Origin of the sequence: Huintestinicola butyrica, from assembly GCF_025567215.1 — a bacterium.
In the GTDB taxonomy this organism is placed as follows: domain Bacteria; phylum Bacillota; class Clostridia; order Oscillospirales; family Ruminococcaceae; genus Huintestinicola; species Huintestinicola butyrica.
On sequence record NZ_JAOQKB010000004.1, the window covers coordinates 53,806 to 169,148 of the forward strand.

Consider the following 115,343-nt stretch of genomic DNA (forward strand, 5'->3'; position numbering starts at 1 on the left):
TCAATCGTCAGAACAAGTAGAAATGTCGATTAAATCAGTGGTTACTTAGAAATGAAGATTATAGTATATTGACATGCTCGATGTAGAGGGCGGCGTTATTGGCACTATCTGTGCTGTTATTGGTACAGCTCTTGCTATCGGCACCGCAATCTACGGTTATGGCTACGCTAAGGGTCAGCAGGCTGGTTATCGTGCGAAGTATGGTAACTAATTAACCATTGACAGGGTTGTTTTAGTCAAAGACGCTTGTTTAAGACTACTGCAACCCTGTCTTCATTATTAAATATATTTTTCCCTCTTTTCAAAAATGCTAAAATATGCTATACTTATGGTACGTCAGACTGTAAGTAATTTTGTAAAGTTGCTTGCATTTGCTGATGATGTAATATTTTTATGAAAATAGAGGTAATTCGCATGAAAAAGAAAGTGATATCCTTGATTGGAATTTTGTGGGCATGTTTATGTGTTGTATTTGTTATAATTATTCTCAAATACAACGTAAAAGGAATAATTAATAGTGTTTTTCCACCAGAAGAAATACAAGAACTAAATCTTACTGAAGAGGAAAAACTGGAAGATTTCAATTTCTTTTTTAATACGGTTACATCAAGTATGCCAATGATTAATGAATATGATTCTGTTTATGGATTTAATATAACGGAAAGAAAAGATTACTATCAGGAAATGGTCAAATCTACGAAAAACGACTATGAATTTTATTGTGTAATGGTAGCACTTACGCAAGAAATCCCAAGCTTCCATACAGATTTGGTATACCCTGATAGCATAAATACGCTGCATTGTTATAACTCAAAAAAAATATCTACAGATAGAGCTGTCATTTCGTATAATCGTTATTGGGCAGATATTATTGAAGATAATATTGACTCTACGTGCAACTATTATGTATTCACTTATGTTGATGGTGAATATTTATTTAATTGGATAGAAAGTACAGGCGTATTAGAAGAAGAGACTGCACAATTGATAGAAATTGATGGTGTGGCAGTGGATGATTTTATCACATCGAATATTTCTGTATATAATCTTTTTTATGATGGAAAGAATGAAAAGCCCTGTCGCACAAAAATTGTACTTAATGATTTGAATGGTGATTGTAAAAAAGTAAAAATAAAATTTGCTGATGGAACAGTAATTGAAAAGCAATTGTGTTATAGTATATATATGGAAGAAGCTTTTCTCCATCAAAATACATCAAATGCTGTTGAATATGAAGATTATACATTTTACGAGACCGATGAATACGCATATATTTCCTTAAACAATATGTCAAATCCTTATGGAGAGGATATTAAAGATAAACTCAATAATTTAAGTTGCAGTAACATAATCATTGATTTGCGTGAAAATTATGGCGGCAACACACAATACGCTGCCAAATACATATATCCGTCTTTATTTTCAAAAGACATTGATGAAGTAAGTAATTGGTATTTGCCTGATTCTGATGCCAATAAAGTAATTGTCAATGACTGGGCGAATAGATTGGTACATAAATTTAATTCAGTTGATGAGTCACCATACGAAACGGAGAATGGTATTGAGTTATTGTGTTCTATATCAGAGCAAAATTATAGGGGAGGAAATGAAAACGATAAGAACGTTATTTTGATTACGTCTCAAAAAACAGGTTCAGCAGCTGATAGGTTTGTTTCAGATATGAAAAAGAACAATTTAGCTTTAGTAGTTGGAAACAATACGGGCGGTGAAGGTTTAATGTATTCATATAATGCAATGAGTCTTCCAAATAGCCGGCTTGTATTTATATATATGCCAAGTGGTGCTAAAAATCCTGATGGAAGTGATAATTCAGTTAGTGGTACTAAGGCTGATGTGTACATTAATTTATCAAAAGAGGATTTTAACACTTATAATGAAATGATAGAAAGCGGCGAAGATTATACCTCGTTCGAAGCTAAAATGAAATATGATACAATACTAAAATACTGTGTTAATCTTTTAGAAGAGAATAAATGAACTACTACTGAGAAATCAGGCAAATAAGAAAATCTCCTGAGGGGGGATGCCTGTGAAATTATATGGTTGATAGACTGTTCAATACAGTTATAAGCGCCGCCTGTAATAAATCCCTATAGGGTTTGTGCAAGCCACCGACTATGCCAGTGGTTTTGACTCAATGTTTGTTTTTAACGATTTGTAGCTATGAATTTGTGGAATAGAATACAAAAGTTTAGTTTTGAATATAATCGTGTATTGGATAAAAAAGCGATATATGATATAATTAAATAGAGTATATATGACAATTTCGTTGGAGAGGCGAGGATACATGAAATACTACTGTGTAAAACAACACGACATAACCGACTGCGGAGCAGCGTGTTTGGCGACTATCTCAAAGCAATACGGACTTAATCTGTCCATTTCAAAAATACGAGAGATTGCAGGTACAGACAAGCAAGGTACAAACGCTTACGGTATGATTAAGGCAGCCGAACAGCTCGGTTTTACTGCAAAGGGTGTCAAGGGCGATCAAGAAGCATTTTTCATGTATTGCTCTATTATCAAAAAGCAGTTTTTCAGCCTCGCCTTGTTATCCGCAATACTAAATCTTACAATAACACAATGCACATGAGCCTTTATGCTTATTCCGGAGTTGATAGCTATGCTTGGACAATAACATTTATGCAAATCGGAAATAAAGTCTGCGTACTCTTCCGAAAAAAGTCAGCAAGATTACTTTTGAATTTTTTCAACAATCTCTCTTCCACCTGCATTCAGATACGTCTGTCAAATATAATCATTGAACATTACTTTCCCCTCCACCTAAGAGAATACTGCGAGTATTGATAATCTCAGAAGGTTTTACTTCTTCAGCGGACAACAATTGAGAACCTGTCTTCATAAGAAATGTGTGCGGATTTTCGAGCATAATTTTGTTGCAGAGTAGGCAAAAATCCGCAGGCGGGCTTTCGCCCGGCAAGGATTTTTAACGCAGTCTGCGGCAAAATTTGCCGAAAAGACGTGCGCATATGCTTGTGAAGACGGGTTCTGATGTACTCCTGTTTTACAAATCGACTGATTTCTTAATGATTCAGCTGATTTGCTTTTACCGCATTAGCTGAATTAATGATTCGTAAGAGTCATATATGCTGCCATTTCAGCATCTTTAAAGCAGCAGAAATATATGTTCATTACTGTATCGGGGTGTGCATCAAGCCACCTGACTACCGCAAGTAGAGAGACCTTTGCAGCTTCGTCTAACGGATAACCATATACTCCTGTGGATATACCGGGGAAAGCAATGCTGTTACATCCGTTTTCAAGTGCAATATCTAATGAATTGGTATAGCAAGCCGCAAGCAGCTCCGCATCGTCAGGCTTACCGCTGTAAACAGGGCCTACCGTATGGATAATATGATCTGCGTGTTTTATATTGTATGCCCCTGTTATTTTTGCTTCACCTATATTGCAGCCATGAAGTGTTCTGCATTCCCTCAGCAATTCAGGGCCTGCAGCCATATGAATAGCTCCGTCTACGCCTCCGCCGCCAAGAAGGCTGCTGTTTGCTGCGTTGACGATAGCATCAACGTGCATATCAATGACGCTGCCTTTCACAAAGGAAATATGAGATTTCGGATTGTATTTGGAAAGCATTTTAATGATATCCTTTTGCAAAAAAAGCTTCTGTCCCCAGGGATTGATGATATATCCAACGCAGTCCGTCCAGTTATCAACTGCTTCAAACAATACTTTCAGAGATTGGTTTATTGAAGATGAGGACTCTCCTTTTTCCAGTTCCTCATGACTTGTAAAAAGAGGAATAAAGTAGTGACCGTCTTCGTCAGCTGCTAAGTGTCTGAACTTTATCGGTATATCTTCACTTACTGAAAAAGTTTCACCGATTTTTGCTTTTTCGGGATCTCCTATCGCCTGAAGCATAGCCTCGAGAAGTTCGATAGGTACTATGACCTGCATATCATTGTTCAGTCCATTTGCAACAGCATTGAATACTGCTTCCGGTGCTGCGTTATCATCGCCATAGTACCAGTTAAAAATTGCCCTTTCTAATTCAAGTGCATATCTATCTTCGGTCATTTTATCATGTCCTTCTTTCTTAAATATCTTTATCATCAGATTCAAAGTCTTTGTCTGTGCATTTTCGGATAATCTTCTTTATCCGCTCAATTGGAAACGGTGCTTCTTCTTTTTTGTGGTATTCAATACTTGAAATTCTTGCAATAGACCGATGATTATCGTGTCCCACGGGTACAATAACCAGATCACCTTTTTCAAGTGTATCATCATCTGTAAGGTAGCAATATTCTTTGCCATATTCTTCAAATATTACATTGCAGAAAATCAATTCAGATTGCCGCCGCAAAGCTTTTCCATAAACCGAAGAGTCAAGAATTTCATTTATTTCATAAAACTGCATAAATGAAATTATGTTATTTGCAAGCTCAGGAAAATCCTCGGGCAGTCCATATTTATCAAAGGTTCCGGTTATCACTCGCTGTTTTCCATAAAGAAAATCAATAGTAATAGTGTAATCCTTTGTCTCTAAAGGATTTTTTACCACATCATCAGGGTTTCCTTCAATAGTGTTGAGAAATTCATCTGTATCATATCCTTCAAGCAGGCTATCAATTCCGCCTTCTATGCAATATTTTCTTTCAACCACACAGCCTGTTCCGATATTATGAATGTAAGTCATTGTTTCGTTTTTTCTGTCAATCACTATCTTTTCCGAGTAATCCCACGTTACAAATTCCCACAAAGTGCCTTCCGGAATATTTGACGGCTTTATTTTGGTATTTCGGTGGTAATCAATAACCATTTTTTCGATTCTGTCTTTAAAAGCATTCCCGTCAAACATATACAATTCGGGCATATCAAGACTGCTTCTGAATACATCGGAAATGTTATCCAGTATAGAATTTTTCGTTGGTACCAATGATCCTCTGAAGCAGAAATCCTCATCTTCAGTATTGGTAAGTATCAGTTTCCATTCACCAACATCTGTAGCCATGATCACATTAAATTCATCTGAGAAATATTCCTCCAATATTTTTAGCAGGTGAGAAGTCACTTCATTGTCGAGCTTAATTCTTCGTTCAGCAGACTTAATGTATTTTTCGCCGTTTCCGTAATTATATCGGGTAAAGAATAAACGTCCGTCATCGGTAAGTGTCAGCCGCTGTTCTATTTCATCATCGGGCATAGGACAAGGTCCATAACATAGTGAATTAGATATGAGCTTTGCTTTTTTTAGTGTCCCTTTAAATACAAATCCGGATACTCCCGATTCTGATGTCAGCAGTTCCAGTCTGCCGAGCGCAGTAATAAACCATCCTCTGTTTTCCGTGAGTGTAATTTCTTCTCCATTACCCGCCCAATGGTTAAAGTAACGCCATTTTGAAAAAATAGCTGAACCAAGAAGTTGTATGTCTTTAACAGAATCTATTATTTTGTCAAGCTCCCGATAGTCGCTGAAAACATTCAAATCAGGATAAGCAGCAATAAATGATTCTCCGCAATCCATCTGAAAGCCTAAAGCAAAGCATTCGTCTGCAAAAGCTGTATCTTCACAAAGGTCACGTCCGGTGGCTTTCGTGTCTCTGAATTTGTCAAACCATTTACGGGCAAATTTATGTATTTCTTTATTAGACATTTTACACACCTCCGCAGCTATACTAAAATTTTCTTTTACAAATCAAAATGTTCTTCTGCGATTCTGTTCAGCTGTGCCACAATTTCCGTAAAATCGCAGTCCAGATCCAGCGTCCTGACACTTATCTTATTTCCACTCATAAGATATTGATTGTTCGGAATTATTTCCTCATCGGTTTTGGCATACAGTAGCATACCCGATACTTCATGTGGACAGTCCGCCAGTTCATATTCTTTGTTTTTCACATAGGTGAAGATCTGATACAGATTACCCGAATGAAGCTTTTTCGTGCCGTATTGTGTCTGAGTCGTGTGTGAATAATACTTTGCGTCGATAATAAGAATTTTTTCTTTATACGTAAGCATAATATCCGTCTGCATTACCGGCAGCATCATTCCTATGCCGTCATCGAGCTGCCATGGAATCTGAGATGCATTTGCAGTAATTTTCGGAAATTCACGCCGATAATACTCCAGAATGAATTTCTCATAAAGGCAGCACATTCGCTGTTCATCAAGAAAATCCATAAGCCTGGTGCTTCCCTCGGAATTGGTATGAAGCAGTCCTTTGACCACCATCCAACAAACCGAGATAAGCATATGATAGGTCTGATTATTTCTATTGTAGCGGATATTCCAGTTTACGGTATGAAGATCTATCGGTTCAACATCACCGAAATATACCATCAGCTTTTTCAGTTCTTTTTTGCGCTCTTTTGAAATATCAGAGCGCAGCAGAAGATCAACCGTTGATCTGATGATTCGGTTCATCGTTGTGTTGACGGAAAAATCATCGTATTCACATATCAGCTGCTTTTTAAGCATTGTCTGTGTCTTTACAGAACCTGCAATATCTATCCTTCCCCGCAGCGAAGAAAGCGCTTCCGTCTTTTGAATATATTCTTTTCCAAGTCCACGCTTTATTTGCAAAGATATACCTTTTGCAAGTATAGCAGCCATAAGTTCTGCGGTATTTCCAAATTTTTCTGTGGCAATATTCTTGTAGCCTTGCTCGGTCAATATCTGAAAAGCATATGACAGCATATAGTAGATATTTTGTATAGGTATCACTTAATTGCACTCCTTAGATTGCTGCTCCAATCCTTGACCTTCACAGGTTCATCAAACCAATATTCCTTTAGAAGCGGAATTAACTCATATTCCACAATACCCGACAAGCACCGGTCATCAATAGTTTCGGCGTCTAAATTGCAGAAATAGCTGTGACCAATGCAGAAACCGTCTCCAAGAGACTCATCTGCGGAAATAGCATTATTCAAGCCCTCAACACAATTTATGAGCTTGTTGAATTTTTCGTTATCAAGCGTTGTGCGATATTCACGGAAACCATCGGTTTCAAACCCGGGTCTCAGCTCAAAAAAGGCAAACCGCCTGCGCAGAGCGTAATCCAGCATTGCCAGACTGCGGTCGGCTGTGTTCATCATACCGATAATATAGACGTTCCCAGGGACCGCAAACTTTTCATCGGAGTATAATAACTGAAGTGGGAGCCCTCGCTTATCATTTTCAATAAGCATAAATAACTCACCAAAAATTTTGCTCAGGTTTCCTCTGTTAATTTCATCAATGATGAAGAAATAGTCATTATCGCTGTCGATCTCAGCCTTTTTGCAGAAATTGTAGAAAGCACCTTTTTTTAATTCAAATCCTGTTTCTGTTGGCCTGAATCCCATAATGAAATCTTCATAGGAGTAGCTTTGATGGAACTGAACCATCATTACTCTGTCAATATCCTTTACGCCCATCATTGAATATGCCAGACGTTTTGCGGCAAAGGTCTTGCCAACACCCGGAGCTCCTTGAAGAATAATGTTCTTTTTATTCCTGAGTATTCCAACCAGCTGCGAATATTCTTCATCAGACATAAAAACCTCGTCCAGGAAATCGTCCTCTGTATAAACAGGATAATTTTTTGCCGCTTCCTCAACATCATCGGCGGTTTCGTCTTCAAATAATGCATTCAATTTTTCAACATATTCGGTATATGTTGTGATGTCTGTAAGGGTTTTCATAACAGCTTTACCCGGATGCTGCCATTGACCTTTATTTGTCCAGTTAACTTTACGAATATTGCCGTATTCATCTTTTCTGTTCGGATCAAATTCATAATCAGATGTAACAACTCCACGTCCGACAAGCTGCTGCGTGCCGTTCTTTACAAAAATTACGTCGCCGATTTTCATCTCATTGGCAAACTGCCACGTTGCATGAGCAGCGTGCGTATAAGAAAGATTTGAACCAAAGGTTTCCTTCATTTTGATTTTAATATCGCCTTTAGTTTTAAAGTTTTTCAGATCACCAATTTCTCCCCAGCCAATTGCCATAATACCTGCATTATAAAACTCGTCCCACATGGATGCGCCTTCACCGGGTGAATAGATCCAATAATGAACAGTAGATACATCATCGTCTGCAAGTGCAGCACTGCCATTTTCACGCTTTGTCTGATAATCGGCAACGCCCTTTTTAAAGATATCCGAAGCCAGATCATCAGTCATCTCTACAGTTTGTCCGGCTTCTGTCAATGTCCATACACCATATACACTTTTATCTATGTAACCGGCATTGACCAAATAATTACGAGCAAATGCAACTTCATTTTCAAACTTGTTAACATTGTTCTTGCCTCGTGTAATATTGACATCTTCATCAGAAAGATGTTCATTTTCAATAATTTTATTACGAGCTTCAACAGGTGTAGCAGAACCGCCCAAATCACGCAAAGCCTGAATCAGAGGATTGAACCAGCGGAGAAATGCAGCCTTTGATGCTTTCTTTTCGGCAGACACAGCCTTTTCCTGATTCACCTGTTCGGAAATTTTCCAGGCATAGTATGAAAGCTCCGGGAAATTCTTATATTCATAATCACCGTTTTCCATAGCAGACCTGCAAGCATCCCTGATGAAAAGGTAATCCGCTGCATTCGGCAGCTTGTTCAATTTGGGTTTAACCGATTCCACAAATTCCGAAGGCATATTTTCTATATTGGTGATATACCACCTGTTTCTGGAATCCAGATTGATAAAATAATAAGGACGAATCCAATAAAGTGCCATTGTCAGATTCCACCGAATACAAAGCTGTTCGTGAACTATATCATACCACTTAGAAAAAGCAGCACGATTTTCTTCCGTATCTGCGTCCGATAATTTCAGAGCAGAGGAAAAAAGTTCCCAAAGGTGTTCAATATCATTTTCTTTTCTTTTATCAAAGCCATAAAATGTAGCTTTCAAATTATTGAGCACAGGAATCCCATCAAAATTATCAGGAATTTTCGCTTCAATTCCAAATTCATTTGCTATGCCGGTGATAATTGATAATCTGTTTGAATTGGTTATGCCTTTATTAAAAAGGCCAAAAACTGTAAACGGGTCAATATCAATAATTTCATCTACGCTGTCCAGCTTGGGAATCTTCATATCTATTGAAGTATAAACTGCTTTGATTTTCTCAATCAGCGCTTTTCGGTCATTCTTAAAAGACAATAGTTTGGTGGCTAATTCCGAGTAAAAGTTTATCCAATCAAATTGCATTGATGATGACCTCCATTATTTTTATACTTGATTTGTTATTGCCTATTTTACATTACTTCAAAGGTGCTTTTTAACACTGTAACATATTATTTAGCAAATTACAACAATATTTTGTATATTCTTACAATTATTTCTTGCGCATATTAAAAAATATATAATTATTACTTATTAAGATAATTATAACATACTATCTGTTTCAAAATCAGGACAATAGAATTTTATGCATATAAAAAATATAGCCATGATTTTGTTTAAAATAAACAAGGTAACTATACTTGTATATTGACAGGGAACAGGATAGTCATAATAAACACATAGAAACTCTTTACAAAATATTCAGGCACGAAAAGCCAAGGCATAACTATGAACAATTAAAAGAGATTCTGTTTCTGAAGTGATGTTTATGAACGTTTAACAATCTTTCGTAACGTTTCCGTTCCGAAAAAAGAAAGCCAATTCTGAAAAACCGATTATGGCATAATGGACATAAAGAGCAGAAAACAAATATATAACAAAAGAGAAAAATAGATACCAACACTTCCCCAAAAACGAAATAATACAATATCACATAAGTGTTTACAAAATGTTCAGGTGCAAAAACCCTGTGACAATACTATGAATATTCATAAGATATTCTGAGATTTTGAGATAATTTGAGTATATTTGAGTAAACTTAAGTATATTTCGGTATATTTGCGTTCAGCTTCTTCAAGTCAATTTTCAAAAATCAAATATGATATAATAGACTTACCGGACAGAAAAAAACGGAATAACACGAAAGAGGATGATTTCAATGCTTATGTTAAGATGAAGAAAAAGTTAACTTATCATTCATGAGTACATTCAGTACCAAATTAAACATCGGTACCGAAGATTAAGTACCAAATCTGTATTTTTGAGGTACAGATGCGGGAAATGTACTGCATCTGTACTTCTAAAGTACAGAAAATAGGTACTGTTCCGGTATCATTCAGGTACATAAGTATGAAACAAAAAGATAAGTAAATGAAATGTACCGATATGGTACCGGAATAAAAGTACCGTACATATAAAAAGTACCGAAAGGCGGAAGGCTGTGACCATAAATGAATTTTGTAAAATGTATCATATATCCCATCAGGCTGTTTACTCTGCAATCCGTAGGCACGTTAAAGAACTGAAAGACCACATTTCTAAAAATAGCAATGAAGTTAAGTTGCTTGATGATTATGCGGTCGAATTTCTGAAGCCGAAGAATGTTTCTGCGGACAAGTATAACATTGTCTGCGAAGGAAACGACAAAATGCGTGTTCAGAATATTTCGATTGTTTCAGATAATGAAGATTTACAGAAACGAATAAATGAGCTTGAAAGCAAGGTGCAGAAAGATAAGGCAGCTGCAGAGAGCTTCAGGTCCGATTCAAGCAAGTATTTTCAATTATCTCAAGAAAAGGATAAACGCATAAGCGAGCTGGAAAAGCGTATATCTGATATTACTGCATTACTTGATGAAAAGGACAGCCGCATTTCAGATCTGGAGCGTGAAATATCATCGTTAAGGGAGCTTTGCAGCAGTCAGAGATCGGAGATAACAGCACTTAAAGATAAATGCTCTGAACAGGAAGAAGCACTTACTGCGGCAAAGGTCAACAAGGGTATTTTCGGTCTTGGAAAGAGGTAGCTTGCAACGTGTTGAAAGGGGGTATGCAACTCTGTTGCATGAAAGGGCGGGGCAGGAAGATAGCAAGCGTAGATTTTGTATCCCACAAAATCGTTTCTGAGGCACATCCCCAGCCCCCTCATTTAGGAAGGAGAAAGCAAAAAATATGGCTAAAAGAAATATAGAAAAACATATCAGATTAAGTGAGAAGGAAGATGATATTCTCAGAAGAAAAGCAGAAAAACTCAATGTTAGCGTCTGCGAATACATACGCCGAACGGCTGTAAACGGAAAAATCCTTCGGTATGATCTTTTGTCACTGCATGATGATTTGATAAGTTTCAGAATGGTGGGAACCGAGCTGAACGCTATTGCCAAGGAGATAAACACGCACAGAAAAATCAGTGAAAATGATATCTCTGCACTGAACACACAGCTTGACTTTCTTGAAAGTTACACTGAAAAGTTCTGTATTCCTATTCCTGAAATTGTCGGAGGAGGAGAAAATCCATGAGCAGAAATATCGTGCGTCATCTGAGATTTTCAAAAAGCGAATATGAGGCTATTTGCAGTAAAGCTGAATATTTGAAAATTCCCGAAGGTAGGTTCATACGCAAAATTGCTGTTCAGGAAAATCTGAAAAGATATGATCTTTACGAATCGAGAAAAATCACAAGAGCGTTTTATTATTGCGGTGACTCTCTTGAACAGATAAGAAAAATTGCCGAAACAGAAAAATCCGAACATCTGCCTGAAATAGAAAATCTGCAGGAAAGATTTTTGAATATAAGCAAGACATTTGAAAAAGAAATAAAAAAGCTCAGACCCAATGTGTTGATCTGAGAGAATAGGAGAAAGCTTATGGAGAAAAACAAAACTGAAATTATTGCGCAGATCGTTACGCTGTTGTCACAGCTTGTAGAAAGCGAGGACGAAAAGAAGAATGAGTCTGCGGCGGTTTCTGCCGCAGCTCCGGTTGAGATGCTGACTATCAAGGAGTGTGCCGAAGCAGTAACAGGCTTATCGGAGCATACGATTCGTCAGCTTGTGGCGCAGGAGAAGATTCCGTATATCCGAACAGGCAAGGGTAAGCGTGGCAAGATACTTATCAGCAAAGCGGCGCTTTTGGAATATCTGGGAATCACATCATGAACAAAAATATGAGCATTATATGCCGACATATTTCTGATTACATACTTAACTTTATGGTAGTAAAGTGTTACAATATAAATATACAGGAGTATGTCATAAAATCTATGTTTATTTAAGAAGAATAAATCTTATGGCTACTATCAGAAAAAGAGGGGACTCTTATCAGATAAGAGTTTCCGTCGGTTACGATACAAAGGGAAATCACAAGGAACAGGCAATGACCTGGAAGCCCGAACCGGGCATGACGCAGCGGCAGATTGAAAAAGAGCTGAACCGTCAGGCGGTCATGTTCGAGGAGTCGGTCAACCACGGTTTCAAGACTTCCGCTATGAAGTTTCAGGAGCTTGCGGAGGAATGGTTTGAGAACTACGCCAAGAACGCTCTCAGAAGCACTACATACGAGAGAATGCTCCAGCTCACGCACCGTGTCTATCCTGCGATAGGGCATCTGCGTATCGACAAGATCACAGCAAGGCATTTGCAGGGCTTCGTGAACTCTCTCGCCAAAGAGGGAGCGAACGAAAAGACAGGCAAGCCCCTCGCACCGAAAACGATACGTCACAATCTCAGTTTTATTTCGGATGTATTCAGCTATGCGGTGAGAATGGAGCTTATTTCCGATAATCCGTGCAGCAAAGTCGTTATTCCGAAAGGAGAAGTAAAGGAAAAGCAGATTTATTCTCAGGAAGAAATGGATTTGCTTCTTACAAGGCTTATGGGTGAACCCGTCAAGTATAAAGCTTTCTTTTATCTTATTGCATACAGTGGTTTTCGCCGCAGTGAAATGCTTGGTCTGGAATGGAAGGACATTGATTTTGAGAACAATATTATAAGTGTCCGCCGCACATCAAATTATACTGCTGAACGTGGCATATATACCGATACCACTAAGACAAAGCGTTCGCAGCGCACCTTGAAGATCTCGCCGTTTATTATGGATATTCTTCGTGAACTTAAAGATGAGCAGGACGCAGAAGCGCTCCGTCTGGGTGATAAGTGGGTGGAAACGGACAGGCTGTTTACCAAGTGGAACGGCGAGGAAATGAACAATCAGACTCCCTACGGCTGGCTTAAAGAGTTCTGCGAGAAGAACGATATGCCTTTCTACGGTATTCACAGTTTCCGTCACTTTGCGGCATCTTCCCTTATCTCTGCCAGACTTGACGTTACCACCGTTTCGGATGCGTTAGGGCATTGCAACTCGGGAACGACTTTAAATGTATATTGCCATCAGTTCCAGACTGCACAGGCGAGAGTATCAGAGGCTATGGACGAGGCGTTCGGATTCCTTAATAAAAGGAAGGATCATACAGCTTGAAGTGCAGCTGCGGACAGAAAATTTGAAATAGCGGACAAGTAGCGGACAAGCCCAATTTTTAGCCAAAAAGAAAACTCGCAAACAACGTAGCTGCGTTGTTTGCGAGCAAGTGAATTGGTGACCCGTACGGGAATTGAATTAAATTTTTCACATTTTCTAACCTGCCGTGATATGGGAAATAGCCCGTATTTACGGCATTTTTCAACCTTAACTCGTTTTATTATGCTGTCCTTTATTCTATCTTTTTGAAACTTGTAAAGGACAGACAAAGGACAACGTTATGGTCATACTCCTGTTATTTTCTTTTGAGAAGAACATCAACCAAATAATATGGAGGACACGAAAATGAAAAATATTCTCGATGAACTTTATGATTATGACCTGTTCCACCTGACCGAGATTGAGGATATGGATGGTTCATACAAGACAGCTCTCGACAGGCTCGTCAAGGCAGAAGCTGAGTTGAAGAAAGCCTATCCCGACCGCACTGACATTCTCGATGAGTATCAGTCAGCGGACATTGAGCTGCATAATCTCTCCAACCGTAATGAATTCCGCAAGGGCTTCAAGGTCGGCGCACAGCTCGTCCTCGAAATGATAAAGCCTATTAAGTGAGCAGAGTTTTTGGCAAAAATGCCCATAACCCTAAAAAGAGATTTTGCTTCATGTCACGGATCACAGATTTGTTATCCGTGAGTAATCATTAACAGGAGGGAATAACTATGAGCAGATACAAGAGCGAACAAACTGAATACAGCCCGCTGAAAAAGAAATCAGTTTCGCTGTGGAGACTGGACACCAACACCTTGACCGTCACTCACTTCAACACTGATACTCAGACCGAGGAGAGCAAGACCTACAGCACCGATTTCATCAGGTATCATCTTCATTTCTCTGACAGCCATTGTCCCGACAGGCTTCGCAGGCTCGTCAAAGAGGGTAGGATCATGCAGTACCTTGATGATATGGAGCATAAAGTCGGTGAAGCTATCTCCCGTCAGGTGGAGCTTTGGAAGCAGACTGACAGTTGCTATCAGAAAGCTGTCCTCAGCGGTGACTCCGTGAAGATGCTCGGCCTTGAAAACTGCTTCGTCAGTATGGCGAGCGAAGCGGTGTTTGAGTGTATGATATACGTTTAACCATAAGTCCCTTGAAACAGACAATTTCAAGGGACTTTATTGTGCAAAAAGGAGATTTTTCAAATGTTGTATTGTGCTATTATTATAACTATGTTATAATAATAGGGGAAGTGTTTGGTCTGGAGGTATGATTATGAATCCCGTGTTAAAGTACAGAGGTGGAAAATCGAGAGAGATTCCACGTTTTTTACAATATATACCAGATGATTTTAATAGATACATTGAGCCTTTCTTTGGTGGCGGAGCTGTTTTTTTCTATTTGGAGCCTGATAATGCCATTTTAAATGATGTTAATGAAAGGCTTATGACTTTTTATACGCAATTAAGAGATCAATATCCTGATATGAGAACGCAACTTGATGGTATTCAAGCGATTTATGAGCGTAATCAGGCTGAATTCAAAAGATTAAAAGCCTTAACTCCTGACGAGCGAGTACCAAATGCAAACGAAGATTTGTATTATCATATGAGAGAATTGTTTAATCATCCTGATGGGTCATACTTAGATGGTGTTATTTATTTCTTCATAAATAAGACTGCATATTCAGGAATGATAAGATATAATAATAGCGGTGAATATAACGTACCGTTCGGCAGATATCCTAACCTCAATACTCACTTGATTACTCCAGAACACAGTGAACTTTTGCAACGTGCTGAGTTATATAATCTCGATTATAGAAGAATATTTGACATGGCTCAGGAAGAAGATTTCATTTTTCTCGATCCCCCATATGATTGTGTATTTAATGATTATGGAAATATTGATTTGATGAACGGGTTTGATGAGGCTGAACATCGCCGTCTGGCTGCTGATTTCAGAAACCTTCCTTGTCGTGCCTTAATGATTATAGGTAAAACTCCGTTGACAGAAGAGTTATATGGTGAATATATTTTTGATGAGTATTATAAAAACTATTCTGTGAATATTAAGAATAGATTCAACAATGATAAAATGCACATAGTTGTAAAGAATTATTAAGGATCAAATATATGGCTGTTTTAAGAAATAAAGTTCTGTTCTTTACTACTTCACCAAGATCACCTCAAAAGATGATCCCTGAAATTCGTTTGTTACACGAAAAGTTTGAGGGTAAAGAATGGAATGCATACTCTCAGGAGGCTTTTATTGACGAGCTTGCAAAATCCAGCTTCTTTGAAGGTAATGGCTCTCCTTCTGATAAAGCATTTAGTGCAAGAGATAGAATAAACAGGGCGCCTAAAGCATTGGGTTTTGTAGACTTACAGCCTTCTATCTCTTTGACAGAAGCTGGAAAAGCGTTAGTTTATGGCAAAAGACCTCAAGAAATCTTCCTCAGACAACTATTGAAATATCAGTTACCATCACCTTACCATGTTGAAAATGGTGATACTTCAGGTTCGTTTTGTGTTCGCCCATACCTTGAAATTCTTAGGTTAGTACGCACACTTGAATACTTAACGTTTGACGAAATTAAAATATTTGCTCTGCAATTAACGGATTATCATAACTTTGATACAATTAAAAATATGATACTTGCTTTCAGAAAAAAGGAAGAAGAATATCGTGGAAAATACAAAAAATTAGTAGATGAAACATGGACTTCGGCAATAAAAGAACTATACTCTGACACTATCGCATCGGGCAAAACAAAAACAAGAGAAACAACAGATGCAAGTCTTAAAAAGTTTATTTCTACTAAAAAGAGCAATATGCGAGATTACACAGACGCTTGCTTTAGATATCTGAGATATACAGGCTTAATATCTATTTCTCATAAAAACAGATCAATTTCTATTTTTGCTGATAAAATTACAGAAGCAGATTTTATTCTTGCTAATGTTGACAGAAATCCAGTGTTTGTTACTGATTCAGTACAATATAAGCAGCATTTATTTTCAAAGGATACCCCTGTTCTTTATACGGATAACAAAGATAATATCATTGATATTCTTATGAAGATAGGTTCTTATACAAAAAGAGAACTAAGTGGAATGGAGCTTGAGAAGCTCAAAGATTTGCGTGATGATATTGTCCAAAGGCATAAAGAAGCTGTCATTCACGAACAGGTTGCTGAAATAAAGTCGTATGCTCTATATTCCGAAATTATTGATACATTCAATGAAATTATATCTGATGAGTACTATGATGCGCCGTTAATGTTTGAGTATAATACATGGAGAGCAATGACTATGCTTGATGGCGGAGATATTAAGGGTAACTTTAAGTTTGATGATTCCGGACAGCCGTTATCTACTGCACAGGGCAATATGCCGGACATAGAGTGCGATTACTCAGATTATTCAATGTCGGTAGAGGTCACCTTGCAGTCAGGACAAAGGCAATATGAAACAGAGGGAGAACCTGTTGCAAGACACTATGGTCAATTGAAGAAGCGTTCAGGCAAAGATACATATTGCCTGTTTATAGCTCCGAATATCAATCCTGCGGTAGTAGCACATTTCTTCACGTTGAATAGGACTAATATCTCCTATTATGGTGGAAAATCTAAGATTGTTCCACTTGATTTAGACTTGTTTATGAAACTGGTTGAAAACTCATATAATTACAGCACACAGCCAAAATCATCAGATGTTCGCAGACTTCTCGATATGATAATAAACAAAGTTGATACTTCTGAAAATGAAACCGAATGGTATGATTACATACAGGAATGTGCAAGTAATTGGCTTGTATGTAGTTGAAATTGTACCATATCATTGAAATGTGAGGTTAATATGACTAATAAACAGAGAAATTACTCGAAGTATCTAATAATTTTCGTTGATGTCCTTGGAAGTCAGAATAAGACAGATTTTCAAGAATCCTATCTTATAAACACTGTTTTTCATGAAGAGTTCCAATCACAACTCAAAAATGATATGCCACATACCGCATATCAGCGTAAGGTGTTTACCTTTTCAGATTGTGCTTACATTTTTTATCAATTCAAAGAGGATATTGAAGAAGAACGCAAGGATATTGGCGCATTATTTAAGGTGGCATTGTGTAATTGTGAACCTATATTTTTAAGACTTCTAAAAGAAAAGATACTGTTTCGTGGAGGCGTATATTACGGAGATGCTTACGTTGATTCCGAAAGAAATATGTTTTTTGGTCCAGCTGTAGTAGAGGCATATAAGTTGGAATCAAAAGTTGCGGTACATCCTCGCATTTTAATTGACAGTTTTGTTGCTGAAAAGATCGATGAGAGCGTTCAAAAGGCAATCGATGCTTTTCTTCAAAACTCTCCCCAGGCTAATTTACTTCCTATAATAGGCGAATCATCTTTTGGTAGAGGTGTTGTTGAAAAGGACATCGACGAAAAGTATATATTAAATTATTTACATTATCCCGAAAACAATATTGTATTACAAGGATGCTATTTTTCAAGTATTGATTTTTTGAATGAAATAATTGATTATTGCCAATCGCAAATTAAAACAATAAATGATTACAGAGTTATTGATAAACTTTACTATCTGCTTAGATTCACTGAAAGCAAATTAAGTCATTTAGTATAGTTTGATTATGCTATTGTAATACCCAAAACCTCCGCAGGAAAATAATCTTGCGGAGGTTTCTTTACTATATTTTATTCACACCCCGTAAACATTACCTGATAACTCAACCCTGTAAACTCCCTGAGAAAGTCCATATCCGAGAAGTTCAGTCCGTAGTTATGCGTCTTACCGCTGTCCTTTCCCGTGTAGAGATACTCCATCTTCTCCTGATCGAGATGCTCGGTGCGGAGAGCTTCACGGTCAAAGCCTTTTTCTTTCAGGTGATACAGCACGATGCGTGAGAGCTGCACCTGCACGATGCGGTAACTTTCAGTGTCAGCACAGTGATCGAGAATGCCCAGTATATCGAATATCGTTTCGGTGTCTTTCAGATGCTCGATATCGTATGCTGTTTCGGGGACGTACTCTATATACTTATCATTGTTGAGGAACTGCACCGTACAATTCACATAGGGAATGATCTTGAGCTGCATTTCCAGGCTGATCTCACTTCCACGGCGAAGGCTAACCCACCTCTGTGAAAGGGAGCTTACCGACTTGAACACACTTCTTTTCTTATTTGCCTGCGGAATGATCGGCGTATCGTCCTCGTTTATCAGATAATCTATCGGAACATCGAAGTATTCCGCTATCCTCGTTATCATTTCGAGATTAGGCATACCGTCATTCACCCATTTGGTGACGGTCGCTGCCGAGATACCAAGCTCGGTGGCTAATGTCCTCGGCTTGATTCCTCTCTCATCGCAAAGTTCATTGTATTTTCTCCAAAAGACAGTCATTTTGTGTCCCTCCAATTTGTGCAAAAGGCAGAACTTAACTCGTTCTGATTATTTTCACTTGACAAATGCTGCTTAGGTAGCATATAATATATCTTAGAGATTGAAACGTGTTATTTCTTGATATATTATAGCACATCGTACGCAATCTGTCAAGAGAAATAAAAGAAAAATTACAAAAAAAGAGGAAACCGACAAAATGATTAGTATTTCATGGGGAGAACCCCGACCATTGCGGCAGAGGACAGATGCAATTCTTTTTCCGCTTGATGCTCTGCGAACAGGTGTTCATGACGATACAGGCAATCCTAGCAACTTATTTCACCAACATGGAAATGGATAAAAAATAACTGCCTTAACTTCGTCAACACGTAGATAGGGCAGTTATAAATATTACTTTTTCTTTGGATTGTACTTATATCTGACATTATTTCCACTTTCATTCGCTACAATAGTATCACCAGTTTCGGGAGATTTTAATGTCATGCTATTATTTTTATTTTTTTGCATTTCGAGGGGGACTTTTTGACCAGGTAATAAATTACTATAAATCTCACCTAACATTTGAATTGGTGTAATAGGTGCTACAGGAGAATTAGAATCGGGCTCATTTCTCTTAGGTAGCATTTTATCTTTTTTATCTTTTGAACTCATAAAAATCCTTCCTTTCGAAAAATTATTTGTCAGACCATTTTTTCCTTAATAGCATCTGATTGCCTATAGGCTCAACTTCATCCCAGCCAGCCTCTTTAGCATTTTTGACAACCGCATCCTTTACTGAATCAACAATTCTTGTCTTTTTATCTCCAGTGTTTTCCTGATTATACAATCCAAGAACCTGGGTTGGACTAAGAATAACAGCCGGTTCATTTTGACTACGGTCAGCAGGGTCTGGCATTACAAACTTGCGTGGCATTATTATCGCCTCCTTAATGTTATAGTACTAATCAATACCTCAGTACGCAATATGCACCTTGGTACACATTGTGTACTTACTAATTTTATTATACAAGAAGCAAACATAAATGTCAAGCCGTAAAGAATAATTTGTTAATATGCACAAATGTTTAGCGGCGATGATACATTTTTTGTTTGTACTACTATGACAAAACGTTTGATACGCTCCTGAGAGCGTTTAACCTCGCTCATTATTACCGCTATCAGGCGATATACGGGTTCAGCGTCAACGCTCCCGACGGGAACATCGTCAAGGCTGAAAAGATCATCCAGATGTTCAAGACCAAGAATATCAAACATGGCTTGAAGTCCGACCTCTACCACGCCTGCCGATGCGATCTTTTTCCGTCCGCAAAGGACTTCTATTCGGCTCTCGATACTCTTGCTGAATACGGCTATGTTGCTTACGAAGATGTCACCGCCGCCAACAACAAAAAGACTCAGATGGTTCATGTGAATCCCCATATCTGAATCACGTTGGATTTTGTGGCTTTTGTGGTGGCTGACATTGAAACTGCGGTATAGCGACTTTTACAAGAGACAGGGCTGAATGTTGGTTGCTGTCGGTTGATGTTGGTTGAGCATTTTTGCGGAAAGGAGGTGACGTGTATGCCCGATATGAAAAAGGTTGAAAAGCTGATTTCTATCCTTGAAGAAAGAAGCGGTCTTGATGTTCGTGAAGCTGTTGCTCGCAACATTCACTACCTCGACGGTTATGAGAGCTATCTCTATAAAAAAGAGATAGAATATCTGCTCGAAACTCTCGATGTCGAGGAGGAGCCGCCGTTCTGATTTTTATGATCTCGGAGCGAGTGTTTTAACAGAATCCGAGCAGAGATTTTTGCAGAAAATATCATTTCCGATATGATGTTTTTCAAAAAATGTAATGCGGATTTTTGAATAAATGTACCCACAATTTCGACTGCTCCGACAGCCGTTCTTCTCCCGTAAGGGATAGCCCCGCAGGGCGGAGTAGTTCTTGTGGCGGTCTGATGCTGCCGCAAGTACTACGGAGTTACAAGCGGCGCACGCACAAGACTACGCTATGTGCTGCACCCTTGTAATCGCTGCTACGTAGCTTTTTTCCTGCGACCATCTCTTGTGTCGTTCAGGAAAAATTTGTCCGTCAGGACTGGCGATAGCCCTTCCGCCTCAGCGGTCATGAAAGGAGTTGATGCCTATGATTTTCAGATTGGATTTCGTAGATAGAAAGAAGTAAATCCAATGAACAAGAAAGGCGAAACTATGAAAGAAAAAAGAATTTCATTCGGTCAGGGAAATGGTTCTCTGACTCACAATAACAGGGAGTTCATGGCGGACAATGTTGATCCGCTCCGCACTCCGCAAAACATCACCTTCGTGCGTCAGCCGATAGGCGAAGCATACGATCAGCTTTTTGCTGAATCCACCGAGCGTTACAATGCCAAACAGAAGCGTAACGACCGCAAGGCTCACGGCAGCTACTATGAGCATCTCTTTGGTGTAAAACCTTGCAACACTGTCCGTACTGCCGCCGACAAACGTAAGAGCTTTTATGAGGACGTTGTGCAGATCGGAAAACGTGAGGATTCGGGATACGGCACTGAGGACTTTCAGCTTGTAGCTGACTGCCTGAAAGAGTACATGGAAGGTTTCCGGAATCGCAATCCAAACTTCTATGTTTTTAACGCTGTTCTGCACATGGACGAAGCCACCCCGCATCTGCACATCGACTACATTCCTGTCGGTCATTACAAGCGTGGTCAGGACGTTCAGAACGGTATCGCCCAGGCTCTGAAAGAAATGGGGTATGGCGAGGGTAAGCAGGCTATTGCCCGTTGGCGAGCTGCTGAGGTGGAAGTACTGAATAAAATCTGCCTTGAACATGGTATCAAGCCACTTGCTCCCGAAAAGGCGAGAGGGACTTTAGAGATACCGGAATACAAGGAGAAACGCAGGCAGGCGGACGAGCTGGCGGTGCAGAATACGCAGGCTCGGTATCAGCTTGAACTTAAAAAGACAATGCTCGTTTCGACTGAAACTCAGCTTGCTGAACAGAAGAAAATCCTCGGTGATACACAACAGCAAGTCCGTGAAGCTACTGCCGATCTCATCGAGCAGGAGCAGAAGCTGGAGGACGGAGAAACGGAGTTGTCCGAGGTCAAGGAAAAGGTCAGCAAGGCAAAGCAGGAGTATGAAAGACAGCAGCAGAAAAGCCAGTCGATAATGTGTTTCCTGCCTGACTTGGAAAAAGACCGAAAGCTCGAAATGGAGTTTGACAACTACCATAACGAGTTGCGTGATATGCTGAAAAGTCCTGTTTCTATCATGAAACACAAGGACGGCATCAAGAGTGTGGTCGATAAAATGGAAGATCTGGTCATAAAAGCACAGGACAAGTCCCACAAGGCTGACCTGACAATCTATGACCTTCGTGCCAATCAGGAGAATTTTGACCAGTTATATGATGCTGAACAGGCAAAGTCCAAAGCTCTTTACTCACAGGTGCAGACGCTGACAAGCGAAAAGAGTGCGTTGGCCAAGAAGTACAATGCAACAATGGCTGTCTACCGTCAGATTGAGAGAATCGCTCCCGATGTGATCGAGCAGGCAAAACGGCTTGTTGAAGCAGAAAAGCAGAGAGAGCAGGCGCAACAGATAGAATACCAGCCCACAAGAAAGAAAAAATCGTGGGGACTGGAATAAACATACAAACAAGATAGAAAGCAGGGGAAGTACCTGCTATGGAGGGAATAATGACTACAAATCGTAAGAACGAGCTTATCGCTCAGCTCATAAGCATTTTGAGCGAACTTATCGAAGCTAATGATTCCGAACAGGTGTCCGAGGTTAAGTCCGAAGCTGTTGAGATGCTGACCGTCAAGGAATGCACCGAAGCGGTCAGGGGGCTGTCTGAACACACCATCCGCAAGCTGATAAAGCAAGGCAAACTGCCGTATCTTAGGACAGGTGACGGCGTAAACGGCAAGATGCTTATCAACAAGGCTGATTTGCTCGCCTACTTCAACGGACAGACAGCAAACAGGATAAGTTTGTATGCTGAGAACGGCGATTTTACGCTGTTTGAATGACAACAGACAGAAAATCCACAAACACCATAGAACATGAACATAGATTTCGGCATACTCCAAAAAAAGATAGAAAAACTCTTGACAAAAGCCCGATAGTGCGCTAACATTAGAGTAACAGGAGTATGCCATAAAATCTATGTTGACAGGAAGGACATCAACTTATGGCTACGATAAGAAAAAGAGGAAACTCCTATCAGATCAGAGTTTCCTGCGGATATGATACATCAGGCAATCAGGTCATTCAGACCATGACATGGAAGCCTGCGGACGGTATGAACAAGAAGCAGATTGAGAAAGAGCTTCAGAAGCAGGCGATCCTCTTTGAGGACAAGTGCATGAAAGGTCAGGTCACGGCGAATATCAAATTTCAGGACTTTGCCGAGCAGTGGTTTGAAGAGTATGCAAAGCTCAACCTCAGAAACACGTCCTATGAGCGTATGAAACAGCTCACCGTGAGGGTATACCCTGCGATTGGACACCTCAGACTTGACAAGATCACCAGCCGACATATCCAGCAGTTTATCAACGATCTGGCACTTAACGGCAAAAGCCTGAAAAACGGCAGACCGCTGTCGAGAAAGACAGCCGTTCATCATCTCAGCTTCATCAGCGATGTGTTCAGCTACGCTGTGAAGATGGAAATGCTTACCGATAACCCCTGCAAGCGTGTTACCGTTCCGAAGGGCGAGAAGAAGGAGAAGGACATCTACACTTTGGAAGAAGTCGCACAGCTCTTTCAGCTCCTTGAAACCGCACCGCTGAAATACCTACCGCACTTTCTTTACTTTGGCGATATACAGCGGATTCAGACGTGGAGAAATGCTTGGTCTTGAATGGAAGGACATTGACTGGGAGCATAACGTTATCAGCGTCCGCAGAACAAGCAATTACACCGCTTCTAAGGGTATCTACACCGACACCACCAAAACGAAGAAGTCTCAGCGTTCGCTGAAATTTTCTCAGAGCGTCATGGACTTGCTCCGTGAGTATAAAGCGGAACAGGACGAGGAGCGTGTAAAGCTCGGTACGAAGTGGCAGGACTATGACCGCCTGTTCGTAAAGTGGGACGGCAGACCAATGAACAACAATACACCGTATTTCTGGCTCAAAGAATTCTGTGAAGCAAACAATTTCCGTTTCTGTGACATTCACTCCCTGCGACACTTCTATGCTTCGGCTCTTATCAATGAGGGCGTGGACGCTGCGGCGGTGTCGGGTGCGTTAGGACACTCGGTTATAAGCACAACGACCTCGATTTACTGCCACGTATTTCAGCAGGCACAGGCAAGGGCAGGGGATGCCATCGCTTCGGTTCTTGATTTTTCTTCAAAGAACAAGCAGAGTGCGAAAGTAACGGCAAAGGACAGTAATTCTTAATAAAGGACAGATAAAGGACAAAACCGCATTTGGGTAAAAAAAGAAATCAGCAAACCTCGTATCTACGTGGTTTGCTGATTAAAAAGCTGGTGACCCGTACGGGAATTGAACCCATGATTACGCCGTGAAAGGGCGTCGTCTTAACCTCTTGACCAACGGGCCAACAAAGCTGCCGATATTTCAGCAGCCTGTCTGGTAGCGGCAGTGGGACTTGAACCTACGACCCCCTGGGTATGAACCAAGTGCTCTAGCCAACTGAGCTATACCGCCATATTATTTTTGTCGTTTGTTTTTGTTTCAGTTTCAAGCGACTTGTTTATTATACGCTATTATTCGCTAAAAGTCAAGGCTTTTTATCAAAAAAATCGAGTTTTGTAAAATATCACAATCAAAGCCACAATTTTAGCGGAGCTATACAGCACATCATACAACTCTGCAAACTTATTTCCAGAGAAACGCCCAGATATCCACATACGGGATGACCAGGTACATCACCAGAGCCGCAGTCGCTGCCGCAGCCCATACACGAAACAGCGAACGGAACATGGACTTCCTGGTGGATACATCTATCTCCCTGCAAAACTCATTACAATTTTCCATATGCTCCTCCGACTCCAACAGCCTATTGTAAGCTACAAATATAATATAACATATCCGAATGTGTTTTTTCTATCGTTTTTATTGTATCATATGTAAATATTTCGGCGGCCTTTCGCACCTTTTTGTATATATTGCAGTGTAATCGTGTCAAAGTTTATGTATATTTGTAATTGATGACAAAATTCACAACATAAGTTTATGCACATTTTTTTGTCAAAATTGGTTGCTGTAATTTGAACAATGTGTTATAATAGGTGTATTAAGACGGGCTGAGGTTAATCTACCGTCAGACTCGCAATTTTTCTATTTATTTTTGGAGGTATTTTATCATGGACGGAACCGGATTCCTCAAAACAGTCAATTTCGGCGGATTTGATAAAAAAGACGTACTTGCTTATGTAGATCAGCTCAATACAAAGATATATACTCTTGAAAACGAGCTTGAAGAAAAGAAGGCGCTTCTTGAAAACAGCGGCGGAAACATGGAAGACAAGGAAAAGTATGAGCAGCTCCTGGCTTCCGATAAGGCTAAGATCACCGAGCTCCAGACCAGCAATGACTCTCTCAAGAATCAGCTCAAGAACTGCGAAGATGAGTCCGCTGAGAAGGATAAGGAGATCGAAGAGCTGAAGAAGAAGCTCGCCGATATGGAAAACGAGCTTGTTGAGGCTAAGAACAAGGCAGCTGCTGCTTCCTCTGCCGAGAACAGTGCTATGGAGCTCACAAACGTATTCGTTGAGGCCCAGAGAACTGCAAGCACCATCGTTACTCAGGCTAAGGAAAACGCAAGAAAGATGGACGAGGACGCTAAGAAGCTCGCTAACCAGGTAGTTGACGACGCTAACAGCAAGGCTTCCACCATCGTTAAGTCTGCTGATGAAAAGGCTTCCAAGATCCTTACAGACGCTGAGGACAGATCTGCTGAGATGCGTACAGCTGCCGACAACATGAAGGCTGTTGTTCTTTCCGAGATTGCAGATATCGAGTCCAACGTTACACAGCTCAAGGGCATTCTCGATTCTCTTACCAAGGACAGCCTTGCTAAGGTAAATGAAACTGCTGACCTTCTCACCAAGACCCAGGATACTCTCAAGAAGAACGGTATCCCTCAGTTCACAGCACCCAAGAGTGTAAAGACTGCCGCTCCTGTAAATAATGCTAAGCCCGCACCCGCTCCTGCTCCCGCAGCAAAGCCTGCGCCTGCTCCTGCTCCCACTCCTGCGGCTAACAACAATGCAGCTGCAAAGCCTGCTCCTGCGCCTGCACCCACTCCCGCAGCCAACACTGCAGCAGCAAAGCCCGCTTCCGCTCCCAAGCCTACTCCCAAGCTCAACAACAACTTCGGTTTTGACCTGAGCGAGATTGAGAAGATGGCTAAGGCTATCGAGGCTGACGCTTCCAAGCACAACAAGGGCACTCCCGTAAACGATGATTACGACGGAACCGTTGATGCTAAGAAGATCAAGCTTTCCGACATGGGCTGATTTTGAATCGCTTCAATACATAAAAAATCAAGGCATTACCGCTTGGCGGTAATGCCTTTTTTGTGTCATATATACTTACAAGCTTATAATACTAATCACCAATAAAACTATAGACAAAAAATCTTCGCATAATCCACACACGCAAGATTATGCGAAGATTTTTTGTATAGTTTTTAATTGGTGCTTAGTATAAAATAGTGAACACCGCAACGGAGCATGCGGGAAGCACTGCCGACAGCTTTCCATTGGAGACGGAAGCGCTCAGAGCCTCGGGAGCTACCTTTTCGGGTGCATCAAAGCTGTTGAAGCTGTGTACCTCATCGGTGAGGATACGGGCGCTTACGCTGCTGCACTCAAATCCACTGATATCGCAGTCAAGCTCAGCAGACTCTTCCAGTGAGCAGTTGGCAGCGGTAACGGTCATCACGCCATCCTTTACAGAGGCGGAAACGGACATCATGGGTATCTCCCCTGTCATTACATTTTCGCAGAAGCAGTAAACATTTTCGCCGTCCTGATGCTCCTTGAACATATCGAACACATGATATGTGGGAGTTTTCACCAGCTTCTCGCCCTCGGTAAGCAGAAGCGCCTGAAGCACATTAACTGCCTGAGCAAGGTTTGCCATTATCACCCTTTCGCTGTGGCGATTGAAGATATTCAGGTTGCAGGCTGCCACGATAGCGTCACGCATGGTGTTCTGCTGATATAAGAAGCCGGGATTTGTACCCTTTTCAACGTCATACCAGCAGCCCCACTCGTCAACTATCAGCCCGATCTCATGTTCGGGGTCGTAGCGGTTCATTATCTCGCCGTGGCGGGTCACAAGCTCCTCCATGTAAAGGGTCTTGGAAATGGTTGCGTAGTATTCGTCCGTTGTAAAATCCACCGCATCGCCCTTGTGTCCCCAGTCGCCTGTGGGCAGGGTGTAGTAATGGAGCGATATGCCACGGGTGCTCAACTTGCTGAGATTTTTCATAATAGTCTCTGTCCAGCCGTAGTCGTTGGAGTTGGGACCGCAGGCGAACTTGAACAGCTTATTGCCCGAAAAATCCTTGCAAAAGCTCTGATAACGGCGGTATTCGTCAACATAATATTCGGGACGCATACTTCCGCCGCAGCCCCAGTTCTCGTTGCCGATGCCAAGATATTTCAGCTTCCAGGGCTTTTCCCTGCCGTTCTTTCGACGCAGATCTGCCATTGGGGAAACGCCGTCAAAGGTGATGTACTCTATCCATTCGGCAAGCTCGCTGATAGTTCCGCTGCCAAGATTGCCCGCAAGATAAGGCTCACAGCCTATCTCCTCGCACATATTGAAAAATTCGTGAGTGCCGAAGGAATTGTCCTCGGTAACGCCGCCCCAGTTGGTGTTTATCATTTTTTTGCGGGCACTTTTTTCGCCGATGCCGTCCTTCCAGTGGTATTCGTCCGCAAAGCAGCCGCCGGGCCAGCGGAGAACAGGCATTTTTATCTGCTTGAAAGCCTCAATAACGTCCCTGCGCACGCCGTTTATGTTGGGGATAGACGAGTTCTCGCCCACATAAATGCCGTTATAGATACATCTTCCCAGGTGCTCGGAAAAATGGCCGTATATCTCGGGATTGATGTGTCCCTTTTTGTCCTTTGCGTTGATTAGCATTGATATTTTCTTCATTTATCGCTTCCTCCTGACGTTTTTAGCGTTCCTAACGGTAACATATTATATTTACGCTATTTATACTATAGCCTATTGACAGCTGCTTTTCAATGACATATAATATTTTTAAACTAACAAATAATACTTTATGAGGTGATGATATGATAAGTCTCAACGCCATAGGAAAGGACACGAGACATACGGGGGATTTCTGCATATGGCGGCCTGACGGCTCAGGGGACAATCTGCTTGTTATCTTCAAGACCTCCGCCCTGCTCATCATTGACGGCAATGAGATCATCGTCCCACCCGACAGCCTTATCATCTACAAAAAGGACACGCCCCAGTATTATAAGACCATCTGCGGCAACTACGCCAACCATTTCATTCACTTCAACGTGACCGATGATGACAATATTCTCGACACCGTGGAGACGGACAGGCTCATAACCTCGGTGAACATCTCCGCCGTGGAAGAGCTGCTGACCATACTCTGCCGTGAGAATATGTCCCCCTCGGAACATCGTCGGCAGTATGCCGATATGCTCATACGAATGATACTTATGAAAATATCCGAGGGCGGAGGCGAAAGCAGTGACGGCGAACACACCTACAGTGAGCAGCTGCGGCAGCTGAGAGCGGATATTTACAGCAATGCGGGGGGATTTGGCTCCGTCAGGCAGCTGGCGGACAGGATAAATCTCAGCCCGTCCTATTTTCAGACGGTGTACAAAAAGCAGTTCGGGGTCAGCTGCTACGAGGATATCATTTCTGCAAGGGTACAGTCGGGGCAGTATTACCTTGCCACCACTGCCCTGCCCGTGAAAGAGATATCCCAGATATGCGGCTATGACACTGACATCTGCTTTATGCGTGTGTTCAAAAAGCACACGGGACTTACGCCCTGCGAGTACAGGAAAAGGGCGGCGGGGAAAGAAAGGGCTGTTTGACACTCCCCTATACCCATGATATAATAATAATAATAACAATTTACTGACCAAAGGAGCTATCATATGCCTGATATTAACGATGTTATCAAAAAAGCCGACAGCCTTGTTCCACCTCTGCCAATACTCAGGCTCAGACCTGTGGCAGGCAAAGGCGGCATCTTCGACAGCAAGCTGGGCGGAACGCCTTATTTTCCAAAGTCCATGGAATACCCCAGAGGAACTGATGGCAGCTACAAGGACAAGCCTCTGCGCCTGCTGGTGCAGCTGAATTTTGAAAAACTTCCTCACATTGAGGATTTCCCCCGTCAGGGAATTTTGCAGATATTCCTCGCCTGTGAAAATGACTGCCTGTATGGCTTTGACTTCAACTCCGCAGATGAACAGACCGATCAGAACGGCTTCAGGGTAATATATCACAAGGACATCATAACCGACACATCTCTGCTCATTTCAGATGACGATATCCCCTGCGACAGCTTCAGCAGCGATGAGTACGATTTTCCGCTGAAAAAGGAATTTATCCTATGTGCCGAAGAGCCTGACAAATGCCCTGCCACTCCCGACGACTATCGCTTCAGTAATGCTCTTGTCAGCAGCTATAGTGAGATAATGGGTCAGGAAGTATCAAATTACTGGAATATAGACGGCTATGACACCCCTTATGACCGCTGCCCCGAAAGCGTGGCATTCATCGGCGGATATCCCCGTTTTACCCAGTCCGACCCACGGGAGGACTGCCCGTCTCTGGAAGGCTTTGACCGTGTTCTTTTCGAGCTTGGCAGCCTGCAGGGTGAAGAGATCACCTCATGGGGCGGTCATGACTTTGACATCATATGGGGAGATGTGGGCACAGGCGTGTTCCTCATTCCCGCAGAAAAGCTCAGGGCTTGCGACTTCTCGGAAGTGGTCTATAATTATGACTGCGGCTGATATACTTGATTTGTTCATTTTCAAATCCTATAATATTTGTATGATATTATGAAAGGACTGCTTCAAATGAGCGATATAACTATCAGAAACGTAACTCCCGACGATGCGGAGGAGCTGCTTGAAATATACGCCCCCTACGTTGCCGAGACTGCCATTTCCTTTGAAATAGATATTCCCACTGCGGAGGATTTTCGCAGCAGGATAGAACACACCCTGAAAAAATACCCCTACATCGCCGCCATAAAGGACGGTCATATCGTGGGGTATGCCTATGCCTCTGCTTTTCACCCCCGTGAGGCATACAACCGCTGCGCCGAGCTGACGGTATATATCAAAAAGGATATGCGCCGCTCGGGCTGCGGAAAGCTGCTTTACACAACGCTTGAGGATATGCTCAAAAAGCAGAACGTGCTGAATGCCTACGCCTGCATCGCATACACAGAGCATGAGGACGCTCATCTCACCAACGACAGCATGAAATTTCACAAGCACATGGGCTACCGCCTGATAGGCCGCTTTATTTCCTGCGGCAGGAAGTTTGACAGCTGGTATGACATGATCTGGATGGAAAAGCTCATCGGCGAACACTCCGACTCCCCTGCCCCCTTTATCCCCTATGAAAAGCCGGGCAGGTAAGTTATATTAACAAAACGGTCAAAGAGAAATGCTTTTATTGCCCGATGAAATATGATATATTGTTACAGGAAAGATTTTATCGGGAGAAGTGCATATGAGCTACAAAATTATATTTCTTGACATTGACGGAACGCTGACCAATGCTGAAAAGAAGGTCACGCCCGCCACAAAAAAGGCGCTTTTTGAAGCGCAGGAAAAAGGATACCTGGCGGCAATAGCCTCCGGCAGACCCGACAGGGGCGTTGAGGGCATTGCCCGTGAAATAGGGCTTGACAAATTCGGCGGATTTACTCTGTCCTACAATGGCGGCAGGGTGCGCAACTTCAAGACGGGCGAGCTGCTGGTGCAAAAGAGTCTTGGCAGTGATGTTTTCGGGATAGTTGCCGAGTTTGCACGCCGCAACGGCGCAGATGTGATGACCTACGAGGGCGACACTATCATCTGCGAAAATCCTGACAACGAGTTTATTCAGATCGAATCACGGATAAACGGTCTGCCCGTAAAAAAGGTGGACAACATCGGCGAATACGTGGATTTCAGCGTGCCTAAGTGCATCATCGCAGGCAATGGTGACAGAATGGCAGAGCTGGAACCTCAGCTGAGAGAACATCTTGCAGGCAAGGCGGACGTTTTCCGCTCGGAACCGTTTTTCCTTGAAATAATGCCCTATCACACCGACAAGGCGGTTTCCATCGGCGAGCTTATCAAAAAGCTTGGCATAAAGCGTGAGAAGGCCATTGCCTGTGGTGACGGCTACAACGACGTTTCCATGATAAAATATGCAGGTTTGGGCGTGGCTATGGAAAACGCCTGTGACGCTGCAAAGGAAGCGGCTGATTTTATCACGCTGTCAAACGAAAATGACGGCGTGGCTAATGTTATTGAAAGGTTTATGAAGCCATAAAACGAAAAAAGCTCCCGTTAGTGGGAGCTTTTTTATACTAATCTTTGATCGTTCTATAGACAAAGCCGACAGAATAGCCGAGGATTTGTCTGTAGTCTGATTGAAGATTAGTATAAAATATCGGCTCCCGCAGATAACGGGAGCCGATACTTATTATAACCAAAATTACTTTTCGATAAGAGACTTTCCTGTCATTTCCTTGGGCTGAGGAAGCTCCATGATCTCAAGCATTGTGGGGCACAGGTCAGCAAGAACGCCGCCCTCCTTAAGCTTGCAGTCATAGCCTACAACGATAAGGGGAACAGGATTTGTGGTGTGAGCGGTAAAGGGTGAGCCGTCAGCTTCAAGCATCTTATCTGCATTACCGTGGTCTGCGCTGATAAGTGCAACGCCGCCCTTTGCAAGGATAGCATCTACCATTCTGCCTACGCAGGTATCAACAGCCTCAACAGCTGCCTTTGCTGCGTCGAAAATACCGGTATGACCGACCATATCGCAGTTAGCGTAGTTAAGGATAATGGTATCGTACTTATCGGACTCGATAGCCTCAACTACCTTGTCGGTTACCTCGTATGCGCTCATCTCGGGCTTCAGGTCAAAGGTAGGAACGTCGGGAGACTTGACAAGTATTCTGTCCTCGCCATCGAACTGCTTTTCCTCGCCGCCGTTGAAGAAGAATGTAACGTGTGCATACTTCTGGGTCTCGGCAATTCTCAGCTGAGTCTTGCCGCACTTTGCCATATACTCGCCGAAGGTCATTGTGAGCTGCTCGGGAGGATATGCAACGAGAACGTTGGGCATTGTAGCATCGTACTGAGCCATGCAGACGAATGTTACAGGGAAGTAGCCCTTCTTTCTCTCGAAGCCCTTGAACTCGGGGTCAACGAAAGCTCTGGTTATCTGACGTGCTCTGTCGGGGCGGAAGTTGAAGAATACAACGCTGTCGTTTTCCTTTATCATGCCGTCCTTGTCGATAACGGTGGGGAGCATGAACTCATCGGTAACGCCGTTTGCGTAGGAGTTCTTTATAGCCTGAACAGGGTCGGTCTCCTGAACGCCCTCGCCCATAACAAGAGCATCGTATGCCTTTTCAACTCTGTCCCAAGCGTTATCACGGTCCATAGCGTAATATCTGCCGGAGACAGTGGCTACCTTGCCCTTGCCGATCTTCTTCATCTCGGCAACAGCCTCTTCCATAAATTCAGCTGCGGAGGAAGGGGGAACGTCTCTTCCGTCCAGGAATGCGTGAACATATACCTTGTCAACGCCGTGCTGCTTTGCCATTTCAAGCAGGCCGTACATATGCTCCATGTGGCTGTGAACGCCGCCGGGAGAAAGCAGACCCATGAGATGAAGAGCGCTTCCCTTTGCCTTGCAGTTTTCCATAGCGGTCACAAGCGCCTTGTTCTTGAAGAACTCGCCGTCCTTGATGTCCTTGGAGATCTTTACCAGCATCTGGTAAACGATCCTGCCTGCGCCGATGTTTGTATGACCTACCTCGGAGTTGCCCATCTGACCGTCGGGGAGACCTACGTCAAGTCCCGATGCGCCGATGATAGTGTGGGGGCACTCTGCGAAATATTTATCCAGGTTGGGCTTCTTTGCCGCAGCGATAGCGTTGCCGTAATCGCTGGGGTTGATTCCGTAACCGTCCATGATAATGAGAGCTACAGGTCTTTTGCTCATAATTTTCAAATCCTTTCAGAAACTACAGTTGAAAAAAACAAGGCGCTGCGGTAAAGACCGCAGGCGTCTTGATCTTGCTTGTTATGATCAGCCGTTTACAGCTGCCTGTACGATGGTGTTGAAGTCCTCAGCCTTGAGGGAAGCGCCGCCGATAAGGCCGCCGTCAACATTGGGCTTGGAAAGAAGCTCTGCGCAGTTCTTTGCGTTCATGGAGCCGCCGTACTGGATCGTAACAGCGTCAGCAGTAGCTGCATCGTAAAGCTTAGCGAGAACGCCACGGATAAAGCCGCAAACTTCCTCAGCCTGGTCAGCGGTAGCAGTCTTGCCTGTACCGATAGCCCAGACAGGCTCGTAAGCGATGATAGTCTTCTTGATATCGTCAGCGGAAACGCCTGCAAAGTCAAGCTTGATCTGGCGGGAGATAACTTCCTCGGTGATATCAGCCTCACGCTCTGCAAGAAGCTCACCTACACAAACGATGGGCTTGAGACCTGCTGCGAGAGCAGCCTTTGTTCTCTTGTTAACAGTCTCATCAGTCTCGCCGAAGTACTGACGTCTCTCGGAGTGACCGATTACAACGTACTCAACGCCAAGCTCAGTGAGCATATCAGCGGAGATCTCGCCGGTGAAAGCGCCGCTCTTTTCAAAGTGAACGTTCTCAGCGCCTACCTTAACGTTGGAGCCTGCTGTGGTGTTAACAGCGGTCTCAAGGTTGGTGAAAGGAACGCAGGCGATAACTTCTACCTTGCCCTCAGCGTTTGCAACCAGGGGCTTGATAGCTTCGAGAAGAGCCTTAGCCTCGGGACGGGTCTTGTTCATTTTCCAGTTTCCGGCAATAACTGCCTTTCTGAGATTCTTGTTCATGATATTTTCTCCTTTATATTTGGGCTTCCGTTAAAAGAAACCCATATTAGAATAAGGATACTGCATAATAACAGTCTCCTATACAAAATTATCTGATTTTATTTTACCACATCATCGGGGACTTGTCAACAAAAAAGCGGCATTTTCTGCCGCTTTTCAAAATCAGATTTACTTATAATACTTTTCCAGCAGCTCGCTAAGGGGAATGCCGTCAATGGTCACACCTGACACCTGACATGAATTTATGGCAAGACCTGTAAGATCGCAGTTTTCAAAGGTAACGTCCGAAAGGTCGCAGCCCACAAAGCTTGCCTTTGAGATATCGGTGCTTTCCATTCTTGCATCGGTCATATCGCCGTTGGTCATGCGGAACTTGCTCATGGAAACGTCGGTGAATGCCGAGCCTGACATATTTGCGTTGACCACGGATGTGTCGGACATCATAACGTTGTCAAACTGGGTGGATATCATATTGCAGCCGCTGACAGTCACCTCCGAAAGGTCGCAGTCGGCAGCGGAAACGCCTGTGAAATCCGTATTTGCTATGTTGGAATATGAAAAATCACAGTCACGGCATATATCCACTTTCTGATTTTTAAGTATCATATTATCTCTCCTCTGCTTTTTGCCAATTACATTTTAACGGCATCGGTATTATTGTCAGCGGACTTATCCGCATAGATCTATTACCCCTATAAATAAAAATCGGGACGAAGCACGCCGCTCCGTCCCGAAATAAAGTGATCTTACTTTTCAGCAATAGCTGCAACGCCGGGAAGAACCTTACCTTCAAGGTACTCGAGGGAAGCGCCGCCGCCAGTGGAAATGTGAGACATCTTATCTGCAAAGCCGAGCTGCATAACAGCTGCTGCGGAATCGCCGCCGCCGATGATAGTGGTAGCGTCTGTTTCTGCAAGAGCCTTAGCTACTGCAATGGTACCCTTTGCAAGAACAGGGTTCTCAAATACGCCCATAGGACCGTTCCAAACAACAGTCTTTGCGCTCTTTACAGCGTCAGCGAAGAGAGCCTGTGTCTTTTCACCGATATCAAGACCCATCTTGTCAGCGGGGATCTTGTCAGCGTCAACGGTCTCAACAGCGATCTCAGCGTCGATAGGATCAGGGAAGGAAGCTGCGATAACAGCGTCAACGGGAAGAAGAAGCTTCTTACCGAGCTTGTCAGCCTTAGCCATCATTTCCTTGCAGTAGTCGATCTTCTCGTTGTCAACGAGAGAAGTACCTACCTCGTAGCCCTTAGCCTTGAGGAAGGTGTAAGCCATACCGCCGCCGATGATAAGTGTATCGCACTTTTCGAGGAGGTTGGAGATAACGTTCAGCTTGTCAGCTACCTTAGCACCGCCGAGGATAGCAACGAAAGGTCTGACAGGGTTCTCAACCGCATTGCCGAGATACTTGATCTCCTTCTGCATGAGGTAACCAACTGCAGTCTCCTTAACGAACTTTGTAACGCCCTCAGTGGAAGCGTGTGCACGGTGAGCGGAGCCGAAAGCGTCCATTACGAATACCTGACCGTCAACCAGATCAGCAAGCTCCTTGGAGAAGCCTTCGCCGTTCTTGGTCTCGTCAGCGCCTCTGAATCTGGTGTTCTCGAGGAGAACAACGTCGCCGTCAGCCATTTCGGCAACAGCCTTCTTAGCGTTGTCGCCTACAACAGTGTCATCAGCAGCAAATGTAACCTTTGTGCCGGGGAGAACTTCTTCAAGTCTCTTTGCTACGGGAGCAAGGGAGAACTTAGCCTCGGGACCGTTCTTGGGCTTGCCGAGATGAGAACAGAGAACGACCTTTCCGCCGTCGGAGATAAGCTTCTTGATAGTGGGGAGGGCAGCCTGGATACGGTTGTCGTTAGTGATAACGCCGTCCTTGAGGGGAACGTTGAAGTCGCATCTTACGAGAACCTTTTTGCCCTTAACGTTAATGTCGTCAACAGTGACTTTGTTTAATTCTGCCATTGGTATGACATCCTTTCATAGATAAATATCCGAGGCTGTTTCAGATGCCTCGGCAGCTTATTAAAGCTATCATATATATTTTATACTATTTTCCGATTTTTTGCAAGGGGTTTGGAAGATTTTTTTACTTATATTTCGTATTAAACAACATTAAAGCAAAAAGAAACGATCTGAGCGCTCAGTTCGTTTCCTTTTATCATATATTATGGCGTTATTTCTCCTTTGACTTGCAGCACACACCCATTATAAGACCGAACACCATGGCGGCGGTTATGCCTGCGGAGGCAGCGGAAAGTCCGCCTGTGACAGCTCCCAGAAGTCCCTTTGTTTCAACAGCCTCACGCACGCCCTCAGCAAGAGCGTTGCCGAAGCCTGTAAGGGGAACTGCCGCTCCCGCTCCCGCAAAGTCGATGAGAGGGCGGTATATCTTAAACGCTCCCAGCACCACTCCCGCCACAACGTAAAGCACAAGGATACGTGCGGGGGTAAGCTTTGTATAGTCGATAAGCACCTGTCCCACGGCGCACAGCGCACCGCCTACGATAAATGCCCATAAATAATCTGTAAACATAATTTTTCACCCTTCATATGAGATGTGGACTGCATGGGATATTCCCGGAATGCTTTCCCCCTGCTGTGACAGCGTGGGGGACATAAGCGCTCCCGTGGCGCAGAAAAGGATATTTTTCAGCTCGCCGCTTTTTACCTTGTCAAGGAAATATCCGCACAGCACCGAGGCACTGCAGCCGCAGCCCGAGCCGCCTGCATGAACGTCCTGGGTTTCGTAGTCGAATATCATAGTGCCGCAGTCCTTGTACCCGGAGGATATGTTTATTCCCTCTTTTGCCAGCAGCTCTATAAGCAATGTGCCGCCCACACGTCCAAGATCGCCTGTGATTATCAGGTCAAAGTCATCGGGGGCAAGCCCTCTGTCCTCCAGATGTGTCTTGATTACATATGCCGCCGCAGGAGCCATTGCCGCACCCATATTGTTGGCGTCGGTAACACCCATATCCACTATCTTGCCGATAGTCGCCGCCTTTACATAAGGGCCATTCTCGCTGTGGGGAGAAACCACCGCCGCTCCCGAAGCGGTGCATGTCCACTGAGCTGTGGGAGTTCTCACGCCGCCGTATGATAATGGGAAGCGGAACTGCCTTTCAGCCGAACAAAAGTGGGAAGATGTGACTGCCACCACATTTCCGCCAATATCGCTGTCCGTCATAAGCGAAGCCATGAGCAGGCTCTCGGACATGGTTGAGCAGGCTCCGTAAACGCAAAGAAGAGGTATTTCCAGCTCTCTCAGTCCATATGATGTGGAGGTGCACTGATTTATAAGGTCGCCTGCGAACATATAGTTTATGTCCTCGCAGCGGAGCTTGCCCTTTTCCAGCGCTTTCATCACCGTAAGGCGCAAAAGCTCACTTTCCGCCTTTTCCCATGTGTCCTGCCCAAAGTATGGGTCCTGATATACCTGGTCGAAATGCCTGCCCAGAGGGCCGTCGCCCTCCTTTTTGCCTACAACAGCCGCATAGCTGCGGATAGTGGGGGGCTTGTCCATTATAAAAGTATTTCTTGAAAGACGTTTTGCCATCTCACTTACGTTCCTTTCGCAGATGTTTTGCTACAATTATCTGCAAAGTGCCGTAAATTATACATTCAAAGGGATAAAAGCATAAAAATTACATCTATATTCAAAAAATTATAACGAAATTATCGTTAATATATGTTAACATATTATTTAGTATGCACAAATTTTAATTATAGGAGATGGGATAATATGACTTTTGACCAGATACTGGCAAAAATTGACGACTTTGTGTGGGGCGTACCTCTCATCGTTCTTATCCTTGCGGCAGGTCTGCTGCTGACAATAAGAACGGGATTTATTCAGGTAAGGCATCTTCCCCGTGCGCTCAGATACCTTTTTAAGGAAGAAGTATCTGAGGAAGAAGAGATAGTTCACGGCGAGGTATCGGGCTTTGCTTCACTCTGCACAGCCCTTTCGGCAACTATCGGAACAGGAAACATTGTCGGCGTTGCAACCGCAGTAGGTATTCTGGCAGGCGGTCCCGGCGCACTTTTCTGGATGTGGGTGGCTGCATTTCTCGGAATGGCAACAAAGTATTCCGAGGGCTTCCTTGCAGTAAAGTACCGCACAGTCGATGAGGACGGTCACGTTCTCGGCGGACCTTTCTACTACATAGAAAAGGGCATGGGCGTAAAGTGGAAGTGGCTTGCAAAGATATTTGCATTCTTCGGTGCCTGCGTTGGTCTTATGGGAATAGGCACATTCTCTCAGGTAAACGGCATCGCATCCGCAGTAACAGGCTTCTTTGACCCCAACAAGACAAACACCATTACCCTTTTCGGCAATGACTATTCTATCGTTACCGTTATCAGCGCATTCGTGCTTGCTATCCTTGCAGGTCTGGTAATCATCGGCGGCCTCAAGAGAATAAGCAGCGTTTCTCAGGTAGTTGTTCCTTTCATGGCTATCCTGTACGTTCTGACAGTTGTGGTACTTATCATCTGCAACATCACAAAGCTCCCCGCAGCTATCGCAGAAGTCGTAACAAGCGCATTCGGCGCAAAGGCTATGGCAGGCGGTGCTCTCGGTGCAGTTCTCATCTCCATGAAAAACGGTATCGCAAGAGGTATCTTCTCCAATGAGTCAGGTCTCGGCTCCGCACCTATCGCAGCAGCCGCAGCAAAGACCAAGGAGCCTGTAAGACAGGGACTTATCTCCATGACCGGCACATTTATCGACACCATCATTATCTGCACAATGACAGGTCTTGCTATCGTAATGGCAGGTTCATGGAAGGATGAAGCTCTCCAGGGCGTTCAGATAACCACAGACGCTTTCCAGAAGGGACTTCATTTCCTCCCCAGCCAGGCAGCTTCCTTTATCCTTATGATATGCCTGGTATTCTTCGCATTCACAACTATCCTCGGCTGGAACTACTACGGCGAAAGATGCCTTGAGTACCTCAGCGGCAAGAACAAGACAGCTGTTATGATCTACAGAATACTTTACATCGCAGCTGTATTTATCGGCCCTTACATGACAGTTTCCGCAGTATGGACCATCGCAGATATATTCAACGGACTTATGGCTCTCCCCAACCTTGTGGCGCTGTTTGCCCTGAATAGTGTGGTGGCAAAGGACACAAAGGATTACTTCAAGCGTCTTAAGGCAGGAGAACTAAAGGAATAACATTATCATCAAACAGACTATCGGCATCAGGAGGCGGATATTATGGAACCAAATAAGCACAGCATCGGAAGTATCATCGCAGGCATTTTGTTCTTAATAGTATTCATCGGCGGAATGATAGGGATATACATCGGAACAACAGATGATATCCGCATATCTATCATTTCGCTGGGAGCCATACTGCTGGCAGTGGGCATTGCAGCAATATCAAGCGCTGTAAAGCAAAAAGGCTCAAAAAAGGTGCTGCCCGTCACAATATCACTGGTTTTCGTACTTATCGGAGCGGGGCTTATCACGCTCCCTCTGCTCAATATGCTCACGGGCTTTGAGATAGGCGGAGAGATAATAATATACGCTTCGCTGGGGCTTTTCGTGGTGATAGGGCTGCTGCTCATCGTCATTCCCATTGCAAAAATGGTGTATATGAAAAGGGTATGCACCTGTGTTGTTGAGGCGAAATGCGTTGGGCTGGAGAAAAGTCCTTTCCGTGACAACTACGGCAGATGTCGCTCATATTATCCCGTGTGGGAATACACCTTTGACGGTGTTTCGTATCATGAGCAGGAAAGCATGGCACGCAACTTTGGGCTTCCCTCGGAGGGGGATTACTGTGAGCTTCACGTCAATCCCGATGTGCCGACGGAATTTTACCAGGAGGCATCGCCCGTAAATCTGTTTTTTCTGATACTCGGTGCCTGCTTTGCAGCTCTCGGCATTCTGGCGATAGTTCTTACAACAAGTCAGATGGAATAATGTAACAAAAACTTCCGTATCGTTTGATGCGGAAGTTTTTTGTTGGAATATAAAGTGATGAAGAGGTTGGGCGGATAGGGCGTCAAGCGTATAAGAAAAACCTTGCTCTTATTTGTGCTGACTTTCTTATATGCCCGAAATACCCCTAAATACAGAAAAGAGCTTCCGTATCGTGTGATGCGGAAGCTCTTTTAGGCTATTTATAGGCTATTTATAGCTTATAAATAGCTATCGTTACTTAGCCGATCTTATCAGCGTATCAGCCAGATCCTTGAATGTCCATTCTCCTGTTTTTCTGTTGTAAATTCCAAAGCACTCGCCGCCCTCAGAATCACCGCTGTTGTTATCCCACCATACGCAGGGAATACCATACTTGGCTGCGCCCTTGATATAATATTCAGCCCACAGGCATCTGTCTGCCTCATCGCCCTTGTTGGTTGCGCCGAACTCGCCGATCACTACCTGAATACCCTTGCTGATGAACAGGCTGTTCAGGTCGGAGAAGAACTTATCCAGTTCCTTCTTGTCGCTGTCGGAGAACTTCTTGCTGTAGCCGCTGTTCATTGCGTAGTTGTAGGGAGAATATGCGTGAACTGATACGATTATCCTTTCATCATCGGGAAGCTTCATCGCTCTGAGTGCTCCCATATTGGAGGTGGCTGCATATGCGGGTACCATGATATATCTGTACTCGTTGTTTCCGCCTGTTGCACGGATAGCGGAAACTATTGCGCTGTTAAGGTTGTTGACGACTTCTCTTTCAGCTCCTGTGCCGCCTGTCCATTCCTTGGCGCTGCCCTCGGTACGGGGTTCGTTCAGTGTTTCAAAGATAAGGTGCTCGTTATACTTCTTGAACTCGTTTGCAATCTGTGTCCAGAGCTTTGTCATCTTCTTTTCGGAAGCTTTATAGGTCTTGTCGCTCTTTGCGCAGCCGCCGATGTCGTAATACTCGTTGTCGTGGTGAGAGTTGAGGATAACGTACATATCGTTCTTATATGCGTAGTCAACGACTTCCTTGACACGCTTCATCCACTGCTCGTCAACGTTGCCGTCCTTATCGGTGTGCCTGCCCCATGAAACGGGGATTCTTATGGTGTTGAATCCCTGAGCCTTGATATCGTCTATCATAGCCTTTGTGGTCTTGGGGTTGCCCCATGCGGTCTCGGAGCTCATTCCGCTGCCGAGAGCGTCAAGGGAGTTGCCCAGGTTCCAGCCTATCTTCATGTTGGAGGTAAGCTCCTTGGCGGTGACGTTCTTATCAAAGCTGCCTGTGGTCTTGCCCGAGGGCTTATTGCCTGCTGTGACCTTGACTGTAACAGTCGCTTTCTTTCCTGAGCCGTCGGCTGCCTTTACAGTGATTGTGGTGCTGCCGCTCTTAATGCCCTTGATAACGCCATCCTTGCTGACCGTTGCCACCTTTTTATCTGAGGAGGAACATGTCAGCGACTTGTTTGATGCGTTTGAGGGGGACACCTTTGCGCTTATCTTATAGGTGCTTCCCGCCTTGACGGAGATGCTCTTCTCGCTGACGGTGACACCTGTAACGGGAGTGCCCACAGTTACCTTTACCTTTGCGGAAGCGTCGGTGTTCTTGATAGCTACGGTAACATCTGCCGAGCCTTTCTTCACGCCTGTTATCTTGCCCTCGTCGGTGACGGAGACAATGCTTTTATCGGAGCTTGTCCACACCAGAGTATATTTTGACACGCCCGATACTTTGGCTTTAAGTGATACTGTTTTGCCCTTTGATATGGTAATGGTGCTGTAAGGGAGCATTACCGATGGGTCTGCCGCAGAGACTGTCATAACAGAGCCGCACATAAGGCTCATTATCATCGCCAGTCCCAGCAGAAGGGATAATAGCTTTTTCATATTTATTTCCTTTCAAAAAAAGCGTCCCACATTTGTGAGACGCAAGTTTATCATGCTATTTTGTTTATTTCGTTCTGCATCAGGCAATAGGGAATGATACCCAGACCAAAAATAGCAAGAATGATATAAACCATACCTGTGCTTCCGTTGGTATTGCCGTTTATCTCATCAACCTTTTTACCCTGCATATAGAACCAGTAAAATCCGTAGATTCCAAAGGTAATAATGGTATAGACCAGAGCCGTTCCGCCGCCTGCTGTCTTTGTCTGTGCGTTGTAATTAAGCTCATCGGTCAGCTTTACGAACCAGTACAGCCCGTAAATGCCGCAGGTAAGGAGAGAAAAAATGATACAAAGCGCAATATTTCTGTTTGTTGCCATATAGATACCCCCATAATATTTCTGCAAATAAATCAATTTTTCGATTTATTTGTTAATTGATTATACCATATAAGAAGATATTCGTCAATAGCAAAAACAAAATCAGCTAATATTTTAATACGTTATACTAAGAACCTGTCTTCATAAGAAATGTGTGCGGATTTTCGAGCATAATTTTGTTGCAGAGCAGGCAAAAATCCGCAGGCGGGCTTTCGCCCGGCAAGGATTTTTAACGCAGTCTGCGGCAAAATTTGCCGAAAAGACGTGCGCATATGCTTGTGAAGACGGGTTCTAAGCACCAATTAAAAACTATACAAAAAATCGAGCATAATCTTGCGTATATGGATTATGCGATGATTTTTTGTCTATAGTTTTATTGGTGATTAGTATTAAATGCAGGTGCCCTGCGTCATTGGAGCACCTGCATTATTTTAAAGATATGTTATCAGAGCTTGATAATTACCTTGCCGCCTGCTGTGGGATTTACCTTAACAGCCTCGCCGCCTGCAACCTTTACAGAGAAGCTCTTGTCGGTACCTGTGTAGGAAACCTCGACCATATCGCCGTGACGTACTGCGGTAATGGTGAATACCTTGTTAGCCTCGGCGTCATATACGTTTGCGGAAATTTCCCTGCTCTCCTCGGGAGCGTAGATAACGAACTCGGTGCCCTCGAGATAATCGTACTCGAAGTCTCTCTTGAAGCTGCCGTAGCCGATGATGGAGTTGGGCTTTGCAAGGCAGGGCAGACCAAAGTAATCGTATGTCTGGGTGTAGAACTTGCCGCCCTCATATACCTGACCGCTGATGATATCGGTCCATGTTCCCTCGGGAACGTAGAACTCGGCAACGCCCTGATCGTTCAGGATAGGTGCAACGAGAATATTGTCGCCGAACATATACTGCTTGTCAAGTGTGCGGCAAGCGGGATCCTCAGCGTAGTCGATGACCATTGCTCTCATCATGGGGATACCTGTCTCGTGGGTCTTGATAGCCTGTGCCCAGATGTAAGGCATCAGCTTGCCCTTGAGCTTGGTGAAGAAGCGGAGAACATCTGTGCACTCGGTGGAGCCGTCCTTATCGAAGAGCCAGGGCACTCTGTAGGAAGAGTTGCCGTGAAGTCTGGAATGTGTGGAGAAGAGGCCGAATGCTGCCCATCTCTTGTAGATGTCAGCTGTTGCGGTAGCCTCAAAGCCGGACATATCGTGGCTGAAGAAGCCGAAGCCGGACATACAGAGGGAAAGTCCGCCTCTGATGGTCTCTGCCATGGAGGTGTACTCTGCGGAGCAGTCGCCGCCCCAGTGTACGGGGAACTTCTGACCGCCTACTGTTGCGGAACGTGCAAACAGGCAAGCCTTGTTTTCGCCGTAGTATTCCTTGAGAACGTTGAATACGGTCTTATTGTAAAGGTATGTATAGTAGTTGTGCATTGCGATGGGGTCGGAACCGTCGTAATACTTTACATTGGTGGGTATTCTCTCGCCGAAGTCGGTCTTGAAGCAGTTTACGCCCATCTCGCAGAGAACACGGAGCTTGGAAGCATACCACTCGCAGGCTGCGGGATTTGTAAAGTCAACGATAGCCATACCGGGCTGCCACAGATCTCCCTGGAATACGCTGCCGTCGGGATTCTTGATGAAGTAGCCGTTCTTTGCGCCCTCTTCAAAGAGCTGGGAACGCTGTGCGATGTAGGGGTTGATCCATACGCAGATCTCAAGGCCCTTGTCCTTTTTAAGTCTGGAGAGCATTGCTTCAGGCTCGGGGAACTGTCTCTTGTCCCACTCAAAGTCGCACCACTGGAATTCCTTCATCCAGAAGCAGTCGAAGTGGAATACCTGGAGAGGAATGTCACGCTCTGCCATGCCGTCGATAAAGGAAGTAACGGTCTCCTCATCGTACTTGGTGGTAAAGGAGGTGGTGAGCCAGAGACCAAAGGTGTATGCAGGAGGAAGTGCGGGCTTGCCTGTCAGTGTGGTGTAGTTTGAAAGCACCTCGCCAATGTTTGCGCCGCCGATAACGAAGTATTCAAGCTTCTCGCCGGGAACGGTGAAGGATACCTTGGAAACGGTGTCGGAGCATACCTCAAAGGAAACCTTATCGGAGGAATTTACAAGCACGCCGTAGCCTGTGGAGGAAACATAGAAAGGAATGCACTTGTAGGACTGATCGGAGCATGTGCCGCCGTCGGAGTTCCATGTTTCAACGTTCTGACCGTTCTTTACAAAAGGAGTGAACTTCTCGCCGAAGCCGTAGAAATATTCGCCTACGTTCATGGAAAGCTGCTCACGGATATATGTGCTTCTTGCGTCTTGAGGATAGCTCCAGAAGGTGTCGTCCTGCATGGAGTTGAGACGTGCGGAGGTCTTGAACTTGCTCTCGTTGATGATGGAAGCTGAACGCCATGCGCCGCCTGTCAGTCTCTTATCCTTATAGTAGTACTGAACGTTCCAGTTGAACTTGCCGATAACAAGCTTTGTATCGCCTGAAACCAGCTCCCAGCAGTCGCCCTTTTCGGTGATCTCGGGAGTATAACCCTGATCTTCCTCAAGCTCGAACCTGGGCTGATTGTCAAGAGTGCCCTTGTAGTGCTCGATGGATACCTTGATAACGTCCTTCTGTGTGGAAGTAAAGGTGATGTCCAGGCAGGGACCGCCAAGGGTCATACCTCTGTTCTGAATGTACTGGGAAGTTGCGTAAACGTTGAGGCCATTCTTAACGGGAGTGATCTCGTAAGCCTGCGAAGCATAGTTTACCTCGTAGCCTCTCTGATTGAGCCAGAAACCGTCTGCGAATTTCATGTGCATTTCCTCCTTGAAAAATTATATGTTCATATTATTTTTTATCACTCTAACATTGACAAGGATATCAAAATCCTTGTTTTGTGTTAACGATTACATTGTATAACATCAACAAGGCTTTGTCAAGAGCTTTTGTGAAATTTACATTTTATTAACATAGAAAAATTCCCCTTGTGATGTGCCTGATACGGTTCATTCCAGCGTGATGTCCTCCGCAGGATATACCGCCGTCATTCCGCAGAAAGTGACAGTCACCTTAAAGCTGTAGTCCGTGCTGCATTCAATGTGCGTGCGGTTGATGACCACCTTGTCTTCATCGGAGACAAGCTCGGAGAGTACATTCGGGTCAAGAGAGCTGTCTTCTGCGCTGTAGCCCTCGAAGCCTGTGGAGAAATCATAACCCATGACCTCCTGCTTGGTGATGTAGGTGGCAGCGGCAGTATAATAGTTCTTTGCCGATTGGGTGAAGTGTACAAGAAGCTCGTTCTTTGCATCATCAAAGGACGGGTCGGAGCTTTCCTCGGGGTTGTCCTCCATAAGCTTCACAGCCTTTCCGTATTCGTAAAGGTATATGCAGTTGTTCACCCTGTCAAGCAGGGGAGCGGAGTCGTCCTCTTCAATTACAACAGGCTCGGTGGGAGGGAGAACTATCCTGGCGCTTGTTTCGGGGGTATCAACCTCCATGCCGCCCTCGGAAACGCCGACAGTGATAATGTCCGTCTGATCGGGATCAGCTGCGGGTGTGGAACCGCAGGACGAGAGAACGGCCGATAAACCGAGAACAGCCGCACACATAGCAGTGCGCTTAGAAATATGCTTCATTATAATATGTCCTTTCTTCGATTTTGACCAATAATATGTTTTATTCATTATACCATAATAATGGGCATTTTTCAATAGTCTGACGATACAAAAAGCACAAAGGCAAATAGACAGAAGTAACAGACATAAATAACGGACGAAAATAACAGATGGAGAAGCAAAACAAACAAGTCAACGCTATCAAACACAAAGGTAAAAAGTTTAGTCCGGCTTTTCAAAGGTGGCGGGAATCCGGAGGGCGGAGCCATCCGGTCGCTGCTCGCAAGCAGCGAAATTTCTTTGCTGACGGTCAATGCAATCAAAGATAAAGCCGACAGACTAAAAGATCCTAAAAGCCGCCTGCACCGAAAATTCAAAGTCTTGCAAATGAATTTATTTTCTCAAATCATCTTAAAACTATTCAATGCAGGCGGCTTGAAACCAAGAGACATTCCGTCAGGAACAGCGATTTGGGTTTCCGCCGTTAGGCGCAGGTACGGACATACCTACAATTCAATTTTATTCGTCCGTACCGAATGCAAAGGGGACACCTAAGTGAGAGATTGTGTCGGAACGACACAGAGGAAACCAAAACCCAACAAAAGCGGGCATTCCCTTGTGCCGCTGTCGGCACATATTCTCCCCTACGGTTTCTCCATGCCTTGTAAAAGGCAAGCACTCATCTCTTCCCTACCCCCTCACCCCAACTAATACTAAGCACCAATTAAAAACTATACAAAAAATTGAGCATAATCTTGCGTATATGGATTATGCGATGATTTTTTGTCTATAGTTTTATTGGTGATTAGTATAAGCCCGCTTTTGCAGTTTGGCTTTAACTTTTTGTTTGGCTCCTGTATCGAATATTGTTTCGTGCCTTTCTGCATTTTGCAACTCGCATTGTTTTGACTTTCATTTTGCAAAATCACTCTCCGAGCGCTTCCCCGCTGCCCTATACGTCCGCACACCGACACGCAATGTTAACATTTAAGCAAAATTACGCAAGAAAATATTTTGACGCGTCATATTGCAACGCATTTTCGGCATCTGTTTTGTGTAAAACTGTCATATTTGCAAGTTTATAGAAAAAATCTTGCAAAAACCTATTGACAAATCAGATAGCCTGTGCTAAAATAATATCACTAAAACAGCAATGCAGTTATTTTTAGGAGAGTGAGTATATGCTTTTAAAAGAAGGCGAAATCAGGATCCCTGCCGGATGTGCCATTTCCGGCTTCATCAGCCGTGACGGCAACCGCATGAACGGCGGAGATATCGTAAAATCCATTTCCTATATGCACGACCGTTCAAACGGTCTGGGCGGCGGTTTTGCAGGATACGGAATCTATCCCGAGTACAAGGATTACTACGCATTCCACGTATTCTACAACTCCAACGAGGCAAGAGAACAGACTGAGCGCTTCCTTGACCGTCATTTTGACGTCATCAACCTCAGCCGTATCCCCACTAAGAAGACCCCCGCAATCACCAACGAGCCTCTTATCTGGAGATACTTCGTTAACCCTCTGCCCACTAAAATAGCTTCCTCCCAGCTGGACGAAAAAGAGTTCGTTGCAAAGTGCGTTATCAGAATAAACAATGATATCGACGGCGCTTACGTTTTCTCCAGCGGCAAGAACATGGGCGTTTTCAAGGCTGTTGGCTTCCCCGAGGACGTTGGAGAGTTTTACCGTCTCGATGAATACGAGGGCTACGCATGGACCTGCCACGGCCGTTATCCCACAAACACCCCGGGCTGGTGGGGCGGCGCTCATCCCTTTGCGCTCCTTGACTATACTATAGTACATAACGGTGAGATCTCCTCCTACGACGCTAACCGCCGTTTCATCGAAATGTTCGGCTACAAATGTACCCTCCTTACCGATACGGAGGTCATCACATACATCTTCGACTGGCTCAACAGAAAACAGCAGCTTTCTCTCGAGGATATCGCTTCCATCATCGCAGCTCCCTTCTGGAGCGAGATAGACGAGATCGAGAAGAAGGATCCCGAAAAGGCTGCAAAGCTCAAGTATTTCAGAAACGCATTCTCCAGCCTGCTCATCACAGGCCCCTTCTCCATCATTCTCGGCTACACAGGCGGAATAATGGCGCTCAACGACCGTCTGAAGCTCCGCTCCATGGTAGTTGCCGAAAAGAAGGATATGGTCTATATCGCCAGCGAGGAGTGTGCTATCAGAGCTATCTGTCCCGATGTTGAAAAGGTATGGTCTCCAAGAGGCGGCGAGCCTGTAATTGTAGAACTTAACGAGGAGGGTAAAAGGAAATGCCTGTAAATTTCTTTCCTGCTGAATTTGAAGTGATCCGTAATACGGATAAATGTATAAAGTGCCGTGCCTGTGAGCGTCAGTGCTCCAATGAGGTGCATTTCTATGACCCCGATTTTGACAAGATGCTTACCCACGACAATCAGTGCGTTGACTGCCAGAGATGCGTATGTATCTGTCCCACAGGCGCTATTAAGATAGTACCCAACGAAAACGCTTTCAGAAAGAGCGCAAACTACACCCAGCAGCTGATGATAGAAAACTACCGTCAGGCAGGAACGGGAGCTGTTCTCCTTTCCTCCATGGGCAACCCTCAGGATTATCCCGTTTACTGGGATAAGATACTTATCAACGCTTCTCAGGTAACAAACCCTTCCATCGACCCTCTGAGAGAGCCTATGGAAACAAAGGTGTTCCTCGGCAAGAAGCCTGCGGCTATCAAGAAGAACCCCGACGGCACCGTTGATACAAGAATGACACCTTATCTGGAGCTTAACACTCCTATAATGTTCTCCGCAATGTCCTACGGTTCCATTTCCAAGAACGCTCACGAGTCGCTTGCCCGTGCGGCTACAGAGCTTGGAACCTACTACAACACAGGTGAGGGCGGACTTCACAAGGACTTTTATCAGTACGGCCCCCACACCATCGTGCAGGTAGCTTCGGGACGTTTCGGCGTATTCAAGGATTACCTTGACACAGGTGCGGCTATTGAGATCAAAATGGGTCAGGGCGCAAAGCCCGGTATCGGCGGTCATCTTCCCGGCGCTAAGATCAGAGAAGATGTTTCCAGAACACGTATGATACCCATGGGCACAGACGCTATCTCCCCTGCTCCCCACCACGACATCTACTCCATCGAGGACCTCCGCCAGCTCATATTCTCGCTGAAAGAGGCAACGGAATATACAAAGCCCGTTATCGTAAAGATCGCAGCAGTTCATAACGTTGCGGCTATCGCTTCGGGTATCGCACGTTCGGGTGCGGATATCATCGCAATAGACGGTTTCAGAGGCGGTACAGGTGCGGCTCCCACAAGAATACGTGATAATGTGGGTATCCCCATTGAGCTTGCTCTCGCAGCCGTTGACCAGAGACTTCGTGACGAGGGTATCAGAAATGAAGTTTCCATCGTTGCGGCAGGTTCTATCAGAAGCTCCGCAGACGCAGTAAAGGCTATCGCTCTCGGTGCCGACGCTATCTACATCGGAACTCCCGCACTCCTTGCAATGGGCTGCCACCTTTGCAGAAGCTGCCACGGCGGCAAGTGCAACTGGGGTATCGCTACACAGCGCCCCGACCTGGTAAAGCGTCTTAACCCCGAAGTAGGCTACAAGCGCCTTGTAAATCTCGTTCACGCATGGGATCACGAAATAAAGGAAATGATGGGCGGTATGGGTATCAACTCCATTGAGTCTCTCAGAGGCAACCGTCTTATGCTCAGAGGTATCGGTCTTTCTCAGAAGGAGCTTGATATTCTGGGAATACAGCACGCAGGCGAATGATCTCATACTATTATAATCGGAGGTAGTAAAAGCCCATGAAAAGAGTTTATGTAAACGAGGACTGGTGTCTCGGCTGTCATCTCTGCGAATTTTACTGCGCATTCGCCAACAGCGGCGAAAAGGATATGTCCAAGGCATTCAAGCTCGGTAAAGATGCCGCTCCCAGAATCAGAGTAGAGGAGGGCGACGGAATAAATTTCGCCGTTCAGTGCCGCCACTGTCAGGATCCCGCCTGTGTAAAGGGCTGCATTGCAGGCGCTCTCACCAAGAACGAAAACGGAGTTATTGAAATAAATACGGATAAGTGCGTAGGCTGCTACACCTGCGTTCTCTCCTGCCCCTACGGCTGTATCGTTATCGACCCTAAAAATCAGGGAAGAACAGTTACCAAGTGCGAGCTTTGCACAAGAAACAGCGCAGGCGAGCCAGCCTGTGCGGCTAACTGTCCCAACAGGGCTATCGTCTTTGAGGAAAGGGGAGAAGAATGATGAAATACGTTATTATCGGAAATTCCGCAGCGGGCATCGGTGCGGTACAGGGAATAAGAGAAGTCGATAAGGACGGCCAGATCGTTCTTATCTCCGATGAAAAGTATCATACCTACTCACGCCCCCTTATCTCTTATCTGCTCAAGGGAAGAGTTACGGAGGAGAGCATGATATACCGTCCCCTTGATTTCTACGAGAAGAACAATGTGGATACTCTCCTTGGCACAAAGGTCGTTTCCGTTGACTCCGCAGCAAAGAATATCACCCTTGAAAACGGAAACAAGGTGGATTACGACAAGCTGCTCATTGCTACAGGCTCCAAGCCCTTCGTTCCTCCCATGGACGGACTTGACAACGTTAAGGACAAGTTCTCGTTTATGAAGCTGGACGACGTTAAGGCTATCGAGGGCGTTGTAAAGCAGGGTTCAAAGGTGCTTATCGTGGGCGCAGGTCTTATCGGTCTGAAAGCTGCCGAGGCTCTTGAACATTACGGTGCGCAGATGACTGTTATCGACCTTGCAGACAGGATCCTTCCCTCAATTCTCGACAACGAGGCTTCCGATATCATGAAGGCTCACATCGAGTCCAAGGGTGTAAGATTTATCCTCGGCACCAGTGCAAAGCACTTTGAGGCTCATTCCGCCGAGCTTACCAACGGCGAGACCGTTGACTTCGACTTTGTTATCCTTGCAGTAGGTGTTCGTCCCAACACCGAGCTTGCCGAAATGGCAGGCGGCAGCGTAAACAGAGGAATCGAAACAGATACCCGTCAGGCTGTAAAGGGCGTTACCGATATCTACGCCGCAGGCGACTGCACCAAGTCCTTCGATATCTCATCGGGCAGCGAAAAGATACTTGCTCTTCTCCCCAACGCTTTCATGCAGGGAAATATCGCAGGAAAGAACATGGCAGGAATGGAAAGCTACTATCTCAATGCTATCCCCATGAACGCTATCGGCTTCTTTGGTCTGCACATCATCACCGCAGGCTGCTACGACGGCGAGGCTTATGTGGAGCATGACGGCAACAATTACAAGAAGCTCGTTACCCGTGACAACGCTCTCAAGGGCTTTATCCTCATGGGCAACAAGATAGACAGAGCGGGAATTTACACTTCACTTATCAAGGAGCACATTCCTCTTGATGAAGTGGATTTTGAAGCCCTCAAGAGAAATCCCATGCTTATGGCATTCTCAAGGACGAGAAGAAATGAAAAGCTTGCAGGAGGTTTCGGAAATGACTAAGATTACTGCGGGAGATCTGCATTACAGACTTCTTAATCAGGAAATAAGGCTGTCCAAGGACAAGGACATTGTTATAGAAAACTGCCTGGGTCAGAGATTTATCGGAAGCGGCTGTATCGGCAAGAATATTGAGATACACGGCGTTCCCGGCAACGCTCTGGGCGCATACCTTACCCAGTCCAATATCACCGTTTACGGCAACGCTCAGGACGCAACGGGTGATACCATGAACGACGGAACCATTACCATTCACGGCAACTGCGGTGACGCTCCCGGCTACGGCATGAGAGACGGAATGATACTCATTCAGGGCAATGCAGGCTATCGTGCAGGCATTCATATGAAGCAGTATATGGAAAAAGTCCCTGTGCTGGTCATCGGCGGCAAGGTAGGCGACTTCCTTGCGGAATATCAGGCAGGCGGACGCATAGTAGTGCTGGGTCTGGGCTATGAGGATATCTGCCCCGTTGGCTCATTCTGCGGCACAGGAATGCACGGCGGAGCAATTTATATCCGCACAGATGTTGTTCCCCACGTTCCCGCTCAGGTAATGGTAACTGACGCTACCGACGCTGACAAGGAAGAGATAAGAGCCGATGTTGACAAATACACCGCAGCTTTCGGCGGCAATACCGACGATATCCTTTCAGCTCATTTCTTCAAGCTTATCCCCAACACCCAGAACCCCTACAAGCAGCTGTATGTAAACAACTGATTTGCTATTGCATATTTTCCCGTTTGGCTGTATAATGTATATAGTATGATGATGCGGAGATGTTGCCATTATGTACGTAAAGCCGACATCTCCGCAATAAAATGAAAGGAGCTGCCCTTTATGACTGCTAACAAAGCACTGATAGCCGCCGTATCCGACGATACAAAGGCAAGCCTTTCATCAATGGTACTTGAAGCAGGGCTTACCGATGTTTCCGTTACAAGCGGAAAAAATCTCCGTGACCTCTGCGCTGAGCATGATTATGACGTGGTCATCTCGGTGTTCCCCTTTGAGGGGGAGTTCGGCGCCGAGACTGCCGCTTATATAAGCAAGACATTCGATGTCTGTCAGGTGATATTCGTTCCCACCAAGGTATATGACGAGGTGTGCGCAAAGCTTTCGGGCACAGGGGCAGTGATACTTCCCAAGTCATCTCCCAGGGAGCTGGCTGTGAACTCCATACGCTGCGCCGCAGCTATGAAGAACAAAATGGACGACCTGCGTTCGGAAAACAAAATGCTCCGTGACATGGTAAATGAGATGAAGCTTGTGAACCGTGCAAAATGCGTTCTTATCGAGTATCTTAAAATATCCGAGAAGGAAGCTCACCGCCAGATACAGAAGCGTGCCATGGATCAGCGTGTAACCCTCACCGAGGTGGCAGCGGATATCCTAAAGACATATGAATACAGATAACGAAAGGACTTGCAGTTATGAAATTTACAAAAATGCAGGGCATCGGCAATGATTATGTTTACGTGAACTGCTTTGAGGAGACCGTGGCTGACCCCGAAAGAGTTTCCGAGATCATCAGCGACCGCCATTTCGGCATAGGTGCCGACGGACTTGTGCTTATAATGCCCTCCGACAAGGCGGATTTCAGAATGAGAATGTTCAATGCCGACGGCAGCGAGGGAAATATGTGCGGAAACGCCACACGCTGCATAGGCAAGTTTGTCTATGATAACCACCTTACCGATAAGACAAACATCACTCTCGAAACAAGAAGCGGAATAAAGAAGCTGACCCTTTATCCCGAAAACGGCAAGGTCAAGACCGTGCTGGTGGATATGGGCAAGGCTGTTCTGAAGCCTGCGGACATTCCTATGAATGTAAGCGGCGATACATTTATAAACAAGCCCATCACCGTTGACGGCAAAGAGGTGTTCATCACCGCCGTTTCCATGGGCAACCCCCACGCTGTCACCTATGTTGACGATGTTGACAGCCTGGAGCTTGAAAAAATAGGTCCTTCCTTTGAAAATCACCCCCTGTTCCCCGAAAGAGTGAACACCGAATTTATAAAGATACTTGATGAAAGCACCATGCAGATGAGAGTCTGGGAAAGAGGCTCGGGAGAGACATGGGCGTGCGGCACAGGTGCTTGTGCCGCAACGGCTGCATCGGTACTCAACGGATATTTCCCCCACGACAAGGAGATAACCGTTAAGCTCAGAGGCGGCGACCTTTTCATCACCTATAAGTCTGACGGCACTGTTCTTATGAGAGGCCCTGCGGAAACCGTATTCACAGGCGAGATAGATGTCTGAACGAAAGGAAAAATCACAATGGTAAAGATCAACGAACACTTCCTTACAATGAAGAAAAATTACCTTTTCATTGATATCGCAAAGAAAATAAAGGCATATTCCGCAGCCCACCCCGATAAGCCCCTTATCAGAATGGGCATCGGCGACGTTACCCTGCCCCTTGCTCCCGTTGTTGTTGAGGCTATCAAAAAGGGTGCTGACGAAATGGGCGTTAAGGAGACCTTCAAGGGTTATGAGGACAGCGGCACAGGCTATGACTTTTTAAAGCAGGCCATCGCCGATTATTATAAGAGCTTCGGCGTTTCACTGGAGCTTTCCGAAATTCGTGTAAACGACGGCGCAAAGGCAGACTGCGGCAATATCGTTGATATCTTCGGCGACGGAAACACCATTCTCGTTACCGACCCCGCATATCCCGTTTATGTTGACTCCAACACAATGTGCGGCAGAAATATAATCTATGCGGATTCCAACGAGGAGAACGGCTTTGCGGCAATGCCCGATGAGAATGTACATGCGGATATCATCTATCTCTGCTCACCGAATAATCCCACAGGCTCCGTTTATACAAAGGAGCAGCTTAAAATATGGGTGGACTACGCACTGAAAAATGAAGCAATAATCATCTTTGATTCCGCTTATGAGGCATTTATCTCCGACCCTGCGCTCCCCAGAAGCATCTTCTGCGTTGAGGGAGCAAAGAAGTGCGCTATCGAGATGTGCTCGCTCTCCAAAACAGCAGGATTTACAGGAACCAGATGCGGATATACCGTTATCCCCGAGGAGCTTATCGTAAAGGCTTCCGACGGCTCCGATGTAAGCATAGCACAGCTGTGGGGACGCAGACAGGGAAGCAAGTTCAACGGCGTTTCCTATCCCGTTCAGTGCGGCGCAGCAGCCGTGTTCACTCCCGAGGGTCAGAAGCAGACCCACGAGGCGATCAACTACTACAGAAGAAACGCAAAGCTCATGGCAGATACGCTCACCGAGCTTGGCATAAAGTTCACGGGAGGAATAAATTCTCCTTATATCTGGCTCAAGTGCCCCAACAATATGGGCAGCTGGGAGTTCTTTGATTATCTGCTTGAGAAAATTCAGGTGGTAGGCACACCAGGAGAGGGCTTTGGAAAGAACGGCGCAGGCTGGTTCAGGCTCACCGCATTCGGCACCTATGAGAATACGCAGGAAGCCATGAAGAGATTCAAAGAGCTGCTTAAATAAGACAACCCCTTATACCTTATTATACTCATTCTATTTTCCAAACAAGATCCGCACCGAAAACACGGTGCGGATCTTGTTTTGGATAAAATTTATGTGTGATAAGCCAATTAAAAAGTCCGCACCGAGCTTTCGGTGCGGACTTTTTGTTATTGATGTGATTTTATTTATGCAATATCAGGTAAGCCGATATCTATATCATCAATGCCGATATCAAAGATATCATCGGAAATAAAGCTTTCGGTGTCAGCATACATCACGTCTGCCTTGTTGGCAGTGGGGGTGGCATATACGATGTCGGAAGAAACGATGTTTGTCCATGCGCCGTTTACATAAGCCTTTACCGCAAAGCCGTACTTAACGCCGTTGGTAAGACCTGTTACATACATTCCGTTGGCGGTTCTGTAGCCTGCCAGCGACCATTTGCCATTAAGGTAGGTGTAAACCGCATAGTTTGTAGCTCCGTTAACGGAAGTCCAGTTCAGGGCAACTCTGCCGTCCTGACCCTGCGCCTTGGTGATAACGGGTTTTACCGATGCTCCGACAGGTGTTGCATAAACAATATCTGCGGAGGTTACGCCCGACCAGCTGCCGTTTACGTAAGCTTTTACCGCAAAGCCGTACTTAACGCCGTTGGTAAGTCCTGTTACATACATTCCGTTTGCTGTTCTGTAACCTGCTACTGACCACTTGCCGTTAAGATAGGTGTAAACTGCATAGTTTGTTGCACCGTTAACGGAAGTCCAGTTCAGGGCAACTCTGCCGTCCTGACCCTGCGCCTTGGTGATAACGGGCTTTGTTACCGCAGCCTCAGGTGTTGCATAAACAATATCTGCGGTGGTGATCGCCGACCACTTTCCGCTGACGTATGCCTTTACAGCAAAGCCGTATTTTGTGCCGTTTGTAAGTCCCGAAACGGTCATTGCAGTGGCAGTTGTTGTTCCGGCGTTGTGCCACTTGCCGCCTGTGATGTAATAAACTGCGTACTGTGAAGCTCCGCTGACGGTGCTCCAGCTGAGCGAAACTGAGCCGTCCTGAGCCTTTGCCGATGTTATTGCGGGCTTGGGTATCTCACAAGCCTTGGGTGTTGCATATACCTTATCGGAGGGGTCTGACCACTCGCCGTTAACATAAGCCTTTACTGCAAAGCCGTAGCTTGTGCCGCCTGTAAGGCTCTTAACAGTCATATTGCAGGCTGTGGTGGTTCCTTTAAGCTCCCACTTATTATTAAGATAGGTATAGACTGCATACTGGGAAGCGCCCTGAACTGCGCTCCATGTGAGAGCAACTTCCTCGGTGCCTGCATTTGCGCTTGTGATAACAGGTCTGGGAACAGCTGCCTTAACGGGAGTTGCATATACCATGTTGGAAATGCCCGACCAGCTGCCGTTTACATACGCCTTTACAACAAAGCCGTAGCTTGTGCCGCCTGTAAGGTTCTTGACGGTCATATTGCAGGCTGTGGTGGTTCCGTGGGAAGTCCACTTGTCGTTAAGATATGTAAATACCTCGTACTTGGTGGCTCCGCTGACAGCTGACCATGCAACAGTCGCCTGCTCGGTGCCTGCGGTAACGCTTGTGATAACGGGTCTTGTGGAGTCAAGCTTGGGAACGGTAACTATCCTGTAGGCTGTGCAGCCGCTTACGGAGCAGTATATCTGCTTTCTGCCCTTTGTGTAGGCGGTGGCTTCAAGGGTGACTGCCGACTTTCCGTTATAAACATGGGTGTGAGCAGTGCCGCCGGGAACATACACCTTTGTAACGGTAAGAGAAGAGCCTCTGTCGCCGATGTATGCCTTGCCAAGACCTGAGAAGGAGCCGCCGAATGCGCTTTTGAGACTTGATACTGACCATACCGCTGTGCCGTTGGATACGCTGTCGGGAGCTACCTGTATCCAGCCTCTGCTGCTGTCGGTAAAGCTCTGGAGGATAAATTCGATATCCCCATAAGATGAATATGAGCAGTATATCTTGTCGCTGCTTGAAAGGCTTGTTATTGCGCCGGGGTCAAAGGATACTGCCTGACCGTAATTTGAGCTTGTGCCTGTGCCCGAGAAAAGCACATTTTCTCCGCCTGTGGCAGTCTCATACTGAGGGTCGCCGTTGTATGCGGCAACAAGCGCATCGGCAATGCCGCCGTAGGTGAAGCTTCTGCTTCCTCTGTTGAAGATTCCGAAGTTCTCGCTGCCTGTGCCGAAGCAGTTGTTGTCCCACCATACGCAGGGGATATCCTGTGCGGCGAACTGCCTTGCCAGCGAAGCATATATGCCTGCATACTTTTCTCTGTAGGCGGTGTTGCTCTTGTTTGTGGCGCCGAACTCGCCGATAACAACGGGAACGCCCTTGCTGATGAAGGTGTTGTACATACGTGTAAAGAAGCCGCTCAGCTCGGTAAGGTCGGAAGCCTGCCAGTCCTTGTGACCGTCGCCCGAGAACGCAAAGTCAAAGGGAAGATATGCGTGGATAGAAGCGGCGATCATGCTGTCACCCGATGTGTTCGACCATGCCTCAGCCTTGGCAGCATCGCCCGATGCGCAGTAGGTGGGGAGCATGATAAGGCGCTTGGCGTTGTTACCGCCTGTGGCTCTGATAGCTGCACGGGCAGCCTCATTGTTGGCATTTACGCACTTGTAGTAGCTTGCGTTGCCTGTCCAGTCCTCGCCGCAGCGTGGCTCGTTGTTTACCTCAAAAATGAGCTTGTCGCCATAGTTCTTGAAGCGTGTGCCGATCTGCTTCCAGATAGCAGCCAGCTCCTCGGATATCTTGTTCTGAGCCGATGTGCTTGATGAAACGGCGGCCTGGAGGTCGTTGTGGTGAACGTTAAGGATAACGTACATTCCGTTTGCAAGGCCATAGTTTACCACGGTCTCAACTCTGTCCATATACTCGGCGCTGATCATGTACTTGGATGAGTCGGAGTAGTGGTCGTCCCATCTTACGGGTACACGCAGGGTGGTAAAGCCCTTTGCGGCGATAGCGTCTATCATGGACTTGGTGGTCTTGGGATTGCCCCAGTTGGTCTCGCTGTCGGACGATTCAAGGGAATTTCCCAGATTCCAGCCTGCGCCCATGTCGGAAACTAACTGGAAAGCGGTAAGCCCTCTCATCTGAGTTGGATATGAGTACCCCGAAGCAAATTCCGACGTGTTCATTGCTGCCTCAACGGTGATATCCGAGCCGAATGCCGTTACCGAACCCAGTGATATCACAGCGGCAGAAAGGAGAGCCAGAAATCTTCCTTTTCCTGATCTTATCATGATCTTCGTTCCTTTCGGTGAAAATTACCCTACACGGTAATTTTCGCATATTTGTTTAATTATAACATATTATGGTATCGATTGCAAGAACTAATGGTTAATTTTGTCATGACTTCCTGCATAAGAATATGAAAAAAGCCGCCCACGAGGACGGCTTTTCTATTTCACTCATCACTTCAGCTCAAAATAAGCATACACATATCCGCCGCTTGCGGTGGGGAATTTCATGCAGTAGCTGCCGCTTTTAAGGTCGGAAGCACTGTAATATTTATTGAGCACCATGGTCTTTTCCCACTTGTGCATGGCAGGAACAGTAACCTCGGTATCCAGAGCCTTTCCTGCTGTGACAGTAATCCACTTGCCCCTTACCTGGCGCATAAGCTTGCCATAGCCCTTTACGGTGATGTCGCTGTCGGTGGTGTTCACAAAGGTTATGACGATTTGCTTCTTGCCCCTTTTCTCAGGCTCAAACTGCTCCGCATAAACGTCATAGGGATTTGTCATCTCAAACTCACAGGAGATATTATCGGCGATAAGCGCACGGTATTTGCCCGATTTCAGCCTTGTGCGGCTGTAGCGGGTAAGGTCAAGGAAGCAGTTTATGCTGTCACCCGATGATAAAAGCACATCGGAAACGAAAGGACGGTCGGTCTCTTTAGGCTCTACTCTGTCCCATTCATCGGTGTCGTCATTATACACATAAAGCCCCTGCGCCTCGGCATAATACTCCCCTGCATTGACGGCATATCCGCTGATATCTATTCTCTCGGTTGACATAATATCATAGCTTGGCTGAGAAGTGCTTACCGCTGCCCGATCTGCGATGCTGAACTCACAGAAAAGCCGCTTCTGACCGTTGTCGGTATAAATAGTCTGGGCAATGCGGTATTTGCCCGCAGTAATGTTATTGGAATACGCCTCGGGAGTGAAATACACATCGGCTGAACCATTATAATAGTATGGGTCGCCCACATTTCCCAGCTCATATGCTACATCATTAACGACATAGCTGTCCGAGGGCTTTACCTTGTACCACTTGCCGTCGGAATATCTTTGCAGCTCGGTTATCTCGCCCATGTAGGCAGTGCCGCTGATGTTTTCTGCGGTGAATGTAAACTTTATCTTATCACGGTTTCCCATAACGATAAGCTGCTTGTCGGCAGTCACGGAAAAGGGATTGACTGAATCGGTGAGCCTGCCGTCGGAACCGAAATTGTACTGCTTGCCGTCTATGGTCACAATACCCACAGCTCCCACGCCGTTCTGGTCAAAATAATATGTGCCGCCCGAAAGCTTCAGCCAGCCGCCTGTGAACATAATGCCATCTCGGTAATAGCGGATAACTCCGTTTTTCCTGCCGATGCCGGTGTATCTGCCAAGGCAGCTGCCGTAAGAATCAAAGCGATATACCACGCCGTCAATGTTCATAACGCCTGTGGCAGCCGCTCCGTCATGGAGGATATATCTGCCTGTTCCCTCGCCGCTTTCCCAGCCGTGCTGCACTGCGGACACGGGCACTGCGGATATGCACATAACAGCCGCCATTGCAGCGGCAATAAGTTTGAATTTTTTCATATCGGTATCCTTTCTTTATGACTGAGTTTATGTTATATTCTGATTATATCATCTGCATGAAAAAGTATCAAGAGGAAAAGAATACCTGTAATCAAATGTAGGCAATGGAAATGGTTTTGTAACCGTTTGTTGGGAGTAAGAACCGTAAAATAAAATCGGCTATTGATTTTTGTGCCGAACTGTAATATAATACAGGTAGAAGGGAGCTGATTTTATGAGTACAAGAGAACGTGTTCATTTCATGATCGACCAGCTTAACGATGAACAGATCGAAGCACTTATGATGCTTTTAAAGAGCTTCGGTATATCAGATGCTCCAAATGAGGATACTAAAGCAGCGATAAAAGAAAGCAAACAACCGCTCAATAAATAAGCGCTCTGTCTTTTATAAGGCAAAGCGCTGTTTTTATATCATATAACAAAAGATCCGCAAACCGAAAAGGCTTGCGGATACATTGGTGAGCCATTGGGGATTTGAACCCCAGACCCTTTGATTAAAAGTCAAATGCTCTGCCGACTGAGCTAATGGCTCATCTCAACAATGCTTATTTATTATATCAAATAAAAATTGCCTTGTCAACAGGATTTTGCCAAAAGTCCTTGAATTTACATTTTGTTAACATTTCACCTGAGCAGCAGATTTACCGTAAGCACGCTGAAAATAAAGCCAGTCAGGTCTCCCGTGAGAGAAGCCGCAAGGGTGTGGCGGGTCTTTTTTATGCCTGCCGCCCCGTAATAGACCGCAAGGGTGTAAAAGGTTGTCTCGGTGGAGCCGAGCATCACGCTTGCCACCTTGCCCGCAAAGCTGTCGGGGCCGCTGTCCGAGATGATGCTCTCATACACAGCCAGCGCTCCGCTGCCGGAAACAGGCCTTATCAGCGCCAGCGGCAGGCACTGCGAGGGAAAGCCGATGCTGTCAAAAATCTGTGCCGATACGTTTGTTATCAGCTCCATTGCCCCCGATGCCTTGAACATTCCCACCGCCGTTATCAAAGCAATAAGTGTGGGCAGCAGCTCAGCACAGGTTTTCAGATTATCGGCAGCACCCTTTACGAACTCGCCGAAAATATCCGTCCTTTTATATATCCCCCACAATATCACTATGGCGGCGCATATGGGTATCACAAGGCTTGTCATGCTCGGTTCTCCTTTCATTTTTCCGTCTGATAAAGGGAAGCACCGCCGCTGTAAGGGAGAATGCAAGTGCGGCTGCCGATGTTATCCACACGGCGGGAATTATCTCCAGCGGCTCCGCAGAACCGTATTTCATGCGTATGGAAAGGGCTGTTGAGGGGATAAGGGTAATGGAAGCGGTGTTCAGGACGGTAAATATCACCATTGAAGGAGTAGCGGTGTCCCCTGCTTTCTCCTCTTCAGCAAGGGCTTTCATTGCTTCTATCCCGAAAGGCGTGGCGGCATTGCCCAGCCCCAGCAGATTTGCGGTTATGTTCATGCAGATGGCATGGAACGCCCTTCCGTTTTTGTCGATATCACGGAAAAGTCCGCCTAGGACAAAGGAAAAGCCTTTTGCCAGCACATCGGTAAGCCCCGATCTTTCCGCAATGCGCATAAGTCCGCCCCAGAAGCACATTCCGCCGCAAAGATATATGCACAGCTCCACCGCATTCACAGGCTCTGTGAGCACTGCCTCGGTAAGCTGCCCGGATGTGCCCGTAAAGACGGATACGGCTATGGAAACAAGTATAAGTCCTGCAAAAATAATGGTAAGCATATCATCACTCCGAGAAAAATATATGTATCATGCAGACGGATTATTACAGTCCCACACGTCATCGAAAACGATTTATGCGTTAGTTTTTACCATTATCTAAATTTTTTCTCAAAAGCTATTGCAATTTCAAAAAAAGTATGATATAATATGTAACATCTAAGTTGGATGTAATCCGATATATAGGTGTGCGGGCCCTGTGCAACAAAACACCGTGAACCATGTCAGGCGGGGAACCGAGCAGCATTAAGCGGTACGTTTCGTGTGCCGCAGCAAGCCTGCACACCTATATATCGGATTTTTTATAAAACAGAAAGATGGCCAGCTGAATGAAGAGATTACTGAAATTTTTCTCTGCGCTGAAACGGCTTTATGTCACCTCGGCACCTGCAGGCGCCGCTGTGCCCTATGTGCTGGGTCTGATATTTGTATTTTTCTATTTCGTCGATCACACTCACCCCGATGAAGCATATCTGATATGCGGAGCGGTCATGTTCCTGGCGGGGCTTTTCATACAGATAGGCTTTTCAGTTAACAGGGGCATAAACGGCACCCCCGCCGACTACCTTTCGGATTACGATAAGGACGTTATCGGCACAGCCTTTATGTACGGTGAGAAGAAGCGAATGTTTTACTCCGCTCTGGAGCTGCTCCTGGCGGAAAATAATTATAACGATGCCCTGGATATTTTCAGGGACCTTAAAGGCAAAAGCCTGACAGACAGCGAACAGGGCGTTCTGGGCTTTTACACCTCCATCTGCTACAGCAGAATGGGATATTCCACCAACGCCGCTCACTGCGCAGTTATCGCAGCCGAAAAGGAGATACATCTCCCCGAATCGCTGCTTATGGCGGCAAGGAACTTTTCCCTCTCCGCAAGCTACGGCTCTGCGGCTGAGTATTACGAAAAGCTGGTTCCCATCGCCGAGAGCAAGGGCATTTTCCCTTTCATCTACAACGAGATAGGCAGAATGTTCCTTTCGGCTAATCTTCCCGAAAAAAGCAGATATTACTTTGAAAAATCAATAGAATACGGTCTTGACCCCATAACCTCTCAGGGCGGTCTTGCGCTGGCAAGCCTGCTGGAGGGCAAGGAGGACGAAGCCTGTGAAAGGTACCGCCTTGCGCTTATCGCACGAATAGGCGATATGGAGGGGTTCAAGTCATACTGCGCTCAGATATGCACCGCAGGCGGCTATCCCGAAAATTTCTTTGAGGAGCACCTGAGGGAGCGCTACGGCAAAGCCGACTCCCACATCAACGGATAATTATAAAAGAGGAAGGATTTTATGTATCAGGCGTTATACAGGAAATACAGACCCGCCACGTTTGACGATGTAATCTCCCAGTCTCATATTACCACAACGCTGAAAAATCAGATAATGAGCGGCAAAACCGCTCATGCCTACCTGTTCACAGGTTCAAGAGGAACGGGTAAGACCACCTGCGCCAGAATTTTTGCCAAGGCGCTCAACTGCGAGCACCCCTTAAACGGCTCGCCCTGCTGTCAGTGCGATATCTGCCGTGACGCAGACAACTTTGCTCTCGCCGATATCATCGAGATAGACGCAGCCTCCAACGGCTCCGTAAACGATGCCCGTGAGCTGAGGGAAGCCACCGAATACACCCCCGAACGGTGCAGATACAAAATATACATCATCGACGAGGTCCATATGCTTTCAAAGGAAGCGTTCAATGCTCTGCTGAAGGTCATTGAGGAGCCTCCCCCGTATATAAAGTTCATCATGGCGACCACCGAGCTTCACAAGGTGCTGCCGACCATTCTGTCAAGATGCCAGCGGTTTGACTTTATGCGAATAAAGACCGAGGACATCGCCGCACGTCTCAGCGACATTGCGGTAAAGGAAAACATCACCCTCGCCCCCGACGCTGCCGAGCTTATCGCAAAGGCTGCCGACGGCGGTATGCGTGACGCTCTTTCCATTCTCGACAGATGTATCGCATTTTCCGAAAACATCACCGCCGATGTGGTATCCGAAGCGGCAGGCATCGCAGGCCGTGACTACCTTTTCGCTCTGGCGGAAGCCGTTGCGGACAAGGATCCCGCAAAAGCGCTGGATATCATCTCTCAGCTGTATGACCGCTCAAAGGATATGCAGCGGCTGTGCGAAGAGCTGGCGGCACAGTTTCGGAACATTATGATTGCCATTTCAGCCCCCGAGCAGACAAAATCAATGATCTGCCTGCCCTCGGAGCTTGAGACTATAAAGCGGATAGCATCAAAAATGACTCTTTCCGATGTGTTGTCCCATCTGGACACACTTTCCTCCTGCGCAGAGCGTATGTCCCGTTCCCTCTCAAAGAGGATAGATATGGAGATGTGCGTTATCAGAATGTGCAGCGGAGCGGCTCTTGTCACCGCCCAGGCCCCTGCTCAGGCAGCGGACAGAAGTGAGATCGACAGGCTGAACGCCAAGATATCCGAGCTTGAACAGAAGCTGGAGCAGAAGGCTGACAGTTCATCGAGACCCCAGCCGCAAAATCAGAAATATCCTCCCGCATCGGAGCGTGCCGCCGAAATGGCAGCCGCAGCATCGGGAAGCTCGTCCATAAACTATATCGACCGCTGGTTCGATATCATAGACAAGCTGAAGGAGACCTGCCCCTCAGTCGCCCCTGCCCTTAACGGCACCTACGGCTATGAGTGCGGCGGAAAGCTGCTCATAAACACCAAGGACAAGCTTATCGGCGTGCTTACACGCTCCCCCGAGAACTGCGTCAAGATACTGTCCGCCATAAATCAGCTGACAGGTCTTACCCTTTCCAACAAGATACTTGTGGGCTACAGGGAAAATCTTGACCGCTCACTGGCAGGCGGCGGCGAAAGCAAGGCGAAAGCAAAAATATCCCCCGAGGAAGCCCGGAAGGCTCTGCTTGAAAAGGCAGAAAACGGCGGTGTTCCCGTCGAAACTATCTAAGCTCAGTATCCGTCGGTATCCGTCGGATAATTGCTGCGGCACAGGCTGCGGCGCATAAATTTGAATACAATTTTTTCAAAGGAGTTATCACTATGAAAGCAAGATTACCACAGGGTATGGGCGGCGGCGCTCAGAATATGCAGAACATGATAAAGCAGGCTCAGAAGATGCAGGCTGAGATCACCAATGTTCAGGAAGAAATCGAGAACGAGACTTTCACCGCTACCACAGGCGGCGGAGCTGTTGAGATCACCATGAACGGCAGAAAGCAGGTCCAGTCCCTTAACATCAAGCCCGAAGTCGTTGACAAGGACGATGTTGAGATGCTCCAGGATCTTCTTATCAGCGCTATCAACGAGTGCGTAAAGCAGATCGAGGATACCTCCGAGGCAAAGATGGGCGCAGTAACAGGCGGCGTTTCTTTCCCCGGCCTTTTCTGATACCCCATAAATAAAATGCTTGGCGGGGACTGGATAATAGTCCCCGCATTTTATCGAAAGGAGCATTTGCAATGGCAAACAGCACAGCACTGCCTCTGGTGCTCCTTGCGGAGCAGTTCGCAAAGCTTCCGGGCATTGGCATGAAAACCGCACAAAGGCTGGCTTATTTTGTAATGGGCATGAGCGACGAGGACGCACAGGCCTTTGCAGACGCTATAATCAATGCCCACAGCACGGTAAAGGAGTGCCGTATCTGCTGCAATCTTACCGATTCGGGTGTGTGCCCCATATGCAGCGATGATATGCGTGACCCCTCCACTATCTGCGTGGTGGAGACACCCAAGGACATTACCGCATTCGAGCGCACAAACGAGTACAAGGGCGTTTATCATGTACTCCATGGGCTTATCTCCCCACTGGACGGCGTTACTCCCGAGCAGATACGCATAAAGGAACTGCTGAACAGGATAAAGAAAGGCGGCGTGAAAGAGGTCATCATGGCGACCAACCCCACTGTTGAGGGCGAAGCCACTGCCATGTACATCTCAAAGCTTTTAAAGCCCCTGGGAATAAAGGTAACACGCCTTGCATTCGGTCTGCCCATAGGCGGAACACTGGAATTTGCGGACGAGGTTACTCTTTTCAAAGCACTGGAGAATCGCAGTGAGATTTGACATATCTGTCATATAAATCACTTTATATTTGTGAAATGCCACAAATATAAAAAAAGGTATTGACTTTTTAGAATGAATGTGGTATGATATATAAGTCGTCAGGGAACGTTACCAATTCCGATTAAGTTAAACCTTTACTGGGATATAGCCAAGCGGTAAGGCAACGGACTTTGACTCCGTCATTTCGCCGGTTCAAATCCGGCTATCCCAACCACACTGGGGTGTCGCCAAGCGGTAAGGCACTTGACTCTGACTCAAGCACTTCCGGGGTTCGAATCCCTGCACCCCAACCACAAACCTGTTCACATTGTGAGCAGGTTTTTTATTTTGTGTATGAAAAATCGGCAGCTCATATGAACTGCCGATTTTGCTTTATACTAATCTTTAATCGTTCTATAGACAAAGCCGACAGATGAAATAAGACCAGTCTAGGAAAGCGACTGCAGGCGGGCTTGTCGCCCGGCAAGGGAGCTTGACGAAGAATGGGCTTATTTCAGCCGAGGATTTGTCTATAGGTTGATTGAGGATCAGTATTATTGCCACTCTTTAAGAAATTCCACCATTTTAAAATAGCTCTCCTGTCTGGCTTTTGCGCAGGCAGCGGGGTTTTTCTTTTCTGTGGGAAGAATGTATCCCATCACCTTGTTCAGCTTGTCCAGCGCCTTTTTCTCCTCTTCAGTGTCGCAGCGCTGGTCAAAGGCAAGGGCATGGCTGCCGTTCTCATAAATAGCGCACTCGTGCCTGTGTGGAAAGCCCTTATCATCCAGCACCTTCATAATGCGGCGTGAGGCTATCTCCGAGGGCCATGTATCGTCAAATCCCGGGGCAATGAGCAGGATATCTCCGTTTATGTTCTCCGCTTTGATGCGTGAGGCTTCGGTGTAGTTATCAATGCACTCGATGTAATAATATCTGTTCATCTGGCTCATATTGTAATTGGGATTTTTTCTCAGCGCCGCAAGGGTCGAGGGGATATGGGAAAGGCATTCGGAAGATGAATAGGGCAGGTCATGACCGTGATAATTGAACATTGCGCAGTGCTGGCGGAAGAACATATTTTTCGTACCCTCCACCACATAGTCATAGCCCGAAACGGGTATGGCGCAGGTTATGTCGCCAATGAGCGAGGAGCAGAGCAGCGTAATGCTCCCCCAAGGGAAATGCCCGTCATGGCGATCTTGTTTATCTTCACGGGGCAGTCGTTTTTCAGCCAGCCCACAGCCCTTTCGCAGTAATCCACGGGGATAGCAAAATTATTTTTGCTCAGCCCCTCCCACAGATAATATCCCAGCGCAAGAACGCTGAAACCCTCACGCCTGCACAGCTTCGAGGCACGTTCCTCCACAGTGCTGCGGTTCTCGCCTGTTCCGCCCACGTATATCACGGCTTTGTCGGCGTAGGTGCTTCCCTCATAGAACGTGCCCAGAAAGCCGTTTTTTTCAAGTGTTGTTTTTATTATCATATGCTGCTTCTCCTTTACGTAAGCTATAGCTAACTCATATACATATTTTCTCCGATATAATTATAGCACGTTGTTATGCGGATTTCAAGTATCAGATCTGCGGCAAACTGCCTGCCGCCTTGATTTTCAAAGGAAAATATGATATAATTTACAAAGTATCTTATTTGAAAGGACAGTTTATCTTGAAGCCCGTAAATCTTAAATTCAAAGGCCTTGGCTCATATTTTGGGGAGAGCGAGATCAACTTCGGCTCCCTTGATGATGTTTTTCTCATCTGCGGCGAAACAGGTTCGGGAAAGACTACCATTCTTGATGCAATGATGTTCGCACTTTACGGCGAAAGCAGCGGCGGAGAGCGCAGCGAGCTTTTAAATGGTCATTACACAAAAAAAGACGGCGAGGCTTATTCTGTCTTTGAATTTGAGCTGTCGGGCAAGCGGTACCGCTTTTCACGGACATTTACGCCCAAAGCCCGTGCCGAGGGCTGGAACGAGTATCAGGACTGCGCATTTTACGACACGGAAAAGGAAATGTGGCAGCCGTATTTTGATAATCCCCGCCAGAAAGACGTAAATGCGCAGGCTGTAAAGCTGCTGGGGCTTACCGCCGAGCAGTTCAGGCAGGTGGTGATACTACCGCAGGGCAAGTTTGAGCGGCTGCTCACCTGTCCCACAAAGGAAAAAGAAGAGCTGCTCAGGACGCTTTTCGGCGCAGAGCGCTTCACACGCATATCCGAGCGGCTGAAAAAGCTGGCGGACGATGAAAAGAAAAGCATCGAATGCGAGCAGATGAAGATAGACGCTGACCTTTCTGCCGCAAAGCTCGCCTCCCCCGAAGCGGCTGACACTCAGGTAAGCGAATACAAAGCGGCTCTTGAAGAGATGAAGTCCGCCCATGCCGCCGCCCATGCCGAGAAAAAGCGTGCCGATGAAGCCCTTTCCGCAGGAAGCCTGCTGTCTGAAAAATTTGCCGAGCTTGATAAATCTGAAAAGTCTTTTTCGATGCTGAAAGAAAAGCAGCCCGAATTTGACAGGCTGGCTGAAAAGATAGACCGCCTTGAACGTGAAAAGGCAGTCCTCCACGAAACGGACAATTACCATGCCGCCCGTGAAGAACATCTCCGCAGAAGCAAAGCCGTTTCCGATGCAAAAGCCGCTCTCACGGCTGCCAATGCGGACAATATCGCTGCGCAAAAGCGCTTGCAGGAGCACAAAAACAGCGAGCAGGAGAATATCTCACGCAGGGAGGAATATATCCGTCTGGAGGGGCTGAGGTCGGTATATGCTGCCGCCGAGCCACTCCGCAGTGAAACGGAAAAAGCCCTTATACTGGGCAAAAAGCTGCGCACCGAATATGACAATGCAGGCAAAAAGGCAGCCGACCTGAAAGCCGCCGCCGACAAAAAAAGCAAGGAAGCGCAGGAAAAGGAAAAATTCGCCGACAGCGTTCTGCGGCTTTATAACGAGCTGAAAGCCCTTGAAGATGCAAAAAAATCCCGTTCCGAAGCCGACAGGCTCAACAAGGAAAAGGCAGAGCTTTCGGTCAGGGCGGACACCCTTGCGGGCAGGATAAAGCAGGCAGAAGATCAGGAAAAGAATTATCAGGCGGAATATGAAACCGTCCGCAGAGCCTTTATTGACGGCATATCCTCCCGACTGGCGGCAGAGCTTGCGGAGGGCACTCCCTGCCCCGTCTGCGGAAGCACCCATCACCCCGAAAAGCACTCAGGAGTGCAGTCCGTCTCCGACAGCGACATGGAAGCGGCAGAAAAAAAGCTCCGTCAGGTAACGGAAGAGAAAATAAAGCTTACCTCCGAGCAGATAACCGCCGTGCAGAAAATATCCGAGCTTGATGAGCAGATAAAAGCCCTTGAAGCCATTATCCCTCAGGGATATTCCGAGGAAAATTATATCAAAGCAAAATCCGCTTATGACAATGCCTACAAAGAGCAGCAGAAGCTCCCCCAGCTGCGTGAAGAGCTTCATGAGATAAACGTTCAGCTTGACAGGGCAGAGCAGGAAAATAAAATTATATCCGAAAAGCTCATCGAAGCAAGGGAAAACTACAGCAGTCTGGCGGCGCAGTACAAGTCCGCCTGCGCACAGATGGAAAAGGATATTCACGACACATCTGCACTGGAAAAACGCCTTACGGAGCTGAAAAGGCTCACCGATGAATACAGTCTGGTCTCCGAAAAGCTTTCGCAGGAAGTGTCATTAAGTGCACAAAAGCTGGCGGCGGCAAGCACAAGCCATGAGGCCGCTGTGAGCGAAGAAAAAGCAGCTGTACAAAAGCTTGCCCTGGCAAAGGAAGCGGCTGAAAAGGTGCTGGCAGAAAATAACCTCCCCCCTGCCGATGAATTTGTCCCCGACCGTGAAAATATCTCCCGCCTGCCCGAGTTGAACGAACGGCTGAAGCAGTTCGTATCAGCCCTTTCCGATGCCGCAAAGCGCCAGGAAGAGCTTTCCGGGGAGCTTTCGGGAAAAGAGCGCCCCGATATCGCATCCCTTAAAAAGCTCCGTGACAGTGCGGACGCAAAATGCAGCGAGCTTGACTTCAATATCCGCAGCACAGAAGAAAATATCAAAAGGCTCACCGACCTTGCCGCAGACTGCCGCAAGCGCATGGAAGCACTTAACGCAAGGCGTGAGATCTATGCCCGGCAAAGGGAATTTGCCGACATGATGTCGGGCGCAAAGGGAATTTCCTTTACCCGCTACGTTCTGGGCGTAATGCTCGACATGGTTACGGACGAAGCAAACAATATGCTTGCAAATATGCTGGACGGCACTTTCAGGCTGGTGAGAAGCAAGGAAGTGGGCGGCGGCTCCAAGCAGGGGCTTGACCTTATGGTGGAAAGCGCCCTTGCGGAACATTCTGCCAGCTACCCCACGGCGCAGCTTTCGGGCGGCGAGAAATTTCTCATCTCCCTTGTGCTGGGCGTGGCGCTGTCAACAGTGGTGCAGAGCCGCTTCGGAGGAATAAGCATTGACGCTATGTTCATCGACGAGGGCTTCGGCTCCCTTGACCCTGCCGCTCTGGCGGACGCTGTAAAGGTCATCTACACCATTCAGGGCAGCCGCCGAAAGGTGGGCATAATATCCCATGTGGATAAGCTCAAAGAAGAAATACCCTGCTGCATCAACGTGAAAAAGGACAGGCACGGCAGCTCATTATCATACTGAGGAGGCAGACTATGAAGCTGAGATTTTACAATGCACGCTATCTTGACACCAACGAAATGGCCGTGAAAAAAGGCACAGTCTGCACCAATGGGGAACGGTTTTCATACGTGGGAAGCACTGAGAATGCTCCCGAAAACGAAGTTTATGACAGGGATATAGACCTGAAAAACGACCTTATTATCCCCGGCTTCTGCAACGCTCACACCCACTCGCCCATGGTTTTCCTGCGCTCCTTTGCGGAGGATCTTCCGCTGGACAGATGGCTGAATGAAGCGGTTTTCCCCAATGAAGCAAAGCTTTTGCCCGAGGATAGCTATACCCTTACAAAGCTTGCGGTGTGCGAATATCTGTCGGGAGGAACGACCTCCTGCTTTGATATGTATTTTTCAGCTCCCGAGCAGACCGCAAAGGCATTCATCGACACGGGGTTCAGAGGTGTGTTCTGCGGTGCGGTGAATAATTTCTGCGGGTCACCAAAGCTGCTGGAGGAGCATTATGTTAAGCTCAACAGTATCTCCCCTCTTATTTCCTACAAGCCGGGCTTTCACGCCGAATACACCACAAGCCTTGAAATAATGGAGCAGATAGCGGCTCTGGCGCAGAAATATCACGCTCCCGTATGGTGCCACAACAGCGAAACAAAGTCCGAGACCGAGGGCTGCATTTCAAGGTACGGCAAGACCCCCACCGAGCTTATGGAAAGCATAGGAATGTTTGAGTACGGCGGTGGCGGATATCACTGTATATATTTCACCGAAAATGATATGGATATCTTCCGCCGCCATAATATGACCGCCGTGACCAACCCTGCCAGCAACTCAAAGCTTGCCAGCGGCATTGCGGACATATCCTCGCTGATGTCCCACGGGATAAACGTTGCCATAGGCACTGACGGCGCCGCAAGCAACAATGCCCTTGATATGTTCAGGGAAATGTACCTGTGCACTGTTTTGCAGAAGTTCAGATACTCCGACGCTGCCGCCATGCCTGCGGAAAATGTTCTCCGTGCCGCAACACTGGGCGGAGCAAAGGCAATGGAGCTGGACTGCGGCAGCATTGAAGCGGGAAAGCTTGCAGACTTTGCGGTGGTGGATATGCGCCGCCCCTCAATGCAGCCTGAAAATGACATTGTGAAAAATCTTGTTTTCAGCGGTTCAAAGGACATTATCCGAATGACTGCCGTTGGCGGAAAAATACTCTATGAAAACGGCGGATTTGCAGGCATTGACACTGAAAAATTATACCATGACTGCGCACGGATATGCGAAAGGATATTTGCCAAATGAAGCTAACGGATAAAATAACCGCCCTGTCGGGAGTGGCTGCAAAACGCAGCGAGCTTTACGCAAAAATGGGCATAGCTACTGTGGGCGATCTGCTGGATCATCTCCCAAGGGAATATATTGATTTTTCCGAGCCTGTGAACATTGCCGATGCGCCTTTAAACGAGCAGGCTGTGGTAAGCGGCACGGTCACGGCGAAAATTCCTGCCGCAAGGATACGCCAGGGGCTGGTACTTTACAAGGTCATACTTGATGACGGCACGGACACAATAACCGTGGTCATATACAACAACCGCTACGCCTATGATGCTTTTGCAATGAATGAGACCTACCGTCTTTTCGGACGTGTCACAGGGGGATTTGTGCGCAAGGAAATGAACTCGCCGCTGGTGATAAAGGCGGACGAAAAATGCTTTATCCGCCCCAAATACGCCCTCACCGAGGGGCTTACGGCGCAGATGCTCATTACCAACATGACGCAGGCGCTGGAAAGCGTTTCCGAGCAGATAGAAGAGCCGCTCCCCGACTTTATCCGCCAGAAATTCGAGCTTTGCACCGAGGAGTACGCCTACCGCAACATACATTTTCCCGAATCCATGCACGGTGCGGAGATATCACGGCGGAGACTGGGCTTTGATGAGCTGCTTACCATGCAGTGCGGACTGGGGCTTATGCGCAGCCTATCCCACGAGGTAACAGGCTGCCCTATGAAATATTACGAGCCGTCGCCGTTTTACGGATCTCTCCCATTTGAGCCTACAAATGCGCAGAAAAAAGCCTGCGAGGACATTTTCAGGGACATGAGCAAAAGCTCCCCCATGAACCGCCTTGTTCAGGGTGACGTTGGTTCGGGTAAGACTGCCGTTGCCGCAGCTGCCTGTTGGTTTGCCTACAAAAACGGCTGCCAGGCGGCGCTGATGGCTCCCACGGAAATACTTGCCCGTCAGCATTATGCCACTTTGAAAGGCTTTCTTGAACCTTTGGGAATAAATGTGGGCTGCCTGACAGGCTCCATGACCCAGAAGCAGAAAAACGAGATAAAAGCACAGCTTTTAAGCGGAGATATCTCCGTGATAACGGGCACACACGCTCTTATTTCCGAAAGCACGGAGTTTAAGCGTCTGGGACTTGTCATCACCGACGAACAGCACCGCTTCGGAGTAAATCAGCGCAAGCTTTTTGCAATGAAAGGCGAAAAGCCCCACAAGCTGGTAATGTCCGCAACACCCATACCACGAACACTGGCGCTGATAGTTTATGGCGACCTTGATATATCCGTTATCAACGAGCTGCCAAAGGGCAGGCAGCCTGTGGAAACGTATGCGATAACGGGCAAGCTCCGCTCCCGTGCGCTGGGCTTTGTGAAAAAAGAACTGGACGCAGGCAGGCAGGGCTACATCGTGTGTCCCATGATAGACGATGAAAACGGCGAAAGCGAGATCCAGGCGGCGTCGGCATATGCAAAGAAGATATCGGAAAATGAGCTGAAAGGCTATTCAATAGGGCTGCTCCACGGCAAAATGCTCCCTGCCGAAAAGGACGCTGTAATGGCGGACTTCAAGGAAGGAAAAATAAGCCTGCTGGTCTCCACCACCGTAATAGAAGTAGGCGTGGACGTGCCCAACGCCACAGTTATAATGGTAGAAAGCGCCGACCGCTTCGGTCTTTCCCAGCTTCATCAGCTGAGAGGACGTGTGGGCAGAGGAAAGTACAAATCCACCTGCATTCTCGTGACGGACAACGCCACCGAGGAAACACGGGCAAGGCTGAAAATAATCTCCTCCACCTCGGACGGATTTGCCATTGCCGAGGAGGACCTGAAGCTCAGAGGCGCAGGAGACTTTTTCGGCAGCCGCCAGAGCGGACTTCCCCCCCTTAAAGCCGCCGACCTGTACAATGACCGTGAGCTGCTGGCGGATACCTCGACAGCGGCAAAAATGCTGCTTGAACGCTCCCCCGACCTGTCGGAATTTCCGCTGCTGAAAAGGCGTGCGGAAACGCTGCTCTCGCAAAACGGCGCAGAGGGAATGAACTGATAATGCGCAAACAAGCTTTTTCATACCCGAACTACTTTTTTATTTTGTCCTGCATTATATTACATTTTTTATACTAATCTTCAATCGCTCTATAGGCAAAGCCGACAGATGAAATAAGACCAGTCAAGGAAAGCGACCGCAGGCGGGCTTGCCGCCCGGCAAGGGAGCTTGACGAAGAATGGGCTTATTTCAGCCGAGGATTTGTCTGTAGGTTGATTGAAGATTAGTATTAGAATTCAATGCCGTGCTTGTGTAAAATCAAATGAAAATCACCGCAGGAATGTTGTGCGGATATGTGTAATTTAACAATATTCCACTTGAAAAAATCCTCGAATGATGTATAATAGATATGTATGACACTGCGCTCACAGTCTTATGACAAACACCTGTTATAAGCCAACAAATAAACTTCCATGAGGAAAGGAATGGTCATAATATGCCCGAAAAGAAATTCAGCGTGACCCTTAAAGAAATCATAGACGAATTCAGCCTTGAAACAATCCACCTGCCTATGGACGCTTCCAAGCTCCTTGTTATCGAAACGGAGATAAACCGTCCCGGTCTCCAGCTTTCGGGCTTCTATGAGTATTTCAACAATGAACGTATCCAGATAGTGGGCAAGGCAGAGTTTGCTTACCTTGCAACTATGGAAGAGACTGTCCGCAAGGAGCACCTCGAAATGCTCTTCGCCCAGCACGTTCCATGTATCATAATCACCCGTGAGCTGCCCTATTTCCCCGAAATGCTCGACCTTGCCCAGCAGTATGAGATACCTCTCCTCCGCTGCAAGGACAGCACTTCAAGCTTCATGTCCGCACTTATCGCATATCTTAACCTCCACCTTGCTCCCAGAATAACCCGTCACGGCGTTCTTATCGAAATTTACGGCGAGGGCGTTCTCATTCTGGGCGAAAGCGGCGTCGGCAAGAGCGAGACCGCCGTTGAGCTTATCAAGAGAGGTCACAGACTTGTTGCGGACGACGCCGTTGAGATAAGAAAGGTATCGAACATCAGTCTGGTAGGCTCATCTCCCGAAAATATCCGCCACTTCCTGGAGCTTCGCGGCATCGGTATCGTCAATGCCCGCCGCCTGTTCGGTATGGGCGCCGTAAAGGTAACAGAGAAGATTGACATGATAGTTGAGCTGGAGCCTTGGGACTCCGAAAAGGTTTACGACAGAATGGGCGTTGACAGTGAATTTACCTCCATTCTGGGCGTTAAGGTTCCCTGCTCCACCATTCCCGTAAAGCCCGGACGTAACCTTGCGGTCATCCTTGAAGTTGCCGCAATGAACAACCGTCAGAAGAAGATGGGCTACAACGCCGCTCAGGAGCTGCTTGACAAGCTGGGTCTTGAAATGGAGCACAAGGACACCATCAAAAAATGGGATATTTATTGATTTTTGAAAAGGCATTAAAATGAAAATTATCGCAGATATGCACACCCACTCGGTTGCCTCCACCCACGCATATTCCACCATTAAGGAAATGGCGGAGGCTGCCCGTGACGCAGGTCTTGAGTACCTGGCGATCACCGACCACACCCCCGCCTCCACCGACGGCCCTCATGTGTGGCATTTCCACAATCTCCACAAGGCTGTGCCCCGTGAGCTTTTCGGGGTAAGGATAGTTTACGGCGCAGAGTCAAGCGTTGCCGACTATGAGGGTCATCTGGACTTTCCCGACAAGGAATGTGCGGCGCTGGACTGGATAATAGGCTCGGTTCATCTGGATATTCTGCAGTCCGGCACCCTTGTGCAGAACACCGAGACCTATCTGGGACTGGCGGAAAATCCCCTTGTTGACGTGATAGGTCACTGCGCCGCCACAAAGTTTGTTTTTGACTATGAAACGGGAATAAAAGCGTTCAAAGAGCATGACAAGCTTGTAGAAATAAACGAAAGCACTCTGCTCTGGAAAAACGCCGAGGGCAATTACAGAAAGATCATTCCCCTGTGCAAAAAATACGGGGTAAACGTCATTGTGAACACCGACGCTCATTTTTATGCTTCCGTAGGTCAGGTATCGCAGTCAATGAAGCTGCTAAGGGAGTATGACTACCCGGAAGAGCTTATAGTGAACCTCAGCGGAGAGCGTATCCTTGAACGTCTCAGGCGGAAAAACAAGGAAATATTCCGCTGACTTTCACTGTTTCACCAGATTTTTCAATGACGAAAGAGTATTATATTGGGGGAGCGTGATAATATGACAACTGAACAGATAAATATGATAAAAACAGCTGCCAAGGACTGCGGGTGCAGATGCGATGAAAATATCCTTCTCAGCGGATTCACCACCTTCGGCATAGGCGGAAAGTGCCCGCTGATGATAGAAGTAAACGGCGAGGAGAGCCTTAAAACACTGCTGCCGATGATGAATGATATCCCTTTTTACGTTATCGGCAAAGGCTCCAATCTGCTCATAAGTGACAGGGATATTGACATGATATTCCTTCACACGGGCAGGGATATCAGCAGCATAAGCTTAAACGGAGATCATCTCACCTGCGGTGCGGGTGCATCACTGTCGCTTGCAGGCACATTTGCCAAAAACAACAGCCTTACGGGGCTGGAGTTTGCCTACGGTATCCCGGGGAACATCGGCGGAGCGGTGTATATGAACGCAGGCGCATACGGCGGCGAGATGAAGGACATCGTGCAGTCCGTAAGGGCTGTTGATTACTTGGGCAATGCCCATGAATTTTCCGCAGAAGAGCTTGACTTCGGCTACCGTCACAGCAAATTCTGCGGCGGCGGATATATCATCACCGAAGCCACTCTCAGGCTGGCTCACGGCGACATGGACGAGATATCCGCAAAAATGGCGGAGCTTACCGCCAAGAGAAAAGAAAAGCAGCCCCTTGAATACCGCAGTGCAGGCAGCACCTTCAAGCGCCCTCAGGGAACATTTGCGGCGCTCCTTATCGAGCAGTGCGGACTTAAAGGCTACTCCTGCGGAGCGGCACAGGTCAGCGAGAAGCACAGCGGCTTTGTGATAAACAAGGGCGGCGCAAGCTTTGACGATGTAATGAGCGTTATCAGCCATGTTAAGGAAACAGTCTATGCAAAAACGGGGATAATGCTCGAATGTGAGCCTGAAATTATAGAATAGAGGATAAAAATGCCCATTATTGAAATAACCGACTTTTCCATGAAAGGTCCCGACGTTTATGCAAATCTTACGGAAGCTCAGCTGAGAAACCGCCTTGAACCCGAAAAGGGAATTTTCATTGCCGAAAGCCCCAAGGTCATCGACGTGGCTCTCAGAATGGGATATGAGCCTGTTTCGATCCTCACCGAGCAAAGGCATATCCACGGCGATGCGGCTGACATAATAAGCCGCTGCGGCGATATCCCCGTATATACCGCCCAGCGTGAGGTGCTGTCAAAGCTGGCAGGCTTTACGCTGACAAGGGGCGTGCTGTGCGCAATGAAGCGTCCCAAGCTCCCCACCGTGGCGGAGCTGTGCGAAGGCGCACGCAGGATAGCTGTGCTGGAAAACATCATGGACGCAACCAACATCGGCGCCATATTCCGCTCGGCGGCGGCGCTGAACATTGACGGAGTGCTTGTCACTCCCTGCTGCTGCGACCCTCTTTGCAGGCGTGCGGTGAGAGTGAGCATGGGAACTATTTTGCAGGTGCCATGGACAAGGATAGGCGAGGAGCAGTCCGACTGGCCCGAAAAGGGCATTGAAATGCTCCACAAGGCAGGTTTCAAGACTGCGGCAATGGCTCTCAGCGACCGTTCCGTAAGAATTGACGACCCTGTCCTTATGGCAGAGGAAAAGCTTGCCATAGTTCTCGGCACTGAGGGCGACGGTCTTTCCGAAAACACCATTGCGACCTGCGATTACACGGTAAAGATACCCATGTCCCACGGTGTGGACTCCCTTAATGTAGCTGCGGCTGGCGCTGTTGCGTTCTGGCAGCTGGCGGCAAAGGACAGCGGGAAGTGATATTTCCCGCTCAGTTACTTTAGAAGCGTCAAGTTTTACAAATCAAAGCTTTAAGGGGGAAATGCTAATGAAAAATAAAATTGACTTTATATGCTGTTTTTATTCATATCCCCTCAATAAAAAATATAGATGATAATTTTATTGAAAATATTAAACTTGCATTAGGTTAACTTCCATTTGGCGGTGTGTAGCCGCTCCCAACTCGTTGATACAGTTAGTTTGTAAGAATAATAAATTGTAATTCAACGGCGTGTCGCCGCTAAATCGTGACTTGTGAGGTTTTAAAATGAATAAAATTAAGCTGACTGCACTCCCTTGTATATGCGCAGATGTTTTTTATGGTACTGAAATAATCAGACCGGGAGGAGAGGCATTGAATTTTGCTGTTCACGCCTCGCACTTTAAGGATATATGTGTTACGCTTCTTGGTGTTGTCGGAAAAGATAAATATGCAGAAGCGATAATGGATTCAATAGCAAAATTCGATATTGATAAAAACCATATACGCATTGATGAAAGGTATCATACTGCAAATAATATGACTTACCTTACTGAATCAGGCGATAGGTATTATAAAGATGATTCATGGGACGGAAAAATTCTCGATAACATCGTACTGAATGATAATGAAATCAAAATCTTGTCAGGATCCGATGCAGTCTTTGTTCATTTCTGGGCCTCGTGTTTTTCGCAGGTAGTTGAACTGAAAAAAACACTTGGCTTTAAGCTTGCAGTAGATTTTGATGTTTATAGAGATTTTGCAGTTATGGAACGATATGCTCCGTATGTTGATTTCTTTATGATAAGCGGCTCGGAAGAGCTCCTGCCGAAGTTCAAAGAATTATCTAATAAATACCGCTGCCTGTTCAACGTATCACTTGCAGAACGAGGAAGCGTTACGTACTTTAATGGACAGGAATTCAGAGTACAGGCTGTGAAAGTTGAAAACATAATTGACACGACCGGATGCGGCGACAGCTATCACGCCGGATTTGTCTGCTCATATATGCTTGAAAATGATATTGAAAAGGCTATGAATGTCGGCTCCGAAATTGCAGCAGAAACCTTAAAACATTATGGAGGATTCTGAATACACAACTTTCATTTTTGCGGTGTGCCGCTGCTGCCGCCTCGTTGAGATATTTTTGAGCAAAATTTTTTATTTGCAGCTTGGTAACGTTAATTTATGTGAACAATGGAGTGATATAAATGAATGTAACGATCGAAAACGGAAAAATTATTTTCAGCGAAGATAATAGGAAATACTCATTTGATGCTCACGGAGAATATCCCCGTCCGTCATTCATGCCTGCGATAAGTGTCGGCGGAAAGCATTTATCAAACAGAAGTGGCGATATAAAAATTGAAAAGCATACAGCAGTGCAGGATGTGGCTATCGGAAATAATATGGCTGCGTGGTACATTCAGGAATTTCTGCCGGATGGGGTAGATTACAAGCTGAGCAAAAATGCAGCCATATATATCGGGGATTTTTCTGCGGGAACAGAAAAGCAGATATATAAAGGAGAATGTTACGGCGACCTTTGCTTTTATGAAAATGACCTGTTCTTTAATATGGGCAACAAGGTAGCTGTATATCACATAAACAGCGGAGAAACCGAAGTTCTTTTCAAGCATTCGGGCATCAAGAAAAGCGGACTTGAACTGCATATTACTCCAAAGCGTATCTTCTTTCAGCACTGGACACACAGCAATAACAATACAATGTGGTATGACCGTGAAACACAGCAGGTAATCAATCCGCATTTTAACGGTGCTGTTATGTTTTTCCTTGACGATGAAACTATTATTTACAGAGGTATTGATCATACCTGGATCTATGATGTTGATTCAATGAAAAAGAAACGCTTTTTCAATAATAAAAGCCGCAACAAGATAATTGATATGGTGGGAACGTTTTTCGATATTCCTAAAGAGCATATCTCCAAATACACCTCTGAATGGACACATATAACGCTTGAAAGCTTTGAGAATGGCAGGTTGTATTTTAATTGTTTCCTTTACTATTTTGAAGGATACGATGTGCCTTTTGAAGAAAAAGCCAAAAATTGTCATTCTTTTGGCCTTCCTTCAATAGTTCAAACGCAGATATCCTGCGACATATCCGGAAAAGATATTATAATAGAAGCTGACAGATCGGACATTGTAACTGAAGAAAGTTCTTACAGCTCAATCACCAAGGCAAAACTTGATTTTCTGCAGGTTACAAAAAAGGCTTTCCGAAACAGGCAGGAAGTTAACCAATAATCTGTTAGCAGTTGTTTGTTATAGCAATAATTTCTATTTGGCGGCGTTTCGCTGCTGATGCTCGTTGAGATATTTTGAGACAAACTTCTTGCTTATGGCTCGGTTACGTAAGACATCAGCAGGCACAGCCTGCAAATATGTGGGAGGAACAAATGGAATACGACTGCGGATTTAAAAAGGGTGACAACCGGTTCAGGTATCGCACAGGCGGTATTCTGATACATGATAATAAAATGCTTTTCGTAAAAAGCAATTTCGGCGATTATTATTACATGATCGGCGGCGGAGTACATCTGGGAGAGACTTCCGAAAAATGTATTGAGAGGGAAGTGTTTGAGGAATCGGGTCTCTGCGTGCGTGCAGATCATCTTGCAGTTGTGTGCGAAAACTTTTTCAAAGGTGACGGCGGAACCACCGACGGGCTTCATTGTCACGAAATAGAGTTTTATTACCGCATGAAAATCCTTGACGATGACCCGAACATTTGCAGGCACACCACAGATGACGGTGAAAAGCTGGTATGGCTGCCTCTGGATAAGATCAGTGAAAGCAATATCAGACCCTCATTCATAAAACACACCATTGACAGGATAATCGGCGGGGAGCAGATAATTCATGTTATTCAAAACGATGATAAGTGAGCTTGGCAGTGGGGTAAGCTGACAACATCAGACTAAAAACCATCATTAAAGGAGAACATCAATGGACATCACAATTATCCGCATCGCAGGAGAAATTTTAGTCACCGCAAGCATATTGGGCATCATATATTCCGTGATACGCTATCTGGGCGTTTTCATCGGGGACAGAAAAAATATCGGCAGGAAGAAAAGATATGCTCATATCTGCCTGATATGCACAGCTATGCTGGCGGCATTGTTTGTTATCAGCATTTTGCTTAGCTTGAAAAGTAATAATATGTAAGCAATATAGGAAAATTTTTACGCAGAGCTGTCTGATCCGTCCGAAAATGGCGGCGTGCGGAATATGTCTATGCGGTGATAATAATACTAATCACCAATAAAACTATAGACAAAAAATCATCGCATAATCCATATATGCAAGATTATGCTCGATTTTTTGTATAGTTTTTAATTGGTGCTTAGTATAAAATAAACGGCAGGGATATATTTTTCCTTTTTAATGCTGAATAAAGAGCAGGCAATAGGTCTGCTCTTATTTTTTGGTACGATACATTTCAACGAATCGGCTCAGGCACAGCCTATTTTATCTGTCGGAACAGACAAAATATCAGATACCGAGACTCAAATATGATTATTTACACAAAACATCTAAGCGAATAGGCTCAGGCACAGCCTATTTTATCTGTCGGGACAGACAAAATATCAGATACCGAGCCTCAAATATGATTATTTACACAAAACATCTAAGCGAATAGGCTCAGGCACAGCCTGTTTTATCTGTCGGGGCAGACAAAATATCAGGTACCGAGCCTCAAATATGATTATTTACACAAAACATCTAAGCGAATCGGCTCAGGCACAGCCTATTTTATCTGTCGGGACAGACAAAATATCAGGTACCGAGCCTCAAATATGCTTATTTACGCAAAACATCTAAGCGAATAGGCTCAGGCACAGCCTGAATAAAATTTCTTTTAAGCAGAATACTAATACAAAATCTGCGAAAGGAAGATCTGTATGAGTTTATTTGAAAGAGCAATAGTTATGGCAAAGGGCAGGGAGATACTTGATTCAAGAGGAAATCCCACTGTTGAGGCGGAAGTCCTGTTGTCGGACGGAACCGTTGGCATCGGCCGTGCTCCCAGCGGAGCCAGCACGGGCAAGTTTGAGGCGCTGGAGCTTCGTGACGGCGGAAAGCGTTACGGCGGCAAGGGCGTTCAAACTGCTGTGAAGAACATCGACACAATCATAAGCGGCGGTATCTCGGGCATGGACGCTGCACGCACAAATGATATCGACAGCCGTCTTATCGAGCTGGACAGCACCGAGGACAAGGCAAATCTCGGCGCAAACGCAATTCTTGCCGTAAGCCTTGCCTGCGCCGATGCAGGAGCAAAAAGCCTGCATATCCCCCTATACCGCTTCCTTGGCGGCGCAAACGCACATGAAATGCCTGTGCCTATGATGAACATTCTGAACGGCGGCGCTCATGCGGGCAACAATCTTGATATCCAGGAGTTTATGATTTTCCCCAAGGGTGCGCAAAGCTTTCCCGAGGGCATAAGAATGTGCTCCGAGGTGTTCCACACGCTGGCAGCCATACTGAAAGAAAAGGGGCTTAACACCGCTGTGGGCGATGAGGGCGGCTTTGCTCCCGAGCTTACCTCCGAGGGTCAGGCGCTTGACCTTATCATGGAAGCCATTGAGCGTGCAGGCTACAGCGCAGGGCAGGATTTCCTAATCTCCCTTGACGCTGCCGCCAGCGAATGGAAGGGGCAAAACGGCGGATACTATATGCCAAAGAAAAAGCTCTCCCGAACTGCGGAAGAGCTTATAAACGACTGGGAACAGGTATGCGCCAAGTACCCCATTTTCTCCATCGAAGACCCTCTTGACGAAGAGGACTGGCAGGGCTGGCAGGATATAACACGCAGACTGGGCGGAAAGGTGCGTCTGGTGGGCGACGACCTTTTTGTCACCAACACAAAGCGGCTTATCAAGGGCATTGAGAACGGCTGCGGAAACGCAATCCTCATCAAGCTCAACCAGATAGGCACTCTCAGCGAGACAATGGAAGCAGTGCGGATTGCCCGCAGAAACGGCTTTGACGCTATAATCTCCCACAGAAGCGGTGAGACCGAGGACGCTTTCATCGCCGACCTGTCCGTTGCCCTTAACACGGGACTTATAAAAACAGGTGCGCCCTCCCGTGGAGAACGCACCGCAAAATACAATCGTCTGCTGAGGATTTACGAAGAGCTGTAAAGCTTCATCAGCACAAATATTATCAGCACGCACTGGGCAGCCATTATCAGCGGAATGCCTATCATGAACCGCTTGTGCAGGGTCTTGTGGCGTATCTTCCGCATGGTGATGTACATTCCAAGGGAGCCGCCCAGTGCCGCTGTGATAAAAAGCTTCTTCTCGGGGACACGCATTGCCCCCGACTTTGCAAGCTTTTTGTCGCTTACCGTGATAACCACGGCGTAAAAATTTATTACCAGCAGATATATCAGGAAAAGTATCAGATAATTTTCCATTTACTTACGTCAGATGACTTCAGTGCCGCCAACGGGACGGATATACAGCTTGTAGCAGCTGCCCTTGCCGAATACCTTTTCCATCTTCTCGGCATATTCCTCGGTCATGTCGGAGGGAACGAATGCCTGAATGGTTCCCGCAAAGCCGCCGCCGTGAACTCTCACTGCTCCCCTGCCTGCAAGGATATTTTCGGACATATAAAGACCGATGACCAGACCCTGCTCAGCAGGAGCCTTGGTGGCAAAAATGTTCTGGAGATACTTGAAGGAGCTGTTTCCGCTTTCGGTAACAAGCTTTAAGAAGCCGTTGATATCGCCGCCTCTGAGTGCAGCAGCTTCCTTGCCAACTCTCTCGTTGTCGTCAAAAAAGTGAAAAGCTCTTGCAACGGCTCTGTCGCCGCATGCCTTTCTTACTTCTGCAATATTTTCGATGAGCTGCTCCTTGGTGATGTCTCTCAGCTCGCTCTTGCCGAAGAACTTAGCCACTGACTTCATCTCAACGGGAATAGCCGCATATTCGGGTGTAAGGTCAGCGTGATTGCCCTTGGTATCAACGATGCAAAGGTTATAGCCCGATGCCGCAAAGTCATAGGAAATAGCATCGATAACAGGGTTTTCGGTGTCTTTGAAATCAATGGTGATAAATCCGCCGACGGAGGAAGCCATCTGGTCCATAAGTCCGGAGGGCTTGCCGAAATAAACGTTCTCGGCATGCTGAGCTATCTGGGCGATCTTGACTGCGCTTACCTTGCCTTCATTGTAAAGGTAGGAGAAAATAGTTCCGATAAGCACCTCAAATGCCGCAGAGGAGGAAAGTCCGCTGCCCTTGAGCACGTTTGAAGTGGTATATGCCTTAAATCCGCCGACCTTGAAGCCTGCGTTCTTAAAGCCTGCCGCAACACCTCTTATAAGTGAAGCGGAGGAGTTCTTCTCGCTGTCCTTTACCTCGGTATCGGAGATATCCACCACGTCCTCGGGGAAGCCCTCGGACTTGACGGAAACAACGCTGCCCTCGGCCATGGAAACTACAGCGATAACGTCCAGACCAACAGCCGCAGCCATTACGCAGCCTCTGTTATGGTCGGTGTGGTTTCCGCCTACTTCCGTTCTGCCGGGAGCAGAAAAAATTCTTATATTGTCAGCCTTGCCGTAGATATCCTCAAAGGCTTTTTCGGCAGCGGCATAGCGCTCCTTCTGCATTGAAACGGCAGCAGCGCCGTAAAGCTTTTCAAGAGTTTTTTCACTGATATTCATATTATGCCTCCATTATCAAAGGTATTTTTCCACATCTATCTTTTCTGCCTGATTGTTCAGAAGATATTCCAGAATATTCTTATAAGCACCCATGGGATTCGCCTTTATCTTTTCGGAGATAAGCTCCGCCTGAGAATGGTCGGGAGCATAGAAGCTCATGCTGATAAGCTCGGTATTTCCGTCACGGAGTCTGAAGCTTACAGTGCTGCCGTCCTCATTATCGCTGATATCGCAGCTGCACATTCCCTCGTTTTCCTCTCTCACAAAGAAAGAAAATGCGGAGTGGAGCAGCTTTTTTCTGAACACCAGCGGAATGTAGCGGTTAAAATACTCCGAACCTAACCTGCCCTTTTCTGTGATGCTTATTATCCGCCTGCCGTCCTCCTCGGTAACTTCAACGGAGCCGTTGGCGATAAGCTCTTCAAGAGCGTCGGAAAAGAAAAAGTAGCTGATAACGCCGCTGTCCTCAGAAATGAGCCTGAGCTGCTCCTCGGTGACAGTGCGGTTGAGCTTGTCAAGTATGTAGCACAGCAGAATTTTAACGCTGTGGACTGAATTCATTTCAGGATCGGGACGATGACTCATCTTGAGCTTCCTTTCTCTTGTTCCCTGCACCCCTTCAAAAGTTGGGGTAATCCAGCATATGGGACAGGATAGCGATATTTGCCGCCGCCTCCACAACGGGTACTGCTCTGAGCACCACGCAGGGGTCATGCCTGCCCTTTACCTCGATGACCTCGTTGGAAAGGCTGCTGTAATCAATGGTCTCCTGGGGCTGTGCGATAGAGGGAGTGGGCTTGAAAGCCACTCTGAAAACAATGGGCATTCCGCTGGAAATGCCGCCCAGGATACCGCCGTGGTTATTGGTCTTGGTCTTTACGTGGCCGTGGTCGTCAACATAGAAATCGTCGTTGTTCTGGCTACCCAGCATTTTTGATGCGTTGAAGCCTGCGCCGAACTCGATTCCCTTTACTGCGGGAATGCCGAACACCAGCTGTGCGATAGTGTTTTCCAGTCCCTCGAACATGGGCGAGCCTATGCCTGCGGGAACGTTTGTTATAGCGCACTCCACAACTCCGCCAACGCTGTCCATGCACTCTCTTGCCTTGGCAATATCGTCGTACATAGCCTGTCCCTTTTTGTCGTTGAGGACAGGTATCTTCTTATGGCGGACTTTAAGGATAGTCTCCCTGTCGATATTGCAGGGGTCAAATGCAGTGTCCTTGATGTTGTGTATCTGTGCGATATGTGCGCCGGTGTATATGCTTCTGCGCTCCAGTATCTGACCGCAGACAGCGCCTGCGAATACCAAAGGAGCGGTAAGTCTGCCTGAGAAATGGCCGCCGCCTCTTACGTCGTTAAAGCCTCTGTATCTTACTGCGCCTGTATAATCCGCATGGCCGGGGCGTGCAAGGTGGGAGATGTTTCCGTAATCCTTGGAATGCTGGTCGGTGTTCTGGATAAGCGCCATGAGAGGAGTTCCCGTGGTGCGGTTATTGAGCATACCCGACATGATGCTGGGCAGATCGGCTTCCTTTCTGTGGGTGGAGGTTGCGTCCTGACGGGGCGCACGCCTTGCCATGAACTCCCTGAGCTGCTCTAAGTCGATATACTCCCCGGGAGGAAGGTTGTCCATAGTCACGCCGATAGCGGGACCGTGGGATTCCCCGAATATGGAGATGCTGATGTTATGGTTCCAGAATGAGGACATTGTGGTTCTCCTTTCGATCTAAACGGCTCACAGGACTTCAAATTCTCCGCCCAGAGCCTTAAAATCCTCGAAAAATCGGGGATAGCTTTTATTGACAGCCTCCGCACCCCTGATGATAACAGGAGCGTCCGAAGCGGTAGCGGCAATGGCAGCAGCCATAACGATGCGGTGGTCGTTGCAGGGATCCACTTCACCGCCCGTGAACTTATCAACGTGCTGCATTTCAAGGAAATCATCGCCTGCCGTGACCTTTCCGCCGATGGCGTTAAGTGCGTCGGCAATGGCAGTGATGCGGTCGCTCTCCTTTATTTTAAGGCGGGCGGCATTCACTATCCTGGACGTTCCCTTTGTAAAGCAGCCAAGCACCGCAAGAATGGGCACAAGGTCGGGGATATCGCCCACATCAACGGTGAACGGCTCCAGACCATCTCCTGTGCTGCTTTTTTCGATTATATCAACGATAGCCTTGTCGCCCTGAACAGAATCGGGGATAAGATTTTTCACTCTTATCTCTGAGCCGAGGGCATTGGCTGTGAAGAAAAACGCCGCCTGAGAATAATCGCCCTCAACGCTTACACGGCAGGGAGAATACTTCTGACCGCCCTTGATAAGGTACATGGGCAGTCCGCCAAGCTTTGTTTCGTATATGTTTATGCCAAAGTTTTTCAGCGCCGCTATGGTCATATCCGCATAGGGCTTTGACTGCAAAGGCGAGGTGAGCTTTATTACCGAGTCCTCCTCGCACAGGGGCAGGGCGAACATAAGTCCTGTGATGAACTGGGAGGAAACGTCCCCCTCCAGCAGATACTCCCCTGCTGTGAGTCTGCCGCTTATTGTCATGGGCAGACCGCTTTGGGGCTCAAAGGATATCCCCTTTTTTGAAAATTCTCGGACATAGGGAGTGTAGGGCCTTTCGGGCAGCTTTCCGTGACCTCTGAATGTGGCATTTGTGCCCAGTGCCGCCGCCACGGGGATAATAAAGCGCAGTGTGGAGCCGCTTTCGCCGCAGTCGATATCTGCCTTTGCAGCAGGAGCTTTTATTCCACGGACGGTATAAACATCGCCGTCCGCCAACACGTCAGCCCCCAGAGCCTCCATTGCACCTGCTGTCACCTTTATATCGTTGGAACCTGTTACATTGGATATCTCAGAAATGCCGCCTGCAAGAGCCGCAGCGATTATCATTCTGTGGGAATAGCTTTTTGAAGAGGGGGCGTTCAGGGTTCCGATAAGCTTTGAGGGGTATATTTTAACGTCCATATCTTAAACCATCTTTCCGAAAAACTTATGCAAGGAAATCATTGAAATCGGCTACTGACATTTTCACTGCCGATGACTTTCCTATATCCGAGCAGATTATCACATGGATAGAGCTGCCGTCACGCTTCTTGTCGTTCATGCAGGCGCTTCCCAGCTGTGCGGGAGTAGGCCCGATGTCCCTTGTAAGCTCATATTTTTTCAGGCAGCCGCAAAGGTCAGCTGTAAGTCCCTTTCGGCACATTCCACGCTTTTCGGCAAGGTCGGTGATTATCTCCATGCCCTTTGCAACGGCTCTGCCGTGGGAAATTCCCGTGTAATGGTAATACTGCTCGATGGAGTGGCCAAGAGTGTGGCCAAAGTTCAGGAGCATTCTCTCGCCCTTGTCAAACTCGTCCGCCTCAACAACATCTCTTTTTATGGCAACACAGCGGGCGATAATATCGTCCATTACCTCATGGACTGTGTTGATATCGTGGTTCATAAGAATGCCGAAAAGCTCGTCCGACTTTATCATTCCGTACTTTACCACCTCGCCCATTCCGTCAACTAAAAAGTCATGGGGAAGCGACTTCAGCGCACCTGTGTCACAGAGCACCAGCTTTGGCTGCTTGAATGCGCCCACCAGATTTTTCCCCTCTGGGATATCAATAGCCGTTTTTCCGCCAACTGACGAATCCACCTGAGCCAGCAGGGATGTGGGGAGCTGAACGAAATCCATTCCCCTGAGATATGTAGCGGAAGCATATCCTGCCATATCCCCTGTTACTCCGCCGCCAAGGGCTGCGATGCAGTCGGTACGGGTAAAGTGGTTTGCGGCAAGGAAGCTGTATATCTTATTAAGTGTATCGGAGCATTTTGAGGCTTCTCCGTGAGGGAAAACGAACTTTCTTACATCAAATCCGCTTTCTTTAAGTGACTTTTCAACTGTTCCCGAATATATTCTGTCAACATTATCGTCGGTTATAAGGGCGATTTTCTCGGCTACGGTTACGCTGCTAACGTATTTTCCGCAGTTTTCCAGGAGTCCGCTTCCGATAATTACATCATATTTAACAGATGCGTTTACGGTAATTGTAATCATTGTGATCTGTCCTTTCGGGAAAAATAAACGGCTCTGCAAAAGCAGGCAGAGCCGTAGCTGTTATTACTGCATATCCTGCAAAGCGGCCTCGGCGTCAGCAATCTGCTGTTCACGCATATCGCCGATGCTCTCCATCTCGGAGGATTCCTCGCTTACATATTCGGAGCCCTGCACCACAGGGTTATCCTCTTTCTGGCAGGCAGACAGTGTAAGTGCAAGCAGAGCAGCTGCAAATATCATTGTTTTTTTCATAACATACCCTCCCATACACGATTTTTGACGCATTTATACTCTTACATTATAAAATATTTTTGCAGCTATGTCAATAGTTTTGGGGTAATTTCACGATGTAAAGCAGCAAAACAAGGCAGTAAAAAAAAGCGGACCGCCGAAGCGATCCGCTGATGTTTCACACAAAATGAACAGAGATTATTCTTCCTTCATCTTTGCGAAGCACTCGCTGCAATATACAGGACGATCCTCTCTGGGCTTGAAAGGAACCTTTGCTACGCCGCCGCAGGAAGCGCAGGTAGCCTCGTACATTTCTCTTTCAGCCTTAGCGCCGTTCTTACGTGCGTTGCGGCAGCTCTTACATCTCTGAGGCTCATTCTCGAAGCCCTTTTCAGCATAGAACTCCTGCTCGCCGGCAGTGAAAACGAACTCTGCGCCGCATTCCTTGCATACTAATGTCTTGTCTTGGTACATTTGATTTCCCTCGCTTAAATAAAAATAATTTGGACCTGAGGACGGACTCACACCGACACCTTTGATAAAACAACGCTCTATAAGATTAAGCTACTTGGCCATATGATAAGAGCCATGCTCTTATGTTCATTTCTCGTCCGCAATCTTTCCTTTGAGCTTGCGGCGTGCTCTTGAAACGGCATTTTCAGCCGATTTCACGGAAATGTTCAGCTTCTTTGCGATCTCCTCTGAAGTAAGACCTGTGATGCTGAGCCTGAATATCTCATACTCCATGGGAGAAAGGGTATCCTCCAGCTCCCTGAACAGTTCACGCTGGATAATGATATTTTCGGGAGTAAGGTTATCTTCCCCCTTGTCCTCATCGCTGCCCTCCTCGGTGCTTTGCAGCCTGGAAAGCTTTGCGGCGGCGGTCTTCATACGGTTGACCACGCAGGAATAGGCATATGATGAAAACGCTGTGCCCTTATCTCTGCTGTAGTGGCGTATGGCGCCGAGGAAACCCAGCACGCCCTCCTGCACGAAATCATCGCACACAGATGCGGAACCGCACATTGAAGCGGCTTTGCTCTTGATAAATCCGAAGTACCTATAGATAAGCTCGGACGCTGCGGGAACGGAAAGCCGCCCTCCACGGCATCTTTCAACCAGCTCCTCATCGGAGCAGGACGACAGGCTGTCGCATGGATCTTCGCTGCGACCACCAAAGTCAGCACGGTCAGCGGTCATATAAGGCCTCCGAAATCATCATAATTGTATGAAAATATATATTCACTTTTAATATTGTACCCGAAAAAGCTTTTTTTGTCAAGGGGCTTTTTAATAAATTATAAACTCAATACAAATATTTGTTGCAAAACATATTATTTCAACTTGTTTTTTGGCTATTTTGCTCACACAGGAAAAATATCAAGGTAAAATTTAGTAAAAAATATAACAGCCCCGCCGCCGTTAAGCGACAGGGCTGAGAAATATGCTTATGAAAATTATGCTACAACTGAGATATCAAAGATATCAACTATGCCGCTCAGATCCTGAGAATCAACAAAGCTGATGTCGCTCTTGTTTGCGGTAGGAGTTGCATATACGATGTCGGAAGAGCTGATGGAGGTCCATGCGCCGTTTACATAAGCCTTTACTGCAAAGCCGTACTTAACGCCGTTGGTAAGACCTGTTACATACATACCGTTTGCGGTTCTGTAGCCTGCTACTGACCACTTGCCGTTGAGGTAGGTGTAAACTGCGTAGTTGGTTGCACCGCTTACTGTTGTCCAGTTAAGTGCTACCTGACCGTTCTGACCCTGAGCCTTTGTGATAACGGGCTTTGCGGAAGCTGCAACGGGAGTTGCATAAACGATGTCGGAGGAGCTGATAGCAGACCATGTGCCGTTTACGTAAGCCTTTACTGCGAAGCCGTACTTAACGCCGTTGGTAAGACCTGTTACATACATACCTGTTGCTGTTCTGTAGCCTGCTACTGACCACTTGCCGTTGAGGTAGGTGTAAACTGCGTAGTTTGTTGCTCCGCTTACTGTTGTCCAGTTAAGAGCCACCTGACCGTCCTGAGCCTGAGCCTTTGTGATAACAGGCTTTGCTACTGCTGCTGCGGGTGTTGCATAAACGATATCGGAGGAACTGATAGCGGACCATGCGCCGTTTACGTAAGCCTTTACTGCAAAGCCGTACTTAACGCCGTTGGTAAGACCTGTTACATACATACCTGTTGCTGTTCTGTAGCCTGCAACTGCCCACTTGCCGTTTACATAGGTATAAACTGCGTAGTTGGTAGCACCGCTTACAGCAGACCAGTTAAGTGCAACCTGACCGTCGCCTGCCTTTGCGGAAGTAATCTTGGGCTTTGCAACTGCGCTGCCCTGAACGTTTGCGTAAACGATGTTTCCGCCGGTGATGCCTGTCCATACGTTAGTCTTGGTAACGGGGTTGCCAAAAAGTGCTCTTACAACGAAGCCGCATCTGCCGCTTACTGTCATGTTCTTGATTGTGTAGGAAAGGTACTTGGTGTTTGCGTTATTAACTGCTGCGACCTTGCCTGCGTATGTATATTTGCCGTTTGTGTAGGTGTAGATAGCGTATTCGGAAGCGCCGAGAGCATTCTTGAAGTAAACAGTTGCCTGACCTGCCGCATTGGACTCTACTCTGGTGTAGATGTTAAGGGGCATATCAGTTGCATAGGTGGGGTAAGTAAAGGTCTTCTTCATGCAGTCCTCTACAACATAACCGCCTGATGTTGCGCCGTCGTCAAAGATAGCGTGGAGAACGCCGGGGCCTCTGTTGAATGCAGCGTAATATACATAGTCGTAATTATAGTATGCGGTGTAGGACTGGTTCATTGCTGTAAGGCAGGTCTCATACCACTTGCCGTTGATCTTTACCATGTTCCATGCGTGGTCGTCACTTACAACGCCTGTGCAGTCGATGCCTGCCTTGTGGCAGAAGTATGTGAAGGTCTTGGAGAAGCCTGCGCATACGCACTGCTTATCCAGGAGGCAGCCTACGATAGTCTGGTTTGCCTTTTCGGCAACGATGCTTCCGTCGCTTGCAAGGTGATACTTGGAGTTTGCGCAGATAAGCTCAGCGATCTTGGTCTCCTTTGCAAGTGCATCGGGGCAAGCATTGATCGACTTCATCCAGCTGTTTGTGATATCATCGAGCTTCTGCTTTGCAGCTGTTCTTACAGAACCGTTCTGGTAGTTGTTGTAGGTAATGAACAGAATATACTTTGTACCGTCGGTACCGGTACCTGTTGCCACAGTATCATTGAAGAAATACTGGGGATTGGAGTACATGAAAGCATATGTCATTGCCATTGACTTGTCAAGATCGGTGTAGGGAATCATGTAGAAAATATCATAACCTGACAGTGTTGTTACCGAAAAGTTCTTTTTGCTTGAAAGAATGGTATCAAAGTCAGAAGCCAGCTGCTGATATGTTTTCTGATATGCAGCGGGGAGCTGAGCGTAATAATAATCGGAAGTGTAGTTATAAGATGCGTCCTGAGTCTCGGTGAAAGCCTCAGCGCCGTCTGCCTGCTCTGCTCTGAGCTTATCCATGCTTGCTTCCAGAGATGCAAACATCTCGTCAGTGTCAACGTCGGAAAGGTCGATCTCAATGCTGGGAGCAACGCCGCCCATAGTCTTGTAAGCCATAGGAAGCTCGGTGTAAGCGTCATCATATGACACGTCATAAGCTTCGTCCATAAGCTCGGTGCCGACAAAATCGCCCTCGCCCATATCCTGAACGTCTGTGTAATCGAAGCTGTCAGCAAAGACTGCTGCGCTGCACTGAGCCGCAAGAGCTGCCGCTGCCAATGCCGAAATTACCTTTAATGTTTTCTTTTTCAATTCGTATCCTCCGTCCATAACAATATTAACCTGTTGATGCTTCTTTACTCTGCTAAACCGCAAAATATAATTTTATTATAACTTATTATCCTAAATATGTCAAGAATATTTTATCAAAATTTATTATACTTATTCTCTTTATTTTTATATAAAACATATCAAAAAATGTTTATGCTAAAATTTATAAAGAAAGGCGGCACGAAAACCGTGCCGCCTTTAAAATATGAACTTTTGTAAATGTATTCGGAATTACTTCTTGAGAGCCATCGCTTTTTTAACATTGGCAATGATATTATCAGCTGTGAGACCGAACTCCTTGAGCAGCTCAACAGCAGGACCTGAGTGACCGAACACATCGTTTACGCCAACCCTGATAACGGGAATGGGGCACTCTTCTGTAACAACATCCGCAACAGCAGAGCCGAGACCGCCGATAACGCTGTGCTCCTCAGCGGTAACGATAACGCCTGTTTCCTTTGCAGCCTTGACAACAATGTCACGGTCAAGGGGCTTGATTGTGTGGATATTGATAACTCTTGCCTTGATGCCCTCTTCAGCCAGCCTGTCGGAAGCCTGAAGAGCCTCGTTTACCATAAGGCCTGTTGCGATAATGGTAACATCGTCGCCGTCACGGAGCTGAACGCCCTTGCCAAGCTCAAACTTGTAGGTGTCCTTATCGTTGAAAACGGGAACGGCAAGTCTGCCGAAGCGCATATAAACAGGTCCCTCGAACTCGAGAGCTGCTCTTACGGCTGCCTTTGCCTCAACATCATCGGCAGGGTTGATGATAGTCATTCCGGGGATAGTTCTCATAAGTGCGATATCCTCGTTGCACTGGTGGGTAGCGCCGTCCTCGCCTACGGAGATACCTGCGTGGGTAGCACCGATCTTGACATTAAGGTGGGGATATCCGATAGAGTTTCTTACGATCTCAAAAGCACGTCCTGCCGCAAACATTGCGAAGGAGCTTGCAAATACCTTCTTGCCTGTGGAAGCGATACCTGCTGCAACGCCCATCATGTTAGCCTCGGCAATACCGCAGTCGAAAAATCTTTCGGGGCAGGCTTTCTTGAAAATGCCTGTCTTTGTAGCCGCAGCAAGGTCGGCATCGAGAACGATAAGATCGGGATATACGCTGCTCAGCTCAGCAAGAGCCTCGCCGTAGCTTTCTCTTGTAGCCTTTTTAATTACATCTGCCATTGTTTCAGCCCTCCAGTGTCTTTAACTGAGCGTTAAGCTCGTCCATAGCCTGCTTGTACTGCTCTGCATTGGGAGCTGTACCGTGCCAGCCAACCTGATTTTCCATAAAGGAAACGCCCTTGCCCTTTACGCTCTTCTGAACAATGGCAACAGGCTGACCGTTGATCTTCTCAGCCTCGTTGAAAGCTCTCTCGATATCGTCGAAATCGTGAGCGTTCATGGTGATAACGTGCCAGCCGAAAGCTTCAAACTTGTCGGTGATAGGCATGGGAGAACATACCTCGGTGATCTTGCCATCGATCTGGAGGCCGTTGTTGTCGATGATGGCAACAAGGTTATCAAGCTTGTTGTGAGCCGCAAACATAGCAGCCTCCCAAACCTGACCCTCTTCGATCTCACCGTCGCCGAGAACGGCATATACCTTGTAGTTATCGCAGGAGATCTTGCCGGAAAGAGCCATGCCGCAGGCAGCGGAGATGCCCTGACCCAGAGAACCTGTGGACATATCAACACCGGGAATGTGCTTCATATCGGGGTGACCCTGAAGTCTTGAACCGATCTTTCTGAGAGTTTTCAGCTCCTCAACATCGAAGAAGCCTCTCTGTGCCAGAACGGAGTAAAGCGCGGGAGCAGTGTGGCCCTTGGAGAGAACCAGTCTGTCTCTGTCGGGCATTTTGGGATTCTTGGGGTCAACATACATTTTGTGGAAATAAAGATAGGTGAGCAGATCTGCAACTGAGAGAGATCCGCCGGGATGTCCCGATTTAGCGTTATATACGCCCTCGATAACTCCCATTCTTACCTTGCAGGCTGTTATTTCAAGCTGCTTTTTGAGTGATGCGTCCATGACTCTTGATCATCCTTTCTTGTGTATAATAATTCGCAAAGAATTATTTGCTTAGTATGTAGTCTATAGTCTCGGCAACGGCGCCCTCGGTACAGTCCGCCCTGCAGACCATATCGCACACAGCCTTTACCTCGTTTATAGCATTTGAGGGACAAGCGGCAAAATCCGCATATTCCAGCATTGCCATGTCGTTATTATAGTCCCCCATGGCGACTGTTACACAGCCGTCAAAGCCGTACAGCTCCTTGAATTTCTTCACGGCATAGCCTTTGGAGCAGTCCTTGGGGAGCATTTCATGAAATATTGTGCTCGATGTGACAAATTCAACATCCCCCGCAAACTCCAGCGTCTTTGCGTATTCCGCAAAGGGAACGATAGAGGTCTCCGGCATGGCAAAAAGTATCTTGCACCAGTCGCCGTGGGGAACATCGTCAAGGGACTTTACAATATCTGCGGTAAAGCCGCCTATCTTCCAGTGATGCCTCTCATAATCGTTGATATTCACATCGTATATGCCCTCGGGGCGGCATATCTCAGCACACGCCTCGGGAAATTTATCAAGCAGCTGTGCCACCATTGCCCTTGCCTTTTCCTCGGGCAAATATTCCGACCACTTCACGGAATTTGTTCCGCAGTCGTATATCATTCCGCCGTTGCAGAGGATAACGGGGCAATCAAGTCCGATGGGCGTGAAGTAATGAGCTGTTGCCTGAAGCACACGTCCCGTTGCCACAACGAACATTCCGCCTGCCTGTCTCAGCCTGACGATGGCGTCGGAATTTCTCTTTGAAAGGGTCTTATCCTTGCTGAGAAGAGTTCCGTCCATGTCGCTGAAAAATATGATCTTTGATTTATCCTTAAACATATGACCTCGCATCAAAGCCTGCGCACCTTTTCCAGCACCTGATGAAAATACTGGGGAAGCTCGCTCTCGAACTCCATATATTCGTAGGTGATAGGGTGAACGAAGCCGATTTTGCCTGCGTGGAGGCACTGACCGTCAATGCCCTTGAAAGGCTTACCGTAAACATCATCGCCCAGAACAGGGTGACCGATGTATGCCATATGCACCCTTATCTGGTGAGTTCTGCCCGTTTCCAGCCTAAGCTTTATGAACGAGTAGCCGTTAAATTCCTCCAGCACCGTGTAATGGGTAACTGCGGGCTTGGAATTTCTGTCGGTAACGGTCATTTTCTTGCGGTCAACGGGGTGGCGGCCTATGGGAGCGTTCACCGTTCCCTCAGGCTCCTTGAACCTGCCGCAGACCACAGCACGGTATTCTCTTGTAAAGCTGTGCTCCTTTATCTGCTCCGCCAGACCCCTGTGGGCGGCGTCAGTCTTTGCGACTATGAGCAGACCGCTGGTGTTCTTGTCTATGCGGTGGACTATTCCCGGACGGATAACTCCGTTTATGGAAGAAAGCCTGTCGCCGCAGTGATACATGAGTGCATTTACCAGCGTTCCCGTATAATTTCCTGCAGCAGGGTGGACTACCATGCCCTTGGGCTTGTTTACCACCAGCAGATAATCGTCCTCATAGACTATTTCAAGGGGGATATTCTCCGCCTTGACCTCCAGCACCTCAGGCTCGGGGATAACAGCCGTTATCTCGTCCCCCTCAGTGATGACGCAGCTTTTGTTAACAGGCTTGCCGTTGACAGTGACCTGTCCCTTTTCGATAAGCTTCACCGCCATGCTGCGGCTGATGTCATTGCCGCACAGGGAGATGAGCTTGTCTATCCGCATACCGTTCTGGCTTTCGTCAGCGGTAATGAAAAGAACGTCACTGCTCATTGCTCTTCTCCTCTTCAAATTGCTTCATATATTTTCCTTCGATGAAAAGGTAAAACACGATAAGCAGTATAGCGCCGAAAACCACACATATATCGGCAAAGTTGAAGATGAAGTTAAAGGGAAACAGCCTGATGAAATCCGTAACATAGCCCTGAAAAACACGGTCGATGAAATTGCCTATGCCGCCTCCTACGATAAGCCCGAAGGAAACGGTCAAAAGCGGGTGCTTGTGCTTCTGCTTATGGAAATAAACAGTGATAAGCACCATTGCAATGGCGGTAACTATCGCAAGCGCCATTGTTTTTCCCGTAAAGCTGCTGAATGCCGCACCCGTGTTCTTGTGCAGGGAAAATGCAAGGATATCAGTATCCCCGAGGGTTATCGCCCTTATGAGCTGCCCCTCGGAAATACCCGATTCCGCAATATATTTTGTTATCCTGTCGATGACTACCGACAGCACCGTGATCATCCAGAAAAGTATTATCACGCCTTTGTTACCTGCTCAACGCAGCGCTTGCAGAGTGTGGGGTGATCGTGATCCTCGCCCACGGTCTCGCTGTAGCACCAGCAGCGCTCGCACTTTGCGCCGTCAGCCTTTTCGACGCTGAATGAGAGCTTGCCCTCAAATGCGGGATCCTCGCACTTGAACTCGCCGTCGCCGTTGTTTACAACGCTTGCTGCGGATACGATGAATACTGCCGCAAGGGTGTCCTCAACTGCGGAAAGCTTGCTGTAAAGAGCCTCGCTGTCAGCGTGGAGAGTTACCTTTGCTTCAAGGGAAGCGCCGATGAACTTTTCAGCTCTCTTCATTTCAAGAGCCTTTGTAACGGAGAAACGAACGCTGTAGATCATATCCCACTTTGCTGTGAATGCGTCGTCAGCGCTTACATCGAGCTTTTCGGGCATCTGGTTGAAGAAGATGCTCTCCTTGTCGTCAGCTGCGCCGTGGGGCATATGCTTCCAGATCTCTTCCGCTGTGAAGGAAAGGATAGGAGCGATCATTCTTGCAACAGCGCTGAGGATAATATACATTGCGCTCTGTGCGCTTCTTCTTTCGGGAGACTTCTCGCCTGTGCAGTAAAGTCTGTCCTTGATGATATCAAGGTAGAAGTTGGACATTTCCGTTACGCAGAAATTGTGGATAGCGTGAACGGCAACGTGGAAATCGAATGCGTCATAAGCTGCCTTTACCTTGTCGATAAGGGCATTGAGACGGATGATTGCCCACTTGTCGATCTCCTTCATATCTGCGGGAGCTACCATATCCTTGTCGGGATCGAAGCCGTCGCCGTTGCAGATGTTGCCGAGAATATATCTTGCAGTGTTTCTGATCTTCTTATAGGTATCCGCAAGCTGCTTGAGGATATCCTTGGAAATTCTGATATCGGAGTGGTAATCGGAGGAAGCTACCCACAGACGGAGAATATCTGCGCCGTTCTGCTTGATAACGTCCTGAGGGTCGATACCGTTGCCGAGGGACTTGTGCATTGCTCTGCCCTCGCCGTCAACTACCCAGCCGTGGGTGCAGACTGCCTTGTAGGGAGCCTTGCCTGTTGTTGCAACGGAGGTGAGCAGTGAGGACTGGAACCAGCCTCTGTACTGGTCAGCGCCCTCAAGATAGAGGTCAACGGGAACGTCAAATCCTCTTTCCTTCATAACGGCTCTGTGGCTTACGCCGCTGTCGAACCATACATCGAAGATGTCCTTTTCCTTGACAAATTCGGTGCAGCCGCATTCGCACTTTGTGCCTGCGGGGATAATATCCTTAACGTCCTTGATGAACCAGGAGTCGGAGCCTTCCTTGCGGAACATATCGGAAACTGCCTTGACAGTCTCGTCGGTAACAACGGGCTTGCCGCAGTCCTTGCAGTAAACAACGGGAATGGGAACGCCCCATGTTCTCTGACGGGAGATGCACCAGTCGCTGCGGTCGTTTACCATACCCTTTATTCTGTCCTCGCCCCACTCAGGGATCCACTGAACATCGCTGATAGCCTTAACAGTCTCAGCCTTGAAGTCCTTTACGGAGCAGAACCACTGCTCGGTAGCTCTGAACAGAACGGGGTTCTTGCATCTCCAGCAGTGAGGATACTGGTGGACGATCTTTTCCAGTGCGAACAGTGCGCCTGATTCTTCCAGATCCTTTGCGATGACCTTGTTTGCGGCATCGGTCTTGAGGCCCTGATACTTGCCTGCTGCCTCTGTAAGGATACCCTTGGAGTCAACGGGAACGGTGATGCCTACCTCGGGATACTTCTTGCATACCTCGAAGTCGTCAACGCCGAAGCCGGGAGCTGTGTGAACGCAGCCTGTACCGCTTTCAAGAGTTACGTGGTCGCCGACGATAACAAGTGACTCACGGTTCATGAAGGGGTGTGCGGTCTTCATATATTCAAGCTCGCTTCCCTTGAAGGAGCCTTCAGTTGTGTAGTTCTCAACGCCTCTTGCCTTCATAGCAGCGGGAACAAGCTCTGCTGCCATGATGTAGTTCTCGCCGTCAGCCTTGACAACGGTGTACTCATACTCGGGGCCTACGCAGATAGCAAGGTTTCCGGGGAGAGTCCATGTGGTGGTTGTCCAGATAACGAAGTAGGTCTTGTCAAGATCAAGTCCCATAGCGGTGAACTTGCCCTTGTCGTCAGTTACCTTGAACTTAACGTAGATGGAATGGCAGGGGTCGTTTGCGTACTCTATCTCAGCCTCTGCAAGAGCAGTCTGGCAGTCGGGACACCAGTAAACAGGCTTCAGTCCCTTGTAGATGTAGCCCTTCTTGTACATCTCGCCGAAGATCTCCACCTCTCTTGCCTCAAACTCGGGCTTAAGGGTAAGGTAGGGGTCGTCAAAATCGCCCTGAACGCCAAGACGCTTGAACTGATCCATCTGGTTCTTTACCTGTGTGTGAGCATACTCAGCGCAGTGCTTTCTCAGCTCGGGAGCAGGAACAGCACCGTTTTCAACGCCCATCTGCTTAAGAACCTTAAGTTCAATGGGGAGACCATGGGTATCCCAGCCGGGAATATAAGGAGAGCAGTAGCCGCTCATATTTTTCTGCTTTACAATAATGTCCTTGAGCACCTTGTTGAGTGCTGTTCCAAGGTGAATGTCGCCATTGGCATACGGAGGTCCGTCGTGAAGAACATAGCGGGGCTTGCCCTGGTTCTTCTCGATCATCTTGTAGTACATTCTGCTGTTATCCCAATCCTCGATCATGCCGGGCTCTTTCTGAGGGAGGTTTCCTCTCATGGAAAAGTCGGTCTGAGGAAGATTAAGAGTGGTATTGTAATCCTGTGCCATTTTCCTAACTCTCCTTAAATGGAATATTTATGCTGATAAACAGCGTTTTTTACTTATTGAACGGAAGAGGTGTCGATAACTCTTGTAGCTTCCATGTCCTCTGCCTCGGCAGGCTGGGGCGCAGGTGCGGGAGCCTCTTCCTCGACAGGCTCATCGTTTTCGGGAAGTGCTGTGATAAGCTCCAGGTGAGATTTGTACATTGTGAGCAGACGGGACTTGAAGTCGATAACAGCGTTCTGCATCTTTTCAAGCTCAGCCTTTTCTCTCTGAGCACGGATAGCTGTGGTGCCCACGATCTCATCAGCCTTGACATTTGCGGCGGAGATGATCTGCTCAGCCTTCTGCTGTGCCTCGGCAACAATGGTCTCGGCCTTGCCCTTGGCTTCCTCGATAACGGCTCTGCCCTGCTTCTGAGCGCCTATCATAGCGTCCTTGAGGGCTTCCTCGTCAGCCTTGTATCTGCGAATGCTCTCGACCAGTACCTCGATCTTCTTCTCGGTGTCCTCCTTGTCCTTGAGCATTGCGTTGATCTGGTCGGCGATCTCCTTTAAGAATTCATCGACCTCCTCAGGCTTGTAGCCCGGCTTGGCCTGTTCAAATCTTCTGGTGTTAATGTCCTTGGCAGTTATCATAGCCGATCCTCCTTCTCCGCAGATCTCATATTTCCGAACAGCGCTGCGGTCGCCGTGCGGCAATGGTCATATATACTTTTTTATCACTATATGGATACGGTCTTTTTTAGTCCTGTCTCCGACGGAGCTGAGAATATATCTTCCGAAGCCCCTTACTGACAGCACGTCCCCTTCCTTAAGTGTGTCGGATACGCTTTCCGTAACCCCATGGTTTACCGAAACCGAACCCGAACGGATAAGAGCGCATGATTTTTCACGGCTGAGACGGGTCGCTGTCCCCACCACGCAGTCAAGCCTGAGCGATGCCACAGTTCCGCTTATCTCGCTGAATTTATCGTTTCTGACGATCTTCTCGTCACTGTCGGCATAGGCGCATTTTACCCCTACCCTGCCTATTTTTTCGATAAACACAGCCTGCTCCGCCGCAGCTCTTGTGAGCAGCGCATATGCCCTGCCCTCCGAGCAGATGATGTCCCCTATCTGGTTCCTGGTTATCCCCAGTGACATAAGGCTTCCGAGAAAATCCCTGTGGGAAAGGCTGTCGCACTCCCTGAAACGGAATTTCACCGCTGCCAGAGGAAATTCCTCCGCCATCGGCTCCTCATATTCGCCGAAAACGCCCAGCATTACCCTCTGAGCGCCCTCAAAGCCGCCCCACATCATAAAATGCGAAAAGCCCTCGTATCGGAGAAACCTCTCCGCCAGAGCAGCCTCGCCTTCGGTAAGGAACGCCGAAAACCTTGATGAGCAGGTCCTTTCGCAGATGCTCACCATATCGGCAACGTGGGAAACAAAGAGCTTGTCCTCACCGCCCAGTCCCTCGCCCGAGATGAAAGAATTTTTGTCGTTAGCCATAAAGCGTTGGGATATCCTCAGTCAGATCAGAGTAATACTCCGTTGCTTTCGAGTTCTGCCGAAAGCTCATCTCCCTGAAACCCAACGTTATAGGGGGTGATGATAAAGGTGTTGTTTGCAACGGGCTTGATGCTTCCGCCGTTTGCATATGCAACGCCGCCCAGGAAGTCGATAATTCTTCTGGTAACGTCGGGAGTGGTAGCCTCAAGGTTCAGCACAACAGTCTTTTTGTTGCAGAGGTGGTTTGCGATCTCCTTTGTGTCGGAGAACTTTTCGGGCTTTACAAGAATGACCTGGAGCTGTGCGGTCACACTGATATTCATTCTCTTGTTTCCGTTGTTGTCACCCATATCGTTTCTGGGCTGATAATTGTCGTTCTGGGGGAAGCCGCCCTGATTCTGAGGCTGCACCTGGTTCTGCTCGTTCTCAGGCTCGTCGTAATCATAATCCTCATCAGGTCCCATACCCAGCGCATTTTTAATAGTATCGAAAAGTCCCATTTTCTTCTTTTCTTCCTTTCATATATTTATCTTTTTATTTAAAGAGATGATCTCGCAGGATAGCTTCTTGCGCCGAAAAGAGCAGTGCCCAGACGAACCATTCCCGTGCCGAATCTTACGGCATCGGTATAATCCGCAGACATACCCATGGACAGAAGCTTTATATCAGCATTTTTCGCTTTAAGGTCCTCGAAAATACGCTGCATTTTCTCGAAATATACGCAGCTCTGACCCGGAGGGGGAATAGTCATAAGACCGCACAGCCTTACACCCTTCATCTCGGCGATCTGCGGAACAGCCTCGTATATCTCCTCGGGAGAAAATCCGCTTTTGGACTCCTCGCCGCCGATATTCACCTCGCACAGGATATCCATTACCTTCCCGTGCTTTTCGGCCTGCTTCGAGATCTCACCGGCAAGGGCAATGCTGTCCGCCGACTGGATCATAGTCACACTATCTATAATATACTTTATTTTGTTGCTTTGCAAGTGCCCGATAAAGTTTATTTCGGCATTTTTTACATACAGTTCTTTTTTCTGCAAAAATTCCTGCACCCTGTTTTCACCCAGAAGCTCAAAGCCCCGGGAAACGGCGAAATTCACCTTTTCGGCAGGCACTGTTTTGGTGACTGCCATCACTTTGATATCATCATTTTCTCTGCCGTATTTTACCTTTGCTTCCTCCATATTGAAGCGTATCTGCTTGATATTTTCGGCAACATCGGCAAAATTGTTCAGTTCGTTACTCAAAATGAACATCTCCTTCCGAAGCAGCAGTCTCTGCGGTGGCTGACGTTTCGGCAGCCGTAGTTTCGGCAGCTGAAGTTTCAGCCACTGAAGTCTCAGCCGCTGAGGTCTCCCCGGCAGATGTTTCCGCACCCGCCTGCGTCTCAGATACCTCCGCAGCAGTCTCGGACGTTGCATCAGTCTGCTCCGTGACGCTTGCATGGGGATAAAGCTCCTCCTCATCATTCTCCGCAACAGTTACAACTTCGTCCGAATTGGCCATATAGGCCGCTGTATCAACACCCTCAATGATAATGTCGTCGTAAACGCAGACATAGCTCTCATCGGAGGTGATGCGTGACAATATATAATCGTTGTCTTCAAAAATAGTATCGACCTTTTTGAAAAGCACTCTCTGTCCCCAAAGGACATAGCAGCCCTTTTCGTTGTTCTTGTTAAAGCGCAGAGCTTCTCTGGGAACTCTTATTCCCTCAAAGTCGTTAAGAGTCATCTCGACCCTTTCAACACGCTTCTGAACAAGGTCATAGGTCATCTCGTCGCAGCGGAGTATGAGCACCCATTCCGACGGATCGTCCGTAGGTTCAAGGGATTCTATCACCGCAGTGACCGTATCGGGGGTGGAAGCAAAGCTGAGCTTTACCGAATCTCCGGGGTTATAAACGCTGTCGGAGTTGTCGATAATGCCTGCGATCTTCCAGTTATAGCCCTTTATGAGCTTTCCTATCTCGTTTTTGCTTCTGCCTGCCCTCATGGACTTTTCGTTTGCTATAACGTCCTTGATAACGTCGGCAGTGATGTCGGACGTATCGTCAAGGTTCAGCTTTTTCTCATAGCCGTCGGTGTAGCTTACAAAATATCCCGAGTCATCGGAGGTGATAGCCTTTTTGTATGTTTTTCTGTTCTTCATCAGCTCGTCTATCTGAAGCTCCAGCGAGGCGATACGGTCATCATAACCGTCCTCCTGCTTTACGGATATCTGATAGATGCTCATGAGCGTCAGCAGGTCATCACGGCTGCTTTTTATATCCGAAACATCCTTTTTCGCCAGCTGCGTTGCCAAAGTCTGGTACTTCTCGCTGATAAGCGACGAAATAAAATCAGGCTGGGCAGTAAGAACCGTTCCGGGATTCTGGGCGGCTTTCAGCAGGTCGATCTCGTCGGAGATCTCCTGTATCCGCCTGTTGGTCTCTATATCGGACTCATTGGCATAAACATATGCCACAATAGAGCCGTTTGCCACCTTGCCGCCGTCAGTCACGGGGTAGCTCAGCACGCCTGTATAGCTGCTGCGTATGACCGACTCGTTTCTGATATACACCCCTCGGAAGGACACCTTGTCCGCAGAGGAATATATAACAGCCGTCTCGGTCCTGTAGTCCTCCTTGACTCCGGCATAGATCTGATAACCCACCGTAGCCAGAACGAACAGCGCAAGTATAACCCCAAGAACACGCAAAACACCGTTTCCCATTGGCACCTGCTCCTTCCGCTAAGGGATCACTTGTTATCCTGCTCTGCGTCGAGGATAGAAATGGGCTTTGCGGGAACTATTGTAGAGATGGCGTGCTTGAAAACAAGCTCCTGCTTGCCGTCAGCGTCAATAATGACCGTGTAGCTGTCAAATCCCTTGACGATCCCCTTGAACTGGAATCCGTTTGTAAGGATACAGGTTATGGGAATACGGTCTTTTCTCGCCTGATTAAGGAAAACATCCTGTAAATTAAGCGCCTTGTTCATTAAGATCATCCTTTCAGTTTTATCGTCCGCAGCGGTCATCCGTTTACGGACGGGCTTATTTTCTATGTATTGTAAAGCCGTTCTGTAAGTGCATTTTTACACTCTTTTAAATTATATCACATTATTTTCGATTTGGCTACTATATTCCCGCAATTTGCAATAATTCCGTCAAATTGTTGACTATTTGCGGTATCGACCCACGTAATTCGTACATCTCGACGAAACCATGTAAGCTGCCGTTTGGCGTATCTTCTGGTTTCCTGCTTTATCCTGTCAGCCGCTTCTTCAAGGGAACATTCCCCATTGAAATAGGGTATCAGCTCCTTGTAGCCGATGGCGTTGAAGGCTGTTTTCAGGTGGTAATTTTCATACACACCCCTTGCTTCCTCCACAAGGCCTTCTTCAAGCATCTTATCCACACGCCTGTTTATCCTGTCGTATAATATTTCCCTGTCAAAGCAGGTGAGACCTATCATACACAACTCATAGGGGGAAGCCTTTTCACGGCTCTTCTCCCTGTTTTCCTCCCCCGTGCGGCCCGAGAGCATACACATCTCTATGGCTCTTATCACACGAATGACGTTGTTGGGGTGTATCTTCTCCGCAGCCTCGGGGTCAAGCTCCGCAAGCTTTGCGTGCATATGCTCCTTGCCCATTTTCTCCGCTTCCGCCTCCAGCTTTTTTCTCAGGCTGTCGTCCGAAACGATATGGTCAAAGGAAATGTTGTCGATAAGAGAGTTGATATAAAGCCCCGTGCCGCCCGCAACTATGGGCATTTTACCCTTGCTGCGGATATCTGCTATGCAGTCCCTTGCCATGCGGACATAGTCCGCCACGGAAAAGGGCTGATCGGGTTCAAGGAAATCTATCATATGATGGGGAATGCCCATCATCTCCTCAGCCGTGGGCTTGGCAGTGGATATGGCAAGCCCCTTGTATATCTGCATGGAGTCGGCGGAGACCACCTCTCCGTCATACATCTGCGCCAGCCGCACAGCCACGGCAGTCTTGCCCGAAGCCGTAGGGCCGCAGACCACTATCAAAGGTATTTTTTCTTCCATAGTCACCTCAGAATCCGTAAAGCCCGTATTTTCCCTCTTCAGCCGTGGGAGATACAAAGCTGTTTTTTTCAAGACAGGCAAAGCGTCCCTCAGCATAAGCCGAGAGCATCGCTCTGCTCATATTCGTTATATCGGGCCTTGCCGCAGCCTCTGCCGCCGTCAGGAGCAAAACCTCGCTGTTTTCATATCCGTCAGACCTTGGCTCGCCCGAAATATGCTCCATTATAAACACGGCGCACCACCGCTCGGGACGCATTTCCAGCGCCGCAAGAGAGCGTGCTTTGCACACTACGCCCGTTTCCTCGTATATCTCACGCTCAACAGCCCTGTCAGGCATTTCGCCCTCCCTGACATATCCGCCGGGAACAAGTATCCTGCCCTTTGCCGTGCCGTAGGTGTGGCGCACAAGGAGTATTTTCCCGCCTATTTCCACAATTCCGCATACCGCAAAATGCCTGCCGTTCATGGCACACCTCTTATACTATTCGTTTGAACTGCTTTTCAAGCTCTCTCTTGGTGAGCTTGAACATAACAGGTCTGCCGTGGGGGCAGTATCTTATGCGCTCGTCCTCCAGTATCTGACCGATAAGGGATTTAAGCTCATCAAGCCCCGTGATGTCGTTTGCCTTGATAGCTCCCCTGCACGCCATGGTGTGATACATATCGTCCAGTATCTCAGGCAGCGGATCATGCCTGTGGGCGGCAAAGTTCTGGGCAAGCTCGGAAACTATGTCCGATGCGTCGTTCTTGTCCAGCATGGAAGGTATGCCCTTTATAAGCACCTTGGGAGCTTCAAGCGGCTCTATCTCAAAGCCGCAGTCGGCACATACACGGAGATTTTTCACCAGTGCATCATACTCGCCGTAGTCCAGCAGCAGCTCTTCGGGAACAAGGAGCATCTGAGCCGTCAGGTCTTCCCGGCCTGTTCTCAGGCGCTCGAAACGGATACGCTCATGAGCAGCATGCTTGTCAACGATAAGTATGCCGTCCTCTGTCTCCGCAATGGCATAGTTCTTGAACGCCTCACCGATAATGCGGAAATATGTTTCCTTGGGCTCGGGCTTTTCTTCCTTTTCCTCTGGCTGAGGCTTGTTTTCAAACGCCCGGGCATTTATGTACTTGAAATCCTTTTTAGGCTCTTCGGAAGTAAGGCTGTCAAGAACGCCCTCGCTTTCCTTGCCGTATCCGCTCTGGAGATGCTCGGATATATCCGTCTTTTCATTTTCACTGCTCTGTGCAGTCTCGGGAACATCTGCAGCAGGCTCGGGTATATTTTCAGGCTCAGGCACAGCTTCCGCAGGAGCTTGTGGCTGCTCAGAAACGCTCTGTTCGGTCATCGGGCGAACTCCCCAGCTTGCCTCTGCCTTTTCCACAGCTTCCGCCATGCGCTGCTCCGCAGTTTTGTCGCTCTTTCCCGCAAAGTCTCTGGGGATATCGTCTATCCTCGTCTCGTGATGATACTCCTCGCTCTGCTTTACGGCAAGAATATTTTCACGCCTTGCGGACTGGTCCTTGCTTATGACCTCAGCGGGCTTTATATCCTGCGTGAATTTTGACTTTGAAGTGTCCTCCAGCACTGTCTGAACAGGCTTGGGAGGATCCTTGAACATGGGCATTGCATAGTCCGCTTCCGTTTTTTCACGGGCGGGAATTTTCATTTCCACAGGCTTTGTGTCAAGCATGATAGCGTTCTTTACCGCAAAATAAACAGCCTCGTAGATCAGCTTTTCGTCCGAAAAACGAACTTCCACCTTTGCGGGGTGAACGTTAACATCAACAGTCTGGGGCGGAACGTCCAGAAACAGCACGCAGGCAGGGAACTTGCCCTCCATAATGTTGTTGCGGTAAGCCTCTTCAAGAGCACTCATGCCCGTAAGGCTCTTTACATATCTTCCGTTGATGAAAAAGTGCTGCATGGTTCGGTTTTTCCGTCCCCATATGGGCTTTACGGTGTAGCCGTAAACATGAATGCCGCCAAGAGTATAGTCAACAGGAATAAGTGACGCTGCAAACTCCTTGCCGAAAACGGAATACACCGCCGAAAACAGCCTGCTGTCGCCGGGAGTAAAAAGCTCCTGCTTGTTGTCACGGATAAACCTAAATGATATCTCCGAGTGTGAAACGGCTATCTTGCTGACTATCGCCGCAATGGCATTACCCTCGTACTTGTCCTTTTTCAGGAATTTAAGGCGTGCGGGAACGTTGTAGAAAATATCACGGACGATTATTGTGGTTCCCTGCTGGCAGCCGGTTCTCTCGTGTACCTGCTCCTCGGTGCCGTTTATCATATAATGAGTGCCGTACTCCTCGCCCTCCTGGCGTGTGAGCACCTCACACTTTGCCACGGCGCACACCGAAGCCAGTGCCTCGCCTCTGAACCCAAGCGTCATTATCCTGTTAAGGTCGTCCTTAACGTTCAGCTTGCTTGTGGCATGGCGCAGAAACGCCGTGGAAACGTCCTCAAAGCTCATGCCGCAGCCGTTGTCCGTAATGCGGATATATGATATTCCGCCCTGCTTTATCTCAACGGTTATGGCGGAAGCTCCGCTGTCTATTGAATTTTCCACCAGCTCCTTGATAACAGAGCTTGGGCGCTCAATTACCTCGCCTGCGGCAATAAGCTCCGCCAGCTCCTTATCAAGTACGTGTACCTTTGGCATTTTACTTTCAGCTCCATTCGCCTGTTTTTGGGGTGAAATATATCTTCCGACAAATGCTTTGTGAATAAATTCTCATATGCGGCTATATTTCTTTGATTAAAAATAATAAATCGGGTTTTATTTATCTTTACATATAATAATCATATTCATTCAAATTTAACCGAAACCCATAATTCATATACAATGATTTCCCCATTTCAGAGGGATTCAGCATAACTTTTCCAATTTGATGTTCTTTCGCATACGTTATTGCACAATTCAGTAATTTTCTTGCAATTTCCTTGTTTCGATAGGCGGGAACAACATACATATTCATAAGCCGAGCGACCTTATACTAATCACCAATAAAACTATAGACAAAAAATCATCACATAATCCATATACGCAAGATTATGCTCGATTTTTTGTATAGTTTTTAATTGGTGCTTAGTATTACCGTTTATAAGTTTGGCAGTTGGCATAATTTCAAATAATGTTATTTCTGCTGCTGCAATTATCTGTCCTGCATCTTCTCAGATAAAAACAAAATATTTCTCTCTCAAAATGTCTCAACGAGACAAAGTTACTTAACGCAGTGAAAATATACCATCGACCCATCAATGTGAAAATCGATTTTTTTGTACATTTTCTGCAAAATACCCCTCAGCTCTTCCTCAGTCTGGAACGGAGGAGAAAACCAGCCTTTCTTTGCAAGAATATTCTTCACAAGCCAGTCTGTTATTTTTGATTTTCCCTTTATGTAAAAGCAGGCAACAAAATCACCGCCCGGCTTCAGAACACGCCATGTTTCGCTGAATGCTTTTTGCTTATCGGGAAATGCGTGGAAACCATTCATGCTGACAACGATATCAAAAGACTCATCATCCATTTGCAGATTTCCCACATCGCCCTGAATGCACTTGATATGTTCATAGCCGCTAAGTCTTTTCTCGGCTTGCTCGATCATATCCGTACTGTAATCGAGACAAGTAATGCGGGCATTTTTTAAGGCCGCCCACTTGCGCTCCGTGAACACAGCCGTTCCAACAGGAACATCAAGCAGATCCCCGGAAAAATCGTCAGGGATATATGATAAGACTTTGCGTGCTACCTCATTGTCATCAGTCCCGCTCCAAAACAGCTTTATATACATTCTGCTGAAAAAATTTCCCTGTGTAAGTACATCATCATATATATTTTTTGATGATTCGTAAGCATTTTGGATCTTATCTGCCATATAACTCTCCCCTTAAATTTTAGAACCTGTCTTCATAAGAAATGTGTGCGGATTTTCGAGCATAATTTTGTTGCAGAGTAGGCAAAAATCCGCAGGCGGGCTTTCGCCCGGCAAGGATTTTTAACGCAGTCTGCGGCAAAATTTGCCGAAAAGACGTGCGCATATGCTTGTGAAGACGGGTTCTTATATCATTGCCGCTTACCAAGCTGCATATAGATTTTCTCAAAATTTCTCAACACGCCGCATTATTTCAGCATATCGCATATCTCCTGCAAAAACAGCTTTGCGTCCGCAGGGGAAAATTCATCGGGATTGGTTTTTCTGAGCCTTGACAGCACCTCTTCATCATTCAGCGCACCGAAGGATATCTGTCCGTCGGCAGAAGCATTCCTGCCCTCCGCCTTTTCCTTTTCCATCTCGGAAAGTATCTCCTTTGCACGGTTGATGACGTTCTTGGGCAGTCCCGCAAGCTTTGCCACCTCAATGCCGTAGCTGTCGTCAACGCCGCCCTCAACTATCTTGCGCAAAAACTTGATGCTGTCGCCGTATTTCTTGACCGCAACGCTGTAGTTCTTCACGCCGTCCACACGTCCCTCCAGCCCGATAAGCTCATGGTAATGTGTGGCAAACATGGTCTTGCATCCTATCTTTCTGGTGTTGGCAATATGCTCTGCCACAGCCGTTGCAATGCTTATTCCGTCAAATGTGGAGGTACCTCTGCCCACCTCGTCAAGGATAACAAGGCTCTGCTTGGTTGCATGCTTTAAGATGTCCGCCACCTCGCTCATCTCCACCATAAACGTGGACTGACCTGCCGTAAGGTCATCAGATGCACCCACACGGGTGAATATGCGGTCAACTATGGATATCTTTGCATAATCCGCAGGCACAAAGCAGCCTATCTGAGCCATCAGCACGATAAGTGCAGTCTGGCGCATATATGTGGATTTACCCGACATATTGGGGCCTGTGATAACAGCCATTCGGCGGGACGATGTGTCAAGATAAGTGTCATTCGGCACATAAAGCTCGTCCGTCATAAGCTCCACCACAGGGTGACGGCCGCCCTTTATGTCAATAACGCCGTCAATGGCAATGTCGGGCTTTACATATCTGTTGCGCATGGAAACGTCCGCAAAGGAGCAGAGCACATCAAGGGCAGCCACTGCCTGAGCGGTCTCCTGCACCTCTGCAAGCTTTGATGCGATAAAGTCACGAACCTCCGCAAAAATCTCCGCCTCCAGCACAAGTACGTGCTCGCTGGCACCTGATATCTCTTCCTCAGCCTTTTTCAGCTCGTCGGTGATAAAGCGCTCGGCGTTCGCAAGGGTCTGCTTTCTTATGTACTCCGCAGGCACCAGGTCATAGTAGGACTTTGTTACCTCGATATAATATCCGAACACCCTGTTGTAGCCTATTTTCAGGTTCTTTATGCCGGTGCGTTCCTTTTCCTTGTTCTCGATATCGTCAATAATACTCTTTCCGTTCTTGATGATGTTCCTCAGCCTGTCAAGCTCGGGATTGAAGCCGTCCTTGATAACTCCGCCGTCTTTGAGCAGCGGAGGGGGATCGTCATTTATCGCATTGCCCACAAGGGCGGATATCTCGCTCAGTTCATGGATCTTTCCGCAAAGGCCCTTTATAAGAGAAGTCCTGCAGTCAGCCAGCAGATGCTTGATGTCGGGCATTTTAAGGGCAGTCTGAGCCAGAGCTTTAAGGTCACGGGGATTTGCGGTCTTGTACATGACCCTTGTCATAAGGCGTTCCAGGTCATACACGCCGTCCAGAGCATCGCCCAGCTGGGAGAGCCTTATCATGTCCGATGTAAGCTCCTCAACAGCGTCCAGCCTGTCGATGATAGCCGCAGGCTTTATGAGGGGCTGCTCGATGTATGATTTCAGCAGGCGCTTGCCCATAGATGTCTTTGTGCGGTCAAGCACCCAAAGCAGACTTCCGCGCTTTTCTTTGTTGCGCATAGTCTCGCACAGCTCAAGGTTGCGCCTTGCGGTAAGGTCAAGCTCCATGAAGCGCTTGTCGGAATAGGTCTGTATCTCGGTAAATCTGCCCACAGCCGCCCTCTGGGTGTCGCTGATGTAGTAGAAAAGTCCGCACAGTACAGCCACGGCGCAGGCATCCTTTTCGTCGATGCCGATATCGGTGAAGCTGTCCGCTGAGAACTGCTTTAAAAGCACGTCCGAATGAACGGGAGAGAAATCCTCCTCTTTCATTACGGTAACGCCCAGATTCATTCTTGTGCGGATAAACTCCCTTACCTCGGTCATGTCCGCAGCCTCGGCGTTAAATAGCAGCTCCGCAGGGGAAAAGCGTGATATCTCGTTGATAAGCGCTTCGGTAAGCTCGGGAGCAGTCTTGTCCTTATGGGTAAAAAGCTCCGCCGTGCCTGTGGAGATGTCCGCAAAGCATATAGCCGCATTGCCCTCATGAACGTAAAGCGCACCTATGAAATTGTTTTTTGAATCGTCAAGGAGATTGCTTTCGGTGAGGGTACCGGGAGTGACGATTCGTATAACGTCACGCTTGACGATGCCCTTTGCAAGCTTTGGGTCCTCCATCTGCTCGCAGATAGCCACCCTGAAGCCTAAGTCGATAAGCTTTTTTATGTATATCTCGGCGCTGTGATAGGGAATGCCGCACATAGGCGCACGCTCCGCCTGACCGCAGTCCCTGCCCGTAAGGGTAAGCTCCAGCGCTCTGGAAACGGTAACGGCATCATCGAAAAACATTTCATAAAAGTCTCCCAGACGGAAGAACACGATATGGTCGGGGTACTTGTCCTTTACCTCGAAATACTGCATCATCATGGGTGAAAGACTGCTGCGGTCAACGTTCATGGATAATAAAGCTCCTTCCTAATTATTGCAAAAGAAGCAAGGCGGAAAAGTCACCTTGCTTCTTGGAATTTCATTATCAGTGGCAGCCGCCGCAGGTAGAGCAGCTTCCGCCGCAGGAACAGGACTGGGGTGCGGATTCGGGGCAGGTCATGGGGTCATCGCCGTTGGCAGCGCTTGTGACGATGAAGTTGATGCTTTCCAGAATGCCGTCCATCTCAGCCTTTGCAGCCTCGAATGCGATCATCTTGGGATTGCTTACCACCTGAGAATAAAGTGCGTTCAGCTCATTGTTGAGAGCAGTGATGGCATTGGTGTCCTTCTCAGCCTTGCCCATCTCGGTGTTAAGGTCCATTCTCTTTGCGTGGAATTCCATTATCTGCTTCTGAAGCTCCTCGTCCTTGTCGTTTGCGAGCTTAGCAGCAGTGTACTGAATATATCTGGGGTCAGCCTGGAGAGCCTTTCCCAGTTCTCTTGCAGCTTCAATTACGTTCATTATTTTTTACCAGCCTTTCATTTATAAAGCCATGCCGCCTATGGGCAAAGCTGCTTTTATTTTCTGAGAAATAATATTTATTATACCATAAACCTCTTTTTTTGTCAATCATAACATTTATAAAAATCGGCGGTATCCGCAGGTGCAGATACCGCCGCAAGTGTTCTCCATTATCCGGTGCCTCTTATGCTCCTGTTCATTTTAATATCAGATTAGTTCAAAAGCGATATTATGCCGTTCCTGAACACCCTGATAACAGTTATCAGATGGCTGTCTCCTCCGCAATTATCTTACCATACTTTAGTAAAAGCGTTAGTGTATCATTATCAAAAGCAAATGGAATTTTCTTTTTAAAAGCGCTTTTATCAAAGCCACCTTATAAAAGCTGTCTTGTCATTTCTGTTAAAGCCTGCACGCTCGTAAAATCTGAGGGTGCTTTCCTCCTTGGAGCCTGTAAGCAGCATTATCTTGTAGCAGCTTCTGCTTTTGGCAATATCCGCCGCATACTCAAGGCAGGCGGAAGCATAGCCTTGCTTTCTGTACTCGGGCATCGTTACTACATTTTCGATAAGTGCATACGGGTTCTGCCCGTGAGTAAGATTCGGGATTATAACGCAAACGCATGACGAAACTATTTTCCCGTCCGCCTCTGCGATTATGATGTGATGATCGTCGTCAGCGCATATTTTTTTCCACAGCATTGTCAGCTTTTCCGAGCTTTCGGGTATTGGATTTCCGTGAAGATGGGTATAAAGCTCCAAAAGTCCGTTCAGTTCATCAGAATGTATCTCACGTATCGTCATAGCGATTCCCCCTTTTTCAGATAATTAAAACATTTTTCGCACGAAATGTCAATAGCAAAATAAATTTTTGTTATAAATCTCCCCATATTATCAAATAATGTGCTATAATAATATCATCACATCTTGGGAGGAACGCTATGAATATTTATTCTGCAAGATCAATTATAAATACCATAAAGCAGCTGAAAGCAAAGCACGACGCAGCCACCATTACATCAAGGGACGACATGATAAAAAAATTCATCGCCTTTGCCATTGAAAAAAGGCTTGGAAATTATCATCTGCAGCTCACTCCCGCAGATGAGCCATGCACTCTTTACAGCTCCAAGCTGGGCGGAACGCCCTATATGCCAAAGGATTTTGATTATCCTACAAACAGCGGCAACAAGCCTCTCAGGCTGCTGTGCCAGCTGAATTTTGAAAAGCTGCCGCCCATGAAGCCATTTCCCGAAAAGGGCATTTTGCAGATATATCTGTACGATGACGGCAAGCTTGATATGGCGGATCGTCAAACCACATCTGAGCAGGATAATTTCAGGGTAATATATTTTGAAGATATCCTCAGGCGGGAAAGTCTGCTGAAAAGTGCCGAGGAAATGCCTGCATTTGATAATACTTTTCCTTTCACGGAAAAGCTGCTTATTGCCAAATCCCCCACACCGACCATAATTTGCTCCTCCGACTACCGCTTTGACGACACAGTGCTTGAATTTGCCAAGGCATACAAAATGTGCCCCAAATCAGCCCAAAGCACGTACGATATTCCCAATGACGCCGACGAACCGCTGTACAACACATTTACATACGAAAACTTCACCTGCACAGGCGGCAGCGGCATATTTACCGAGCGTGACCCACGAAAGGACTGCCCCGAATACCGTGACTGCGACATTTGCCTGTTTACCCTTGCCGACGCAGAAAAAGACGGACGGCTGAATTTCCTCATGCCGTCCGCCAATATGATAAAAAAGGATTTTTCAAAAGTGCTGTTTGATACTAATCTTTAATCGTTCTATAGGCAAAGCCGACAGATGAAATAAGACCAGTCTAGGAAAGCGACCGCAGGCGGGCTTGCCGCCCGGCAAGGGAGCTTGACGAAGAATGGGCTTATTTCAGCCGAGGATTTGTCTATAGGTTGATTGAGGATTAGTATTATATGAGCATAGACTGATATTCTATCATTACGGCTTCCTTGATGTAAGGAAGCCGATTGCCCTTTCAATGCTGTCCTTGGAATTGCCCCAATCAGCGTCCTTGCCTGCGCTGCGGTAATCGTACATGGAGCAGTATTTTGAAACGTCAGCGTAAAGCTCGGCGATATAGCTTTCGGTAAGTCCGCCGATAAGCTTCATAAAGCCGTCCAGCTCTTTCTTTTGCAGATACTGGGGAGCAACTGAGGCAAGCAGGTCATAATGGGGCAGGCAGATAAACTCCTGCTCGCTCATGAGCTGCCTTGCCTCGCTGTTTTTGTACATCTCAAAAAATGTCCTAAGCAGGCGTTCCATTCCCCAATCCACCTTTTCACACACAAAGCAGCTCTCGTTTATTTCGGAGAGCTTTTTTTGTCTGGCGTTCTTGGGTTCAAAAAGCTTTTTCCTTGAAAACAGACTGCCATGCACCTCGTCCAGATGGGTCTGGAGCATAAGGGCAAGGGAAAGCCTGTTCTTGCATTTGAGCATCTGCGCAAAGTGGGCAGAGCAGAAGCCTGCACGGTTGGTTTCTATCCTCACATCAGGCTCCATCATAGCCGCTCCCATGATATACTCCACCGTGCGCTGCTCAAGCATATCCCTCATTCGGCAGATAGGGCAGCCCTCTCTCGGTTCAAGTATCTCGCTGATAGGTATAGTAAGAATACTTTCACGCATAATCAAAACTCCTGTTAATCATAATTTTCATTGTAATTATCGCCGTTATCAGCCGTGTCGGCAAGCATTTCGGCAGTCTCGTCCTCAGTCATGCCCTCAAGCTTTTCAATGTGATAGAACTCGTCATAGTAGGCGGAGATTATCTCACGTATCATAAACTTTGACCATTCACCGTGCTCCACAAAGCCCGAAAAAGCGATCTCGGGGTCATCTGCGGGATAAAAGCCGATAAATGCCGAGCCTGTGTCGTTCTTGGAGGTCATCTGGGGAGTACCTGTTTTTATGGCTGTCTTTTCGGGCAGATCGGTGAGCAGATAGCTGTCGGTGTAATACTCGCCGAGTGTGGGGTAGGTATATGCCTCAAACTCCCCCGCTTCGACCATTCCCTTTGTTACAGTGTCAAAGGTGTAGCCTGTCTTGTCCTCGATAACAGCCGCCTTTACAGGCTTTGTGCGGGAAACAAGCTCTTCCATATTGTAGGTGTAAACGCTGTCCACCATGTAGGTCTCGTATCTCACGCCCTTGTTGGCAATGGTCATTGCCTGCGCCGCCATTTGCAGGGGGGTGACATATGTGTCCGACTGACCGATAGCCGCCTGGATAACATTTCCTGCCTGCCATTGCAGGCCTCTTTCCTCAAAGGTCTCGGGGCAGGCGATGTAGCCTTTTTTAACGCCTCTGCCTATTTCCAGTCCCATTTCTCCGCCAAGGCCATAATCGGAGGCATATTGTGCGATAAGGTCGATGCCCGTGATACGTCCCACGTCATAGAAGAAGATATTGCAGGATTCTCTCAG

At 46.9% G+C, this 115,343-nt stretch carries 105 protein-coding genes, 5 tRNA genes, 1 other RNA gene and 3 pseudogenes (1 of these 114 running past the window's edge); 54 read left to right on the forward strand and 60 right to left on the reverse strand.

Annotated features, from left to right (window positions below):
• The first annotated feature begins 73 nt into the window (after positions 1–73).
• The 3 genes and pseudogenes from OCV68_RS05760 to OCV68_RS05770 all read left to right on the forward strand — a co-directional run.
• Entirely contained in the window at positions 74–211 is a 138-nt protein-coding gene (locus OCV68_RS05760) for a hypothetical protein (RefSeq protein WP_262571381.1), read from the forward strand.
• Between the two features lie 203 nt (positions 212–414).
• Positions 415–1,998 carry a S41 family peptidase gene (locus OCV68_RS05765; RefSeq protein ID WP_178162714.1) on the forward strand — a complete coding sequence of 528 codons (1,584 nt, stop codon included), beginning with the start codon at positions 415–417 and terminating at the stop codon, positions 1,996–1,998.
• A gap of 280 nt (positions 1,999–2,278) precedes the next feature.
• Positions 2,279–2,515, forward strand: a pseudogene (locus OCV68_RS05770) (cysteine peptidase family C39 domain-containing protein); the annotation flags it as partial.
• A 590-nt stretch (positions 2,516–3,105) separates the two neighbouring features.
• Here the strand turns inward: OCV68_RS05770 and OCV68_RS14730 are convergent.
• From OCV68_RS14730 to OCV68_RS05795, 4 genes are read right to left on the reverse strand one after another with little or no spacing between them, the layout of a single operon-like run.
• Complete coding sequence (locus OCV68_RS14730; protein ID WP_394803496.1) at positions 3,106–4,113, reverse strand: O-acetyl-ADP-ribose deacetylase; 1,008 nt, start codon at positions 4,111–4,113, stop codon at positions 3,106–3,108.
• The gene (locus tag OCV68_RS05785) at positions 4,097–5,653 is read right to left on the reverse strand and encodes a hypothetical protein (RefSeq protein WP_262571384.1); all 1,557 of its coding nucleotides are present in this window, start codon (positions 5,651–5,653) and stop codon (positions 4,097–4,099) included. Before OCV68_RS05785 ends, OCV68_RS14730 begins: the two co-directional genes overlap by 17 nt.
• 35 nt (positions 5,654–5,688) lie before the next feature.
• Positions 5,689–6,723: a 5-methylcytosine-specific restriction endonuclease system specificity protein McrC gene (mcrC, locus tag OCV68_RS05790; protein WP_262571385.1), complete on the reverse strand. Its 1,035-nt coding sequence runs from the start codon at positions 6,721–6,723 to the stop codon at positions 5,689–5,691.
• On the reverse strand, positions 6,720–9,206 hold the full coding sequence (locus tag OCV68_RS05795; RefSeq protein WP_262571387.1) for an AAA family ATPase: 2,487 nt from the start codon (positions 9,204–9,206) through the stop codon (positions 6,720–6,722). Before OCV68_RS05795 ends, mcrC begins: the two co-directional genes overlap by 4 nt.
• A 1,075-nt stretch (positions 9,207–10,281) precedes the next feature.
• Between OCV68_RS05795 and OCV68_RS05800 the strand changes: the two genes are divergently transcribed.
• The 10 genes from OCV68_RS05800 to OCV68_RS05845 all read left to right on the forward strand — a co-directional run bounded on the left by OCV68_RS05800 (position 10,282) and on the right by OCV68_RS05845 (position 17,958).
• Positions 10,282–10,866: a hypothetical protein gene (locus tag OCV68_RS05800; protein WP_262571389.1), complete on the forward strand. Its 585-nt coding sequence runs from the start codon at positions 10,282–10,284 to the stop codon at positions 10,864–10,866.
• A gap of 145 nt (positions 10,867–11,011) precedes the next feature.
• Positions 11,012–11,359, forward strand: coding sequence for a plasmid mobilization protein (locus tag OCV68_RS05805; protein ID WP_262571391.1), 348 nt, complete (start codon positions 11,012–11,014; stop codon positions 11,357–11,359).
• The gene (locus tag OCV68_RS05810; protein ID WP_262571393.1) at positions 11,356–11,688 is read left to right on the forward strand and encodes a hypothetical protein; all 333 of its coding nucleotides are present in this window, start codon (positions 11,356–11,358) and stop codon (positions 11,686–11,688) included. Before OCV68_RS05805 ends, OCV68_RS05810 begins: the two co-directional genes overlap by 4 nt.
• Before the next feature lie 18 nt (positions 11,689–11,706).
• Positions 11,707–11,997 carry a helix-turn-helix domain-containing protein gene (locus tag OCV68_RS05815; RefSeq protein WP_262571395.1) on the forward strand — a complete coding sequence of 97 codons (291 nt, stop codon included), beginning with the start codon at positions 11,707–11,709 and terminating at the stop codon, positions 11,995–11,997.
• A gap of 130 nt (positions 11,998–12,127) precedes the next feature.
• On the forward strand, positions 12,128–13,315 hold the full coding sequence (locus tag OCV68_RS05820) for a tyrosine-type recombinase/integrase (protein ID WP_262571396.1): 1,188 nt from the start codon (positions 12,128–12,130) through the stop codon (positions 13,313–13,315).
• Between the two features lie 345 nt (positions 13,316–13,660).
• Entirely contained in the window at positions 13,661–13,930 is a 270-nt protein-coding gene (locus OCV68_RS05825; protein WP_262571397.1) for a DUF6809 family protein, read from the forward strand.
• Positions 13,931–14,037: 107 nt separating this feature from the next.
• Positions 14,038–14,454: a hypothetical protein gene (locus OCV68_RS05830; protein WP_262571399.1), complete on the forward strand. Its 417-nt coding sequence runs from the start codon at positions 14,038–14,040 to the stop codon at positions 14,452–14,454.
• Between the two features lie 133 nt (positions 14,455–14,587).
• The gene (locus OCV68_RS05835; protein WP_262571400.1) at positions 14,588–15,436 is read left to right on the forward strand and encodes a DNA adenine methylase; all 849 of its coding nucleotides are present in this window, start codon (positions 14,588–14,590) and stop codon (positions 15,434–15,436) included.
• A gap of 11 nt (positions 15,437–15,447) precedes the next feature.
• Positions 15,448–17,139 (forward strand): AlwI family type II restriction endonuclease, encoded by a 1,692-nt coding sequence (locus OCV68_RS05840; RefSeq protein ID WP_262571402.1) that lies wholly within the window; start codon positions 15,448–15,450, stop codon positions 17,137–17,139.
• Between the two features lie 33 nt (positions 17,140–17,172).
• The gene (locus tag OCV68_RS05845; protein WP_262571404.1) at positions 17,173–17,958 is read left to right on the forward strand and encodes a hypothetical protein; all 786 of its coding nucleotides are present in this window, start codon (positions 17,173–17,175) and stop codon (positions 17,956–17,958) included.
• 71 nt (positions 17,959–18,029) lie between these two features.
• Here the strand turns inward: OCV68_RS05845 and OCV68_RS05850 are convergent, their stop codons facing one another.
• The 3 genes from OCV68_RS05850 to OCV68_RS05860 all read right to left on the reverse strand — a co-directional run bounded on the left by OCV68_RS05850 (position 18,030) and on the right by OCV68_RS05860 (position 19,650).
• Complete coding sequence (locus tag OCV68_RS05850) at positions 18,030–18,737, reverse strand: helix-turn-helix domain-containing protein (RefSeq protein ID WP_262571406.1); 708 nt, start codon at positions 18,735–18,737, stop codon at positions 18,030–18,032.
• Between the two features lie 390 nt (positions 18,738–19,127).
• Positions 19,128–19,388 carry a hypothetical protein gene (locus OCV68_RS05855; RefSeq protein WP_147621976.1) on the reverse strand — a complete coding sequence of 87 codons (261 nt, stop codon included), beginning with the start codon at positions 19,386–19,388 and terminating at the stop codon, positions 19,128–19,130.
• A 22-nt stretch (positions 19,389–19,410) separates the two neighbouring features.
• Complete coding sequence (locus tag OCV68_RS05860; RefSeq protein ID WP_147621977.1) at positions 19,411–19,650, reverse strand: hypothetical protein; 240 nt, start codon at positions 19,648–19,650, stop codon at positions 19,411–19,413.
• A gap of 176 nt (positions 19,651–19,826) precedes the next feature.
• Here OCV68_RS05860 and OCV68_RS05865 point away from each other — a divergent pair, with 176 nt between their 5' ends.
• The 5 genes and pseudogenes from OCV68_RS05865 to OCV68_RS05885 all read left to right on the forward strand — a co-directional run bounded on the left by OCV68_RS05865 (position 19,827) and on the right by OCV68_RS05885 (position 24,139).
• Complete coding sequence (locus tag OCV68_RS05865) at positions 19,827–20,162, forward strand: hypothetical protein (RefSeq protein ID WP_262571408.1); 336 nt, start codon at positions 19,827–19,829, stop codon at positions 20,160–20,162.
• Between the two features lie 138 nt (positions 20,163–20,300).
• Positions 20,301–20,483: a hypothetical protein gene (locus tag OCV68_RS05870; protein ID WP_262571410.1), complete on the forward strand. Its 183-nt coding sequence runs from the start codon at positions 20,301–20,303 to the stop codon at positions 20,481–20,483.
• A gap of 453 nt (positions 20,484–20,936) precedes the next feature.
• Positions 20,937–22,376, forward strand: a complete 1,440-nt coding sequence (locus OCV68_RS05875) for a plasmid recombination protein (RefSeq protein ID WP_262571412.1) — start codon at positions 20,937–20,939, stop codon at positions 22,374–22,376.
• Positions 22,377–22,426: 50 nt separating this feature from the next.
• Positions 22,427–22,762, forward strand: a complete 336-nt coding sequence (locus OCV68_RS05880) for a helix-turn-helix domain-containing protein (protein WP_262571413.1) — start codon at positions 22,427–22,429, stop codon at positions 22,760–22,762.
• A gap of 161 nt (positions 22,763–22,923) precedes the next feature.
• A pseudogene (locus OCV68_RS05885) lies at positions 22,924–24,139 on the forward strand (tyrosine-type recombinase/integrase).
• A gap of 87 nt (positions 24,140–24,226) precedes the next feature.
• Here OCV68_RS05885 and OCV68_RS05890 read toward each other — a convergent pair.
• The 3 genes from OCV68_RS05890 to OCV68_RS05900 all read right to left on the reverse strand — a co-directional run bounded on the left by OCV68_RS05890 (position 24,227) and on the right by OCV68_RS05900 (position 24,739).
• Positions 24,227–24,301, reverse strand: a tRNA-Glu gene (locus OCV68_RS05890).
• 31 nt (positions 24,302–24,332) lie between these two features.
• A tRNA-Met gene (locus OCV68_RS05895) sits at positions 24,333–24,409 on the reverse strand.
• Positions 24,410–24,580: 171 nt separating this feature from the next.
• The gene (locus OCV68_RS05900; RefSeq protein WP_022474686.1) at positions 24,581–24,739 is read right to left on the reverse strand and encodes a hypothetical protein; all 159 of its coding nucleotides are present in this window, start codon (positions 24,737–24,739) and stop codon (positions 24,581–24,583) included.
• Between the two features lie 329 nt (positions 24,740–25,068).
• Between OCV68_RS05900 and OCV68_RS05905 the strand changes: the two genes are divergently transcribed.
• The gene (locus tag OCV68_RS05905) at positions 25,069–26,223 is read left to right on the forward strand and encodes a hypothetical protein (RefSeq protein ID WP_262571415.1); all 1,155 of its coding nucleotides are present in this window, start codon (positions 25,069–25,071) and stop codon (positions 26,221–26,223) included.
• 184 nt (positions 26,224–26,407) lie between these two features.
• Here the strand turns inward: OCV68_RS05905 and OCV68_RS05910 are convergent, their stop codons facing one another.
• Positions 26,408–27,877 (reverse strand): alpha-N-arabinofuranosidase, encoded by a 1,470-nt coding sequence (locus tag OCV68_RS05910; RefSeq protein ID WP_262571417.1) that lies wholly within the window; start codon positions 27,875–27,877, stop codon positions 26,408–26,410.
• A 143-nt stretch (positions 27,878–28,020) separates the two neighbouring features.
• Here OCV68_RS05910 and OCV68_RS05915 point away from each other — a divergent pair, with 143 nt between their 5' ends.
• The 4 genes from OCV68_RS05915 to OCV68_RS05930 all read left to right on the forward strand — a co-directional run bounded on the left by OCV68_RS05915 (position 28,021) and on the right by OCV68_RS05930 (position 31,279).
• Entirely contained in the window at positions 28,021–28,809 is a 789-nt protein-coding gene (locus OCV68_RS05915) for a helix-turn-helix domain-containing protein (protein WP_022474689.1), read from the forward strand.
• A 63-nt stretch (positions 28,810–28,872) separates the two neighbouring features.
• The gene (locus OCV68_RS05920; RefSeq protein ID WP_262571419.1) at positions 28,873–29,739 is read left to right on the forward strand and encodes a YwqG family protein; all 867 of its coding nucleotides are present in this window, start codon (positions 28,873–28,875) and stop codon (positions 29,737–29,739) included.
• Positions 29,740–29,805: 66 nt separating this feature from the next.
• The gene (locus OCV68_RS05925; protein ID WP_262571421.1) at positions 29,806–30,375 is read left to right on the forward strand and encodes a GNAT family N-acetyltransferase; all 570 of its coding nucleotides are present in this window, start codon (positions 29,806–29,808) and stop codon (positions 30,373–30,375) included.
• A 94-nt stretch (positions 30,376–30,469) separates the two neighbouring features.
• Positions 30,470–31,279: a Cof-type HAD-IIB family hydrolase gene (locus OCV68_RS05930; protein ID WP_262571423.1), complete on the forward strand. Its 810-nt coding sequence runs from the start codon at positions 30,470–30,472 to the stop codon at positions 31,277–31,279.
• Between the two features lie 165 nt (positions 31,280–31,444).
• Here the strand turns inward: OCV68_RS05930 and gpmI are convergent, their stop codons facing one another.
• The 6 genes from gpmI to spoVAD all read right to left on the reverse strand — a co-directional run bounded on the left by gpmI (position 31,445) and on the right by spoVAD (position 37,393).
• Entirely contained in the window at positions 31,445–32,965 is a 1,521-nt protein-coding gene (gene gpmI, locus OCV68_RS05935; protein WP_262571425.1) for a 2,3-bisphosphoglycerate-independent phosphoglycerate mutase, read from the reverse strand.
• Positions 32,966–33,052: 87 nt separating this feature from the next.
• Positions 33,053–33,829 carry a triose-phosphate isomerase gene (gene tpiA, locus OCV68_RS05940; protein ID WP_022474694.1) on the reverse strand — a complete coding sequence of 259 codons (777 nt, stop codon included), beginning with the start codon at positions 33,827–33,829 and terminating at the stop codon, positions 33,053–33,055.
• 168 nt (positions 33,830–33,997) lie between these two features.
• Positions 33,998–34,435, reverse strand: coding sequence for a pentapeptide repeat-containing protein (locus tag OCV68_RS05945; RefSeq protein WP_262571427.1), 438 nt, complete (start codon positions 34,433–34,435; stop codon positions 33,998–34,000).
• Between the two features lie 140 nt (positions 34,436–34,575).
• Positions 34,576–35,799: a phosphoglycerate kinase gene (locus OCV68_RS05950; RefSeq protein ID WP_262571429.1), complete on the reverse strand. Its 1,224-nt coding sequence runs from the start codon at positions 35,797–35,799 to the stop codon at positions 34,576–34,578.
• Between the two features lie 211 nt (positions 35,800–36,010).
• Positions 36,011–36,370, reverse strand: coding sequence for a stage V sporulation protein AE (gene spoVAE / locus OCV68_RS05955; RefSeq protein WP_262571431.1), 360 nt, complete (start codon positions 36,368–36,370; stop codon positions 36,011–36,013).
• A gap of 6 nt (positions 36,371–36,376) precedes the next feature.
• Positions 36,377–37,393, reverse strand: a complete 1,017-nt coding sequence (gene spoVAD / locus OCV68_RS05960; protein WP_262571433.1) for a stage V sporulation protein AD — start codon at positions 37,391–37,393, stop codon at positions 36,377–36,379.
• A gap of 186 nt (positions 37,394–37,579) precedes the next feature.
• Between spoVAD and OCV68_RS05965 the strand changes: the two genes are divergently transcribed.
• Both OCV68_RS05965 and OCV68_RS05970 read left to right on the forward strand, forming a co-directional pair.
• The gene (locus tag OCV68_RS05965) at positions 37,580–39,019 is read left to right on the forward strand and encodes an alanine/glycine:cation symporter family protein (RefSeq protein WP_147621994.1); all 1,440 of its coding nucleotides are present in this window, start codon (positions 37,580–37,582) and stop codon (positions 39,017–39,019) included.
• Positions 39,020–39,061: 42 nt separating this feature from the next.
• Positions 39,062–39,772, forward strand: a complete 711-nt coding sequence (locus OCV68_RS05970; protein WP_262571435.1) for a DUF3592 domain-containing protein — start codon at positions 39,062–39,064, stop codon at positions 39,770–39,772.
• A 234-nt stretch (positions 39,773–40,006) separates the two neighbouring features.
• On the opposite strand, the gene OCV68_RS05975 is transcribed toward OCV68_RS05970, so the two are convergent.
• From OCV68_RS05975 to OCV68_RS05990, 4 genes are all read right to left on the reverse strand, one after another.
• The gene (locus tag OCV68_RS05975; protein WP_262571437.1) at positions 40,007–41,644 is read right to left on the reverse strand and encodes a cellulase family glycosylhydrolase; all 1,638 of its coding nucleotides are present in this window, start codon (positions 41,642–41,644) and stop codon (positions 40,007–40,009) included.
• Positions 41,645–41,694: 50 nt separating this feature from the next.
• Complete coding sequence (locus OCV68_RS05980) at positions 41,695–42,024, reverse strand: DUF4234 domain-containing protein (RefSeq protein WP_022473796.1); 330 nt, start codon at positions 42,022–42,024, stop codon at positions 41,695–41,697.
• 445 nt (positions 42,025–42,469) lie between these two features.
• Positions 42,470–44,821, reverse strand: coding sequence for an alpha-xylosidase (gene yicI, locus OCV68_RS05985; protein WP_262571438.1), 2,352 nt, complete (start codon positions 44,819–44,821; stop codon positions 42,470–42,472).
• 192 nt (positions 44,822–45,013) lie between these two features.
• Positions 45,014–45,643: a hypothetical protein gene (locus OCV68_RS05990; RefSeq protein WP_262571439.1), complete on the reverse strand. Its 630-nt coding sequence runs from the start codon at positions 45,641–45,643 to the stop codon at positions 45,014–45,016.
• 1,160 nt (positions 45,644–46,803) lie between these two features.
• Here OCV68_RS05990 and OCV68_RS05995 point away from each other — a divergent pair.
• From OCV68_RS05995 to OCV68_RS06030, 8 genes are all read left to right on the forward strand, one after another.
• The gene (locus tag OCV68_RS05995) at positions 46,804–47,919 is read left to right on the forward strand and encodes a class II glutamine amidotransferase (RefSeq protein WP_262571441.1); all 1,116 of its coding nucleotides are present in this window, start codon (positions 46,804–46,806) and stop codon (positions 47,917–47,919) included.
• Positions 47,910–49,415, forward strand: a complete 1,506-nt coding sequence (locus OCV68_RS06000) for a glutamate synthase-related protein (protein ID WP_022473914.1) — start codon at positions 47,910–47,912, stop codon at positions 49,413–49,415. Before OCV68_RS05995 ends, OCV68_RS06000 begins: the two co-directional genes overlap by 10 nt.
• A gap of 35 nt (positions 49,416–49,450) precedes the next feature.
• A complete protein-coding gene (locus tag OCV68_RS06005) occupies positions 49,451–49,903 on the forward strand; it encodes a 4Fe-4S dicluster domain-containing protein (RefSeq protein WP_022473913.1) in 453 nt (150 codons plus the stop codon).
• A complete protein-coding gene (locus OCV68_RS06010) occupies positions 49,903–51,147 on the forward strand; it encodes an NAD(P)/FAD-dependent oxidoreductase (RefSeq protein ID WP_262571691.1) in 1,245 nt (414 codons plus the stop codon). The genes OCV68_RS06005 and OCV68_RS06010 overlap by 1 nt, the downstream gene beginning before the upstream one ends.
• A complete protein-coding gene (locus OCV68_RS06015) occupies positions 51,140–51,862 on the forward strand; it encodes a GltB/FmdC/FwdC-like GXGXG domain-containing protein (protein WP_022473911.1) in 723 nt (240 codons plus the stop codon). Before OCV68_RS06010 ends, OCV68_RS06015 begins: the two co-directional genes overlap by 8 nt.
• 120 nt (positions 51,863–51,982) lie before the next feature.
• On the forward strand, positions 51,983–52,558 hold the full coding sequence (locus tag OCV68_RS06020) for an ANTAR domain-containing response regulator (protein WP_262571445.1): 576 nt from the start codon (positions 51,983–51,985) through the stop codon (positions 52,556–52,558).
• 17 nt (positions 52,559–52,575) lie between these two features.
• Entirely contained in the window at positions 52,576–53,412 is an 837-nt protein-coding gene (gene dapF / locus OCV68_RS06025) for a diaminopimelate epimerase (protein ID WP_262571447.1), read from the forward strand.
• Positions 53,413–53,430: 18 nt separating this feature from the next.
• Positions 53,431–54,633 (forward strand): LL-diaminopimelate aminotransferase, encoded by a 1,203-nt coding sequence (locus OCV68_RS06030; RefSeq protein WP_147622002.1) that lies wholly within the window; start codon positions 53,431–53,433, stop codon positions 54,631–54,633.
• Positions 54,634–54,797: 164 nt separating this feature from the next.
• On the opposite strand, the gene OCV68_RS06035 is transcribed toward OCV68_RS06030, so the two are convergent.
• Together OCV68_RS06035 and OCV68_RS06040 are read right to left on the reverse strand one after the other, a co-directional pair.
• On the reverse strand, positions 54,798–57,887 hold the full coding sequence (locus OCV68_RS06035; RefSeq protein ID WP_262571449.1) for a cellulase family glycosylhydrolase: 3,090 nt from the start codon (positions 57,885–57,887) through the stop codon (positions 54,798–54,800).
• 171 nt (positions 57,888–58,058) lie between these two features.
• The gene (locus OCV68_RS06040; protein ID WP_262571451.1) at positions 58,059–59,462 is read right to left on the reverse strand and encodes an immunoglobulin-like domain-containing protein; all 1,404 of its coding nucleotides are present in this window, start codon (positions 59,460–59,462) and stop codon (positions 58,059–58,061) included.
• A 214-nt stretch (positions 59,463–59,676) separates the two neighbouring features.
• Between OCV68_RS06040 and OCV68_RS06045 the strand changes: the two genes are divergently transcribed.
• Entirely contained in the window at positions 59,677–59,835 is a 159-nt protein-coding gene (locus OCV68_RS06045) for a hypothetical protein (protein WP_262571453.1), read from the forward strand.
• A gap of 83 nt (positions 59,836–59,918) precedes the next feature.
• Here the strand turns inward: OCV68_RS06045 and OCV68_RS06050 are convergent.
• The 3 genes from OCV68_RS06050 to OCV68_RS06060 all read right to left on the reverse strand — a co-directional run bounded on the left by OCV68_RS06050 (position 59,919) and on the right by OCV68_RS06060 (position 61,194).
• Positions 59,919–59,994: transfer RNA gene (locus tag OCV68_RS06050), tRNA-Lys, on the reverse strand.
• Positions 59,995–60,086: 92 nt separating this feature from the next.
• Positions 60,087–60,599: a spore maturation protein gene (locus tag OCV68_RS06055; RefSeq protein ID WP_022473830.1), complete on the reverse strand. Its 513-nt coding sequence runs from the start codon at positions 60,597–60,599 to the stop codon at positions 60,087–60,089.
• Positions 60,541–61,194 carry a nucleoside recognition domain-containing protein gene (locus OCV68_RS06060; protein ID WP_262571456.1) on the reverse strand — a complete coding sequence of 218 codons (654 nt, stop codon included), beginning with the start codon at positions 61,192–61,194 and terminating at the stop codon, positions 60,541–60,543. The genes OCV68_RS06055 and OCV68_RS06060 overlap by 59 nt, the downstream gene beginning before the upstream one ends.
• Before the next feature lie 185 nt (positions 61,195–61,379).
• Here OCV68_RS06060 and ffs point away from each other — a divergent pair.
• The 7 genes from ffs (at position 61,380) to OCV68_RS06095 (ending at position 65,537) form a co-directional block, all read left to right on the forward strand.
• An RNA gene (gene ffs, locus OCV68_RS06065) (signal recognition particle sRNA small type) lies at positions 61,380–61,478 on the forward strand.
• Positions 61,479–61,520: 42 nt separating this feature from the next.
• Positions 61,521–62,459, forward strand: coding sequence for a tetratricopeptide repeat protein (locus OCV68_RS06070; protein ID WP_022473828.1), 939 nt, complete (start codon positions 61,521–61,523; stop codon positions 62,457–62,459).
• Between the two features lie 21 nt (positions 62,460–62,480).
• On the forward strand, positions 62,481–64,130 hold the full coding sequence (gene dnaX / locus OCV68_RS06075; protein ID WP_262571458.1) for a DNA polymerase III subunit gamma/tau: 1,650 nt from the start codon (positions 62,481–62,483) through the stop codon (positions 64,128–64,130).
• A gap of 92 nt (positions 64,131–64,222) precedes the next feature.
• Positions 64,223–64,570, forward strand: coding sequence for a YbaB/EbfC family nucleoid-associated protein (locus OCV68_RS06080; RefSeq protein WP_022473825.1), 348 nt, complete (start codon positions 64,223–64,225; stop codon positions 64,568–64,570).
• A 71-nt stretch (positions 64,571–64,641) separates the two neighbouring features.
• The gene (gene recR, locus OCV68_RS06085) at positions 64,642–65,244 is read left to right on the forward strand and encodes a recombination mediator RecR (RefSeq protein ID WP_147622008.1); all 603 of its coding nucleotides are present in this window, start codon (positions 64,642–64,644) and stop codon (positions 65,242–65,244) included.
• Between the two features lie 138 nt (positions 65,245–65,382).
• Positions 65,383–65,458, forward strand: a tRNA-Gln gene (locus OCV68_RS06090).
• A 3-nt stretch (positions 65,459–65,461) separates the two neighbouring features.
• Positions 65,462–65,537, forward strand: a tRNA-Gln gene (locus OCV68_RS06095).
• Between the two features lie 240 nt (positions 65,538–65,777).
• Here OCV68_RS06095 and OCV68_RS06100 read toward each other — a convergent pair.
• Positions 65,778–66,458 carry an acyl-CoA thioester hydrolase/BAAT C-terminal domain-containing protein gene (locus tag OCV68_RS06100; protein WP_317259204.1) on the reverse strand — a complete coding sequence of 227 codons (681 nt, stop codon included), beginning with the start codon at positions 66,456–66,458 and terminating at the stop codon, positions 65,778–65,780.
• On the reverse strand, positions 66,353–66,706 hold the full coding sequence (locus OCV68_RS06105; RefSeq protein WP_262571462.1) for an alpha/beta hydrolase family protein: 354 nt from the start codon (positions 66,704–66,706) through the stop codon (positions 66,353–66,355). The genes OCV68_RS06100 and OCV68_RS06105 overlap by 106 nt, the downstream gene beginning before the upstream one ends.
• Positions 66,707–66,888: 182 nt before the next feature.
• On the opposite strand from OCV68_RS06105, the gene OCV68_RS06110 reads away from it, so the two are divergent.
• The 12 genes from OCV68_RS06110 (at position 66,889) to eno (ending at position 82,343) form a co-directional block, all read left to right on the forward strand.
• A complete protein-coding gene (locus tag OCV68_RS06110) occupies positions 66,889–69,891 on the forward strand; it encodes an AAA family ATPase (protein WP_262571464.1) in 3,003 nt (1,000 codons plus the stop codon).
• A gap of 11 nt (positions 69,892–69,902) precedes the next feature.
• On the forward strand, positions 69,903–71,177 hold the full coding sequence (locus OCV68_RS06115) for an amidohydrolase family protein (protein WP_262571465.1): 1,275 nt from the start codon (positions 69,903–69,905) through the stop codon (positions 71,175–71,177).
• Positions 71,174–73,210, forward strand: a complete 2,037-nt coding sequence (gene recG, locus OCV68_RS06120) for an ATP-dependent DNA helicase RecG (protein ID WP_262571467.1) — start codon at positions 71,174–71,176, stop codon at positions 73,208–73,210. Before OCV68_RS06115 ends, recG begins: the two co-directional genes overlap by 4 nt.
• Positions 73,211–73,646: 436 nt before the next feature.
• A complete protein-coding gene (gene hprK, locus OCV68_RS06125) occupies positions 73,647–74,609 on the forward strand; it encodes an HPr(Ser) kinase/phosphatase (protein WP_022474455.1) in 963 nt (320 codons plus the stop codon).
• A 19-nt stretch (positions 74,610–74,628) separates the two neighbouring features.
• Positions 74,629–75,351, forward strand: a complete 723-nt coding sequence (locus OCV68_RS06130; protein ID WP_262571469.1) for a phosphatase — start codon at positions 74,629–74,631, stop codon at positions 75,349–75,351.
• Positions 75,352–75,414: 63 nt separating this feature from the next.
• Positions 75,415–76,320, forward strand: coding sequence for a UDP-N-acetylmuramate dehydrogenase (murB, locus tag OCV68_RS06135; protein WP_262571471.1), 906 nt, complete (start codon positions 75,415–75,417; stop codon positions 76,318–76,320).
• 9 nt (positions 76,321–76,329) lie between these two features.
• The gene (locus OCV68_RS06140) at positions 76,330–77,166 is read left to right on the forward strand and encodes a TrmH family RNA methyltransferase (protein WP_262571473.1); all 837 of its coding nucleotides are present in this window, start codon (positions 76,330–76,332) and stop codon (positions 77,164–77,166) included.
• Between the two features lie 286 nt (positions 77,167–77,452).
• Complete coding sequence (locus tag OCV68_RS06145; RefSeq protein WP_262571474.1) at positions 77,453–78,256, forward strand: PfkB family carbohydrate kinase; 804 nt, start codon at positions 77,453–77,455, stop codon at positions 78,254–78,256.
• Positions 78,257–78,375: 119 nt separating this feature from the next.
• The gene (locus OCV68_RS06150) at positions 78,376–79,434 is read left to right on the forward strand and encodes a hypothetical protein (protein WP_262571476.1); all 1,059 of its coding nucleotides are present in this window, start codon (positions 78,376–78,378) and stop codon (positions 79,432–79,434) included.
• 152 nt (positions 79,435–79,586) lie between these two features.
• Entirely contained in the window at positions 79,587–80,075 is a 489-nt protein-coding gene (locus OCV68_RS06155; RefSeq protein ID WP_262571478.1) for an NUDIX hydrolase, read from the forward strand.
• 61 nt (positions 80,076–80,136) lie between these two features.
• Positions 80,137–80,358: a hypothetical protein gene (locus OCV68_RS06160; RefSeq protein WP_262571480.1), complete on the forward strand. Its 222-nt coding sequence runs from the start codon at positions 80,137–80,139 to the stop codon at positions 80,356–80,358.
• Between the two features lie 737 nt (positions 80,359–81,095).
• On the forward strand, positions 81,096–82,343 hold the full coding sequence (eno, locus tag OCV68_RS06165) for a phosphopyruvate hydratase (protein ID WP_262571482.1): 1,248 nt from the start codon (positions 81,096–81,098) through the stop codon (positions 82,341–82,343).
• Here eno and OCV68_RS06170 read toward each other — a convergent pair.
• The 30 genes and pseudogenes from OCV68_RS06170 to OCV68_RS06310 form a co-directional block, all read right to left on the reverse strand.
• Complete coding sequence (locus tag OCV68_RS06170; RefSeq protein WP_022474446.1) at positions 82,328–82,618, reverse strand: DUF1294 domain-containing protein; 291 nt, start codon at positions 82,616–82,618, stop codon at positions 82,328–82,330. The two genes, eno and OCV68_RS06170, sit on opposite strands and share 16 nt — an antisense overlap.
• A gap of 9 nt (positions 82,619–82,627) precedes the next feature.
• Entirely contained in the window at positions 82,628–83,872 is a 1,245-nt protein-coding gene (locus tag OCV68_RS06175; protein WP_394803497.1) for a galactokinase, read from the reverse strand.
• 15 nt (positions 83,873–83,887) lie between these two features.
• Positions 83,888–84,457 (reverse strand): DUF4364 family protein, encoded by a 570-nt coding sequence (locus OCV68_RS06180; RefSeq protein ID WP_022474444.1) that lies wholly within the window; start codon positions 84,455–84,457, stop codon positions 83,888–83,890.
• Between the two features lie 34 nt (positions 84,458–84,491).
• Complete coding sequence (gene aroC, locus OCV68_RS06185) at positions 84,492–85,583, reverse strand: chorismate synthase (RefSeq protein WP_262571485.1); 1,092 nt, start codon at positions 85,581–85,583, stop codon at positions 84,492–84,494.
• Positions 85,584–85,610: 27 nt separating this feature from the next.
• Positions 85,611–86,843, reverse strand: coding sequence for a 3-phosphoshikimate 1-carboxyvinyltransferase (aroA, locus tag OCV68_RS06190; protein ID WP_147622021.1), 1,233 nt, complete (start codon positions 86,841–86,843; stop codon positions 85,611–85,613).
• A gap of 25 nt (positions 86,844–86,868) precedes the next feature.
• The gene (gene aroB, locus OCV68_RS06195; protein WP_147622022.1) at positions 86,869–87,924 is read right to left on the reverse strand and encodes a 3-dehydroquinate synthase; all 1,056 of its coding nucleotides are present in this window, start codon (positions 87,922–87,924) and stop codon (positions 86,869–86,871) included.
• Between the two features lie 63 nt (positions 87,925–87,987).
• Positions 87,988–88,176 carry a hypothetical protein gene (locus OCV68_RS06200; RefSeq protein WP_022474440.1) on the reverse strand — a complete coding sequence of 63 codons (189 nt, stop codon included), beginning with the start codon at positions 88,174–88,176 and terminating at the stop codon, positions 87,988–87,990.
• A gap of 177 nt (positions 88,177–88,353) precedes the next feature.
• Entirely contained in the window at positions 88,354–88,629 is a 276-nt protein-coding gene (locus tag OCV68_RS06205) for a zinc-ribbon domain containing protein (RefSeq protein WP_022474439.1), read from the reverse strand.
• A 126-nt stretch (positions 88,630–88,755) separates the two neighbouring features.
• On the reverse strand, positions 88,756–89,355 hold the full coding sequence (locus tag OCV68_RS06210) for a sigma-70 family RNA polymerase sigma factor (protein ID WP_147622023.1): 600 nt from the start codon (positions 89,353–89,355) through the stop codon (positions 88,756–88,758).
• A gap of 257 nt (positions 89,356–89,612) precedes the next feature.
• Complete coding sequence (locus tag OCV68_RS06215; protein WP_262571488.1) at positions 89,613–91,988, reverse strand: hypothetical protein; 2,376 nt, start codon at positions 91,986–91,988, stop codon at positions 89,613–89,615.
• Between the two features lie 249 nt (positions 91,989–92,237).
• Positions 92,238–93,188 carry a transketolase family protein gene (locus OCV68_RS06220; protein ID WP_147622025.1) on the reverse strand — a complete coding sequence of 317 codons (951 nt, stop codon included), beginning with the start codon at positions 93,186–93,188 and terminating at the stop codon, positions 92,238–92,240.
• Between the two features lie 4 nt (positions 93,189–93,192).
• Entirely contained in the window at positions 93,193–94,035 is an 843-nt protein-coding gene (locus OCV68_RS06225; RefSeq protein WP_262571491.1) for a transketolase, read from the reverse strand.
• Positions 94,036–94,078: 43 nt separating this feature from the next.
• A complete protein-coding gene (locus OCV68_RS06230; RefSeq protein WP_262571492.1) occupies positions 94,079–94,900 on the reverse strand; it encodes a Cof-type HAD-IIB family hydrolase in 822 nt (273 codons plus the stop codon).
• A gap of 11 nt (positions 94,901–94,911) precedes the next feature.
• Positions 94,912–95,829: an RluA family pseudouridine synthase gene (locus OCV68_RS06235; protein ID WP_147622028.1), complete on the reverse strand. Its 918-nt coding sequence runs from the start codon at positions 95,827–95,829 to the stop codon at positions 94,912–94,914.
• Positions 95,819–96,316 (reverse strand): signal peptidase II, encoded by a 498-nt coding sequence (gene lspA / locus OCV68_RS06240; protein ID WP_262571494.1) that lies wholly within the window; start codon positions 96,314–96,316, stop codon positions 95,819–95,821. The genes OCV68_RS06235 and lspA overlap by 11 nt, the downstream gene beginning before the upstream one ends.
• Positions 96,313–99,123 (reverse strand): isoleucine--tRNA ligase, encoded by a 2,811-nt coding sequence (ileS, locus tag OCV68_RS06245; protein ID WP_262571495.1) that lies wholly within the window; start codon positions 99,121–99,123, stop codon positions 96,313–96,315. The genes lspA and ileS overlap by 4 nt, the downstream gene beginning before the upstream one ends.
• 53 nt (positions 99,124–99,176) lie before the next feature.
• Entirely contained in the window at positions 99,177–99,755 is a 579-nt protein-coding gene (locus OCV68_RS06250) for a DivIVA domain-containing protein (protein ID WP_022473958.1), read from the reverse strand.
• A gap of 66 nt (positions 99,756–99,821) precedes the next feature.
• The gene (locus OCV68_RS06255; RefSeq protein ID WP_262571498.1) at positions 99,822–100,610 is read right to left on the reverse strand and encodes a YlmH family RNA-binding protein; all 789 of its coding nucleotides are present in this window, start codon (positions 100,608–100,610) and stop codon (positions 99,822–99,824) included.
• Between the two features lie 26 nt (positions 100,611–100,636).
• Positions 100,637–101,110 carry a cell division protein SepF gene (locus OCV68_RS06260; protein ID WP_022473956.1) on the reverse strand — a complete coding sequence of 158 codons (474 nt, stop codon included), beginning with the start codon at positions 101,108–101,110 and terminating at the stop codon, positions 100,637–100,639.
• 38 nt (positions 101,111–101,148) lie between these two features.
• Positions 101,149–101,859 (reverse strand): YggS family pyridoxal phosphate-dependent enzyme, encoded by a 711-nt coding sequence (locus OCV68_RS06265; protein WP_262571500.1) that lies wholly within the window; start codon positions 101,857–101,859, stop codon positions 101,149–101,151.
• Complete coding sequence (locus OCV68_RS06270; protein ID WP_262571502.1) at positions 101,852–103,327, reverse strand: HlyD family efflux transporter periplasmic adaptor subunit; 1,476 nt, start codon at positions 103,325–103,327, stop codon at positions 101,852–101,854. Before OCV68_RS06270 ends, OCV68_RS06265 begins: the two co-directional genes overlap by 8 nt.
• A gap of 26 nt (positions 103,328–103,353) precedes the next feature.
• Complete coding sequence (hfq, locus tag OCV68_RS06275; RefSeq protein WP_022473954.1) at positions 103,354–103,593, reverse strand: RNA chaperone Hfq; 240 nt, start codon at positions 103,591–103,593, stop codon at positions 103,354–103,356.
• A 116-nt stretch (positions 103,594–103,709) separates the two neighbouring features.
• Entirely contained in the window at positions 103,710–104,654 is a 945-nt protein-coding gene (gene miaA, locus OCV68_RS06280) for a tRNA (adenosine(37)-N6)-dimethylallyltransferase MiaA (RefSeq protein ID WP_022473953.1), read from the reverse strand.
• 7 nt (positions 104,655–104,661) lie between these two features.
• Positions 104,662–105,120 (reverse strand): NUDIX domain-containing protein, encoded by a 459-nt coding sequence (locus OCV68_RS06285; RefSeq protein WP_262571506.1) that lies wholly within the window; start codon positions 105,118–105,120, stop codon positions 104,662–104,664.
• A gap of 10 nt (positions 105,121–105,130) precedes the next feature.
• Entirely contained in the window at positions 105,131–107,314 is a 2,184-nt protein-coding gene (mutL, locus tag OCV68_RS06290; protein WP_262571508.1) for a DNA mismatch repair endonuclease MutL, read from the reverse strand.
• A gap of 127 nt (positions 107,315–107,441) precedes the next feature.
• A pseudogene (locus OCV68_RS14735) lies at positions 107,442–107,633 on the reverse strand (GNAT family N-acetyltransferase); the annotation flags it as partial.
• A 243-nt stretch (positions 107,634–107,876) separates the two neighbouring features.
• Entirely contained in the window at positions 107,877–108,530 is a 654-nt protein-coding gene (locus tag OCV68_RS06295; RefSeq protein WP_262571510.1) for a class I SAM-dependent methyltransferase, read from the reverse strand.
• Positions 108,531–108,775: 245 nt separating this feature from the next.
• Positions 108,776–111,382 carry a DNA mismatch repair protein MutS gene (gene mutS / locus OCV68_RS06300; RefSeq protein ID WP_262571512.1) on the reverse strand — a complete coding sequence of 869 codons (2,607 nt, stop codon included), beginning with the start codon at positions 111,380–111,382 and terminating at the stop codon, positions 108,776–108,778.
• A 76-nt stretch (positions 111,383–111,458) separates the two neighbouring features.
• Positions 111,459–111,875, reverse strand: a complete 417-nt coding sequence (locus OCV68_RS06305; RefSeq protein WP_262571514.1) for a YlbF family regulator — start codon at positions 111,873–111,875, stop codon at positions 111,459–111,461.
• A 365-nt stretch (positions 111,876–112,240) separates the two neighbouring features.
• The gene (locus tag OCV68_RS06310; RefSeq protein WP_262571516.1) at positions 112,241–112,678 is read right to left on the reverse strand and encodes a GNAT family N-acetyltransferase; all 438 of its coding nucleotides are present in this window, start codon (positions 112,676–112,678) and stop codon (positions 112,241–112,243) included.
• 137 nt (positions 112,679–112,815) lie between these two features.
• Here OCV68_RS06310 and OCV68_RS06315 point away from each other — a divergent pair, with 137 nt between their 5' ends.
• Positions 112,816–113,685 (forward strand): YwqG family protein, encoded by an 870-nt coding sequence (locus OCV68_RS06315; protein WP_262571517.1) that lies wholly within the window; start codon positions 112,816–112,818, stop codon positions 113,683–113,685.
• Between the two features lie 174 nt (positions 113,686–113,859).
• Here the strand turns inward: OCV68_RS06315 and OCV68_RS06320 are convergent, their stop codons facing one another.
• Together OCV68_RS06320 and OCV68_RS06325 are read right to left on the reverse strand one after the other, a co-directional pair.
• Positions 113,860–114,546, reverse strand: a complete 687-nt coding sequence (locus OCV68_RS06320) for a DUF6062 family protein (RefSeq protein WP_022474918.1) — start codon at positions 114,544–114,546, stop codon at positions 113,860–113,862.
• 14 nt (positions 114,547–114,560) lie between these two features.
• Positions 114,561–115,343: the final stretch of a penicillin-binding transpeptidase domain-containing protein gene (locus OCV68_RS06325; RefSeq protein ID WP_262571521.1), read on the reverse strand. It continues 1,335 nt past the right edge of the window; 783 of the gene's 2,118 nt are visible here — the last part of the coding sequence; the start codon falls outside the window, past its right edge; it ends in the stop codon at positions 114,561–114,563.

Bases quoted from the DNA above. Each gene is read 5' to 3' on its own strand.
- OCV68_RS06000 (WP_022473914.1), top strand. From the start codon at position 47,910: ATGCCTGTAAATTTCTTTCCTGCTGAATTTGAAGTGATCCGTAATACG.
- OCV68_RS06115 (WP_262571465.1), top strand. From the start codon at position 69,903: ATGAAGCTGAGATTTTACAATGCACGCTATCTTGACACCAACGAAATG.
- OCV68_RS06015 (WP_022473911.1), top strand. From the start codon at position 51,140: ATGACTAAGATTACTGCGGGAGATCTGCATTACAGACTTCTTAATCAG.
- OCV68_RS05805 (WP_262571391.1), top strand. From the start codon at position 11,012: ATGGCTAAAAGAAATATAGAAAAACATATCAGATTAAGTGAGAAGGAA.
- recG (WP_262571467.1), top strand. From the start codon at position 71,174: ATGAAGCTAACGGATAAAATAACCGCCCTGTCGGGAGTGGCTGCAAAA.
- OCV68_RS05945 (WP_262571427.1), bottom strand. From the start codon at position 34,435: ATGATACTTAAAAATCAGAAAGTGGATATATGCCGTGACTGTGATTTT.
- OCV68_RS06005 (WP_022473913.1), top strand. From the start codon at position 49,451: ATGAAAAGAGTTTATGTAAACGAGGACTGGTGTCTCGGCTGTCATCTC.
- OCV68_RS05850 (WP_262571406.1), bottom strand. From the start codon at position 18,737: ATGACTGTCTTTTGGAGAAAATACAATGAACTTTGCGATGAGAGAGGA.
- OCV68_RS05990 (WP_262571439.1), bottom strand. From the start codon at position 45,643: ATGAAGCATATTTCTAAGCGCACTGCTATGTGTGCGGCTGTTCTCGGT.
- tpiA (WP_022474694.1), bottom strand. From the start codon at position 33,829: ATGAACAAGAATCTCAGAAAGGCAGTTATTGCCGGAAACTGGAAAATG.
- dnaX (WP_262571458.1), top strand. From the start codon at position 62,481: ATGTATCAGGCGTTATACAGGAAATACAGACCCGCCACGTTTGACGAT.
- miaA (WP_022473953.1), bottom strand. From the start codon at position 104,654: ATGGAAGAAAAAATACCTTTGATAGTGGTCTGCGGCCCTACGGCTTCG.
- OCV68_RS05950 (WP_262571429.1), bottom strand. From the start codon at position 35,799: ATGGCAGAATTAAACAAAGTCACTGTTGACGACATTAACGTTAAGGGC.
- OCV68_RS06020 (WP_262571445.1), top strand. From the start codon at position 51,983: ATGACTGCTAACAAAGCACTGATAGCCGCCGTATCCGACGATACAAAG.
- OCV68_RS05920 (WP_262571419.1), top strand. From the start codon at position 28,873: ATGCCTGATATTAACGATGTTATCAAAAAAGCCGACAGCCTTGTTCCA.
- OCV68_RS05810 (WP_262571393.1), top strand. From the start codon at position 11,356: ATGAGCAGAAATATCGTGCGTCATCTGAGATTTTCAAAAAGCGAATAT.
- OCV68_RS05970 (WP_262571435.1), top strand. From the start codon at position 39,062: ATGGAACCAAATAAGCACAGCATCGGAAGTATCATCGCAGGCATTTTG.
- mutL (WP_262571508.1), bottom strand. From the start codon at position 107,314: ATGCCAAAGGTACACGTACTTGATAAGGAGCTGGCGGAGCTTATTGCC.
- spoVAD (WP_262571433.1), bottom strand. From the start codon at position 37,393: ATGGCAAAACGTCTTTCAAGAAATACTTTTATAATGGACAAGCCCCCC.
- OCV68_RS05910 (WP_262571417.1), bottom strand. From the start codon at position 27,877: ATGAAGAAAATATCAATGCTAATCAACGCAAAGGACAAAAAGGGACAC.
- OCV68_RS05845 (WP_262571404.1), top strand. From the start codon at position 17,173: ATGACTAATAAACAGAGAAATTACTCGAAGTATCTAATAATTTTCGTT.
- OCV68_RS06130 (WP_262571469.1), top strand. From the start codon at position 74,629: ATGAAAATTATCGCAGATATGCACACCCACTCGGTTGCCTCCACCCAC.
- OCV68_RS05995 (WP_262571441.1), top strand. From the start codon at position 46,804: ATGCTTTTAAAAGAAGGCGAAATCAGGATCCCTGCCGGATGTGCCATT.
- yicI (WP_262571438.1), bottom strand. From the start codon at position 44,821: ATGAAATTCGCAGACGGTTTCTGGCTCAATCAGAGAGGCTACGAGGTA.
- OCV68_RS06205 (WP_022474439.1), bottom strand. From the start codon at position 88,629: ATGTACCAAGACAAGACATTAGTATGCAAGGAATGCGGCGCAGAGTTC.
- OCV68_RS06235 (WP_147622028.1), bottom strand. From the start codon at position 95,829: ATGAGCAGTGACGTTCTTTTCATTACCGCTGACGAAAGCCAGAACGGT.
- OCV68_RS05795 (WP_262571387.1), bottom strand. From the start codon at position 9,206: ATGCAATTTGATTGGATAAACTTTTACTCGGAATTAGCCACCAAACTA.
- dapF (WP_262571447.1), top strand. From the start codon at position 52,576: ATGAAATTTACAAAAATGCAGGGCATCGGCAATGATTATGTTTACGTG.
- OCV68_RS06260 (WP_022473956.1), bottom strand. From the start codon at position 101,110: ATGGGACTTTTCGATACTATTAAAAATGCGCTGGGTATGGGACCTGAT.
- mutS (WP_262571512.1), bottom strand. From the start codon at position 111,382: ATGAACGTTGACCGCAGCAGTCTTTCACCCATGATGATGCAGTATTTC.
- OCV68_RS06045 (WP_262571453.1), top strand. From the start codon at position 59,677: ATGAGTACAAGAGAACGTGTTCATTTCATGATCGACCAGCTTAACGAT.
- OCV68_RS06180 (WP_022474444.1), bottom strand. From the start codon at position 84,457: ATGAGTCATCGTCCCGATCCTGAAATGAATTCAGTCCACAGCGTTAAA.
- OCV68_RS06295 (WP_262571510.1), bottom strand. From the start codon at position 108,530: ATGGCAGATAAGATCCAAAATGCTTACGAATCATCAAAAAATATATAT.
- OCV68_RS06220 (WP_147622025.1), bottom strand. From the start codon at position 93,188: ATGGCAGATGTAATTAAAAAGGCTACAAGAGAAAGCTACGGCGAGGCT.
- OCV68_RS06250 (WP_022473958.1), bottom strand. From the start codon at position 99,755: ATGATAACTGCCAAGGACATTAACACCAGAAGATTTGAACAGGCCAAG.
- OCV68_RS06255 (WP_262571498.1), bottom strand. From the start codon at position 100,610: ATGGCTAACGACAAAAATTCTTTCATCTCGGGCGAGGGACTGGGCGGT.
- OCV68_RS05815 (WP_262571395.1), top strand. From the start codon at position 11,707: ATGGAGAAAAACAAAACTGAAATTATTGCGCAGATCGTTACGCTGTTG.
- OCV68_RS06155 (WP_262571478.1), top strand. From the start codon at position 79,587: ATGGAATACGACTGCGGATTTAAAAAGGGTGACAACCGGTTCAGGTAT.
- OCV68_RS05765 (WP_178162714.1), top strand. From the start codon at position 415: ATGAAAAAGAAAGTGATATCCTTGATTGGAATTTTGTGGGCATGTTTA.
- OCV68_RS06060 (WP_262571456.1), bottom strand. From the start codon at position 61,194: ATGCTTACCATTATTTTTGCAGGACTTATACTTGTTTCCATAGCCGTA.
- OCV68_RS14730 (WP_394803496.1), bottom strand. From the start codon at position 4,113: ATGATAAAGATATTTAAGAAAGAAGGACATGATAAAATGACCGAAGAT.
- OCV68_RS06320 (WP_022474918.1), bottom strand. From the start codon at position 114,546: ATGCGTGAAAGTATTCTTACTATACCTATCAGCGAGATACTTGAACCG.
- OCV68_RS05980 (WP_022473796.1), bottom strand. From the start codon at position 42,024: ATGGCAACAAACAGAAATATTGCGCTTTGTATCATTTTTTCTCTCCTT.
- OCV68_RS05915 (WP_022474689.1), top strand. From the start codon at position 28,021: ATGATAAGTCTCAACGCCATAGGAAAGGACACGAGACATACGGGGGAT.
- OCV68_RS06315 (WP_262571517.1), top strand. From the start codon at position 112,816: ATGAATATTTATTCTGCAAGATCAATTATAAATACCATAAAGCAGCTG.
- OCV68_RS05900 (WP_022474686.1), bottom strand. From the start codon at position 24,739: ATGGAAAATTGTAATGAGTTTTGCAGGGAGATAGATGTATCCACCAGG.
- aroB (WP_147622022.1), bottom strand. From the start codon at position 87,924: ATGATTACAATTACCGTAAACGCATCTGTTAAATATGATGTAATTATC.
- OCV68_RS06040 (WP_262571451.1), bottom strand. From the start codon at position 59,462: ATGAAAAAATTCAAACTTATTGCCGCTGCAATGGCGGCTGTTATGTGC.
- OCV68_RS06010 (WP_262571691.1), top strand. From the start codon at position 49,903: ATGAAATACGTTATTATCGGAAATTCCGCAGCGGGCATCGGTGCGGTA.
- OCV68_RS05860 (WP_147621977.1), bottom strand. From the start codon at position 19,650: ATGCCACGCAAGTTTGTAATGCCAGACCCTGCTGACCGTAGTCAAAAT.
- OCV68_RS05840 (WP_262571402.1), top strand. From the start codon at position 15,448: ATGGCTGTTTTAAGAAATAAAGTTCTGTTCTTTACTACTTCACCAAGA.
- OCV68_RS05925 (WP_262571421.1), top strand. From the start codon at position 29,806: ATGAGCGATATAACTATCAGAAACGTAACTCCCGACGATGCGGAGGAG.
- OCV68_RS05760 (WP_262571381.1), top strand. From the start codon at position 74: ATGCTCGATGTAGAGGGCGGCGTTATTGGCACTATCTGTGCTGTTATT.
- spoVAE (WP_262571431.1), bottom strand. From the start codon at position 36,370: ATGTTTACAGATTATTTATGGGCATTTATCGTAGGCGGTGCGCTGTGC.
- OCV68_RS06160 (WP_262571480.1), top strand. From the start codon at position 80,137: ATGGACATCACAATTATCCGCATCGCAGGAGAAATTTTAGTCACCGCA.
- OCV68_RS05785 (WP_262571384.1), bottom strand. From the start codon at position 5,653: ATGTCTAATAAAGAAATACATAAATTTGCCCGTAAATGGTTTGACAAA.
- OCV68_RS05975 (WP_262571437.1), bottom strand. From the start codon at position 41,644: ATGAAAAAGCTATTATCCCTTCTGCTGGGACTGGCGATGATAATGAGC.
- OCV68_RS05825 (WP_262571397.1), top strand. From the start codon at position 13,661: ATGAAAAATATTCTCGATGAACTTTATGATTATGACCTGTTCCACCTG.
- OCV68_RS06210 (WP_147622023.1), bottom strand. From the start codon at position 89,355: ATGACCGCTGACCGTGCTGACTTTGGTGGTCGCAGCGAAGATCCATGC.
- ileS (WP_262571495.1), bottom strand. From the start codon at position 99,123: ATGGCACAGGATTACAATACCACTCTTAATCTTCCTCAGACCGACTTT.
- aroC (WP_262571485.1), bottom strand. From the start codon at position 85,583: ATGTCCTCATTCTGGAACCATAACATCAGCATCTCCATATTCGGGGAA.
- OCV68_RS05855 (WP_147621976.1), bottom strand. From the start codon at position 19,388: ATGAGTTCAAAAGATAAAAAAGATAAAATGCTACCTAAGAGAAATGAG.
- OCV68_RS06175 (WP_394803497.1), bottom strand. From the start codon at position 83,872: ATGAATATCAGTGAAAAAACTCTTGAAAAGCTTTACGGCGCTGCTGCC.
- OCV68_RS05870 (WP_262571410.1), top strand. From the start codon at position 20,301: ATGCCCGATATGAAAAAGGTTGAAAAGCTGATTTCTATCCTTGAAGAA.
- OCV68_RS06305 (WP_262571514.1), bottom strand. From the start codon at position 111,875: ATGAACGTAATTGAAGCTGCAAGAGAACTGGGAAAGGCTCTCCAGGCT.
- aroA (WP_147622021.1), bottom strand. From the start codon at position 86,843: ATGGACGTTAAAATATACCCCTCAAAGCTTATCGGAACCCTGAACGCC.
- OCV68_RS05835 (WP_262571400.1), top strand. From the start codon at position 14,588: ATGAATCCCGTGTTAAAGTACAGAGGTGGAAAATCGAGAGAGATTCCA.
- OCV68_RS06140 (WP_262571473.1), top strand. From the start codon at position 76,330: ATGCCCATTATTGAAATAACCGACTTTTCCATGAAAGGTCCCGACGTT.
- eno (WP_262571482.1), top strand. From the start codon at position 81,096: ATGAGTTTATTTGAAAGAGCAATAGTTATGGCAAAGGGCAGGGAGATA.
- OCV68_RS06285 (WP_262571506.1), bottom strand. From the start codon at position 105,120: ATGAACGGCAGGCATTTTGCGGTATGCGGAATTGTGGAAATAGGCGGG.
- OCV68_RS06035 (WP_262571449.1), bottom strand. From the start codon at position 57,887: ATGATAAGATCAGGAAAAGGAAGATTTCTGGCTCTCCTTTCTGCCGCT.
- OCV68_RS06170 (WP_022474446.1), bottom strand. From the start codon at position 82,618: ATGGAAAATTATCTGATACTTTTCCTGATATATCTGCTGGTAATAAAT.
- OCV68_RS05930 (WP_262571423.1), top strand. From the start codon at position 30,470: ATGAGCTACAAAATTATATTTCTTGACATTGACGGAACGCTGACCAAT.
- OCV68_RS06200 (WP_022474440.1), bottom strand. From the start codon at position 88,176: ATGAAAAAAACAATGATATTTGCAGCTGCTCTGCTTGCACTTACACTG.
- OCV68_RS06070 (WP_022473828.1), top strand. From the start codon at position 61,521: ATGAAGAGATTACTGAAATTTTTCTCTGCGCTGAAACGGCTTTATGTC.
- OCV68_RS06270 (WP_262571502.1), bottom strand. From the start codon at position 103,327: ATGGGAAACGGTGTTTTGCGTGTTCTTGGGGTTATACTTGCGCTGTTC.
- OCV68_RS06055 (WP_022473830.1), bottom strand. From the start codon at position 60,599: ATGACAAGCCTTGTGATACCCATATGCGCCGCCATAGTGATATTGTGG.
- murB (WP_262571471.1), top strand. From the start codon at position 75,415: ATGACAACTGAACAGATAAATATGATAAAAACAGCTGCCAAGGACTGC.
- hfq (WP_022473954.1), bottom strand. From the start codon at position 103,593: ATGAACAAGGCGCTTAATTTACAGGATGTTTTCCTTAATCAGGCGAGA.
- OCV68_RS05905 (WP_262571415.1), top strand. From the start codon at position 25,069: ATGGACGGAACCGGATTCCTCAAAACAGTCAATTTCGGCGGATTTGAT.
- OCV68_RS05875 (WP_262571412.1), top strand. From the start codon at position 20,937: ATGAAAGAAAAAAGAATTTCATTCGGTCAGGGAAATGGTTCTCTGACT.
- OCV68_RS06145 (WP_262571474.1), top strand. From the start codon at position 77,453: ATGAATAAAATTAAGCTGACTGCACTCCCTTGTATATGCGCAGATGTT.
- OCV68_RS05965 (WP_147621994.1), top strand. From the start codon at position 37,580: ATGACTTTTGACCAGATACTGGCAAAAATTGACGACTTTGTGTGGGGC.
- OCV68_RS06310 (WP_262571516.1), bottom strand. From the start codon at position 112,678: ATGACGATACGTGAGATACATTCTGATGAACTGAACGGACTTTTGGAG.
- OCV68_RS06150 (WP_262571476.1), top strand. From the start codon at position 78,376: ATGAATGTAACGATCGAAAACGGAAAAATTATTTTCAGCGAAGATAAT.
- OCV68_RS06080 (WP_022473825.1), top strand. From the start codon at position 64,223: ATGAAAGCAAGATTACCACAGGGTATGGGCGGCGGCGCTCAGAATATG.
- OCV68_RS06105 (WP_262571462.1), bottom strand. From the start codon at position 66,706: ATGATAATAAAAACAACACTTGAAAAAAACGGCTTTCTGGGCACGTTC.
- OCV68_RS06230 (WP_262571492.1), bottom strand. From the start codon at position 94,900: ATGTTTAAGGATAAATCAAAGATCATATTTTTCAGCGACATGGACGGA.
- OCV68_RS05880 (WP_262571413.1), top strand. From the start codon at position 22,427: ATGACTACAAATCGTAAGAACGAGCTTATCGCTCAGCTCATAAGCATT.
- OCV68_RS05820 (WP_262571396.1), top strand. From the start codon at position 12,128: ATGGCTACTATCAGAAAAAGAGGGGACTCTTATCAGATAAGAGTTTCC.
- OCV68_RS05830 (WP_262571399.1), top strand. From the start codon at position 14,038: ATGAGCAGATACAAGAGCGAACAAACTGAATACAGCCCGCTGAAAAAG.
- OCV68_RS06225 (WP_262571491.1), bottom strand. From the start codon at position 94,035: ATGGACGCATCACTCAAAAAGCAGCTTGAAATAACAGCCTGCAAGGTA.
- gpmI (WP_262571425.1), bottom strand. From the start codon at position 32,965: ATGAGCAAAAGACCTGTAGCTCTCATTATCATGGACGGTTACGGAATC.
- OCV68_RS06030 (WP_147622002.1), top strand. From the start codon at position 53,431: ATGGTAAAGATCAACGAACACTTCCTTACAATGAAGAAAAATTACCTT.
- recR (WP_147622008.1), top strand. From the start codon at position 64,642: ATGGCAAACAGCACAGCACTGCCTCTGGTGCTCCTTGCGGAGCAGTTC.
- hprK (WP_022474455.1), top strand. From the start codon at position 73,647: ATGCCCGAAAAGAAATTCAGCGTGACCCTTAAAGAAATCATAGACGAA.